Raw genomic sequence first — 109,790 nt, 5'->3', positions numbered from 1 at the left:
CCAGCAGCAAACTGAGTTTTTCCGATCTGATTATTACGGATGGTGGAAAACAAATGTCCTTCGAGGCTGACCAACTGGGTGAATATGTTTTCGATGTGGTGGTATCCGGTGAAGAAGGAGAAAAAGTAGCCTCTCAATCCTACGAGTTCCGCATTGGAGCACAGCCACCTGAAGTGGAGATTGAAACGGTGGCGGAAGCGGTACCGGATACGGTTTTGACTGAGCCAACGACTGAGGAAGAATTCATGCCGGATAAGGTGTTGACTGATCTGACTGAAGTAGTCTTTGAGGATGCGGCAAATGATTCCAAGGAGGTCACTGCAAGAGTCGAAACGACGGCAGAGATAGTGAGAGAGGAGGAACCACAGGCTCCTCCCCCACCACCTGAACCCATCAGAGGGACCAGGATACCCAAGGTCGAAGGCGAACTGACCATTCAGGTTTCATCTTGGCCCACTTTTGAACAGGCGGGGCGTCAGGCTGATGAAATGGTGAATCTGGGGTTTGATGCTTATGTTCAGGAAGCTTATTTCGAAGAAACGGACGAGTTTTGGTACCGTGTCAGGATCGGAACATTTACAAACTACGATGCCGCCCGGAATGCAGCCTCTGAAATCTCGTCGGTAATAAATATGGCAACATGGGTAGATCACGTTCGAACGGATATCCAAAAGGATTAAGGAGGGTAGTCAAATGGGTCCAATGAGTCTATACTTTGATGTTCGAGATATTCTTCGTGCTCCGCGACTGGCCTTGAGCGGTAAGAAGATATGGATAATGCTCTCGGCAAACATACCAGGATACGCCGCTTATTGGGTATTTTCCTATCTTTCTCTCCGCCTTGCCGGTATTCCATTAGGTGAGGCTTGGCATCGATACGGTCTATACCCCTGTCTTGTGGGAAACGAGGCAAACTGGATTGCCTATGCCCTGTGGATAATCGGCCTTCTGGTCTGGATTATCGCCCTGGTTCTGGGCTCGACGGCTGTGGCAAGGGTTACCTATAAACAGCTTAAAGGGGATGAATTCTACTCCTCGTCTGACGCCTGGAAATTCGTGAGGAAGCATTGGCATGCACCGGTATTCACACACGTGTCAATTGTGGTTATCGCAATATTCTTCGTTGTCATGGCCGCCCTCTTTGCCCTCATTGGAAAGATTCCTTACTTAGGTGAGTTGTTCTTCGGTATCCCATACCTCCTCTGGTTATTCGGCTCGGTATTTGTCATCTACACAGGTGTTGTGTTGACGATCTCCTTCTTTTTCACACCTGCCATTGTTGCCACTCTGGAAGAAGACACCATGGGAGCCGTTTTTCAGAATTACTCAATCACCTGGTCACAACCCTGGAGAATTGCTTTGTATCTTCCCCTGTTGGGTTGTCTGATTTACGCTGGATCGGTGGTATTCGGTCTGTTTCTAACAACGGGTTATGACCTCATCAACGCTGTATTCGGGCACAAGTGGCTTATGGGCTCCAAGTTGGCCCATATTGTTGGTTGGGCAACAGACACGGTGTTGGGGGACTCCTCCCCCGTATCATTGCTCCAGGGATTCCATCCGGGTTCACACTGGCATTTCGGTTTGCCCGACGCCGCGGCCACACTAAGCCCTCTGGAATATGTAGGAGGTTTCTTTGTCGCGGTCTCGCTGTTTCTCGTGGGTTCGACTCTCATATCGTATGCCCTCTCCATCGAGGTAGTGGGGGAAACGATCGCTCTAATCATCTTTAAGAAAAAGACAGATGAGGAAGACTTGCTCGAGAGAAAAGATGAAGAAGAACTCGAAGCCGAGGAGCAGGAACAGACAGAATGGCCTGAGGAAGACAAAGCGGAAAAAGCATCCGAGGGTGAGAACGGGGAAGAAAGTGAAGGGAAGGAAGAAGGTGAAAAGTGATTAGGATCGTCAGCGATGTTTCGAGTCAATAGGGGCCTCATGGCCCCTTTTTCTTATGATTTTCCTCCTGAAAGAGGAAAAGTGATTTCTTGACTGACAGCCCAGGAGGAAATTAACTTTCGCAGCTGAAATGAAGTTGAGAGGTACAGACATGCTGGAAGAGTCGGAGACACTCGCGTTGATGCTGGATGCCAGTGATCTTGGCCTCGACGACATGAATCTGGTTTCCGAGACGATTACCGTGGAAATGCGGGTAAATCAGACCGAATCAGATATTGTCATGAGAGCCAGGGCCACATTGGTAGCAAGAGAGACGTGTGACAGATGTCTTTCGCCCTTCGACAGTCGAATGGATGTGACATTTCAACTCATGCTTACAGAAAAGGAATTATTGCTCGAAGGGGGAAAGGATTCGGATATTTATTTTTTCCCTGCGAATGAGCAAGAACTGAATCTGGGACCTCCACTTAGAGATGCTATCCTTCTCGAGCGGTCCATGAAACAGGTCTGCAGCGAAACGTGCCGGGGCATCTGCCCCCAGTGCGGCACAAATCTTAACCAGGATACGTGTGATTGTGGAGAAAACGGGGTTGATGAAAGGTGGGCAGCTTTGAGGCAAATTAATTTATCGAGGACGGAGTAACCGTATGGCACTACCCAAGAGGAGACATTCCCGAGCCCGAGGGCGCAAGAGAAGAACACACTGGAAGGCCAAGAAACCTTCAATTACGATATGTCCTCAATGCAACCAACCCAAAATTCCTCACAGGGCCTGTCCCAACTGTGGATATTACAGGGGACGCCCCGTGATCACGCCATCCAGTAGCTAGTCCCTTTTTGCATGAAGATTGTCATCGATTCCATGGGAGGGGATCATGCCCCCCACGCCGTTATTAAGGGAACCATAGACGCCTTGAAGGAAACCAGAGGTGAACTCGACGTACTCCTGACAGGAAGCGAAGAGTTAATCAGGAAGGAATTGAGTGCTGCCGATTTCACTTCAGAACATCTGGAAATCCACCATACGACTCAACAGGTGGAGATGACCGATCCTCCTTCACAGGTTGTGAAAAAGAAACCTGACTCCTCACTGGTCACAGGCATTCGACTGGTTCGGGATGGAATAGGAGCTGCGTTTGTTAGTGCGGGCAGCACTGGCGCCGTCCTATCATCCGCCCTTTTTCTGCTGGGACGTATCGAAGGAGTCCTCAGACCTGCTCTGGGAGTATACTTTCCCGTAAGGCCCCGCGGGCTTGTACTGTGTGACATAGGTGCAAACGTGGAAGCTAAACCTCGGCATTTTCTTCAGTTCGCCATTATGGCATCTGAGTACATAAAACATATCTGGGAGGTGGAATACCCACGTATTGGTCTTCTCAACATTGGGGTGGAACCGACGAAAGGGACGGATGTTTACTTGGAAGTTCATAAATTGTTGAAGAACAATCTTCCGAACTTCCGAGGCAATATCGAAAGTCGACACTTGCTCGACGGTCTGGTGGATGTCGCGGTTTGCGACGGTTTTGTGGGGAACACTCTGGTCAAGTTTGCAGAGGGTTGGATTGGCCACGTGAGACAGGCCGTATTCCGGCAGCTGGATAAAACTGGACCGCCCGCAGCGGATAAGAAAATTCTTTCTAACCTTTTCACGCAGGTGATGCGAGAATATGAGTATGAGGAGTACGGGGGAGTTCCCCTCCTTGGCGTTAATGGGATCTGCATCGTGTGCCACGGGAGTTCTCCCCGCCGGGCCATCAAGAACGCCATACTGGCCGCAAGAAAATCGGTGGAAGAGCATCTTGTGGAGTCCATAAGGGAAGACATTTCCAGCACAGTTTCGCTTCTCAAATCATCCCGGTAGGATAGAGACCCTTTCATGAGAGCGTCCATTACTGCAACCGCAAAATATGCTCCCGATCGAATCCTGTCTAATGCCGATTTGGAGAAAATGGTGGACACCACAGACGAATGGATCATTTCCCGGACAGGAATCCGTGAACGGCGCATCGCGTCGAAAGGAGAAGTCACTTCATTTATGAGTACGGAAGTGGCGAAAATATTGCTGGAGAAGAGCGGAGTTGACCCTTCAGAAGTAGAGATAATCATAGTGGCCACAGTGACCCCCGATATGCTGTTTCCTTCCACAGCGGCACTCATTCAGGACAATATTGGGGCACGCAATGCCTGGGGATTCGATCTTTCGGCCGCCTGTTCCGGATTCATATTTGCTCTTGAGACAGGGGCAAAATTCATCGAATCGGGTCAGTACAGGAAAGTTATTGTCATTGGGGCAGATACCATGAGTTCCGTTGTAGACTATGAAGACCGGGAAACCTGTGTCCTTTTTGGCGATGGTGCGGGAGGCGTTCTGCTGGAACCTGCCGGTGAAGAAGACGGCATCCTCGACTCGCTGTTGTATCTGGATGGGAGCGGAGGTGATCTTCTCAAAATGCCCGCAGGTGGGAGTCTGCATCCCGCGTCTCGGGATACACTGGACAAACGAATGCATTTCCTGCAACAACGGGGGCGTCAGGTCTACAAATTCGCAGTCAAGGGAATGACTGAGGCTACGGAGGTTATTCTGACTCGCAACGGACTCACCGGTGAAGACATCCGGTTGTTCGTGCCTCATCAGGCAAACAAAAGGATCATTGACGCATGCTGCAGACGGCTGGGACTATCACCCGGCCAGGTGCTTGTCAACATCGACCGTTATGCAAACACAACGGCGGGAACCGTCCCCATTGCCCTTGCCGAAGCCGTTGAGACCAACCGGCTTGGTTCCGGGGAGTATGTCATCCTGGCCGCCTTTGGGGCTGGACTCACCTGGGGAAGCGTTCTTATCAGGTGGGGGGACTGCAAGTGAGCGAGACTGCTTTTCTCTTTCCCGGACAAGGATCTCAGAGGGTGGGAATGGGTCGTGATCTTTTTGACAAAACCGCCCTGGGCAGACAACTGTACAAAAAAGCGAACAAAATCATGGGTATGGATATCGCTTCCCTCTCCTTCAACGGTCCTTCTGAGGCATTAATGCGGACCGAATACACTCAACCGTCGATTTTCATTGTGAGCGTGATTCTGGCTAATCTTCTCATGGAACGGGGCGGCGTGCCACATTGCGGTGCAGGACACAGCCTGGGCGAGTACTCAGCTCTTACGGCGGCGGCCGTCTTTTCGTTTGAAGACGCTCTCAAACTGGTGAAAATCCGGGGACAAAGCATGCAGGACTCTGGTACCTCGAACCCGGGCACGATGGCTGCCATTATAGGGCTGGATGAGGAAAAAGTGTCAAGAATATGCGAGGAATCGTCCGGAGAAGGCGTCGTGGCACCTGCCAATTTCAATTCTCAGAATCAGATTGTAATTTCTGGCGACCTGAAATCGGTCCGACACGCAATCGAATTGGCCAAAGAGGCTGGAGCTGCCCGAGCGATTGAGTTGAAAGTTAGCGGCGCCTTTCATTCCCCGCTCATGTCATCAGCGAAGAAAGCGGTCAGAGAGGCCCTTGAAAACATAGAATTAAGGGAGGCAAGATTTCCAGTAGTCATGAATGTGACGGCGAGACGGACAACCGACCCAGATGAAATCAGGCGAAACTTGATAGACCAGATCGATCACCCGGTCAGGTGGCTGGAAACCATACAGGAGTTGAAAGATCTGAGGGTTACTCAATGCATTGAGGTAGGTCCCGGAAACGTCCTGAGGGGCCTGCTCAGACGAATAGACAGTTTTTTCTCTGCTTCGGGAGTGGAATCGTTGGAAACCTTGGAAAAGGTTGCCTGTGCCTGAGACTGGTGGAAGAGTGGCACTTGTGACGGGTGCTTCACGAGGTATTGGCCGGGCCATCGCCCAACTATTGGGTCGGAAGGGGATTAAAGTCATATGCGCCAGCAGGTCGATGGACGATCTTGAGGAAGTTGTGGGAACCATTGAAGAGGCCGGGGGAGAAGCCACGGCTGTTCCCCTGGACGTGACAGATTTCCGGAAATTCGAATCCTGCGTGCAGCAGGGCATTGAGAAATTCGGTACAGTCCACATTCTCGTTAATAACGCCGGAATTGTCCGAGACAAACTTATACTTCGAATGCGGGAAGAGGATTGGGATGAGGTTATTGAGGTTAATCTCAAAGGCTGTTTCCATGGGATCAGGGCCGTTGCATCCGCCATGATAAAGAACCGATACGGCCGGATCATCAATGTGACTTCACTGGTTGGCCTGACAGGAAATGCCGGGCAGTCAAATTACGCGTCATCCAAGGCGGGGATTATCGGGTTGACAAAGTCCGCTGCGAGAGAGCTCGCATCCCGCAATATCACGGTCAACGCCGTCGCCCCTGGGTATATACAGACGGAATTGACAGATCGGATTCCCGAAAACGTTAAGGAAAAACTTACAAGCCAAATACCTTTGAAGAGGATTGGACGTCCCGACGACGTGGCAGATCTCGTCCTGTTCCTGGCTTCGGACGAGGCCGGATATATCACCGGCCAGACAATCTCAGTAAACGGTGGACTTCATATGTAGAGGAGGTGGCAGATGTCCAGTTTCGAAAAAGTAAAAGAGGTGATCATGGACAAATTGGGGGCGGAGGAGAGTAAGATCACTCCCGAAGCCTCGTTTGTTGATGATCTTGGGGCGGATTCCCTCGATACCGTGGAATTGGTCATGCAGCTTGAAGAGGAATTCGGCATTGAGATTCCAGACGAAGAGGCCGAGAAGCTCACGACGGTCGAACAAGCTGTGAAGTATATCGATTCCCACGTATCAAAATAGATGAGGTGAAGCAAAGAGTGGTGGTCACCGGCATGGGAGTGGTGTCCCCTGTCGGTGTGGGAAAAGACGAGTTCTGGGACTCTTTGATCTCGGGTCGCAGTGGTATTGACCATGTGACCAAAATCGACGTGAGCGACATGTCGGTGAAAATCGGAGGAGAGGTCAAGAACCTTGATGTAGAGGCGCTCCTGTCCCGAAAAGAGATCGATCGCTTGGATGATTTTTCTATCTATGCTCTCGTAGCCGCAGACGAGACTTTGAAGGATGGTGAACTGGAAGACGGCATTGAGAACATGGATCGTTTCGGTGCAATCGTTGGGTCTGGAGTGGGGGGTCTCGAGACCATGGAAGAGCAGAGCATCCGGCTCAAGGAACGGGGACCGCGCGCCGTTTCCCCCTTCTTCATCACCAAATTCATTTCGGACATCGCGGCAGGTCAGATCTCGATGAAATGGGAACTCAAAGGCCCGAACTACGGTGTCGTTTCGGCATGCTCATCAGCCACACACGCCATCGGTAATGCCATGAGATTAATCCAGTACGGGGATGCTGACGTGGTCATCGCGGGGGGCGCCGAGGCGGCGCTCACTCGACTATCCTTCGCAGGTTTCTCCAGAATGCGGGCATTATCGGCCCGGAACGACGAACCACAAAAGGCATCTCGACCGTTCGATGCTGACAGAGACGGTTTCGTCATGAGCGAGGGAGCAGGACTCTTGATCGTGGAAGAGGCCGAGCATGCACTGAAACGGGGAGCAAGAATCTACGGTGAGTTGATAGGTTACGGGGCCACGGCGGATGCCTATCATGTCACGGCACCGGCACCGGGCGGAGAGGGGGCCATCCGGGCCATGCAACGGGCGATCTCCGACGCCGGAATTGATCTCGACCAGGTCGACTACGTCAATGCCCACGGAACGTCCACCCCTCTTAACGACAAAAATGAGACCATTGCGATTAAGGAAGTGTTTGGTGAGCACGCCGCCCGGCTCAGTGTGAGTTCGACTAAGTCCATGACCGGACATCTTCTGGGTGCCAGTGGAGGGATCGAGGCTATCGCCTCACTGCTCGCTATGAACCACGGCGTGATCCCTCCCACCATCAATTACGAAACACCAGATCCGGAATGTGATCTAAACTATACGCCTAATAGAGCCGTGAAGAAAGACATTGACTGTGTCATGTCGAATACCTTCGGATTCGGCGGTCACAACGCCGTTCTCCTCCTGAAACGGTGGAAAATGTAAGGTCGTTCCCCGGCAAGACCTTGAGACGCCTCAAGGGTCGTCTTTTTGCGCGTAAGTCGAAACTTACGCGGCTTCAGCATAAACTCGGTTACTTCTTTTCCAGCTCCGACCTTCTGGTTCAATCCATCACCCACAAATCGGTCCATTCAGATCTGAGAAAAAACTACGAACAACTGGAGTTTCTGGGAGATGCCATCATCGATTACCTTGTATCGAAAAGGCTTCTGCAGGAGTTTCCAGAGAGCAGCGAGGGTCTGTTGACAGAGAAACGTTCTGCCCTTGTGCAGAAAACATTTCTGGCGAAGATGGGGGACAAACTCGGCCTGCTACCGTCCATTTCGGCCGCGCCTTCCGTGGACCTGGATCAGGAGAAGGTCTCTCAAAATCAGCTTGCTAACGTATTCGAGGCAATTGTGGGCGCTATCTATCTTGACGGAGGGATCAAGCCCTGTGAACGCCTTGTGGAAACGTCAATTTGGAATCACCGACGGGAGGCCTGGCGCAGCATCAATCATAAAGGACTCCTCATCGAGTACTGCCAAGCCAAACAGATGGATGCCCCACGTTTCCTCGTCACGAAGACGACCGGACCGGAGCACCAGAAGGTATTTGAGGTAAGCGTGCAAGTTGGCAAGAAGAGGTTTCAGCCGGGCAATGGAAAATCAAAAAAAGCCGCTGAACAACAGGCGGCTCAAATAGCCCTCGAATCTATCGGGTTTTGGGAACCTATTCCTTCTTAGCCAGCCTGAGAATTTTATCCCTTAACTCGGCAGCGGCTTCATATTCCTCTTCTTCAATCGCCTTCTGTAACTGTTCTTCAAGGTAGTGCCTGGAATTCTCGCTACCGTGGCGCAGTTCTTCGAAACTCAAACCTGTCTCAGCCCCCTCCTCGACACCTGCCTCCCCCATGACCATCTCTGAGACGAAAATAGGGGAATCCAGGCGAAGAGCGATGGCAATGGCATCGCTTGGCCTGGTGTCAATGTCACAACGGCCGGAGTGATCTGACTCGACCCTGATCTCCGCGAAAAAGGTGCCGTCAGAAAGATGCGTGATGACTACCTGCTTTATGTTGACTTCCACTTCCTCCAGGATTGTGCTGATAAGATCGTGTGTCATGGGTCTGGGGGTTTCCACGTTTTCCAGGGCGAGAGCAATTGCCTGGGCCTCGAAGGAACCCACAATCACGGGAAGCTTCCTCCCCTGTCCCCCTATTTCCTGAAGAACGACGGCATACCCCTTGCTTGGGGGATAAAAGGAAATTTTTGTGACCTCGACTGGAATCATTGAACGTGTTTCAAAAAGACTTAAATTAATATAGGACGCCCAAGCACTGGATGCAATGTTATTTGGCGCGAAAGGCCATTTCTCAGCCCGAGAGTAAGCCTTTGAGCCGGTCGATTCTTACCACTGGCGTGGGATCGGTACGGTGCAGCATGGCCACCCAGAAACTGACCCAGTCACCCAGGTAGACAAGATAGAATAGCCTCTCCATCCGCGTCTCCCCGCGACTCTGAACACTGATCTGGGACTTCACCCCATTCCCGATGATTTCTCGAGTCAGTTCCTGTCGACGCTGAATTCGGGGATGATCACCACTGTCTGATATCCAGATGATGCACATCTTCTTGAGCAAATCAGGGTTGTTTTCAAATCCCACAATCTCGTTGTGATTCATCTCCGGTAACGAATGGTGAAATGCAACCATCTTGCCGTTTTCCTCAAGTTGCGTTCTCCATCGGAGGGCTACAATGGATGTTTCGTCCGCCACGCCGTAAATCACCGGCACACTATCGTATATCGTCCTGGCAATCGTGTACGCCAGGTTCTTTTCATGGGGCTCGCTGAATTCATTCCGCCAGAATCTCAAGTTCTCAGCTGCTGCGGATAGCGACACCTCAACGTCAGCTGAGACTAAGCCGATTCTCCTGAGGAAGTAAAGTCCCGGAATCACCAAATAACCCAGTGAGGCCCTCGGAGGAAGACCTGGCGGAATCGTAATCACAAGGTCGCTTCGACCCTTCAATCTTCTCTTCAACCTTCCCCCGGATGTAATCCCCACCAATTTAGCCTTTCGGTTCAAGGCATCGTCAAGGCAGGATAACGTCTCTTCCGTATTGCCCGAATAGCTCAGCAGAATGACAAGGTTAGTGTCATCGACCCAGGGCGGCAGACGGTAATTCCGGGTCACGGTGACGGGGATATCTGAAGCCAGTGAAATGAGAAATGCCATCATATCACCGGCGATTGCCGATCCCCCCATTCCCGCTATGGCCAGGCCCCCATCAGATTTGTAATCCTCATGAGGCTTGATCTTCCTCCCGATCTCCATTGCTTCATCCATCTGGTCGGGGAAATTGTAGATCAGGCCAAACATGTCGTCTTGATCGATGGACCGGAAGTTTTCAGCCAGCACGGCGCCTCTCACCTCTCTCTCGCCATGAGCATATTCACAAAATGATCGAGATTCTGCCTGGCCTCTACAGGGAATAGATCCAGTTTGGCCCGCGAAAGGCTGAGAATTCGCCTGATCTCATTTTTGGCCTCCCCCATCACTCCGGATTCTTCAAAGTAGACCCGCATTGCGGGGAGTGCTTCCGACTCGAGGTTTTCTCCTTTCAAGGATGTCATCAACCGATTCCAGGCGTCGGAATCTTTTTCAAGCGCCCTGCACGTGAGATAAGTTTTTTTCCCCGTGGCCACATCGCTTCCCAGGCTCTTTCCCATCGTCTCAACATCGGAATAAATCTCCAGGACATCATCTTGAATCTGAAAAGCCTGACCCAGCAGCTCTCCAAACAGGCCGATCTCCCTTTCCTTCTCCTGTGACGCTTTTCCGAGTATTGCACCCAACTGGCAACAGAGCGAGAGGAGGGTGGCTGTTTTCAGTCGTATCATGTTGAGATACTCTTTCAGTATCACGTCCTCGCGTGATTCGAAAGATTTATCGAGCGCCTGACCTTCGCACAGTTTCACCGTTGCCACGTTCAAGGCCCGGACACATGCGAGAGGATTCGACTTCACCTTGGCCAACTCTCCGTAGGCCATTGCAAAAAGTACGTCACCTGTGAGGATTGCCGTCGATTCATCCCACTTTCGGAAGACAGAAGGCAGACCGTGGCGTAAATCGTCCTGATCCATGATATCGTCATGAATCAGTGAGAAATTGTGAAGAATCTCCACTGAGAGAGCAGCGGGCAGTGCGACGTCCTCGGACACTCTAAACAATCTGGCCACAAGTAATAGAAGGGTGGGCCGTAGACGCTTCCCTTGTCCCTTGAGCACATATTGGACGGGACCGTAAAGATAGTCCGGTTCCTGGCTTCGGACGAGTGATCTCAGCTCCGTGTCAATCCGAGACCGATAGTCACGTATCGTTGATTGAAATTCAGTGGGATTCATCCGGTATGGAGATCTCCCCCATCTCCTGAATCTTTCCAAGTACCAAGGACTTGATTTCTTCCATGCGTTCTTGTGAGTTCGCCTCGAATCTGCAGACAATGACCGGCTGAGTATTTGAGGCCCGAACCAGACCCCAGCCGTCACGGAACTTGACTCGCACACCGTCAATATCGAGACAGTCATAGTTCGATTTGAAAAAGTCAGATGCTCGCTCGGCGATTCGAAACTTCTCTTCGTCGGTCGGACATTCCAACCTCATCTCAGGCGTGGAATAGTACCGGGGTAATTCACCAATCAGCTCAGAGAGCTTCTTCCCCTGGCGAGATAATGTCTGAATCAACCGGACCGAAACATATACGGCGTCGTCGTACCCGAAGTAGTCGTCCGCCATGAACAGATGACCGCTCATCTCTCCACCGAATTTACACCCCAACTCTTTCATCTTTTGCTTGATCAGGGAATGTCCGGTCTTCCATATGACCGGTTTTCCTTTATGCCGGAGGATTTCCTCTTCGAGAGCTTGTGAGCACTTAACGTCAAAAAGAATCTCATCGCCCGGTTCGACAATTTCGGGAAGAAAAAGACACATGATTTTGTCCGCCCACACTATGTTTCCGTTCTCGTCCACCACCCCAATTCGATCCGCGTCCCCATCATAAGCCACGCCAACGTCAAAACTCCCCTCACTCATCAAATCAGTAAGATCACTCAGATTTTCCGGAATCGTGGGATCCGGGTGATGATTGGGAAAAGATCCGTCTGCATCGCAGTACAATTCCTCCAGAGCGATACCCAGTTCCCGGAAAAGCCTGGGTGCCACGAGACACGCAGCAGCATTGCCGCAATCCATTGCCACCTTCAACTTTCGCTCCAGGTTGATCTTATCCAGAATCATTTCCATATAATCCTCAAGGATGGGATAGCTTATTTCCGTTCCGGTTCCCGACTCGAAATCGTGGCTTTCGACGAGCTGGCGTAATTCCTGAATCTGTGCGCCGTAGACGGCCCCCTTGCCAAAAGACATTTTGAAGCCGTTCATTTCCGGAGGATTGTGACTGCCCGTGATCTGCACAGCCCCGGCGACATTGAGTTTCCACATGCTGTAGTAATTCACGGGTGTCGGAACCGTACCGATATCAAGGACGTCGGTCGAAGTATCGAGAACGCCCTCCTTGAACATCTCTTTTAGCCCCGGAGTGGACAGACGAACGTCACCGCTGAGACTGATTTCCCTGCCTCCGCGTCTTCTGACAAAGGTCCCGAAAGCTCGACCCAGATCTCTGACGAGTTCGTCCGGGAAATCTTCAGCGACCCTTCCCCGGATGTCGTACTCTCGAAAAACGTAAGGATTAACGGACATGAATTCCTCTCACAAGGTAAGCTTGCCCAGAACAACTTCCCGGCCCGCACCCGTTACGGAGGGAATGTTTCCGGGAATTTCCTTGAAATAGGCCGCTCCCAGGATTGCCATCCCCAGTGCTTCCTTCACATCGGGATCCACACCGAAGGCCTGAGACGAGATTACGTTCAGGGTGGGAAGTTCCTGCGACAGCATCTTCATGACGGCGGAGTGATGAACGCCGCCGCCGCTTACAATCAGTGTCCTGGCTCCACTCAGGTCGACAAATCTCTGGCAATTTACAGCCACCGATCGAGCCGTAAAAAGAGATAATGTGGCCAGCAGATGTTCGAGCCTCCACTCCCTCATGTTCTTGATCCGCCCGTGCAACCACTCGGAGCCAAAATAATCCCGGCCGGTGGATTTCGGGGGAATCCGGTTAACAAACTGATCTTCCATCCACCTCTTCAGCGACTCCTCGTCGGGGATCCCCTTTGAGGCCAGCTTCCCGTCATCATCGGCCCGCTTTCCAGAAAGCTCGTAGATCGCCTCATCAAGTAGAGCCATTCCGGGACCCGTGTCAAACCCCCCTACCAACTCGCCAGCTATCCTTGGCGGAACTACACTGAGGTTGGCAATACCGCCAAGATTCAGACAGACCACCCTCTCGTGATCTTTCTGAAAGATCCACTTATCGATAATGGGAATGAGAGGGGCTCCGGTTCCGCCCACCGAAATATCCCGAGCTCTGAAGTCCGAGACAACAGGGATTCCGAGTTGCTCAGCAAGGAATGAGGGTTCACCCACCTGAAGCGTGGCTTCACCGCTAATGTGATAAACCGTCTGCCCATGCATACCAACCGCGTCTATTTCACCCAGGGAAGAGTCACGGAGAAACAGAACGGTCTTTTCTTCATAGAATCGGCCGAGATCATAATGAGTCCTACACACCTGTTCCGCGGATCCCGTTAATGACTGACGGATGGCTTTTCTCAATGAACCAGGGAAGGGAAACGATCCGGCGGCCTTTATGACGAACTCGGCAGAATCTCCCTGGAAACCAACATCGGCCACGCAAATATCCAGTCCGTCCATGGAGGTACCGGACATGAGACCCGCCATCCTGAGAGGTCGTTTCTTGTTCAGCTTCTGAACCGTCTCGATTTTCACAGGCACTCTTCCGCCGACACTTCCTAGGAATCGGATCCCGCTGACTCCGACTCGAGGAATGGCCTGAGAAAGCCCTCGCTTTCTTCCAGAAGTTCAGTTGCCCTCTCGTAGCCGCACTGTCGCACGTGCATTACAATTGCTGTCTTGACTTCCCTGTTTGCATTTTCAAGGACTGTTTTTGACCTCTCGTAGGAAAGTGATGTAAGTTGTGAGATGATGCGGGTGCCGCGATCCACGAGCTTTTCATTCACCGCGGTCAAATCCACCATCAGATTACCGTACACTTTTCCCAATCTGACCATCGTGGCCGTAGAAATCATATTGAGCACCAGCTTTGTCGCCGTGGCCGATTTCATGCGAGTGGAACCCGTAATCACCTCCTGTCCCACATCGATGGGAATCAGCACATCCACCTTCACGGGGAGAAGAGGTGAAGGATTGCATATGATGAAGGCCGTCCTGCACCCGGTGGATGCCCCGTATTCCAGTGCTCTCAAAACGTACGGTGTAGTGCTGCTGCTCGCGATGCCTATGAGGACATCTCCCGAGTTGAGCCCCGATCGTTCAAGATCCCGAACGGCCTCCCGAGGCTTATCTTCAGCTCCTTCTACGGACCTCCTCAACGCCTCGTCCCCTCCCGCAATCACCCCCTGGAACATGTCCCGAGGGGCGGAGAATGTGGGGGGACATTCAGCTGCATCGAGCACACCCAGTCGTCCGCTCGTACCGGCTCCGATATAGAAGATATGTCTCCCTTCCTTTATGGCTTCCACTGCAAAACTGACCACCTTTTCAATGTCTGGCACTACTTTCTCCACCGCGAAAGCAACGGCTTTGTCCTCTTCATTGATAATCTTCAGAATCTCGAGGATGCTCTTTGCATCGATGTCCATGGAGCGAACATTCTGTTGCTCAGTGGAAAGAGTCTCCCTCTTGAGGCGATTTTTCATTCTTCCTTGCGAAAGGCCAACAGGACCTGCTCGAAGTTAAGAAGACGACGGGAAGGATGAGAAGCAGATTCAGGACGGGGCAATCGTAGCCCCACCCGGGGAGTTTTCATTTACTCAAAATGATTCTCTTGCATAGATTTGTCCAGACATCCAACTTCCAGCCGGTGTAAGCCGTGACAGAAACGTTCCTCGCTCTTGCAGGACTTGTCCTTTCGGCATTTTTCTCCGGGAGTGAAATTGCCTTCGTTCGGGCAAATCCTCTTCAGATGAAGGTGTGGGAGAAGCAAGGGTGGAGGACGGCTCCAAGAACGTTCAAATACTTGCAAGAACCTGAGAGGTTTCTTACAACTGTCCTTGTTGGAACGAACTTCGCGAACGTTCTCACGTCGTCCTATGCCACAATCTCGCTTCTACATTTTGGCATCCCCCGGTCATGGGCCGTCTTCATAATCGCCTTCATCATCCTCGTTTTTGGTGAAATCATCCCCAAGATGGTTTTCGGAGAACAGGCCAACAAACTTGCCGTAAGGATAACGCCTCTGCTCCATCTCACGGAATTCTTTCTGTCACCTCTCGTAAGGCTAGTGAAGAGCTACTCGCGTTTGCTGAGTCCTACCGGAAGTGACCCTGCCGTGAGCCTTTTCAACCGGGAAGACTTGAAGATCCTTTTCACGGAGTTAGGGACGCGAGAGGAATATGAAGAGGGGGAGAAAGAAGTCATATCAAGGATCTTTGAATTCGGGTTGCGGCCCGTTCAGTTAGCGATGACAGCTCGACCGGATGTGGTTGCCATCACCACAGATTACTCCGTTGATGGAGCCATTCAGGCGATGTCCGATACAGGTCTCTCAAAACTTCCTGTGTACGAGCGGGACTTGGACCATATCGTGGGAATCGTCTTCCTGCACGATCTTTTCGCCCGCCCGGAGTCACTGGCCTCAATTCTCAAAACACCCGTGTATATTTCCGAATCGATGCCGGCCAACGGAGCCCTGCAAGAGCTCAAACGGCAGAAGTCAAGTATCGCCATCGTAGTGGAATTGGGTGGAAGGACTGCAGGACTGGTGACAGTCGAGGATCTGGTGGAAGAACTGTTTGGGGAATTTGAGGACGTCTTCGATGCAGAGGGACGGAAAATTACGCGGGTGCCCGATGGAAGCCTGATTGTAGACAGCCTGGTTGAAGTGGACGAACTGAGAAGAAGATTCGGATTCGGGATCCCACTGGGGGATTACGAAACGGTGGGAGGATTCATTCTATCGAGAATGGGGCGAATTCCCCGGACTGGAGAAATGCTGGACTTCGATACATTCCGGATCAAGATTCTGTCGTCCAGCCCCAGTCGCTTGAAGCGATTGCATCTCATCAAAAGGGCTTAATCCTCCGCCTCTTGACGTTTCCCCAGAAGCCAGACAGCCCCCACGACGGCTCCGACTCCCGTCACTGCCATGACAATCCAGGGCACACCCAGTCCCACCAACAGATAACCAGCGAGGACACTGATAACTGCTGTCGTGATGGCGTACGGGAGTTGCGTCTTCACGTGATCGATATGATCAGACCCGGAGGCCGTGGAAGAGAGAATAGTGGTATCGGATATGGGGGAACAGTGATCTCCGAATACGGCGCCGGACAGGACTGAGGCAAATGTTGCAAGAAACAAGGGCTGTCCAATGATCATATTGGGATCGCCCCCCACCATTCTGAGCTGCATGGGAACGATAATCGGAACGAGAATGGACATGGTACCCCAGGAAGTCCCCGTGGAAAAGCTGATGAGGGCTGCTGTGATGAATGTCACGGCGGGAAGAAGAAATGGAGAAAGAAATGTCCCGGTCATATTCACAATGTAATCGGCAGTATGAACATCACCACAAATCTTTCCCAGACTCCATGCGAGAACCAGAACGATGCAGGCAAGAACCATGGAACGGACTCCAGTGAGCCACGATTCAATCGATTCTCTCAGTGACAGCACTCCCCTTGCGACTGACACAACGATGGCAGTGAATCCTGCGGTGAATGACCCCCACATAAGGCTGGCATACGAATTCGAGGCACCAATAATGTTTCTCAGATTCAGTTCATCCTCGGGTGCCAGACCTCTTTTCCCCGTGATGTACAACCCGAGCAAAGTTACCGCAATGACGGTAGCGATGGGAATCATGGCATCGGACCAATGGCTCTCTTTCACCTTGAGATCTTCACTGTCGAACAGCTCCGTGTTGGCCAGCGGTCTGGCATCATCTGCCAGCACTTTCCCCTCAACCCGGGCCCGTCGCTCGGCTTGGAACATTTGACCGTAGTCCCTGCGGGACCAGAGTAGAAGAAACATGAATATCAAAGTCAGAATACAGTAGAATGAATAGGGTATGGATTGAAGAAAAGTGATATAGGGACTCCCCGTAATTCCAAATTCGCGATAAGGCTCCTCCAGAAGGGACATCTGGAATACGGACCAGGTGCTTATCAGGGCCAGACTGGCAACTGGCGCAGCTGTGGAATCCACCAGATATGCCAATTTCTCACGCGATACCTTCAGTCTATCCGTAAAAGGTCGCATCATGTTTCCCACCAACAGGGTGTTTGCATAGTCGTCGAAAAAGATGAGTATCCCCATCAACATGGTGGCTATCTGGCTGCTTCGGGCGGTACGGGCGTACTGGGATGCCTTTTGCACGATTCCCTTCATTCCTCCGTTGGCCCCTATGACGCCAATAATACCGCCGAAACCGAGACTGAAAAGGATGATCGCGGAGTGACTCATATCGGCAAGTGATTCCACCAGGTACGTGTCCAGAGCAGTGGCCAGTCCCTGAAAGGGACGATAGCCTGCCAGGATGGTCGCACCAATCCAGACACCGCTGAAGAGAGATAGGATCACCTCTCGAGTGATGAGAGCCATGGTGATGGCAATCAGCGGCGGAAGAAGAGAGGTAATGCTGGGACCTGGCTCGGAAAGCTGAACTCTTCCAGGTATCAGGACTTCCCACCCAACGAGAAGGAAAAGAAGTGTGAAGAGAAAAACTGCTTTGTTTCGCCTGCTCATCAGAAGCGACAAACTAGGGGAAACATGCCACCGAGAAAAGCAATTTTTGGCTGCATAATTCGAGAGTCCCGGTGTAATTTGACAAAGATATGAAGAATATCGACCTGTACATCATTCGCCAGTTTTCCTGGATTTTGATCATGTCGCTCATCACATTTCTCGTACTCTTTGTTATTATGGACCTCGTTGAGAATCTGGACAGGTTCATCGATGCAGATGCTCCGGTGAGAGTTATTGGAATGTATTATCTCTATTCCTGTCCGTGGTTCGTAAAGATTGGCCTTCCCATGGCCGTGTTGATCTCCACTGTCTCTGCAACGGGACTTCTCGCCAGGCGAAACGAGTTAACGGCCATGAAAGCCTCCGGTATCTCCCTGTATCGAATCGCGACGCCACTCATTGCAAGCGCGATCATCATCAGCATTGCCTCATTTTTTTTCGATGATCAGGTAGTGGCCAAAGGAAACAAAAAACGTCATCTTATTGAACAGGAACATGTCATACGCTCCTCCAAGAAACCTTACCGCGCGCGCAAACGGAATATCTTCCTCCAGAAATCGGAAAGTTTCCACATTGCCATCGACCGGTACGAGGCAAAACAGAACAAAGCAACAGGGGTCGCCTTGCAGTTTCTTCAGGACGGCCAACTCGTGAAGAGGATCGATGCCAACTGGATGGCGTGGGACGAGGAAAAAAAGGCCTGGACAGCTCACACGTTCGCGGTGAGAGAGTTCCACCCGGACGGTTTTGAGTCCAAGGTTCACTTCTCCCGGGGGGATACATTGCTGTCGGTAAACTTCGGGCCTATGGATATCTCTCGTGAGGCCATTTCACCGGAAGAAAAGAACTACAGCCAACTCAAAATATTTATTGAGGAACTGGCTGATAGCGGAATCGACACCACGCGCTGGGAGGTGAATCTCCAGGCAAAAATCTCCTTCGCTTTCACCAACCTTATCGTGGTCCTCTTTTCATTTCCCCTCGTGGCAACACGGAGGAAAAGCGGTCTTGCGTTCGGAGCAGGGATGAGTCTTTTTGTCATATTGGGCTACACTGCTTTCATACGATTTGGACAGACACTCGGCTACAAAGGAATTCTGGAACCGGTCTTAGCGGCGTGGCTTGGAAATCTGGTTTTCTCCTTCGGAGGGATACTCCTGCTTCTATCAGCCAGAAAATAATTCAGAATCGGGTGCTTTTCGCATTATTCCTTTCGGCTTCTAAAGCTTGTCAGGGATAATCCCATGGAGAGCGTGATCCCTTTCATACTGTGAATCCAGATACCGTTGCGGAATGCCAGAGCAAAATCGAAAATGAGAGGCCCTTTGTGTAGCCCAAATCCGAATCCGAGTTCTTTCAAGTATTTCCCCCCCCAACTGTAACCCAGCCGCAGTGGAAAACTCCGAAACCGTGTGAATTGCACTCCGAAGGACCATTTCCACCGTCTCTGGACGTAGAGCCGATCCTGAAAACCAGCCACAAGATCAGAAACCACGAGCAGGTCCGGGTCAACCTGTCTTGAAACGCCCAGCCTGAAAAAAGCGGGATACCGGACAGTGAACGGTCTTGGCTTGCCTCCTGCAATCGTATCCCTTACCACGCTCTTGCTCGAGACAAATATCGAATCCATATCCAGCTCTGTCATGTTTATGGCGTTGAGGCTGTCGATCGTGAATTCATAAATCATGGCGGACCTTTCAGGTACCTCCTCGCCGCCCCAGGTGACAAGTCCGGTTGAGTCATTCACCCCCAGCATATCTTTGATAAAGGACCCTCGATTCCAGTGGATGGTCCCCAGGGCATTGATCAGAGAACATCCCGCCTTCCACCCGTTATACTCACCCGTTGAAAACCCAATGTCGAGTCCAAATCCGCTGCCCCCGATACCCTGGCGAATAAAATAGCGCCCACCACCGTAGAACGCCGTCGTGTCAGTAACGAGATTAGAGTAGCTGGAATCAGGATCAATTCCGAGGTAGAATCCCCCAAGAAGATATTTTAGCGTTACACCCCAGGAGAATTTCTCGTATGGCACAGCAAACGAGAAGCCAAATTCCATCAGGCCAATGGACTCAAATTTTAGCGCCATGTCAAAAGGCTTGTCAACCTCGTTTCCTTCGAGGATCAAGTGAAAAAGGTCCTCGGGAAAGGCCATGTCTCCCACAACTATCAGGTCACTCGTGAAGGCCATGTTTCCCGATGAGTAGTTCAACGCGGGCAACGCCAGATGGGTGTCGACTGTGAACCTCAGCCCGTCTCTCACCTGATTGAAGATCTCCAGCTTCTTCTCCTGTCGGTTTCGTTCAAGATTCGCGCCGCTCAACCCCGTCCAGTTCTCCAGTGAAAAGAAACTGTTTACTATTCCAATATTCAATGTGCCCATTTGCCACATGAAAGGTTTATCGTGCTGGTAAGCAAGATTCGCGGGATTGACGCCCACCGCATAGACGCCGTCGGCGATCGTCGTGTAAGCACCCCCGAGTGCGACCATCCTCGGATCGCGCTTGGCCTGTCCCACAAGAGAGACAGACGCTGCAATCAGCAGTATGGATACCAGAAAGTCCGGTCTACGTTTCTTCATCGGCCCTTTTTTCTCAGCCTGGATTCTCGCAATTTGGAGTTCACATTCGCCCTTCCATCGCCGGCGATGATTCTTCCCAAACCTGAAGTCACGTCAAAAAACCAACCACTCTTGTCACATATGGATCCATCTTCATTGCAGATTCTCAGCCACAGGCTGTCAGCAGTAGTAGCGGGAGTCCACAGTGTAGAATCTACATTGGCGAGAGGCCCCTGAATTGTCCCCCAATCACCTTCATCATCAATATCAGGACTGCCCGTTGTAGAAAGAAAGACTTCCACGAGATCGTTCCTGATTTCATTACCCAGAGACCTCCATCGGATCGATACCTCCTCTCCAATAGAGAAGGTCTCACCCCCGTTCGGATAGATGATGACAATCTCGTCCTCAGGCTCCCCCAAAAGTCCGGTACTTTTTATAAGAAATGTCATAAATGAGAACACCTCCAGGGTATCTCTCATTGAGAAAAAGACTGTCTTCTCTGAGCCATAGAATTGGCTTCGCGTATTGATATAGTGATCCCCTAGATCTGTGAGAAGAGCAATCGTGTTTGTATCTATTTCAGTCACAACGGTGGTGTCCCCTGGGACTTTCGTCATGCCAGGTGCTCCTCCCGAGTCTGACTCGGCGTAGAACTCCTTTGGAAGAGGCAGCGGCACTTTGAGGAGAGTATCCACATACGAATAGATGGTGTCGACGGCCCCTTCAACTCCTCTGACCAAATACCCCACCCCTTCGACGCAGTCCGATGAATCCGCCAGAACGGAAAAGATGTACATGTCCGGGTTGGTGGGCGTTAAGGAATCGCAGGAGGTCAGGATATAAAGCGAGTCTGTGGGGAGCCACCCCAGACTGTCTCTGACGGACGCCAACGTTTCACTCTTTCTGTCCAGTGGAAACAGATTGCGATCAGAGAACAGCATGGCCAGTTCTCCCTCAGCGGGCATACTGTTAACAATCCGCGTCGTTATCCCTGCACCCTTAACAGAGTTCCTGAGCTGGTTTCGTGTTTCATTGGGCATTTCGTCCATTTGCGTTGATGTGGCGGGAAGGAAGGTCATGGTATCCAGACCCACGATAAAAGGAGCGATGAGTTCATATTCTCCCCAGATGGCCTTGTCAGTTTCGATATCACCCCTACCGTTAATTCCGGCCGCGGCATCCACATTGATTTCAGAAGGACCGATATTCAGCAAGTCGACAATAGAGCCCCCCTCCCCTTTAGAGATTGTGTACGTGGAATCCGGAACAAGATTGCCTGCACTGCTGTAAATTTTAACTTCCGTTCCTAACCTACCTAGCTTCAGCACTGTCCTGGCTGTGTCCCCTTGTCCTCCCGCACCGGTGTCGGGAATCGCCAGCGCAGCAGAATCCAATTCCACGCGGACAGAATCTCCGGTCTCGGATACACCGATGATATCAAGATTCAAAACAATAGGCAGTCGAATCTCATTGTACATCGTGAACTTCAAAATCAGCTCCTCGAATCTCATCCCCGTGAATCCCTGAGGGACATTTCCTATCTCTTGGGTTTGCGTTGGGAACGGGCACTCCAGATCGAGTTCCAGGCGCTCGAAGTAGAGGGGGGCGACATCGACTCCCATGGATAGTGTCCAGTCGGGCTCTGTTCCATCCAGGAAGATCTCCACCGTGTCTGGCACGCTGTTTGCCGTCACCTTCACAGATATTTCTTCCACCACTTGATTCGGGTCAATGGGATTCGCAAAGGACCACCCGTCCAGATCTTGACTATCCTCCAGGGGACGATCCCCACTACTTAGAGTGTCCCCAAAGCTCAATGTATCGCTTTCGGGAGAGACGAAGTTGGCGAAATCAATTCCGAAATCGATGTCGAAAGGAAACGAACTGAGAACATTTGAAATGCCGATTTGATTGATCCCTGATGGTGTCCCTGTGTCGAAGTCACCGCCATAAATACCGTTCACCGCGCAATCTTCCGCGCCCACGGATGCATCCTGGAACGAGATAGGGTCGAGATCAGGGACAAGAGATTGCTCCGACACTTCGAGGATAGCCTTCTCCAGATCGGTGATTTTCATGCTGAACTGCATCAGGATTTCCGGCTCAGAGTTTGCGTCTATTGTTACGGTGTCCGTAGCCCTTCCCATATTGAAGCCAAATCGAATTTCAAGCGCTTCCGTAAGAGTGTCTCCCACAAGATCCGTGGTACTATCAAATGGAGAGCCCGTTCCAAGATCAATGGTGTCGTGTCTGGCCAGGTACTTCTCATTGCTCAGCAGATCGGCCCACGTGCTATCCATGTCCAAGGGAAGGTCCACATTTTCAATGCTGGACTCGAAAAAGTTGTCCTCTTCTTCGCCTCCGATGACGATGCCCTGAGCTTGAACAAAAGGGATGCTTGCGAAAAGCTGGCCAAAATCGAGAACCGTAAGAGAGGTATCGAAGCGACCAAAGGCGGCCTCGATCTCGCTCGCCACATCATTCCAGTCTGAGGCTACTATTTTCTGAACTTCGGAGGAAGGAAATATGACAGGGACCGCAGGGTCGGCGGCAACATTTTGAATTGCCCTGGCTACCATAATTGCTCCCACGGGAACAGCCGGAAACGAAAAAGGCAAACTCAGGCTGTCAAAATAGTCCGATACCACCGGCGGAGTAATCGTGGTTACACCGCCCCTGCTCACACTCAAAGGTATCTGAAGGTAGTCTCCATTCACTGAGTCGGCAGGCAATTCCCCTTCAAATTGAAGAAAGATGGTGTCACCGCCGGCGTGGATGGTGGAGTCGTTAACAATATTCCCCAGTGGGTATTTCTCGTGCAGAAGAGGGATCGTGAGATTCATGTTCCAGATGGGTACCTCGAAATCGGACGGACTTTGAAAATCGCAACTCGTGTTGAGCCAGATAGAAATGATAGCGAAGATACAGGGAATTCGCTTAAGCATAGGTTAAAGTAAGGGAGAAACTATGTTCCCACTTCCCAGGAAGCCAGGTAGTCCTTCTGTTCCTCAGAAAGTGAGTCAATATTGATGCCCATGGCCTTAAGCTTGAGTGATGCCACGAGCTCGTCGATCTCTCGGGGCACTTTGTGGACGGCAACGGGAAGTTCATTCTTGACGGCGTACTCCGCCATGAGAGCCTGAAGAGAAAAGCTCATATCCATGACAGAAGCAGGGTGACCCTCGGCAGCCACGAGATTGATGAGTCTCCCCTCGCAGAGCAGGTAAATGCGACGGTTGTCTGCCATAACGTATTCATCAACGAAGTCTCTCACGTTCCGGTTTACTTCTGTCGCAAGCATATCCAGGGCTTCTACATCGATTTCCACGTTAAAATGGCCAGAGTTTGCCACGATTGCTCCATCTTTCATTTGTTCAAAATGGCTCAGATTCAGAACTGTGGTGTCACCTGTCACGGTACAAAATATGTCACCCAAAGGGGCGGCCTGACTCATAGGCATCACTTGAAATCCATCCAGAGATGCTTCCAGAGCCCTAAGGGGATCAACTTCTGTGACGACGACGTGGGCTCCCATGCCCCTGGCTCGGCTTGCAAGTCCGCGACCGCACATCCCGTATCCTGCCACGACGAAAACTTTGCCCGCCAGAAGGATACCCGTGGCACGAATAATCCCATCGAGCGTCGACTGGCCCGTCCCATAGCGATTATCGAACAGATGCTTAGTATCGGCGTCATTCACGGCCACAATGGGGATCTTTAGAGCACCCGATTTCTCCATGGCTCTCAGTCGTATGACACCGGTAGTTGTCTCTTCCATGCTGCAACTGACTTTAGACGTATTTTGTGGATATTTTGAATGGAGCGTACTCACAAGATCGGCTCCGTCGTCAAGAGTAATCAGCGGTTCGTTATCAAGAGCTGCTCGAATATGATCGTAGTACGTCTCCGTATCTTCGCCATTGACGGCATAGACTCGAATATCGAAGTCCTTGACCAGAGATGCTGCGACGTCATCCTGGGTGGAAAGTGGATTACTTGCGCAAAGAACCACCTCGGCCCCGCCGGCTTTTAGAGCCCTCATGAGATTTGCCGTTTCCGCCGTCACATGCAGGCAAGCGGACAGACGAACGTCCTTCAGAGGCACTTCTTCGGACAGCCGGTCATGTATGGAAACCAGTACAGGCATATTCCTTTCAGCCCACAGGATCCGTCGTTTCCCCCTCTCGGCCAGTTCCAAGTCTTGAACGTCGTGGTCTACCATAGTCATTACTTCCCTTTCGAGTACCGCTTGAGTTCCTCAACCTTGTCCAGTTTTTCCCAGGTGAAACCTTCCTCTTCCCTTCCGAAATGACCGTAGGCCGCCGTTTTCCGGTAAATGGGCCTTTTGAGATCCAGATACTCGATGATCTCCTTCGGGGTTGCCGGGAAATGTTCCTTGGTGATCTCTACCAGCTTCCTATCGGGTATCTTCCCGGTCCCGAAGCTATCCACAAATAGACCGACAGGTTTGGCTTCGCCGATGGAATAGGCAAACTGGATTTCACACCGGTCCGCAAGACCCGAAGCAACAATGTTTTTCGCAATGTATCTTGCCATGTATGAGGCCGAACGGTCGACTTTGCTCGGGTCCTTTCCGGAAAAACAGCCCCCTCCGTGGCGACCCATTCCGCCGTACGTGTCGACAATAATTTTCCGGCCCGTGAGCCCCGTGTCGGCTTCCGGTCCCCCCTTCTCAAAAATGCCTGTGGAATTGATGAAATACTCGGTCCGGTCATGCGCCCAACTCCCGCAGACAGGCAGGATTACTTTCTGCTCTATTTCGGAATGGATCTCCTCGACGGGAATAGCAGGGTCGTGCTGAACGGCGATGACAACCTTCTCGACGCTCACAGGTTTTGAATCTTCATACAGGACCGACACCTGAGTTTTTCCGTCGGGTCGGACCCATGGCAGAATGCCCTCCTTACGAACCTGTGCCAACCGCCTCGCCAGCGCGTGGGCCAGATGTATGGGAAGGGGCATTAGGACGTCCGTTTCGCTGCAAGCGTAGCCGAACATCAATCCTTGATCACCGGCCCCCTGCTCATGACCCTCGCTCTCATCTACACCTGCGGCAATGTTGCCACTCTGCTCATGCACGGATATAAGAACAGAGCAATCCTGATAATCGAGACCGAATTCAGGATCCGTATACCCAATATCCCTCAGGGTAGATCGAACCACGTTGGGAATATCCGAATAGCAGCTCGTGGTGATTTCCCCTGCCACGAGGACCAAACCGGTAGTGGTCAACACCTCGCAAGCTACCCTCGCTTCCGGATCCTGCCGGATGATGTCATCGAGAATGGAATCTGAAATCTGATCACAGATTTTATCCGGATGACCTTCCGTCACGGATTCGGATGTAAAAATTCTCCGCCTCACCTCTTCTCCTCCACTCCAGGAATAACGATCACTAAAAGTTAAGTTAGCTCACTTGTCTCAGGAAATACAACAGAATATTCCCGTCAGGGCAATCGGTGGCCGTTTCCCACGATTGCGTGAGATACTGTGGCATCCCTGATCTCCGAATCCCATAGCACGATGGTATCGTCCAACCTGGAATTGACGACCTGGCAGTCGTCCATAATGGTTACGAAGGGACCAACGGTGCTACTTTCAATATGGCAACCGGAACCGATGCTTACGGGCTCAATAATGGTTGACCCCTCGATGGATAATCCGGATGAGGTGAGAAGAGCCTTGTTGGATGAAAGAAATGTCTCCGGTATACCACAATCATACCAGTTCGGCAGGAAATCAACCGTGACAACTTCTTTCGAGTCAATCAATTCCTGGAAAGCGTCAGCCAACTGTATCTCCCCCTTTGTCGTAATATTATGATCAATCAGATACGTCAACGCCTCCCAGAGTGGCCGCTGGTTCGAAAGGTAGTAAAGACCGATTACCGCCAGATTGGATGGGGGATTTTCAGGTTTTTCCCAGACCCGCATAACCCGGCCACCTTCGACGGAAACGATGCCAAACCGTTCTGGATCGGGCACTCTGTCCACGGCAATTCTGTGGTGATCGGTAGTGCAAAAGCTGGAGAAATCGTGATGATAGATTACGTCACCCAGTTGGATCAGCACAGGATCGTCACGGTTCTCAAGACCCTGGTAGACCGCGTGTCCAAGTCCCAGGGGCTCTTCCTGTCGAACGAAGCGGAAGGAAGCATCATACTTTCTTGTGTACTCCCTTATCTGGTCCTCCAGATAGCCCGTCACGAGAATGATCTCGTCGAATCCTTGTTCAATCAAGGGAGGAAGAATATGGTCAATGACAGGTTTGCCCGCCACCGGCAGGAGACATTTCTGCCTTGATTGGGTAAAGGGAAGAAGTCGCGTGCCCCGTCCAGCGACGGGGATGATAACTTTCACCGCCTACTTCGAATTTCTCATGGGTTTCAAAATGAGAGGTTGTCCGGGACTCGGGACAGATTCAGGTGCAGGCTATTTATGTGCGTACCGAGTGCTCTTGAATTTCAGCGCGCGGGCTATCGACTTGTCCACTGCACCGTCTATCGATTTGAACAGATCGTCGCTTGTTTCGCTCACAAAGAGTTTTTTCCCCGACACGGCAAGGGTGATGTCCGTGGTGTACCCGTTGCTCTCATGGGTAAGAATTACATGACAGCTAATAGGTTTCGGAAAATATTTATGGATCTTGTTCACTTTCTTCAGAGCATACTCACGAACGTTTTCCGCTGGATTGAAGTGGCGCACGGTAATCTCTATGATCATAGACTCACCTTTCTGGTATCTCTTCCCGTGATATCGACTTCCAAGACTGATGCAGTCAAAAGAATTCGCGATGCAACCGACCAGATCATGATGGAGATCTCCCGCCAGACTCAGATTTGAGGACCAGCGGCCTCCAACGACGGTTCCTCGTCTCCATAAAGGGTGAAGTTGTTTTTGAACTTGTCAGCCAGCTTTCGGGCCGTCCTGTCATAGGAATCTACATCAGGCCAGGTGCTCCGGGGCATGAGAACGGTGCCGTCCACTCCACCAATCGCCGTGGGAACATCGAGACCAAAGACCGGCTCCTTGACAAACTCTGCCTCTTCAATTTCTCCCGTCAATATGGCTGTAACCATGCGCCTTGTCGCCCCTATGGGCATTCGACTGGCACCTGATACCGCCGATCCCCCGCTCCAGCCCGTGTTGACCAGGTACACTTTGGTCCCATGCTTCTTTATTTTTCTCCTGAACAGTTCGGCATAGACCGTGGGGTGAAGAGTTAAGAACGGTCCTCCAAAACAGGGAGAGAAAGTCGCCTGGGGTTCCGTTATTCCCCTTTCTGTACCGGCTACCTTGGCCGTATACCCGCTGATGAAATGATACATAGCCTGTTCAGGTGTCAACCGTGCCACTGGCGGGAGTATGCCATAGGCATCGCACGAAAGGAAGAGAATTCTTTTCGGATGGTCCGCTCTGCTCGGTTTGCCCTTGGAATAGAGGGAAGCCTCTATGTGATTGAGGGGATAGCAGATGCGTGTATTCTCCGTCTTGCTGGCGTTAGAGAAATCGATCTGTCTTGTCTTCTTATCATAAACCAGGTTCTCCAGAAGGGCCCCGTGACTGATGGCATTCCAAATTCCCGGTTCAGCCTCCTTGCTGAGATTGATCGCCTTGGCATAGCACCCTCCTTCAAGATTGAATACCCCCGAGTCCGACCAACCGTGTTCATCGTCACCGACAAGCAGACGGTCCTGATCGGTGGAAAGGGTTGTTTTTCCAGTGCCAGACAGACCGAAAAACAGGGCGGACTCGTCACCGTTCAGATCCACGTTGGCGGCGCAATGCATAGTGAGTATCCCTTTCAGCGGCAAATAGTAATTCATTATTGAAAAGATCCCCTTTTTCATTTCTCCGCCGTACTCGGAACCGCCAATAATTCCTATACTCCGCTTCAGATCAAATATGATAAAAGTTTCCGAATGCAATCCATGTTTCCTCCATTCTTCATCGATAATCGGTGAAGCATTGATTATCGTAAACTCGGGTGCAAATTCCCCAAGTTCCTCCCGGGTTGGTCTGATGAACATGTTGTTAACGAAGATCGCCTGCCAGGCCTTCTTGGCGATAAATCTGACAGGAAGCGAGGTTTCCGGTTCCGCACCACTCAACCCATCAAATACGAAAGCACCCAGACCGTCCTCGTTCCTGTTGTAATAATCGATGATTTTGCCATACAGAAGATCAAACACCTTCTGGGAAACCGGTTGATTGACTGAGCCCCACCAGATATTGGGAGAGGTCGTCGGTTCATCTACAAGGAACCTGTCTTTTGGGGAGCGACCCGTGTACTTTCCCGTATCCACCATCAAAGCACCCTGCATTCCCAGTTCGCCCTCCCCCCGCTTCAGGGCCGTTTCAATCAGTACCTCCGGAATCACGTTCCGGCTTAAATTCTTTTGTCCCGACAGCCCGAGATATGTGAGATCCATCCTTTTTCCTCGGCTAGGCGTGCGGATGTGCCTGATCAAATACCTTTTTCATTTGCTCTACCTGAAGATGGGTATAGCCCTGGGTAGTAGAAAGGCTGGCATGACCCAGGAGTTCCTTCACCGCTCGTATATCCATGCCCGCATCGAGCAGGTGTGTGGCAAATGTATGCCTCAGTCGATGGGGACTGAAACCCGTTGATCCCGACAGCTTCCTGAAGTATCTCCTCAACCTGTCGTCAATGGTCCTGGCTGAAATTCTCTTGCCGCTGCTGGAGATGAAAAGAGGATCCCCTGGACTCGCCCCATGGGATGTCACTTTTCCTTTCCTACCTGTGTCCGATCTTCCCGACTTGGCGAGGTAAGCCAGAACCGCCTTTTTGGCGGTGTCCCCGAACGGAATAATCCTCTCCCTGCCACCTTTCCCCGTAACCTTCACCAGGTTTCCAGACATGTCCATGTCATCCATGGAGAGGGTAACGAGCTCGTTCAGACGCATCCCCGTGCTGTAGAAGATTTCAAGAATGGCCTTGTCCCTCTCTGCCTCCCACGATTTTCGATTTTTCAGAGGACGATCGATGGGCATTTTGAGCAATTCTTCTACCACCTTTCTTTCCAAATAATCTGGCAGTTTCTTCGACGTCCTGGGGATTCTGAGGGATGAAATGGGGTTGACAGGGATGATTTCAGCCCTGAGGAGATACTTGAAAAAGGATTTCAACGTAGCGACTTTTCGCGCGATTGACCGTGAGTCGTACCCCTTCTTAATGGTCTTTCCATCCCTGGAGTGCTTCTCGTACCCTTTTTTGATCAACTCCTCGCTCAAGAATTTCGTAACCACGTTTCGGTCAACCCTTGAAAAATCCGGAACTTCAAGAAATTCCACGAACCGGTGCAGGTCGTTGCCATAAGCCTTGACAGTATGGGGTGAGTAATGCCTCTCCTTTTCGAGATAATCCAGGAATTGTCTAACGATTTCCCATTTTTCTTCATCCATGCCGTCGTTCCAATGTGTCAATCACTGTTTGAAAATCGGCGGGGACGGGGGCTTCGAAGGTCATTCCTTTGCGGGATTTCGGATGAACCACTGTTATGCTCAGGGCGTGCAGAGCTTGCCTCTGGATCGAAGAATAGAGGGAAATAAGGAAATCCCTTTGATGGGGGGAATATCCCTTCAGCCGGGATTTCCCACCACCATAGATCTCATCGGCGAAAACGGGATGGCCAACATGCGCCATGTGAACTCGCAGCTGATGAGTACGACCTGTTACGGGCATCAGTCCAACGAGGGTAAGAGTGTCAAACTCCCTTTCCACCCAGTATCGGGTGACGGCCCGTCTCCCATATTCCACCACCGCGAACTTTTTCCGGTCCCGGGGATGACGGGTTATGGGACCTTCCACAACACCTTCGTTTCTGTCAAACTTTCCCCACACCACTCCCCAATAGGTTTTCTCAACCGAGTGCGAACTGAATTGCTTCGCTACGTGCATATGCGACTGATCTGTTTTTGCTACCACAAGGACTCCCGATGTATCCTTATCCAGGCGATGTACGATTCCGGGACGCCTGTCACCATGAACGGAAGATAGTCTGGTAAAATGATAAACCAGGGCATTTACCAGAGTGCCTTGAATGTTCCCCGCCCCCGGGTGAACGACAAGACCGGCCGGCTTATTGATAACGATAAGTTCATCGTCCTCATGAATAATATCCAGGGGAATATTCTCACCTTCAACGGCTAACGGAGGCTCCACGGGCAATTCAATCCGGATCGACTCTCCACCCTTCAGCATATAACTCGGCTTTTCTCGTTTCCCGTCGACGGAAACATTATCGGATTCGATGCATTCTCTGGCTTTCGACCGTGAAAGCACCTCAATTTCATCGGCAAGATATTTGTCCAGGCGGACCTTGGAGAGATGGGCTGTCAGGTCAAGAATCGGCATTTAACGCGGCAGTACCTTTCTGGGGACCCGTGGCGCCAGAAAGGGATCGAAAAAGGAAAATAAACATGCCAACAGTCACCGCTGAATCGGCTACGTTGAATACGGGCCAGTGGTAGCCTCCGATTCCGAAATCAAAGAAATCAACGACCTTGCCGAAAAGCAATCTGTCAGCAAGGTTTCCTACCGCACCACCCAAAATGAGTGCAAGGGACAGTTTCAGGGCAAAGCCCTTCTCACGCAATTTCCACAAGTACCAGATAACCAGGACGGTCGCCATGAGGGCCGCCACCGTGAAAACTACGGGACCACCCTGAAAGTTTATGCCAAATGCTGCTCCTGAGTTTTCTACGTAGGTGAGGTGGAAAAAGTTGCCCAGAACAGGAATCGATTCGTGGACGGACATGCGTGATCGGACAAGATGTTTTGCCAGTTGATCAATGCTGACTACGAAGGCAGAATAGACGAGAGGCCTGAACAACTTAGCGATTCTGATGATTCTTACAGTTTACGCAATGTTGGGTATGCGGAACTTCCTCCAATCGTTCTTCCATAATCGGGTTGCCACACTCGACGCAGAAGCCGTATGTCCCCTGTCTGATTCGTTCCAGCGCATTATCGAGGTGGCGAATAAAGTTGTTCTCACGCGTGTACCATAGAAATGATTTTTCCCTCTCCTGGGAATCCGTGCCAACATCGGCCATGTGGTAAGCGTAGGTGGAGTCACTGGCTGTCTTGTCCAGGTTTCCCGTATCGTCAAGGGAGCTCTTTCGAATATATCCCATCTCTGCAAGAGCCTTTTCTTGTTTCTCTAGGATTATTGTCTTGAAATGATTGAGTTTCGCTTTGGTAAGTTTTTTCTTAGCCATGTCTGCCTTTCGTGGGTCTAGTTGTTGGGGATTCTCTCAATACCGATAGCCATCTTCTCACCGCCCACCATAATCTCCTTGGTGTACTCACCGGATACATTTCCTACCCGGAGCTCCGCTGCAAGCACTTCATCGCGGAAATAGTCCTCGAATGCCTCTAAGGCCGATTTCGATTCTTCCGTTAGCTCACAGGTCACGGCGATTCGATCTTCCACCTCGAAATTGGCCTCTTTTCGCATGTTCTGCACCTGCCTGATCATATCTCTTACGAGACCTTCTTGAATCAGGTGGGGGGTCAGTTCGGTGGTAACCGCCACGGTCATCGATGATTCGCTGACCGCCGATTTCCCATCATGGGGCGTCGTTTCCACGACAATTTCGTCTTTCGAAAACCGATAGCTTTTTCCGTTGTTCGATAGTGTAAAACCGTCATGTTTCTCAAGTTCTTCCTGAATCTCCTCGTACGACAAGTCCTCCAACATTTCCCGCACCTGATTCAGATCGCTTCCAAGCCTCTTGCCAAGAACAGCAAGGTTTGGCTTGATGCTGAACCGGATCAGCTCGTGTACCGATTCCACCTGTTCCACTTCCTTCACGTTGAGTTCCTCCAGAATCTGATCCTTGTTCCGGTGGATGGCCTCGGCAATGTTCTTGTCATCGGTCGCATACTGGAGTTTTGCCAGGGGTTGCCTGACCTTCAAGTTTGCCTTATTGCGTGCATACCGGCCAAGCTCAACGATCTTTACCACGGTATCAATCTCACGGATAATGTCATCATCGATGAGAGATTCTTCCACAGGGGGGAAATCGCATAGATGAACACTTTTCGGTGCCGATGTTTCAAGATTCCGGATGAGATTCTGATAGATTTTTTCGGTAACAAAGGGGAGAACCGGGGCCAGAATCATAATGAGTCTCTTCACAACGTCATAGAGCGTAAAATAGGCTGCATTTTTGTCACTGTCATTCTCACTTTTCCAGAAACGACGCCGGTTTCGTCTCACATACCAGTTCGACAGATCGTTCAGAAACCTGTCTACTTGTTTCATGAATCGGTCAACGCGAAATGATTTATAGGAATTGTCAGCTACCTGGATCAGTCTGTTCATGCGCGCAGTAATCCACCGATCAAGCTCTGTAAACTGATCCACATCAGGCTCATTGGGATCGAATCGGTCCAGACGGGCGTACGTGACGAAGAAGGAATAGACATTCCACAGCGTAATGAGCCGTTTTCTGATTTCCTTTGCCGATCCGTATCCAAAACGCAGATTCTGTTCCGGATTCTGCTCCGCAAACATCCATCTCATCACGTCCACTCCCATCTGCTCCGCCGCGTCGTCGAACCAGATGGCATTCCCCGAACTTTTGTGCATATCGCGACCGTGTTCATCCTTGACAAGAGCGTGGCCAAGAACCGTCTTGAAAGGAGGCTTCTGCTCCAGAGCGGCACTCATGGCGAGGAGTGAATAAAACCAGTTCCGAAACTGCCCCGCGAGATTTTCGGTAATGAAATCTGCAGGGAACCACTCCTTCCAATAGTCCCGATCGGTGACATAGTGAAGAGTCGAGTAGGGGACAATACCTGCGTCCAGCCACGGGTTCCCTACATCGGGAATGCGCGAAACGGTTGCTCCGCAATCTTCGCACCGGATCTTCACAGCATCGACCCACGGCCGGTGAGGAGAATGGCCCTCAAATTCGTCCCATCCTTCAACGGCTCGTTCTTGAAGCTCTTCCTTACTACCGATGACAATCAGATGACCGCACTCCTCACATTCGTAAATGGGAAGTGATAGACCCCAATATCTCTTCTTGGAAATCATCCAGTCGTCCATGTTCCTCAACCAGTCCAGCTCACTGGCAAGACCCCACTCCGGAATCCATCGAATCTCCTTCGCTACTGCCATTATGTCATGCCGGAATTCATCCATGGAAATGAACCATTCATCCACAAGTCGGAATACAAGATCTGTCTTGTGGCGCCAGCAGATGGGATACCGGTGGGTATAATACTCCTGCCTGTAGAGCTGATCACCCTTCTCCAATGCTTCAACAATCTCTTTTCCCACATCTCTCACGCTTTTGCCCGAAAGCCAGCCAAAACCATCGATAAAATCTCCAAATTGATCAAGGGGAGCTACAACAGGCAACCCGGATTCCTGAGCAATCAGCAAATCTTCATGACCGCATCCGGGGGCTACGTGGACAATTCCCGTCCCTTCGTCGGCGTTCACTTCATCCCACGACAGAACGGAATGTTGAACACCCTCAAGTGCCTGGAAATCATCGAACGGGCCCAGATAAACTGTTCCCAGAAGGTCCACTCCCTTCATCCTGTCCACAACACGATATTTCCCCTTACTTTCCAGAACGTGGATTCGACTTTCAGAGAGGTAAAGGATTTCATCCCCCTGCTCCACCTTTACGTAAGTCATTTCCGGATGCACGGCGGCAGCAACATTGGACGAAAGCGTCCAGGGAGTCGTCGTCCAGATCAATAATGATTCATTTTTGGCATCCTTCAGAGGGAAACGAACATAAAGAGAGAGATGTCTTCTCTCCGCATACCCTTCCGTGGCGATCTCGTGTTCACTCAACGCAGCACCGCAATCGATACACCAGGGCAACACATCGTTCCCCTTGTAAATCCAGCCCTTCTTATGGCATTGCTTGAGAAAACTCCAGATCGTGTAATTATTCTCATCGGACATCGTGTAGTATGAGTTCTCCCAGTCCATCCAGTATCCAAGTCGTATCGATTGATCTGTCTGAATCTTCGAGAATCGGTCCACTCGGTCTTTGCAGGCGTTCACGAAGTTCTCAATGCCAAATTCCTCAATGTCTGTCTTGGACTTGAACCCAAGCTCCTTTTCCACCTCAACCTCAACCCACAGACCCTGGCAGTCAAATCCGTTCTGATACCTCTGATCATAGCCCTTCATTGCATGAAAGCGCTGAAAAATGTCCTTGTACGTCCTCCCCCACGCATGGTGAACTCCCATGGGATTGTTAGCCGTGATGGGGCCATCAATGAAAGACCATTTTCGATTTCCCTGGTTGGCCGTCATTCGCGCCCGAAAAATCTTCTCGCTTCTCCAGAAATCGAGCATCTCGTGCTCAACTCTGATAAAGTCTACGCGGGGCTGGACTTTCTCAAGCATGGCTCAGAATCTGGAGAACAACCGGAGCAAAAACGTGAGAACTACGCTCACAAGTATAGATGAGCCAATGGGAAGGTACAAAGAAAAGTTGTCCCTCTGAATCTGGATGTCACCCGGCAGATGTCCCAGCTTCCCAAAAAAGGGAACCTGCGAGCCAGAAGTCGTGACTATCCACAAGATAAAAAAAACAGCGCTCAGGATGAAAAACAGCTTGCCTGTCATGAAAACTCTCTTTGCTTTTTAGCCAGAAATTTTACCTCTCGTCCGTCTGAAAGTCAATCCATTTCGCCCCAATGTAACTGGCAGCTCAATCAGATTCATATGGATACCTCCGAAATTGGCTGCTGCCCAGTGAAAAGAGGCCTGCATATTCGGTTGTTGGGATGTCACAAATTGCTTAATGTTAAAGGGGGTTTTCTCGGAAACAAGGACATTCTGATGAAAAGAAACATCCTCAAGCCCTCTCGAACATCAAATCCAGACGAAAACCATACGTCATTCAGGGGGAAGGATGAGAATTGAACGGAAGTTGAAAATGGGAATGGTGGGCGGTGGCCCCGGAGCATTCATAGGAGACGTCCACCGAAAAGCAGCACTCATGAATGGCAAGATAGATTTGGTAGCCGGGGCGTTTAGCAGAGACCCTGAAAAGTCAAAACCGATGGCCCGGGAGCTTTTTCTCGAGGGCGGTCGAGCCTACGGGAACTACATTGAGATGATTGAGAAGGAAAGCAGGCTGCCCGAAGGAATCCGGATAGATTTCGTCTCGATCGTGACTCCCAATAATCTTCATTTTCCTGTCGCTCGCGACTTTCTGAAAAAGGGCTTTCATGTGGTGTGTGACAAACCCATGACGGTGAGTGTACAAGAGGCAAAAGAGCTGAGAGGAATTGTGGAGGAATCCCTGAGACTGTTTGCCGTGACACACAACTATACCGGCTATCCCATGGTGAAGCTGGCAAGGGATCTGATTCGTAGAAGAGAAATAGGCAAGATTCGGAAAGCAGTGGTGACGTACCCTCAGGGATGGCTTTCCACTCCGCTGGAACAGACAGGGAATAAGCAGGCCGCCTGGAGAACGGATCCGGAGCAGAGCGGGCCGTCGGGATGCATGGGTGACATCGGTACTCACGCCGGAAATCTGACAGAATACGTTACTGGACTCAAGATTACCCACGTCTGTGCAGATCTCACCACTTTCGTGGAAGACCGCAGATTGGATGATGATGGGAACTGTCTTCTGAGATTCGACAGTGGAGCAAAGGGCGTCTTGCACACAAGCCAGATTTCCGTGGGAGAAGAGAACGATCTGGCCATTCGGGTGTATGGCGAAAAGAAGAGTGTGGAGTGGCACCAGGAACATCCCGATCACCTTAAGGTCAAGGAGCTCGACGGACCCGCACAAACTTGGTCCCGCGGGAACGAATATGTCCACCGGATCAGTCCAGGAGCGGCTCGAGCCACACGCCTTCCATCCGGTCACCCTGAAGGTTACATCGAGGCATTCGCCAATATATACCGCAACTTCGCCGAAACGCTCCTGGCACAGCTTGAAGGAGTGGAACCTGACGAACTTGCCCTTGATTTCCCGTCCGTTGAGGATGGTGTCAGGAGCATCCAATTCATTGAGGCCGTTCTCGCCAGCTCGAAAAGTGAGAAAAAATGGACCGCAGTGGAAAAGTGAAAAGAGGCGGCGAAAGGCTTCACCTTTTGAGCGGAGATTTCAGTCAACCAAACGGTGAACGAAAGGGGAACGACAAATGACTAGACCCATAACCCTTTTCACGGGGCAGTTTGCAGATGTACCGCTGAAGGAGTTAGCGAAAAAGGCGGCAGATTGGGGATATGATGGTCTGGAACTGGCATGCTGGGGAGACCATCTGGAAGTGGAAAAGGCAGCAGCGGATGTGGATTACTGCAAAAGGCAACTCGAAATACTGAGGGAAAACAATCTGAAGCTTTATGCCATCAGTAACCATCTTGCGGGACAGTTGGTCTGTGACCCGAACAACGACGGTCGGTCCGACGCCCTCGCGCCGAAGGCGTATGCAGGAGATCCTGAGAAAAAGCGGCAGTGGGCCGTTGAAACAATGAAGAAGACAGCCAAGGCTGCCCAAAACCTCGGAATCGGGACGGTCAACGGTTTCACCGGATCTTCCATCTGGCATCTGATCTACTCTTTTCCCCCTCTGGAGGAGAACACGATTGGGGAGGGATTTTCATTTTTCGCGAAGATGTGGAATCCTATACTCGATGTATTTGAGGAATGTGGTGTGCGGTTCGCCCTGGAAGTTCACCCAACTGAGATCGCCTTTGACATAATTACGGCACGTAGAGCCCTGGAGTCCCTGGAGAACCGCAAATCCTTTGGATTCAACTTCGATCCGAGTCACTTCCACTGGCAAATGATCGACCCTCTCTTCTTTCTCTCGGAATTTCCCGATAGGATTTATCATGTTCATCTGAAGGACGCGGAACTGCAACTGAACGGCAGAACGAGTATTCTCGGATCGCACCTGAATTTCGGTGATCCCAATAGGGGCTGGGATTTTCGCTCCCTGGGTCGCGGCAGCATCAATTTCGAAGAAATTATACGTAGACTCAACAGCCTGGGATATTCAGGACCGCTCTCCGTGGAATGGGAAGACAGCGGGATGGACCGTGAGCACGGGGCCAGAGAGGCGTGTGAATTTGCCAGAGAAATCGACTTCACTCCCTCTGCGGTTGCATTTGACGCATCTTTTGAGCGATCGTGAGGTCCGGATTCAGATGGGATGCCGTACCCACTCTCGAAGTGCGGACCGTGCCCTCCGGACTGTGGTGGCGAACAATGTGTTATTTGCGAAATTCTCAGACCGTCCCCGAAGCAAACCAAAGTAAGGAGGTATGATCAACCATGAGAATGAGAAGCCACCGCTCCATGATTGCCCTTGCCGCCACCTTTACGCTACTAACCCCCTCGCACGAGGCAAGAGACCCGTGGGATCAGGAATCACTCCGACGTGTGGCGGCTGAAGATCCGGTTGCGGTGATGGGCGATTATGAGGGCTACTCTTCGATGAATGACGGCACAGAAGCACCACTGGCCGCCCAGGTTGTCGCTATGGGTAACGGAGAGTACAGAGCCAGGGTGTCTCGAGTGTTCGGGGAGTGGGAAGAGCTGGGTGCCATACTCGATGGTGAGGAGAAAGACGATGCGGTGGTATTTGGAGGAATCATCGAGCAGGGGGAGTACACCGGACTCGAATTGACGGGCAGCATTCGGCAAGAACAATTCAGTGGTTCTCTCAAGTCCGGGAGCGGCGAAGCGGGCGTATTTCAGATGGAAAAAGTCAAACGTCTCTCCGCCACCCTGGGGGCAAAAACATCGGAAGAAGCCATCACATTATTTGACGGCACCGATTTCCTGGAATGGGAGCAACTTCCATCCTCACGAGGTCTCCTCAACCGCATCCTGAACAATCTCAGAAAAAAACGGGTTCAGTGGAGGCTTGTTGATGGTGCGATGGAAGTCAAACCAGGCTCGGGCTCAATCGTTACCAGGAGGAAATTCACTGATTTCCGGCTCCACGTCGAATTCCGGACTCCCTTTATGCCCGAAGCCCGGGGACAGGACCGGGGGAACAGCGGCGTCTATCTCCAGGGACGGTACGAGATTCAGGTTTTGGACAGTTACGGCCTTGAAGGGCGGGACAATGAATGCGGGGGAATTTACAAGGTGGCGAATCCCCGTATCAATATGTGTGCCCCTCCACTTCAATGGCAAACCTACGATATCTCTTTCCGCTCTCCACGCTTTGACTCCAACAAAAAGAAAATCAGGAGCGCCACCGTGACGGTCCTCCACAACGGAGTGGAAATACACAAAGATGTGGAAGTAGACTTTCCGACGGGTGGAGAAGTGGACAGTGACATTTCCCAGGCGGGAGGAATTTTCTTCCAGGATCACGGAAACCGGGTGCGGTACCGCAATGTCTGGCTGGAAGAGATCGGCGAGTGATCATCTGTCATCAAAGGAATGGGTAGAATTGCAGTTCTTTGTTAGATTTCAGACGTCATGAAAAAAGATTCCAAAACTGAGAAGAACAGAGACAGAGGGGGGGGGATAGTTCGGAAAGATGGTCGGCGGCTCATGTCACGGCGGGATTTCCTGACGGGGACGGCGGCTGCTGCTGCGTTCATGATCGTCCCCCGGTCTGTGCTGGGCGGGAGCGGTTCCACACCACCCAGCGACAGGCTCAATATCGCCGCCATCGGTTTCGGGGGGATGGGAAGAAACAACATAGCCTCCCTGACCAGTGAGAACATCGTGGCTCTCTGCGATGTGGATGACGGCTACGCTGCTGAAGTATTCGAGACATATCCCGATGCCGAAAGGTACCGGGATTTTCGAAGATTACTGGAAAATGAGAAAGGGGTTGATGCGGTCGTCATTGCGACGCCCGATCATACCCATGCTGTGATTGCCATGATGGCGATTCAGTTGGGCAAGCATGTCTTTTGCCAGAAGCCATTGACCCACACAGTATATGAAGCTCGAAAGCTTGCCGAGGCTGCCCATGAAGCCGGGATTGCCAGTCAGATGGGCAACCAGGGGCATGCCGGGGAGGGCAACCGTCTCATCTGTGAATGGATCTGGGACGGTGCAATAGGCCCGGTGCGTGAAGTCCATACATGGACGAACCGACCCATTTGGCCTCAGGGGATTCCGAGGCCCAAGGAATCTCCTCCCACTCCCGCCACCATCGACTGGGATCTGTGGCTCGGTCCTGCCCCATTCCGACCATATCACCCCGCCTACGCACCATTCAAGTGGCGGGGATGGGGAGATTTCGGCACGGGGGCACTGGGTGATATGGGATGTCATATTATTGACTCGCCTTTCTGGGCTCTCAAACTGAGCCATCCCACTGGTGTCGAAGCGAGTTCAACGCCACTCAATGAGGAGACATATCCTCACGCCGCCGTCGTTCGATACAGCTTTCCAGCCCGTGACGAAAAGCCCCCCGTTAAGCTGACCTGGTATTCCGGCGGTCTGTTGCCACCACGACCTGAAGAACTTGAAGAAGGCAGACGGATGGGCGACTCCGGTGGTGGGGTAATTTTCGTGGGAGATAGAGGGAAACTCATGTGCGGAACGTACGGGTTGAATCCACGTCTTATCCCGGAAACAAAAATGCAGGAGTACACACTGCCACCAAAAACCATTCCCCGGGTTCAGGGGATTCACGAGGAATGGATTGAGGCATGCAAGGGAGGAAAAGAGGCGAGTTCGAATTTCTCCATTTCAGGACCATTAACCGAAATGGTATTGCTCGGGAATATTGCGATCAAAACGGGGCAGAAACTGCAGTGGGATGGTGAGAAAATGGAAATCATGAACGTACCTGACGCTAACGAACTCGTACACCGGGAATACCGCGACGGGTGGACATTATAGTCTGTGGCGTCCCCGCGTAACCACTCAATCGTCATAGGTTAGGTTTGAAGTCAAAGCTCTGCAGTCACCGGGTGATACATCCGGCATCTTTCAGTGCGAACAGTGGTCAACCCGCAGCGGATCAAGAAAACAGGAGGTGATATGGCCGGAGTGAACGAGAAAAAACGTGACAAAGAAAAACAGGTGGACCGGCGAAGTTTTCTACGAATGACAACGGCAGCAGGGGCAGGGCTGGTGTTGGCACCAAAAAGTATTGCCCGTGTTCGCATGGGAAATTCTAACGATTTGAATATTGCCTTGCTTGGAGTTGGAGCACAAGGCCAGATTCTTCTAAACGCGTGCCTGAAGACGTCGGGAATACGTTTCAAGGCTGTGTGCGATATCTGGGAAGCATACAATCTCAAAAGGGCTTCCGGCCTGCTGAGAAAATACGGTCATAACGTGGGCGAATATGTCGACTACAGAGAAATGCTGGACAAGGAAAACGATCTTGATGCAGTCATTATTGCCACGCCCGATTTCTGGCATGCTGACCAAACGGTTCATTGTTTGAGAGCCGGTCTTCATGTGTATTGCGAAAAGGAAATGTCCAAAACGGTTGACGGTGCACGGAGAATGGTTCAGACTGCACGACAGACGGGGAGGCATCTCCAGATTGGACATCAACGTCGAAGCAACCCGAGATACCTTCACTGTTATCATAAGCTCATAAAGGAAGCCAGAATCCTGGGCAAGATCACTACCATCAGTGGGCAATGGAATCGCTCCGCCCAACCGGACCTTGGCTGGCCCAAGAAAGCGGCCATCGACCAGGCAACTCTGGAAAGGTATGGCTACGAGTCCATGCATGAATTCCGAAACTGGCGTTGGTACCGTCACCTGGGAGGTGGGCCCGTGGTCGATTTGGGCTCGCACCAGATTGACATTTTCAACTGGTTCCTGGAAACGCCCCCAAGATCTGTTCTTGCCAGTGGCGGCAACTATTACTATGACACGAAAACGCATCAGTGGGATGACACCGTTATGGTTATCTATGAGTATGAACCTAATCAGGGAGCTGTGAAGGCCTTCTATCAAACCATAAACTCCAATAGCAGTGAAGGATATTATGAGCATTTCATGGGAGACCAGGGTACCCTGCTCATATCAGAGGCTGCAGGAAGAGAAGGGATTTACCGTGAGCCATCTTCACCTGACTGGACAAAATGGATTGAGAGGGGCTATCTGAAGGCACCAGTCGAGGAGAAAGAAACGGTACAAACGGGCGCCATCATAGACGTGAGAGAGACCATGGCTCCTCCTGAACACAAACTGGCAGTTGACTTCAATGAACCCTATCACAAACCCCACCTGGAGAATTTCTTCGATGCCATTCGGGGGAGGGCGAACCTCAATTGTCCCGAAGATGTGGGTTACGAGACGGCTGTCACAGTATTGAAAATCCACGAAGCTCTGGACGCTGGAATGAAAGTTGAATTCAATCCTGACGATTTCAAGATTTGATCTCCATCGGCTAACAGATGGGTTTTCATGCGGAAATAAGAAAGACGTTTTTCCACAAGCGCGGTTTCTCCTATCCCTCGGTCGCGGCTTTCATAATCTTCTCTCTTCAACTCCGGGCACAGGAAGAATTGATTGGCGATGTGAGTGACGGTAGTCGCTCCATTCCGGTTCACCTCATCCACCTGTATGATGAAAATGGCTCCGTAGTTCTACCTGATGACGAGCCACTAATGCCGTTTTCCACCCGTGAGACCTGCGGGGCTGACTGTCATGACTATGACAAAATAAGCTCGGGATGGCATTTCAATGCATCAGATCCCGACGTGGCTCCGGGTCGCCCGGGAGAACCCTGGATTTTTGTGGACCAGAAGACAGCCACGCAGATTCCTGTCTCCTACAGGCCCTGGCCCGGCACTTTCAGACCGCAAGAGATCGGCCTCGTGCCGTGGCTTTATCTGAAACGGTTCGGCCGCCATTTACCGGGAGGAACTGTGGGCGAGGAGGAGGCAGTTCAGTCACCTGAGTTCTTTTTCCGCTGGACAGTCTCGGGTCGCCTTGAGATCAATTGTCTAAGTTGTCATGATGCTGAACCGTCACACGATCAGTCGGATTATGCATCTCAAATAGCCCGGGAGAATTTTCGCTGGGCCGCCGCCGCCTCGAGTGGTTTCGCCTGGGTGGAAGGTTCAGCCAGGAATATGCCCGACACCTGGGATCCGTTTCTGGGGGGACTCTTGGATCGGCCAGGTTTGGTGCCTCCATCCATTGAATATGACAGAAGTCGTTTCAATCCCAAAGGGAAAGTTTTCTTCAACATCGTGCGCAAGGCCCCGGCCGAGCGATGTTACTTCTGCCATTCCAATAAACCACTCGGCGAAATAGGTTCCGAAAGTCCCGAGAAGTGGCATCTGGATGAAGATGTGCACCTATCGCTCGGTATGACCTGCGTCGATTGCCACCGGAATGGACTCGATCATAAGATGGTGCGCGGGAACGAAGGAGAACTCTCATCCGAGAATAACCCCTTCGCAGCAACCTTGTCGTGTGAGGGATGCCACCTTCCGGATCAGTTATCCACGGTACCCATCTCTGGAAGAATGGGATCGCCCCAGCCGGAACATCCCGGTATTCCTTCGATTCATTTTGAAAAGCTCACCTGTACCGCCTGTCATTCCGGACCCTGGCCTGAACTGAAGATTCAAGGGGTGAAAACCTCCAGACTCCATGCCCTCGGTGTCCAGGGAGTTAACAAAGCTGACAGGGTGTTGCCACATGTTGTGTATCCCGTTTTTGTCCGACAAGAAAATGGGAGAATCGCTCCGCATAAGCTATTCTGGCCTTCCTACTGGGCTATTCTGGACGGAGATTCCGTGGTCCCCATAATCCCCGACGTCGTCTGGTCTGTCGCAGGACAGCTTATCTCCGGCGATCAGCCCATCAGTGCGGAAGCACTCCCTGTTCTATCCCAAGAGCAGATGGCCACAGTTCTGTCGGAACTTGAATCTCACGCCAAGGTCCCAGGCGTTCCCGTCTATGTCACCGGGGGTAAGATCCACCGCCTGGCAGGCTCCCGTGGGCTTATTTCAGAGGATCATCGCTCTGCCCGGCCCTATTCCTGGGCCTATGCTCATGATGTTGGACCCGCCGTTCAATCACTGGGCGTTCGAGGTTGCGAAGATTGCCACGCCACCGACGCTCCCTTCTTCTTTGGCAAGGTGGACATTCAAACTCCGGTTGAAACAGAGGCCGGACAGATCGTACTCATGCACGAAATGCAGGGCCTCGAAGAGACGCAGCGCCTGCAGGTAAGAAGGTTCTTCAAGTGGGCCATCGTCGTCATGGTGGGATTCCTGGGACTTCATATCCTCGGAGATTTGATTCAAAGCACCATTCGCAGAAACAGGAGATGAACCGAAGAATATCTGAAAAGAGGACGGCGAGGACATATGAGATCATCGAGGGATAAGAAAACTACGGAAACCGAATCCTTTCAACGATTCAGTCTTCACTTTCGTATCCAACATATCGTTTTGTTCCTGAGCGTTATCGCTCTGATCCTCACGGGGATACCCTTGTGGTTTTCCCTTGGTACGCCTGGAGATATTCGCTGGAGCCAGGATACAATTCGAGCGCTCGGAGGAATTACCATATATCGACAAATTCACTTGATTGCAGCCATCGCTTTGATAATGGTCTCATTGTGGCATCTCACGTACCTCATTTTTGTGAGGGAAGGACGCCGTGAATTCGCCGAACTGCTACCCAGGTGGAAGGATTTCACAGACTTAGGTCAGAATTCGTTGTACTTTCTGGGCCTCCGTAAGGTGAAGCCTCGATTTGACCGTTACACCTACTATGAAAAGTTTGACTACTGGGCAGTTTACTGGGGATGTGTGATCATGATCGGCACGGGCACTGTTCTTTGGTTCCCGGAGATCACCGAGAGATATCTGCCCTGGTTAACCTACACTTTGGCGGTTGAGATTCATGCGGATGAAGCTGTCCTTGCAGCAGTGGCCCTATTCGTCTGGCACTTCTACAACGTCCATTTCAAGCCTTCACGATTCCCCGGCTCCCTCTCGTGGTGGCACGGGAGGACCACAGGGGAAGAGATGATGAACGATCATCCAATGGAATATGAAAAACTTGCAAAGAAATCGAAATCAAAGAACGAGCCACATTGAGAACTGATTCTCCAACTATCCGTTTGCAGAGATGCCGCAACCTCTTAACTTATTTGAAGGTTGGCACTCTCTTTTCAAGTCCAAACTTTCAGGGATGATATCCTGGATCAATTCTTCCACTAGCCGAACGGTGATACCATGATTAACTCAACCTCCAACCCCGCGGTCGCCAGTCGCTTCACCGCAGAGAGGTGGCTTTTCTGGACGTGCTTTATCGCACTTGTGGCCACATCATTTGGGTTTATTATTAGAGCAAACGTTATTGGTGCCTGGGGCGCAGAGTTCAATCTGAGCGAAACTCAGAAAGGAGAGCTCCTTGGCGTGGGATTGTGGCCTTTTGCTTTAAGCATTATCCTGTTCAGCCTTGTGATTGACAAGATTGGCTACGGGAGGGCTCTGGTTTTTGCGTGGGTATGTCATGTGGCTTCGGCGGTCATTACGATTCTCGCGAATGGCTACTGGATGCTTTACCTGGGCACATTCATCCTGGCGCTGGGAAATGGCACTGTGGAGGCGGTGATCAATCCCGTTGTTGCCACTGTTTACTCAAAAGAAAAAACGAAGTGGCTGAACATTCTTCATGCCGGCTGGCCCGGCGGAATGGTTTTGGGTGGACTTCTCATACTGATCTTGATGCCGGGACTCGGCTGGAAATGGAAAGTAGGACTTGTCTTAATTCCGGCGCTGATGTATGGACTGATGATGATCCGTGCAGAGTTTCCTGTCCATGAACGAGTAAAGGCGGGTATACCCTACAAGGCCATGCTCCAGGAGGCAGGTGTCGTCGGAGCCGCTATCGTCGTGGTTATCATGGTTGCTGAAATCGGCCGGATATTTCAATGGTCCTTGGCGGCAAAGAGCATTGTGTCGCTCGTGCTGATTATTGCCTATGGCTCCTACACGCGAAACGTGGGGCGGTCAATATTCATTTTCCTCCTTCTCATCATGATTCCCCTGGCCACAACTGAACTGGGCACTGACAGTTGGATAACGGAATTGGTCACCCCCGTTGTAAAAGATATTGGAATCCAACCGGGGTGGGTCCTGGTCTATACCGCATTTCTCATGATGGGACTGAGATTCCTTGCCGGACCGATCGTTCACAGGCTGAAGCCCCTTGGCTTGTTGGCGGTGAGCAGTACGATTGCCACCCTGGGACTCATTTTCCTTTCGAAGGCTGCGGGAATTCTCATATTTCTGGCTGCCACGGTTTATGGTCTGGGAAAAGCGTTTTTCTGGCCAACCATGCTGGGTGTCGCCTCTGAGAGATTTCCCAGAGGGGGTGCTCTTACTATCAATGCGATAGGTGGAGTAGGGATGCTCAGCGTCGGGGTCATCGGGGCAGCATTCCTGGGAAATATTCAGGACAAAGCCATCGAAACGGAACTTGAAAAAGAGAATCCCGCCCTCCATTCACAGGTTGTGGGAGAGGAGAAACTGAGCGTGTTCGGGACCTACCAACCCATTGACCAGGAAAAGGTTGAGGGGCTACGCAACGGGGAAAGGGAAGTGATCCAAAGAATCAGTGACGGAGCGAAGAAGAATGCCCTGGCAAAAGTCGCCTTTTTCCCCGCCGCAATGCTCGTCTGTTACCTGATCCTTATCTTCTACTTCAGAGCGAAGGGGGGGTACAAAGCCGTGGAGCTAACTCCAGAAAAGGGAGAATCTCCGGATATTCGGAATGTCTAGATGAGGAGAAGAACAACATGATGGAGAGAGGCATCCGCGTCAATATGAGCGCACTATCCCTGGTCTCATTGGCCTTGATTGTACCCTGTCCGAATAAAGATGAAGCCTATTCCGCAAGTCAAACACCTTCCGATACAACGGGTCAACAAATGGCGCCCCTGGATATTGAGCTGCCCAAACCCATGTTCATCGGTACCCCTCAGGATATGCGGGTTCCCAAACTTGAGAAGCCGCTGGGAAAACCCCGTCCGCCATTTTATGCTCCATCAGGGACAAGAAATGTCGCTCTCGGCAGACCGGTGGACAGCAGCGATAGAGAACCTATCATCGGAGAGCTTGAACTGTGCACTGACGGGGATAAGAAAGGTACCGAAGGAAGTTATGTGGAACTCGGTCCTTTCCTGCAACACATCACCATAGATCTCGGAGCTCCCCATGACATCTACGCAGTACTTTTGTGGCATTTCCACAAGAATCCCCGCGTCTATTTTGATGTTGTGATTCAGGTCGCTGACGACCCCGAGTTTGACACAAATGTGAAGACCCTGTTTAACAACGATCATGACAACTCATCGGGTCTGGGAACAGGCCAGGACCTCCATTATGTGGAGACTGCCGAAGGAAAATTGATCGACGCGAAAGGCGTGAAAGCTCAATATGTACGCCTCTACAGCAACGGTAACACGGGCAACGACCTGAATCACTATGTCGAAGTGGAAATCTACGGTAAACCCGTGGGCAAGATGTGAAATGGCAGAGAACACCGGTTATCTTCATTCTCCTTTCTTCCTTGGTTGCACTGTCGCTTCGTCTCCCCAAGCTGGAAGATCGACCCATGCACGGAGACGAAGCGATTCACGCGGTGAAACTGGGGCGCCTTCTCGAAGACGGCTACTACCGGTATAATCCCCAGGAATTCCACGGACCAACGCTCAACTACGTTACCCTTATCCCCGCCCGTCTATCTGGCGTCCGAGAATTAAAGGACCTCAATGAGACGGTTCTCCGAATAGTACCTGTTTTCTTTGGAGTGCTTCTTGCCGTTTTGCCCTTCCTGTTGATCGATGGCTTAAGCCTCCGCGCAGTCATTATCTCTTCCTTTATTGCCGCCATTTCTCCTGCCATGGTTTTCTTCAGTCGCTACTATATCCAGGAAACTTTATTTGTCTTCTTCACATTCGGCACAGTCATATCTGCGTTCCGGTATACCAAGAACAGGACATCGATCTGGGCCGTTCTCACCGGTCTTTTTTTCGGACTGACACACGCAACCAAGGAGACAAGTCTGGTCGTCTTTTCCTCGATGGTTCTGGCTTTCATCTTGACAGTATCACGTAAAAGGACGGAACGGGGGGGAGCGATATCATTTGGAAACATGGAAAAGGTGAACCTTCGCCATGGAGCAATCGCGATTCTGGTGGGAGCACTCGTCTCCGGGTTATTCCATTCATCATTTCTTTCCAATCCCGAGGGATTCGTGGACGCTTTTCGATCATACGGCGCCTACCTCAGCCGGGGAACTCAGAGCGATTGGCATATTCATTCATGGTATTACTACCTGAAGATTCTCCTTTACTCACGCTTTGGCTCGGGCCCGGTGTGGAGCGAGGGACTCATCATCATTCTGGCCCTCTGTGGAATCGTTGCGTTGATGACCAAATCAGGAATCGCTGGGGTGAGTGCGCCTTTTGGCCGCTACATCGCCTACTTTACACTGATCATGACTGCTATATTCTCAGCAATTCCGTACAAGACGCCCTGGAATTTGCTGACATTTCATTACGGGATGATCCTCTTGGCCGGGCTGGGAGCGACGGTAATTATCAGGTCGCAGAAGAGTTATCATATGCGAATCGTGGTAGCAGTTTTGCTGACAGCCGGCGCCATCCAACTTGTGAGGCAGACATACCTTGCGAACTTTCGGTATTCTTCAGATCCCGTAAACCCGTATGTGTACGCTCACCCACGAAACGATGTCATAGCCGTTGCCCGTCGAGTGGAAGCAGTCTCCCGCGCCCATCCCTCTGGGGAGGATCTGCCCATTCAGGTCATCTGGCCTGGGGACGACTACTGGCCTCTTCCATGGTACTTGCGGTCTTTCTCCAATGTGGGCTGGTGGAATACGGTTGATGAAAGCGCGCCAAACGCTCCTCTCATAATCGCCTCTCCCGAGGTCGAGACAGATCTCGTCAGCAAACTCTACGGATCGGCCGGTCCAGGAGAGGTACACCTGTATGTACCCCTTTTCGACTCCTACATCGAGCTCCGTCCCGGCGTTGAACTGCGCGGCTACATCCGGAACGATTTGCTGGAGCGGTTGGAGAGACAATGAACCGATCGTTCAAGCCCGTGATTTCCGGCATGGGAGACCTTGATTACACTACCGGAATACACCGCAGTGCCCGCAAGCTTATGGGATCCATGTTTGAGATATACGTCCTTCATGAAGATATCCAGTATGCCGAGCAGGCGGCCTGGCAAGCGTTCGAGGAAATCCAACAGCTGGAACAGGAGATCAGTCGTTTCATTGAAAACAGCGATATCTCACGCCTCAACAACCTCTCACCGGGTCGCTCAATCCGGATCGGTCCCGATACATTCGAATGCCTGAAAATGTGCTCGACTCTGTACGAGGAAACGGGTGGTGCATTCGATATTACGGCTGGTTCCCAGTCCCCTCCCCCCGCGGGCTTTTGCCTTGAACTAAACGAAAGAGACCACTCGGTACGAGTTCTGTCGCCACAGGTGAGTATAGATCTCGGAGGCTTTGGAAAAGGATATGCGGTCGATCGAATGGCTGACATTTTGCGCGACTGGGATATGGAACGAGCCCTTATTCATGCAGGATTCAGTTCCGTTCTCGCACTAGGTGCACCACCGGGAAGATCCGGATGGCCCATTACGACGAGTCATCCTGATAACCGGGAGGAAGTGCTTGCGCAATTGGAGCTCAAGGATCGAGCCATTAGCGGTTCTGGTTTGGAAAAGGGACAGCATATCATTGACTCCCAGAGGGCAAGACCGGCTCAGGGTCGAACCGCAGCATGGGCTTCTGCCAGTATTGCCGCTACCAGCGACGCACTCTCCACCGCCTTCATGGTGATGTCACTGGAAGATGTCAAGGATTTCTGTGTTCGACACGAGGACGTCTTCTCTATGATCGTTCTCGAAGACAATCCGGATACTGTTGAAGAGAGAGTGCTCCGGTTCGGTTCCTGGAGCGATCATTCCATCTCGCAATAGAATAGCTGTTCGTTTTGAAGACACTACTTCTGTCCCCGTAGCACCTTCCTGATTCTCACGAGTTCCAGCCAGCCTTGTGGGAGATTCTTCCACAGTCTTAATCGGCTATCCCTGTCTGCCATCCATTCAACCGGGAACTCCTTGATGCGAAAGCCTCGCCTCATGGCTCGTATGATAATCTCCACTTCAAACATGAAACCGTTTGAAATGCACGTCCCAAAAAGATCCCGGGCCACATTTCCCGTGTAGATCTTGAAACCACACTGGGTATCCGTCAGTTCGCCGGGGATTCTCATCCAGCTAATCATGAACCACCGGAAAATCCTGGACAGAATTCGCCGATGCCACGAATGGGGTCGCAGAATCTTGCTTTCGTTGAGCCTCCTGGAGCCATGAGCCAGATCGCATCGTCCTTCTTTCAGCATGACCATTCCGGGCAGAATATTCTCGAAGGGTACGCAGCCCCCGCTATCGGTATACATAATGTAGTCACCCTGTCCATTGATAACCCCGTTGCGCAAGGTGAATCCCTTTCCACGATGGGCATAACGAATAATTTTGACGGGTATGTCAGAAGGAGGGAGCAGTGTGTTGACCAGATCGGGGGTTCCGTCCGAACTTCCGTCATCCACAACGATGACCTCCCCGGAGAAATCGTGGGCCTTCAGGAAAGCAACGGCCGCTTCTACGTCTTTTCCTATTTTTTCACGTTCGTTGAAAACGGGAATAATGATGGACAGGTCCACATTATGACTCGGGGTCTTGCTTGTCCTCAAGAAAATTCATCAGAGAGAGCCTCCCTCGCCCGTAAAGGAAGCCCCAGAAATTCAGAGCGATTCATGGGAGACCAATTCGCTGAACATGAGTGGTTTGCATCGTTACGAACCGGTCAGAATCAGGTCTTGAACCGGCCACTGCCAAATTAGCGTAAGGCACTCTAAACTCCCAGACGTATTTCTAAATCCGGCCATGAACCACCTCTTCTTTCGGGGAATAGCAAAAGAGCTCCAAGGAGCTCTATGAGATTGAACCCGGGGACTAGAAACTGCGACTATTGATTCTCAACAGGTATGAACATCGACCCTCTGCCAGGTCTGTAGACGAGGAAAAGAATTGTAGATCCTTTTTTCTGCTGTTTTACGGCTTTCTGGAATTCTCGCCTGGAAGAAATGTCCTTTCCCCCGATGCGGGTAATCAGGTCACCGGTTTGTATTCCCGCCCGGGCGGCGGCGCTGTTTGGGCTGACTTCAGCCACAACTACACCGGACTTATCTTCATCGAGGTTCAATCTTCTCGCGTACGTGGGGGTAATGTCCTCCACCCTGACACCCAGCTCCGGTGACATTCTCTCGCTGGAAGCGAGAACCTTCTCTTCCGAAGGGAATTCATCGAGACGCACGCGCAACGTCTTTGGTTTACCGCTACGAATCAACTCCAGTGCAACCCGCGTCCCCGGACGAGTTGTAGACACCAGGTTCTTCAGATGAGCCACATCCCTCACCTTTGCACCGTTGAATTCAACAATCACATCTTCCACTTCGATCCCCGCATCTTCAGCAGGACTATCATCTTGAACTCTCAGAACAACAACGCCCTCACGGTCAGAGAGTCCCAGCGCTTTCGCAATACCGTCATTTACGTCCTGAATGTAGACGCCCAGCCAGGCCCTGATGACGCGTCCTTCAGTAATCAGATCCGTCATGATGGTTTTCGCCAGATTGATGGGGATGGCGAAGCCAATTCCCACGTTCCCGCGGGAAAAGCCTCCGGTTGCGATGGCAGTATTGATCGCCACCAGTTCCCCCTCCAGATTTACGAGAGCACCACCACTGTTGCCAGGATTGATGGCTGCATCAGTTTGAATGAAGTCCTGGTAATTAACGCCCCCCAGAACTTGACTTCGGCCCTTGGCGCTCACTATCCCCGCGGTAACGGTGTGACTTAAATTCTGCGAGAAAGGGCTGCCGATGGCAAGAACCCATTCTCCCACACCCAATCGGTCGGAATCTCCCATTCTTGCCGCTGTCAAATCGTCCGCGTCGATGCGAAGAACCGCAACTTCACTTTGTGAATCCCTGCCCACAATTTCGGCGGAAAACTCCCTCTCGTCCATGAGAAGTACAGTAATCTCATCAGCATTTTCAACCACATGGTTGTTTGTGAGAACGTATCCGTTCTCAGCATCCACGATGACACCAGAACCCAGAACGGTGCTTCTCATATCTCCGTCCGGGTTGTCGTAATAGAAGCGGAAGAAATCTTCACCGAAAAAATCTTCGAATTGGTGACGGAACCTCCGTCCTTCCCTCTTGACAATCTTGGCACTCGTGATGGTAACCACCGCCGGGCCCACTTCTTTTACCACTTGAGAGAACATCTGGCTGAACTCCTTTTGTGACGGTAGCTGTGCCCAAAGCGATACGGAAAAGAGTGTTGTGAAAGCAACTGTTAGCTGTTTTTTCATATCTTCTCCTTCAAATCCACATGTTCAATGTAAAACCTAAACGAAAGTTTCAGGGAAAATTTAGGTGGTGCGTCTTATGCCGGGGCGCCGGCGGCAAGGCCTGCGGGAAAGTCGTTGTGCAGGTTGAATGGCATGACCCCGTTGGAGCAATCACGTGGAAATCATCATGGGAGACCAGCATCAAACCCGAACACCCACCGGGAGAAGTCGATCTTTCTGATCCCTTCCGGCGCGTCGGCCTCCGTGTTTAGCCAGAACGGGAAATCTATCCGGAACTTCAAATCGGCTCCAATAACTCGTTTTCTCAATGTGAACCCGAATCCCGAGTCTGTGAGCAGCTGGCCATCAAGATTATCCACCTCACTCCAGAGCCAACCCCCGTCGAAAAACAGACGGGCAGATGAATTCAGAACCGGAATTGGAAGAGAACGGGAGAGCTCAGCCGTCGCCGCTACCAGATTCTCTGCACCTTCGAATCCGTGCTCATAATACCCCCGGAGATTTGCGTCTCCGTAAAGGTGAAAATGATTTCTCAGAAAATCGTTCTCACCAAGTTCGATGTTGTACATGGAGGAGGAATGACGAAGATACGGTTTCGAGAAATAGTCACCGGAACCGGCCCCATGGACGGTGAACTTTTCCTGGACCGGCAGCCCCCCACTGTTCGCGAGGCTGTAGCCGGCGATGAACCTGCCCGCAAAACTGAATCCTGACGCTCGGCCACGCAGTTCAAGATCGGATACAAGGCGGGCAAAGGTCCAATCTCCCAAACCCCCCGGAGCGGAGAAAACTCCAAGATTGAGAATCCCACCAAATTGTCCCAGATCCGCCCGAGCGGCGTACTTTCCATAGAAAACCGTGACGGTTCCAGATTCGTACAGATCAGTGTAGTCAGTACCATCCGCATCTGTTACGTAGAGACCGAAGTGAGCGGTATGGTGCGGTGGATAACCGTAATATCTGTTCCATCTGTAATCCAAATCCAGACCGGCACCCCTGACGCCCTCCAAACTGTATCCACTGGCAGAAAACGTGAGTGAAGGCAGGAAAAAGCTTAACGATTTCGAATAATGAGCCTTACCGTGAACCCGTTTGGACTTCACCCCGGCTGTGAGGGACATTTCCAACCGAGTCCAATGACCGTAAGTCCTCAGTAGGGATAGTCCCGGCTTGAGGCCATCATTCTTGTGGTACCATAGGAGAGGATTCCACTTTAACGCATAACCATCCCTTGGCGAAAAGGCCATCCCGGGCCAGTTGAAGACGACTCTATAAGGGGGAAGACCCGAAGAATTGTTCAAAAGGTTCATGTCGAGCGTTTCATTATCAGGATCGAGGACAATTCTTTCAGGTCTTGAGGGGACCGCAAACGTGACCTCATCCTTCCAGCGCCAGAGATAGTCCGTCCAACGGGTTCGGAACGTATCGCCGTTCGCGAGAGCGACATCAATTTCCAGAGGGTAAAACATATTGGCCCGATTGACAATGGTAGCAGTCACCTCATAGCTTCCATCTTCCAGGCGCTTCTTCTTCCAGCCTTTGAGAGCGTAGTCGCATTGGAATGTGCTGTGAAGCCAGGAGTCAAAAAACCAGTCGAGATCCTGTCCGCTCACCTCTTCCATAGTATCGCGAAATCTTTTTTCGTTGGGATGCTTAAGCTTCCATCGCGCATAGTAGGTTTTCATTGCTTCGTCGAATACTTCTTCCCCCAGAGCGGACCGAAGGGATTGGAGCATCAGGGACGGTTTGGTGTAGGCATTCTGGCGGTAGACGTTGTATCCTGGAGAATGGTAAGACTTGGTCGCTATAGGTCTATCATGTCCACTCGTCATGAAACGGATTACGCTCCACTGCGACCTTTCAGAAATCGAGTTGAAACTCCAGAACCGCTTCTGAAAATCGTTGTATCGACTCGAACTTTCCAGATCAAGACCATACGGCGGATATCGATCTTCCAGATACCATCGAGTTTGAAACGTAGTGAATCCTTCGTCCAGCCACGGCTCATCTACCTCATTATTCCCGAGAATCCCGTAAAACCAGATATGACCTATCTCGTGAACAATCAATCCTTCTGATTCGGTTCCATTCATGACCAGCATGGGATATTCCATTCCACCGCCGCGCATGGCGTGTGTCACGGTCACCTGGGGATATGGATAGGGACCAAACCTCGTACTCAGCCATTCCAGAGCCCTTTCGGACCGTTCCCGAACCACTCGGGTCCATTTTTCTCCTACCGATGCATTGTAAAGAACATGAACGTCGATACCGTTCCATTCACCAGGCTCGTAGACAAACGTGGGAGATGCAATCCAGGCGAAGTCGTGAATGTCCTCTCCGTGAAACGTGACAATTCGCCGTGCCGCCGAATCCCTCTCTACTGTGTCCCGGGACGCGAGCCACTCCGAAAACTCCATCGCCGTGTCCACACTCACTGACGTCCAGCCGGGGTCTCCCTGTACCACTACTCCCGTAGCTCCCACAATGTATTTTTCAGGAATACCAATCGTAACATCATAATCTCCGAACTCGCCGTAGAATTCCCCTATGGCATGAAATGGAACGTTGTGCCAACCCTTGTCATCGTATACCACCATCTTCGGGTACCATTGAGCCATGTCGTACTGCTCCCCGGAGTATCCCATTCGCCCCGCCCGTTCACGTATTTTGTGTTCCCAGGACAACGTGACCACCAAAGTATCGCCAGGCGCCGCAGGTTGAGGTAACGTGGCAGAGAGGATACTATCATCAATCTTGAAATCAGACGAAAGGAGACCGTTCTCCCCGGCTATTTCGAAATCAAGGACCTCTATGTAGCTTGGATTATCTTGCGATATACCGCCCGCAAACCGTACCCTTTGGAATTCACGATATTTGACAGAGCCTTCCTGAAAAGCGTTGGGATACAGGTGCAAGTAAATACTGTCAAGCGTATCGGGAGAGTTATTTGCGTAAGTAATGGTGGATTCACCTTTCAGAAGATGTTGATCTGGATCGAGGTGAACCTCCATGTCGTAATGGACCCACTGTTGCCAGTAGTCCGTTAGACCTGACTTACTGCCCGGCAGCCAGATGAGGCAGCAAAGGACGAAAATAGAAACTGAGATTCTCTTATTGAGCTGAACGATTTGTGCTGTACTCCAGACCTTTAGACTAGATCAGTAACTCAATATCCCGCTCGAACATGAACAACGGCCGATATCCCACATAGAGGCGTTGTATGAGGAGGTCGCGGTCCAGGACAAATGAAGTTGGGATACCTGTAATGCCACCGTAATCGCTTATTACTTTTGCGCTTGCGTAAAGGACGGGGTAGTTGACTCCAAATCTCTCGACAAAGCGAGGAACCACTTCGGAACCATCCTCATCTACAGAAATGCCCAGGATGACGATGTCATCTTCATATTTCGTTTGGAGATCTATGAACCCTGGTATCTCCTCACGGCACGGGGCACACCAGGTGGCCCAAAAGTTCAATATGACCACCTTGCCTTTGAAGTCAGACAATGACACGGAATCCCCCTCCAGGTCGGTCAGAGTGAAATCCGGTGCCTTTGTCCCCGCGACATCCGCGCTTCCAGGGAGATTCATTGTCGCCCCGGAGGCATCCAGTTCTCCGGACCATTCCTTCTCCGTCGCGATAATCCCGGCGACAAGGAGAATAGTGAGTGCGGATGCCAGAAGTAAGAGCTTTCTGGTGTTAAGCATTTTTCACTTCCTCATGGAAATACCCCGGTCCGAAGTATATGATGCCAGACCTCATTCTGAAAAGGTTGCGAGCTGGCCCTTGCGGATTCCTTTCCTGAGGAAATTGGTAAATTTGTCAACATTCCTCGTGAGGCCGGGCAAAGTATCAATGATCAGGTCCTCTGGAGACATGAGCGCGTAAAATGGCAACGCGATAGTGCCAAACCGCTCCTGCTCAAAGCGAAGGTTCTCTTCATGTTCCGGCTTGGGTCCATCGGTATAGAGTTTCACAAGAATCAACTGCTCGAAAAGACTCTTTATCTCGGGCCGGGTGAACACATTGGATTCCATCCATCGGCAATTGGTGCACGTATATCCGGTAAAGTCGACAAAAATCGACCGGTTTTCAGTTCTTGCCAGAGAGAGAGCTTCTGCGTAATTCGTGAGCCATCTCTCTTCTTCTCCCACCGCTGCTGCAGAAAACATCGATATGGATGCGGGATTGCCGTAATCTCTCGGCGGCAGGAAAGCATCCAGTTCACCAAGAGGAAATCCAAAAAGTCCCCGGAACAGGTACAAAGATATTGTCAGAAAGAATGTTGCGAAGACGACTCTGAGAGCTCCAATCGATTGGGTTGCTGTCTCATGGGGGAATCGGAATCTACCCAATAGATAGTAGGTCATAACAAGGGCAATCGCAAGCCAGATCGAGATAAACACCGGGCGGGTGACAATCTCCCATTGATGGACAAGATCGACATTGCTCACGAATTTCAAAGCGGCGGCGAGTTCCAGGAAGCCCATGGTGATCTTGACCGAGTTCATCCAGTTTCCGCTCTTGGGCATGGACTTGAGCCAGGAAGGAAACAGAGCCAGAAGGAAGAACGGAGCGGCGAATACGGAAGCGAAACTTGTCACTCCGAGCAGTGACCAGAAGATATCACCGTGGAGCGCCGCCACCATAACCGTTCCCACGAATGGTACTGTGCAGGTAAACGTTGTTAAAGAAAACGTGAATGCCATCAGTACAATGCCTATCACACCACCCGTTGCAGACGATTTACGGTTGATGGCATTTATCCAGCTGGAAGGGAGACGAATCTCCAGCAACCCGAACAGGCTGAATGCGAACAGAATGAAAATGAGAGCAATCGCACTATTGACTACCGGACTGGCAGCCAGCCGGTTAATTCCGCCAGCCCCGAAAAGAAAGGTGAGTACGAAACCGATGAGAGTAAAGGTGAGAATTATGCCGATGCCATAGAGTCCCGCTTCACCTACTGCCCGCTTTCTGGTGACCTCCCGCTTCGTGAAATAAGAGACCGTGATGGGAATCATCGGGAAAACACACGGAGTCAGAAGTGCCAGAAAGCCCATGGAGACAGCCAGCAATAAGTACGACCCACCTCCCTGTCGAATCGCCGCCCGTACGTCGGTATTGCTGCCACTCCCAGTTGTTGGGAAGGCGGTGATCGATGTCTCCTCGATTCGGGCCTCCCCCGGTTCCACCGTAAAACTCAGCATGAATGATACTGTGCGGGGGGGGTAACAGATCGTTGGATCACATGCCTGATAGAGAAGTTTTGCCTCAAGAGAGTAACTGCCTGGATCCAATGAGGAGAGAATCCTGACGGGAGTCTCAAAAGTCACCGTGCCCTCATGGTGGTGCGTCTCCGTCTGAAACCCTTCATCGAATTTGGTGACCGGTTCAGGTTCCATCGTGGGACCGACCAGATCGATGACTCCTTCCCCTTCCACGGTTATTCTCGAGGGGATAGGGCCTTCGGAAAATCGATTGACCGAATAGATATGCCACCCGGGCTCCATCTGGGCCGCGACGAAAACCATCAGTACCTCTCCCGCCCGCAACGTAGAAGGGTCCAACCGGGCAGTAACGTTGACTGGTGAGTCAACCTGAGCGAAGAGGATCGAGCCGAGAAGCAAGCCGAATGCCAGATGGTGGTACTTATTTAGTCCTTCCCGTCTCATGCGCTGTTTCTGAACCTTTTCATGAGCTTGAAAGTCCAACGATTTCTCAGGTTGATCTGTTCCCGAAGAGAAGGGAGGGCGGACACTGCAGCTCTGCGTCCGCTTTCCAGCAGCTCTTCCGTACGCTGGAATTCGGACCAATGCGCGCCCGCCACTTCCGGTTCAATGACGAAGTTAGCCCTTCTGGCGAGTTCATCAGCGAGCTTGACGCCCGTAACCAGCTTTGTCCGGGTCATAAGTTCAATCAAATTGAAATCCCCCAGGCTATCGACTTCCCGCAATGCAATATCGACGGCAATTGTAAAATCGACAGCCCATTTTGGCAAGTGATTTATGGGAATGGGCGCGGCAACGCCTCCGTCCACAAGAATCTGTCCATCCTTCTGGGAAGGAGAGATGAAACCTGGAATGGAGGAACTGTGAACCACAGCGTCAATGAGATCACCCGATGAAATAGCGAGTTCGGAGCCCGCATTCAAATCGGTGACAACAACGGAGAGGGGAATCTTCAAATCCGAAAAATCTTTCACGGGGAGAAGGAACTCAATACTCTTCTCCAGCTTCGCTCTTTCAATAATTCCTTTTCGATTCAGGGCTAACGTAATCACCAGTCTGTCTTTGACAAAACGACTGACCTGTTCAAGAAATGAATCACCCCGGTTAGACCCGTTTTTTAAGTGATGCAAACCCAAGTCCCTAAAACAGGCGCTGTTCAGATACTCACGATATCGGTTCTCCACCCAAACGGGATCGAGGGTCGCGGCATACATGGCTCCGATCACCGCTCCAGCTGAACTTCCGGCTACGGCGTCAATGGAAATGCCGTGATCATGGAAAACCTGAAGGACCCCAATATGTGCTGCTCCCCTGGCCCCTCCGCCGGCCAGCGCCAGTCCGATTCTCAGCCGCCGACTCATGAATTTCCTTGAATCTCGATCCTAAGTTCCCGATCAGTACTGAGACGAATTGTCACAGGCACGGGTACCAATGGATTGTCCTTGTCGCGTCCTTGATAATTGGGATCGAGTTTTCCGGGTGTGTCCACGTTCACAATTCTGTCAATAAAGTCCATTCCCTCAACAATCTGGCCGAAGACGGTGTATCTACCGTCCAGGCGAAAAACGGGTTCCACACAGATGAAGAACTGACTTCCCGCACTGTTGGGATTATCGGACCTGGCCATGGATAGGGCACCACGCACGTGTCGCCTTTTGCTAAACTCAGCAGGGAGCTGCCAGGTATTTGGATCCTCCTCATCGCCTATCCCATAGTATTTCCCCGCATGGCCCCCCTGACCATCATTCGCTCGATCCTCATCTCTGGTGTTGGGATCACCTCCTTGAATCACAAATCCCGGTATGACCCTGTGAAATGTGGTTCCGTCGAAGTATCCTTGGGACACAAGTATTTTGAAACTCTCAACATGTTTTGGTGCCACGTCGTCATAGAATCGTACCACTGTTTTCCCGAAATCTGTGTTAATGACGGCCAATTCCGTGGGCTTCTCACCGCAAGCCACCCAGAGCCAGAATAGCGACCAGGGAAGCATCGAGAATCTCACGATTCTTCTTCCTTTCCCGTTCGGCCTCTCGATTCAATGGGAATACCACTTTTGCAGAGCGGGCAATCACGGGACTCCCAGGATACTGAAGGATATCTTAAGAGGGGCTTTGTAAGATGTCCGAAATCGACCCCTTTTTCTGTCCTGTCCACCAGACACGCAATCCCTACCAGCCTGGCCCTGTGTCCCTCTACAACCTGGATCAACTCTTCCACGGAGCCACCGGTGGTCACAATATCCTCGACGATAAGGACCCTTTCATTCTGGTGCAGAACGAAGCCGCGCCTCAGGTCCAGTCTTCCATCCACCCTCTCCGCGAAGATTCCCCGTTTCTTAAGTACCCGTGCCGTGGCGTAACTCAACAGAACTCCACCAACTGCGGCTCCGAGAACAACGTCTGTTTCTTCCTCTCCAAACGCCTCAGCCATGAGCCGACCCACATCATCCAGGATCTCTGGATTTTCCAGCAGGCGGAATTTTTCCAGATAGACACCGCTGTGTCGACCGGAGGTGAGAAGAAAGTGACCTTCCGTAATGGCGCCGGTCGACTTCATCACCTCAAGAATACTCTTCATTTCAAGACCCGCTGGGGGAGTTTCCATGCTCGAGAGAGGCATTGATCCGGTGGCTGTATTCCTTTGCTGCTTTGCGGATCGCCTCCTCACTTTGGTCCCCCGCATACAGAATGCTCCTGGAAACACTGATAAGTGCAACGCCGCCTCTATTCCCAATCCGGACGCTTGCTTCCAGATTTCCACCCTGGGCGCCGACGCCCGGGATAAGAAAGGGCATATTCCCTGCTCGTTCCCGCACATATCCAAGTTCTGCTTCCCTGGTTGCTCCAACCACAAGACCACAGTTGTTGTTTACATTCAATTCTCTTGTCAGCGATACAACTCTCCCGTACAACCTCGCGTTCCCCACCTTCTGATATTGTAGATCTGATGCGCTGTCATTGGATGTCAAGCAGAGGACAAATGCTCCCTTTTCCGATCTTTCAAGAAATGGAATAATGGCATCACGACCCATGTATGGATTCACCGTTGCGGCATCAAATCCAAACTTATCGAATATGGCGGAGGCGTAATGTTCCGCCGAATTGGAAATGTCGCCCCACTTTCCATCCCCTATGGTGAGCCTCCGACCATCGATCTGACTCAGAATGTCCTCCAACCATCGAAATCCCGCACTTCCATGGCGCTCAAAAAAGGCGAAATTGAGTTTGAATGCTGCCGCAAACTTGAGAGTGGCGTCGATGACCATCCGTCCGAAATCCCTCAGATTCTCAAATGACGTCGATCCGCCTGAACTGACTCTGTTTGCGTCCAGGTCCAGCCCCACACACAACCGGGAATCCACCGCGCGAACTTGATGATCGAGGATATCTGAGAAGGATTGCACGTCCATGAAAGTTACATGGGACCCCCAGGAGAAACACTCGAAACTTTGGTCAATATGAATCCATCCATCATGCGACGAGAAACCAGGTTTTCCGACGAGCGATAGTGATTTCTCACTGTGTTGACTGGTGAAGTTCTGTGTACCATTGTGTGTTGTTTTTGGTCACGTTTTGCTCACGTTACCATAATCGGGAATCCCATTTACAAACTGTGTATCCAGACTTAACGGAGGAAAATGACATTGCAGAATTGACTGGGACATTCAAGATCGTGTGAAGGCCATTTCGGAGAGAGAAGAGACTCTGACAATTACACCATAGCCTTGCACGTCAGGTCAAGTTCGAATTATCGGGAGTATTCGTATCCCACCCTGCGATGAAGATCAGCAATCAACTTATGCCCTTGTTCATTGAAATGAAGGCCATCGGACTGCATATACTGGGGTGGCGTCTCCTGATCGCCGTTCGGTCCATTAAGCACCTCATATGTATTGACAACGTGGACCTGATACTTGCGGGCAGCTTGAATAATGTATTCGCGCCATACCTCATAGGCATCCCGTTTCAATACATCCAAAGTGCCGTACTCTTTCCATCTCGCCACGAAAAGAGACGGAATTCCAACATCAGCTATCAGGATTAACGTTTCATCTGGGCTTGCAAGAGACACAATCTCTGACAAGAGCTTATCGAAACCCTCCCGCATAGGATTTGTCACTTCACCAAGACAGTCCACATCTACTTCATCGGCACGCTCGTAGCAGGGACCACCTCTCCCGATACCGATATTGGGGATCAAGTCATGCCATCCCAGCCAGATGGTAATGACCTCTGCATTTCGTAGATCCTCGCGCAATTCCTCACCACTACGGACCGCCTCAACGTGGTCTGCAACGGTCTGGGTCATATTCGTGGCCCAGTTCTTGACTACTACATCGACCCCAAGATCCTCCTCAATGTATGCTGAATAGACTTGGACATATGAGAGGTCTGCGCTAACACCAGATCCTGTTGGGGTGGAATCACCCAATGCAACGAGATCCCAAGTTGTGTCTCCCCGTTCAGCAATCAAAGTAGAAGCTTGCTTCAGAGCCGTCGTTTCATCTCCTCCAGAAGAAACCAGGGAACAGCCTGAAATCATAGCTCCCACATCGAGAATAGCGATTAGAAGTATGTACAATTCAATATCTGCGAGAATGCTCCGCATGATCAGCCCCCTTTCAGATCGAGATTGGCGAAATACAACCACCCTTAGTTAGCTGGGATGCCGAATAACTACTGATTGTACCTCAATTGTAACATATAAATACCGAGACACCGAGATTCATTGGCTTCTTGTATTGCAGGGACTATACGACGTGCAATTTTGCCTAGCAGTGTGAGAATCAGAAAAAATCCCCTTCAAACCGAAGAGGATTCTGATAGTCTGTTTTCTCATTTCCTCCGCTGGCATTACCCAGTTCAGGTTCTAAGAGTCTAATCTCAGCCATCCCACCCTCGGCGGAATAACACCCCTTTTGATTGACACTACCATTCTGATATCATATTATCAATCGGAAACTTTCCGTTATTCTTGGCGGAGATTTCTTGAAATGTCAAGATAGAAACTTCATCTCCTGAAGGTCGCAGGAACCTGGCCAGAACCTGCCGATCTCAATATGTCACTTGTTTGGATGGTGCCTGGTTTTCTGCCAATAATCCTTTGCGAGGTTGCTCTCAGATTCTGGTTGCTGCTGCGATGAACAGAATTATGAATCGTTAATAGAAATGCGCAAGAACCTCTCTCCCACCGAGTTACAACTTCATCATTTCCATAATTACTGACTTTGGTGGCATTTCTTTGACCTATTTAATATTCAACAATGTAAAAAATCGGGTGGGGTTTAAGTAAATTAACACCTTTTAACTCCAGAAGATTTATTAGAAATGCAAAGCTGACTATATCACCCTTTAATTTTCTAACCAATTCCCCAACAGCTTTCGCTGTGCCACCGGTTGCAAGTAAGTCATCAACTATCAATACTCTGTTTCCCTTTTTTACAGCATCTGTATGCATCTCAATTGTGTCAGTTCCATACTCAAGATCATATTCTACTGATATTTTGTTACCAGGTAGCTTACCGGGTTTTCTTGCTATAGCTAGAGCACACCCAAGTTTCAGAGCCAATGGAGAAGCAAAAATGAAGCCTCTGCTTTCAATACCTACAATAACATCGATTTCCTTGTCCTTAAACTCGTCGCAAAAAATGTCAATGGATTCCGTGAATGCATCATTATCCAATAAAAGAGTTGTGATGTCCCTGAATTGTATCCCGGTTTTGGGAAAATCTGGAATCGTTCTTATCTTATTCCTTAATTTTCTATTATTCACTGGCACTCCTATGAAACGATTGGCACTTGCATTCTCCTGTTGATAAAGATGGAATTGTATTCATAACTAGTTTCTTAACATTTTCAGCATTTTCTGCCATAACTGCAAATATCATCTCCATCGATACTTCTTCTTCGCTTTCATGCCAACAGTCATAATCAGTACTCATTGCAATACTTTGGTAGCACATACCAAGCTCACGGGCTAAGACCACTTCAGGAACCGTCGACATATTAATTACATCGCAACCCCATGACCTGAACAGCATACTTTCCGCTTTAGTGCTAAATCTGGGACCTTCAATTGTGACTATGGTTCCTCCCAGATGATATTTCAATTCTAATTTTTGTGCTTGATTTTGTAAAACTGCACGTGTCTTTTCACAGAAAGGTGATCCCATAGGTACATGTTGAACATTTGATTCATCATAAAACGTACTTTCACGTTTTGTGGTGCGATCAAAGAATTGATCAGGAAGAACAAAGTCCCCTCGTTTGATATCTTCTCTCAATGAGCCACAGGCAGTCGTGGCTAAGACATGAGTACATCCCTGATCTTTTAGAGACCAAAGATTCCCACGGTAGTTCACATTAGATGGAGTAATTGTATGGCCCTTTCCATGTCTGGAGATTATTACTACCGGAATATCTGAGATTCTACCGAGAATAAGTTCAGAACTTGGCTCTCCATATGGGGTAGATACTTTAGCAGATGAATAATTATCAATGAATGCTGGGTCCTCAAGTCCAGAACCTCCAATGATACCTACTTTGATTTTATCTCTCATTTTTTTGTTCCTGCAACGATCTAATGTAAGGATATCCAGCAATTCCTTTTTCTGTTATTATCCCTTTGATTGATTCAGCAGGAGTCACATCAGAGGGAGGTGTTGCCACATCGATATCCTCAATCGTAAACTGAATTCCCTTAATCCTTGTCACCTCCTCCGGAGAGCGTTCTTCCACTGGAATTTCAAGACCACTTTTGATATCGTAATCAACTGGGGAGGAAATGTTTATATCCCCATCACTATCAGCAAAAAAAGAACTTGAGGACTTTCTCCATTGTTGTCTTTATGTTAATAACCAATGCACAGATTATGAATTGCGATTCAAGTTGATAATTGGATCAAACAATACTTACCAAGGTTGTTGAAAATCAAGCAAGAGTCAAGAAAACGAAAGTCCCCTTCAAACCGAAGAGGATTCTGATAGTCTGTTTTCTCATTTCCTACGCTGGCATTACCCAGGTCAGGTTTTGACGACCACCCTCGGTGGAATAACACCCCTTTTAATCGATACTACGATTCTGATATCATATTATCAATAGGAAGCTTTCCGTTATTTCTGGCGCAAATCTCTTGAAATATCATTATGGCAACTGTATCTCCTGAGGGTAATAGTATCGACAAGGCGGCCCCAAGATAGGCCGAGAAAGCGTTCTAAAGCACTTCTAAGCGAGGAAAGCTAATTATTCGATAAAAGTATCAAAGAAATGGAACAAAAGCGCACAAAGAGCGTATAATAGTCCTCATTGATGTTCTTAATTCTGTACCGTATATTAGGGCCGTAATAATGGTGTCATAAACCAAGGCCAAAGGGAGGAAAAATGTTACAAAAAAGGATTAGCATTGAAGAGACACAAGATGAGTTCTTAAATCGGTGCGGTGAATTTGGGTTTAAGGACAGAAGTTCCCTCGTGCGTGCCGCAATTGACCAGCTCAAAAAGAGGTTTGAAACTCAGAGGTTGGTAGAGTCAGCCATTCTGTATTCGGAACTGTATGAGGAAGACTCTGAAATTAAGAAACTGACAGAAGCCGCAGTAGACGGATGGCCGAGTGAGTGACCTCACACGGGGCATGATTATCGACGTTGACTTGGATCCAACCGAAGGGTCTGAGACAGGGAAAAGTCGCCCCTGTATAATAGTGACAAATAACGTCTACAACGCAAAAGTTCCTGTTATCCAAGTTGTTCCAATCACATCTTGGAGCAAGAAGAAAGGTCGAATCAAAACCAATGTGGAAATTCGCCGATCCTCCCAAAATGGGCTCGACAAGAAATCAGTTGCGGATTGTTTGCAAACCCGTCCGATCGACCACAAGAAGCGCGGGGCAGAGATTAGGGGCGAGTTAGAATCTGAGTTATTGGAAGAAATTGATAGCTCTTTACGGATCGTCTTCGACTTAAGCTAGGCCTTTCCAAATAACCTACGACTCTTCCCACGCAAGGCAAATCCTCTAATCTCCATAACCTTCGCGTCACAACGGCTTCCATAGGTGCTGTACAACTTGGCATCTTGTGAAACTGCAAAACTTCATGACGGAACAAAGTAGATTAGAAGAGGATTGGTACGTAGTGCCTGCCTACCTAACTCAGCTCTAAATACTTTTTCATATTCGGCTTCCTCTCAATTCAAGAATCCTGTGGCATTACTAGAGTCAGCTGTTGATGGAAAACCCCACACCCGCGTCCGGTTTTTCGCCCGAGCAAAAGTCGATCACAAAGCATATGTTGATTTCATTGAATGGCCGATCCCATCCCACCGGGGCGGGACAGGATCATCCGTTCTTCGTTGGCAGGATGGTCACGTTATGGTCACAGAGCTTCGTAAGCTGTTGATTTTACTAGCTGGTTTTCAGGAGAAACAATTGAAACAACTGAAGCGGACCCCTTCGTAAAACAGCAATGACAGATAAAATTGATTGCCTAATTTTCATTCCCGCATTATTCTAACGGAGTGCCGATGGAGAAGAAAACAAATGGATCAAGGCAGTTAACGCTGGACATTGCCGAATCGACAAGGTCACGGGTCATTGCCTCCTCACCGTTTGGCTTTCAAGTTGAATTGATTGAGAGGGTTGGCGAAGAAGATGTGCCCCAACTTATTCTCATTTCGGAACACCTGGTTGAAGAGTTCATTGATTCTGCCAGACTGACCAAGGCAAGTATCCGCAAGTACTTCAACTATCCCGACACCCTACCCTTTGTGGCAAGGTACCGGGACGAAATCATCGGCTATATCATAGGCGTCCCCCTGGAATACTTCTCAAACGACCCATCCTTCCAGTGCGATTCCAACATGGGTAAGAAGAACACACTGTACACGTATGCTTTCACCGTAATGAAAGAATATAAGGGGAATGGCTATGCCAAAACGCTGAAACGCGTTTACCTGAGTTGGGCGAAAAAGAAGAATTTCGAGTACGTTTCGGGCCACGTTCGGGAAGGGATTTCCCAGAGGTTTACTGGAGATGTGCAGGTGCTCCAAAGATTCGAGAATTGGCATGGCACGAGAAAGATTTTCGAGTACTATCGCCGGGTTCTCAATCCCCCCTCGCAAGCTCCAACTTGGCCCAGGAACCCACCGGTTGTTTCCAAGGTTTAGCTCTTCAGATGCCATCGCCTATTCATAGGAGATCAGCCCCTTTTTCACCATAATCTCCGCGCTTAGAATCACCCCGCCGGCTGCTCCTCGAATGGTATTGTGCGATAGGGCCGTAAACTTATGATCCAAAATGGGACACGGGCGAAGTCTTCCGACACTGACGGCCATTCCCCTCTCGGTATTCCTGTGAAGTTTTGGCTGGGGAAAATGATCCTCTTCAAAATAATGAATGGGTCGTTTGGGTGCCAGAGGTAAGCAAAACGAATTGCGAGAAGGCCTTGACCGAGGAAGTGTACAAATTGGTTAATCGAGGTGTGCCCTTTCAGAGAAGCATACAGAGAAGTGGCCGAGAAATGCTAAGGTTGTCACACAGAAATCCGCGAACAGCATGGACAAAAGAATAGCTCAGCTTCGAAAACAGATTGACGAGATCGATGAGGAGATGATCCGATTGTTGGCTGAGCGAATAGGCTTGGTGGAGCAGTTGGGCCAATTGAAGAAAGAACTCAATTTATCGGCGGGAGACCCAGAGCGGGAAAAGGAAATCATTGATCGTCTCGAAAAACAAGCTGCGGGAATCCTATCGAGAGATCAAATTGCCCGAATCTTCAGGTCCATTTTCCACGCCACAAGAAAGATCCAAGAGTGATGGTGCAAGAAAATGAAGAGGCATTCAAGGGACAGTTCGAGAGAAATCAACAAAAAGATCTTGCAACGGGACTTGAAGTAGAATATATTTTCAAACAATGAATCAGACAGTTCAGCAGTTTAGTTATTACTATTGGTGGTTCTCCTCAGGAGGGTTGGAGCGGCCCGTGTAGGGAAATAGCAGACGAATGGACCGTTTTCGACCCCGCAGCAAACGCGGGGTTTTTTGTATCCCTGCGGAGCGGTAAGGAGAGAATGACAAGATTGGAATTTGACGAATTCAGAGAATTAGCGAGGAAGCACAAGACCATCCCAGTCTATGAAAAAGTGCTTGCTGATCTTCTGACACCCATATCAGCTCATATGCGTCTCGCACGACACTCTGACTACGCCTTTCTCCTAGAGTCCGTTGAGAAAGGCACCCGGTACTCCCGCTATTCTTTCATAGGTCTCCAGCCAAAGAAAATCATCACACACATCAACGGTTTAACTACCATCAAGGAAAATGGAGACACCGTTACGTCCAACACGTCATTTCTCGAAACCATGCGAGAGATCCTCGCCGGCTACGATGCCCCCAAATTGTCAGGAATCCCAACTTTTTCAGGGGGTTTAGTGGGCTACCTGGGCTATGAAACCGTAACGTGGACCGAGGACATTCCCACCTATCCTATGGATGATCTCGGCATTCCGGATGCTGTGTTCATGTTATTTGAAGACCTGTTGGCATTTGATCATTTGAAGAATGAAGCCATCGTGGTCAGCAACGTGACTGTGGATTCTCAAACCGACTTGAAGCTTGCGTACGAACGTGCCAGGAAACGCATCGATATGATCGGTGGAAATCTACACACGGACATAGATTATCAAACTCCAGAGAGAATTGAAAGAAGCGAGCTTCATTCCAACATGAGCGAAGCGGAATTCGAATCCGCTGTTTTGAAGGCCAAAGAGTACATCAAAGCCGGGGACATATTTCAGATTGTTCTTAGCCAGAGGTTCCATCGACATACGCCAGTGGAACCGATCACAGTCTATCGAGCCCTGAGAACCATCAATCCTTCACCCTACATGTTCCATCTCAAAATGAATGATTTTGAGATTATCGGTGCTTCTCCCGAGCTCCTGGTGAAGGTGGAAGACGGCGAAGTGGAAATCCGCCCCATTGCCGGGACACGCCCCAGAGGAAAGAATCGGCAACAGGATGAAAAACTTGCGAGGGAACTTCTTTCCGATGAGAAGGAACGGGCCGAACACCTGATGCTATTGGATCTTGGACGCAACGATGTAGGGCGGGTGGCCAAGGCTGGCTCAGTTCAGGTGAAAGAAAACGCGGTGGTTGAGAAGTACTCCCACGTCATGCATCTTGTATCTGACGTCATAGGAAGACTCGACGGCAACAAGGATGTGTTCGACGCCCTCCTGGGGGGATTCCCTGCCGGCACGACCACAGGGGCTCCCAAAATCCGGGCCATGGAGCTGATTCATGAGCTGGAGCCGATACGACGGGGCATCTATTCCGGAGCTGTCGGTTACATTGACTTCATAGGCGACATGAACACTTGCATCGCCATCCGGACACTTGTCGTGAAAGAAGGAACGGTTTATTTCCAGTCGGGAGCCGGGATCGTCTACGATTCAGATCCTACCCGTGAATACCATGAAACAGTTCACAAAGGTGAGGCGATTATGAGAGCCATCGATCTGGCTGAAAATGGCCTCGTTAGGTGACCAGACAATGATACTCATGTTGGACAATTACGATTCTTTCACCTACAACCTGGTTCAATATGCACAGGCATTCACATCTGAATTGGAAGTCTATCGCAATGATGAGTTGACCCTGAAAAACATCGAAGAAATGGAGCCGGAAAAAATCGTTATCTCGCCAGGACCGGGGAGACCTGAGAATGCCGGAATCTCTGTGGACCTTGTGAGAGAATTTGGCCACAAAATCCCAATCCTCGGGGTATGTCTTGGCCATCAAGCCGTTGCGGCTGCTTTCAATGGTCGAATCATTCCAGCACCTCAGATTGTACATGGAAAGACGGCCCTCATCACGCACAACGATTCAGTGATTTTCCACAATATCCCAGAATCCTTCGAGGCGACACGCTACCACTCCCTTGTGGTGGAAAGAGAGACACTCCCTGCCAGTCTAAGGGTGACAGCGGAAACGAATGATAGATTGATCATGGCTCTGGAGCACAACGAATACCCGGTTTACGGGGTGCAGTTCCATCCGGAGTCTATTGCTACAGAAGATGGAATGAAGATGATTGAGAACTTTCTTACCCGTTCGCCAACGGATAGAGGAGGACAGCAATCATGAAAGCGGTGTTGGAGCATCTAATTGCGGGGAACAACCTGACCCAGGAGGAATCGAGACAGACCATGGTGAGAATCATGTCGGGTGAGTTTGATGATGCCCAGATTGCGGGATTTCTCATTGCCCTCCGGTACAAAGGAGAGACAGCCGCCGAAATTGCGGGGTTTGCCCTGGCAATGCGCGAAAAAATGACCCCCGTTCCCATTCGCTCCGATGGCATTGACCTGTGCGGGACAGGAGGAGATGGCAAAGAGACGTTCAATATTTCTACAGCAGCCACATTTGTGGCGGCAGGAGCTGATGTGAAAGTGGCCAAACACGGAAACCGCTCCATGACCTCTAAATCGGGTTCTGCTGATGTCATATCCGCCCTGGGTGTTGACATAGCCATGCCACCGGAAAAAATGGCCGAATGTGTCGATAAGATTGGAGTAGGATTCCTTTTCGCCCCGTCCCTCCACCCCGCCATGAAATACGCCATGGGGGCCCGGAAATCTTTGGGCGTGCGAACCGTATTCAATATTCTGGGTCCCTTGTGCAATCCGGCGGGGGTCAGACGGCAGCTAATAGGAATTTTTGACGGAGCCCTCACGGAAACAATCGCTCAGGTCCTCAAGATTCTGGGCGCCGAAGAAGCCTTTGTCGTTCACGGTGACGACGGCATGGACGAAATGACCACAACATCCACCACCAGAATCAGCCACTTAACCACCGATGGTAAGGTGAAAACAGTGACACTATCCCCAACTGATTACGGCATCGAAATCGCCCGTCCGGAAATGCTTGAAGGCGGCGTGCCTGAGCACAATGCCGCTATCATCAAGAATGTCCTCGTGGGCAAGAAAGGTCCCCATCGGGATATCGTCGTGTTGAATGCCGCGGCGGCCATTCGAGTGAGTGGAAAAGTCGATTCCATAGACGAAGGCATCAGGATGGCGGAAGAATCCATTGACTCCGGTGCCGCTCTTCGTGTACTCGAAAGGCTAGCGAAGGCGTGATGTCTATTCTCAAAGAGATCATCCTCCATAAGAAGAAAGAATTGTCCGAAGCCAAACGTCTAGTTCCATTAAGTCAACTTCGGAATAAATCACGGCCATTTCCGATTCTGGACTTCCAACGTTCCCTTGCTCAACCGGGAATACAAATCATTGCCGAAATCAAACGAAAGTCTCCATCCGGCGGGAATATTAAGCCAGATGTTGACCCCGCAACGATTGCCAGGGAGTACAGCCAGAATGGAGCCGCGGCCATTTCTGTTCTGACGGATGAAGATTACTTTGGGGGGAATTTGGAACACCTCCGAAAGATAAAGCGTGCCGTCAATATTCCCGTTCTCAGGAAAGAGTTTATTCTCTCGGAGTATCAAGTCTGGGAATCATACCAGGCAGGCGCCGATGCCATCATTCTCATAGCTGATATACTCCAGCCTGAAGTGCTGGAAAACCTATATCAGACAGCAACCGATCTGAAATTGGCCGTTCTCATGGAACTCTACTCCACAGAAAAGCTGGGAGTTGTCAAGAAACTTGATCCCCGGATTGTAGGTGTGAACGCCCGAGACCTGAAGACCATGAAGACGGACCTGAAACACTGTGCACAGGTATTTCCCCTTTTACCACCCGGCGCTCTAAAAGTGGCAGAGAGCGGAATTCATACTTCCGAAGATTTACGGTTCATCAAGGAATCAGGTTACGATGCCGCCCTCATCGGCACACCGCTGATGAAATCACCATCCCCGGGCTCAGCGCTAAGACACCTCTTACAAGGAGCGGCGGCGTGATACCTGTAAAGATTTGCGGCATCACAACTGTCAATGATGCGCTCCTTGCAGCCAGGCTGGGTGCCTCTGCCATCGGGCTCATCTTCTATGAGAAAAGTCCCAGGTATGTGAGCCTTAAAACTTCAAAGGAAATTTCCAAAAGACTGCCAGACAGTACCCGAAAGGTCGGAGTGTTCGTTAACTCTGATCTGGAAACGATTCATCAAACCGCAGACGCCGCGGGCCTGGACTTTGTACAGCTGCATGGCGACGAATCGCCTGAACTCTGCGGGCTCATCAAACTGCCGGTAGTAAGGGTATTGAGGGTCGGCAATTCGATTCCCCATGAAGACTACGAAAACTATCCAGTGCACGCTTTCCTTCTGGATACCCATAAGCGCGGGATGTTTGGAGGGACGGGAGATCCGTTTGACTGGAGAATAGTCACCCGGATGGAGACCAAGACCCCCATCATACTTTCCGGCGGATTGAATGCCAACAACCTTCTCGAGGGAATCGCCACAGCTCGGCCAGATGCCATTGACATTAACAGTGGTGTGGAACGAAGTCCGGGAATCAAAGATGAATCCAAATTACGAACGATGTTCAGAGTTTTGGAGCGAACAGGAGATTACTCAGATACTTTCAATACATAATTACCATGAAACCCAATCAAACCACATACGGTCTTCCTGATGAACAAGGACATTTTGAAGAGTTTGGTGGGAGGTATGTACCGGAGACACTCATACCTGCCATTAATGAGCTGGAAGAGGTCTATGCAACCGCAAAGAACGACAGGAAGTTTCAAGCCGAAATTGAACATCTTCTCCGAGAATACTCAGGCCGGCCGACCCCCCTTTATCACGCTGAGAGAATCTCGGAAGAATTGGGATTTGATGTTTTCCTGAAGCGGGAAGATCTAAACCATACCGGGGCTCACAAGATCAATAACACGGTTGGTCAAATCCTACTGGCCGAGCGGATGGACAAACGCCGGATAATCGCAGAGACGGGAGCAGGTCAACACGGCGTAGCCACAGCCACGGTGGCGGCACAATTTGGATTGGAGTGTGTGGTCTATATGGGTGAAGAAGATATGCGCCGGCAGGAACTCAACGTCTTCCGAATGGAGCTTCTGGGAGCTGAAATCCGGCCCGTCTCTGCAGGGAGCAAAACACTGAAAGATGCAATAAACGAAGCCATCCGAGACTGGGTCACGAACGTGGAGACGACCTACTATCTCATTGGTTCCACGGTGGGCCCTCACCCGTATCCCATGATTGTAAGGGATTTCCAATCCATTATTGGCAGAGAGACCAGGGCGCAGTTCGTTGAGATCGGAAGGAAGGAGAGTCTTCCCGATACTCTTGTTGCCTGCATAGGAGGTGGAAGCAATGCCATAGGATTGTTTTATCCTTTTCTTAAGGACAAGGTCCGAATGGTGGGCGTGGAAGCAGCCGGGCTCGGATTGGACTCGACCCATCATGCCGCTACCCTGACCAAAGGGACCTTTGGCGTTCTTCATGGGTCAGCCAGTTTTGTGCTTCAGTCTGATAACGGTCAGATCACTCTCCCCCATTCCATCTCAGCGGGCCTCGATTATCCCGGTGTCGGTCCCGAACACAGCTACCTGAAAAAGACGGGCCGAGTTGAATATCTCTCTGCCACAGATGAGGAAGCCGTGTCAGCCTTTACGTGGCTTTCGGAAAAGGAAGGCATCCTCCCCGCCCTGGAAGCTGCCCACGCCCTCAGTTTTCTGCGCGATGCAGAAAACGGAATCAAGCCAGAAGAAAATGTTATCGTATGCCTGTCAGGCCGGGGAGATAAAGATGTTCAGACAGTTGCAGAATACCTGGGGAGAAGGCTGTGAACAGAATCGTGGAACTGTTCAAAAGGCCTGGGGAAAAACTGATACCCTATTTCACTGCGGGGTTTCCCGCTCTGGAGACCACAACGGAACTGGTACTTGCAGCGGAACGAGCAGGGGCGGACATGATTGAACTGGGGATTCCCTTCTCTGATCCGATTGCAGATGGGCCTGTTATTCAAGCATCCAGTGAGGTTGCGTTGCAGAATCACGTAACCGTCACTTGGATTCTCGAACAGGTCGAGACACTACGGCGTACATCTGAGATTCCTCTCGCCATCATGGGATACATTAATCCCATTTTGAATTACGGGCCACAAGCCTTCGTCTCAGACTGTAAACAAGTGGGAGTGGATGGACTCATCGTTCCCGACCTTCCTCCCGAAGAGGCAACGGACTTTGTCTCCCTCTGCAAGTCGAACACCATCTCGCCCATATTGCTGATTGCCCCAAACACACCCAATGACCGAATCCTCAACATTTCTGAAATTGCGGGAGATCTGGTCTACTGCGTCTCTATTCTGGGCATAACAGGCGGAAAAATGGGTAGAAAAGAAGCATTGAAATCTTACCTACTTCGAGTAAGGGAGAACAGCGTCAGTCCCTTTGTCACCGGGTTTGGCATCAAGACTCGGAGGGACGTCATAACCGTTAACCAACTTTCAGATGGTGCCGTGGTGGGAACTGCTCTTATCCGCAGAATCGAAGAATCCGATGATCCCTTGACAACGGTTTTCAATTATGTACAAGAACTGAAGGGCGTAGCATGACGACCATTGGAATTCAAGGTGGAAAAGGTAGTTTTTGCGACGGAGCTGCAACCATTTTTGCCAACAACCACGGTATTGAGGACGTGAGGATGAAGTACCTTGTTTCATCAGAAGCCGTGCTGGGTGCCGTGGAAAATGAGAATGTAGATTTCGGAATCTTCGCCATGGAAAATGCCCAGGGCGGAGTTGTCATAGAAAGTGTGGAGGCATTGGCCCACCATCGATGCGAGATAGTTGAGATGTTTTACATTCCTATCAGCCAAAATCTTCTGGGCAAGAGGGGTGTATTCATCGGTGACATTACAGAGATTCACTCTCATCAACAGGCTCTGCTCCAGTGCAGAGATTATGTTGCGGAGCATTTCTGGACACGTCCTCTCATTGAAGAAGACGATACTGCTGAAGCAGCAAGACGGTTAAAGGAAGGAAAACTCCCTGAGACGGCGGCCGTTGTCGCTCCCAAAGCATGCGCAGACCTTTACGGTTTGGTCCTTCTTCAGGAGAATATTCATGACCTGAAGAATAATCTAACCCTCTTTGTCGGAGTTAAGAATTTCAAGCAAGACCAAAATGACTAGTATAGGTATTATCGGGTTTGGAAGGTTTGGAGGAGTTCTGGGAAAGATCCTATCAGACGACTTCAAGGTAAAGGCTTATGATGAGAAAGTCCAAGACGAGCAATTCGGTGTTGAAATCACAGGCATCGACACAGTATTGAAGGAGAAATCCATTTTTGTCGCTGTCCCCATCCGGGCGTTTAAAGAGGTAATCCTGGACATCTCACCCAGGTTGTCAGGAAGGACAACCATCCTGGATGTTTGTTCGGTGAAGGTGTATCCCGCAACCGTGATGAAAGAGGCACTTCCGGATCATATCGGGATTATTACCACGCATCCTCTTTTCGGGCCCGATTCCATTACCAGGCCCAAAGGATTGACCATGATGATGCATCCAACAAGGGACAACTATGACATGTTTCCTTTCTGGAAAGAATACTTTGAATCCAAGGCTATCAAGGTCGTAGAGATGACCCCTGAGGAGCACGATCGGTTGGCAGCCAGAACGCAAGGGGTTACGCACTTTGTCGGCCGTGTCCTGAAGGAAGCCGGTGTGGAACCGACCGAAATCGATACGCTGGGCTTCAGAGACCTTCTGCATGTCATCGATCAGACCTGCCACGACAGCTGGGAACTGTTCACAGACCTTCAGAACTTCAATCCATACACCCTACCGATCATCGAGACGCTGGAATCAGCCATTGAGACCATTCGGGGTAAGATCATAAGGAGAGATTAGTATGCTTGTTGTTATGAACGTAACCGCCACCAAGGAACAAATTGAACGAGTCAAGGAACGGATCAAAGAACTGGGATATAGTCCCCACGAGATCCCTGGACGGACCCGGCTGGCCATCGGAGTTACGGGCAACAAGAATACCGAAGACCGAATATATCTCGAAGGATTGCCGGGTGTTTTGCAGGTTATCCCTGTCACCAAGCCTTACAAGCTTGCCAGTCGTGACATGCACCCGGAGAATTCCGTCATTGACGTCTGCGGGGTGAAGTTCGGAGATGGCAACGTGGTCATGATAGCAGGACCGTGCGCCGTAGAGAGCCGCGATCAAACGCTGCGCATCGCTCACCACGTGGCGAAACAGGGAGCCCAGATGCTCCGTGGTGGGGCTTACAAGCCCAGGACCTCCCCTTATTCCTTTCAGGGGCTCGGTGAGCCTGGTCTGGAAATCCTTGCGGAAGCACGAGATCAAACAGGTTTACCGATTGTTACGGAAGTCGTTGATCCGGGGACAGCAACCTTGGTGGACCAGTATGCTGACATGCTTCAAATCGGTGCCCGGAATATGCAGAATTTCACCCTTCTGAAGGACGTGGGAAAGGTGGGAAAACCTGTCCTCATGAAACGAGGAATGAGTGCCACACTTGACGAGACCTTGATGTCTGCAGAATACCTAATGTCCAGCGGCACACCCCACGTTGCGATTTGTGAACGGGGGGTTCGAACGTTTGCCAGCCACGCCCGGAATACACTTGACATCAGCATCATACCGGCCTTGAAGGAGGTGAGCCACCTCCCCATCATTGTGGATCCGAGTCATTCCAGCGGTCATCGATATAGTGTGATCCCTCATGCCCTTTCTGGAATCGGAGCCGGCGCCGACGGTCTCATCGTGGACGTGCACGACCGCCCGGAAGAAGCCCTCTGCGACGGTCCTCAAGCTTTGCCGCCCGAACAGTTTTCTGAACTCATGGGATTAGCAAAAGGTGTCTGTAAGGCGCTGGGAAAGAAGATTGGTAAAGAGCATGAAGAAAAAGTCCCAACCTATGAAGATATCGGGTGAATTAACATTTCCGGGAGACAAATCCATTTCCCACCGGGCCTTGATACTTGGCACCCTCACAAATGGGGAGAGCACCATCGACAACTGTTCCAACGCAATCGATGTGGAATCCACCCGCCTGTGTTTGCAGGAGTGCGGCGTTCCATCCGAAAGGGTTTTGAGCCGCATCACCATACTGGGGGGCGGACTCAAGCGGCCAGATCATCCCCTGAATTGCGGCAATTCCGGAACCACAGCCAGACTGTTGACGGGCCTTTTGGTGGGACAGGGGGTTGCCGCTACCCTGGTGGGAGATGAGTCGCTCAGCCGCCGGCCCATGGGCAGAATAATCCGCCCCTTGCAAATGATGGGGGCGACGGTTGAAGGCCGAAACGGTCATCTCCCACTGCGACTAAAAGGAAAGACACCTTCAATGGGAATAAAATATCGCCCTCCCGTTGCCAGTGCCCAGGTAAAATCTTGCGTTCTCCTGGCAGGATTGGGCGTGCCCGGATCGACCACCGTGATCGAAAGAACAAAAACCCGGGATCATACAGAAATCATGTTGAAAATTCTCGGCGCGGATATCACCACAACAGATAATCACGTCACCGTTTTCCTCCTTCAGCGTCCCTTTAAACCCTTTCACATAAACGTCCCTGGGGATCCCTCCACAGCAGCATTTCTCGCTTCGGCGGCTGCGGTGATTCCCCACTCTGAGCTAATCTTGAGAAGCGTCTTACTAAACCCTACCCGGACGGGATTCTACGATGCCCTGAAAGAAATGGGAGCGGGAATACAATTACTGAACAAGCGCGACGAATACGGAGAAACCATAGGAGACCTCAAGATCACCCATAAGCCCCTGAAAGGGATTTCCCTTGGGGGGACAGAAATCCCTCGAATGATAGATGAACTCCCGATTCTCGGTGTCTTGGCAACCCAGGCCGAAGGAACCACCGTGATTCGTGACGCCATAGAATTGAGGGTGAAAGAAACCGATCGCATCAAGGCCATCTGCACCAATCTACGAAGAATGGGAGCGCATGTGAGTGAACGTGAGGATGGATTTGTCATCCGTGGCCCGACACCCCTTCGGGGCGCCTCTATATCGACGTTCGACGATCACCGGGTAGCCATGGCCTTTACCATTGCAGGACTCATAGCCCAAGAACCGGTGAAAATGGACAATCCGGAAATCATGAGCGTATCATGCCCGGACTTTAGTGACCTGTTAAGGAAAGTCATTTCATAGAGACCCAAGAAAACCAACTGCCATGAGGAACTTCGCCGTCGTGGGAAACCCCCTGGCTCATAGCTTGAGTCCCTCCATGCACAACTGGGTATTCCATGCATTGGGACTGGACGCCCAATACACGAAACTCGAGATCACGGAAAGGGCGGTCCCAGAAATTATGGTAAGTCTGAGGGATGGGAACCTGGACGGCGTCAACATCACCATTCCCTTCAAGGAAACAGTCATTCCCCACCTCGATAAGCTGAGCCGGGAGTCTCAACTCATCGGAGCCGTGAATTGTGTGGCGAGAGAAAACGGCAGGCTCACGGGTTATGATACAGACTGGTTGGGATTCTCAAGATCACTTAAGGAGAACGGGATTGATGCCGAAAGCAACTCCTTTGTTCTGCTAGGGGCAGGAGGTGTAGCACGAGCGGTGCTATTCTCCCTCGTCTCCGGCAGAGCAAAGGCGATCCGGGTGGGGAACCGGCATCCCGAGAAAGCTGTTGAACTCGTATCCCTCTTTTCGAAATCTTATTCAAAGACCCACATCGAGGCCTTAGATCCTGAACAGATGGAACCTTGCCTGAAAGAGAATGTGGTCATCATCAATTGCACACCGGTGGGAATGAGCCCCCATACCGATGATTGTCCCCTACCTCCAAATCTCATCCATCCGGGTCACACCCTGGTGGACGTCATCTATACGCCCTTATCGACAAAGTTCTTGAAAACGGGAACGATGGTAGGGGCGAAAACAGTTGACGGACTCGACATGTTCATTCACCAGGGTCTGGCTTCCCTGGATCTTTGGTTTCTCGCCCGCATATCTCAGCGAGTGGATGTAACCATGCTCAAGCAGTTTCTTGAGGATCAGATATGATGCAAAAAATTCACTTCTTAACAGCGGGGGAGTCCCACGGAAAAGGGTTATTGGGTATCATAGAAGGAATCCCCGCCGGGTTGGAAATCAGTGAAGACTACATTGCCTATCAATTGGCCCGGAGGCAGAGGGGCTCTGGCAGAGGAAAACGAATGAAAATTGAAAAGGATCGGGCGGAGATATATTGTGGGGTTCGTCACGGCAAGACCCTGGGATCTCCCATCGGTCTAATCCTGCCCAACAAGGATTGGGCAAACTGGAAACGGAAAATGTCCCCTGAACCTGTTGAACGGGAGATTGTCAGAGTGACCCTCCCCAGACCGGGTCATGCCGATCTCGCAGGGCTTCACAAGTTCGATTTCGACGATATCCGCGACGTGCTGGAACGGGCCTCTGCCAGAGAAACGGCCATGCGAGTTGCTCTGGCGTCCACATGCAGGAAACTCCTAAAAGAGGTGGGAATCGAAATCGGCAGTCGCGTAACTCGGATCCATGCAACCGGCAGTCGCGTAACTCGGATCCATGCAACCAAAGACACATCTCCCATCCCAGAGGGTATTTCACCGGAAGCGTTGAGTGAATTGGCCGACGGATCCCCGGTACGGTGTTTGGACAAGAAAGCCGAGGAAGGCATGATTTCAGCAATCGACCATGCCAGGAGAAATGGAGACTCAGTGGGAGGAACCTTCGAAATCATCGCCACGGGACTTCCTTATGGCCTCGGGAGTCATTCACAGTGGGACAAGAAGATCCACGCCCGTATTGCTGAAGCGATTATGTCCGTTAACGCATTCAAAGGGGTCGAAATCGGGTTGGGGTTTGCCCAAGCTGGCCGGTTCGGGAGTGAAGTCCATGACGAGATCACCCATGATGGTACTCGGTTTCAGCGAACATCGAACAATGCCGGCGGAATCGAGGGAGGTATGACCAATGCTCAACCCATCGTGATCAGGGCGGTCATGAAGCCCATCCCAACCCTGATGAAGCCGCTGCGATCCGTCGACATTCAAACCAAAGAGCCCAAGCTCGCCTACAAAGAGCGGACAGACGTCTGTGCAGTTCCCGCCGCCTCCGTAGTGGCCGAAAGTATGCTCTGCTTTGTCCTGGCTGACGCCCTGTTGGAAAAATTTGGGGGCGATTCGCTGGAACAACTTCGAGGACACATGCAAGTGAGCGCGAGGTATTGAGACAGGTGGCAGTCCCGAAGGATCCCCGAAAAGATCGGGACCGCCGCCTCTGGCGGGACAAGCAGTCGGGATCTCCGACCCGAAAATGTCCAGGATTTCCAGCCTCCCCTCTGGTTTGGCCAGCCTGCCCCACGTTGCAGGTGGCTGGCAGGCGCTACGCTTCGATTGGCAGTGGCAGGAAGAAATGACCTCAAGCAAGAAAAACATCTTTCTCGTAGGGATGATGGGGAGTGGCAAGACTTCCATCGGACGAGCTCTGGCTGAGCGACTAAGCATGACCTTTATCGATACCGATATCATCATAAGGGAACGAACCCAGAAGTCCATCACCAAAATCTTCCGCGAATGGGGTGAGGAGCGATTCCGGGAACTGGAAAGGTCCCTTCTTGAAGAAAAGGCCAGAGAGAACAATCAGGTCTTTTCCACAGGTGGAGGAATCGTCCTTGACAAGAATAGCCGAAGAATTTTGAGGGACCGGGGAATCACAGTATTATTGGAGGCCTCCCCCCGTGCCCTTGCGCTGCGAATAGGAAATCCAACCTCTCGTCCTCTCTTGAAACAGGCAAAAGATGCCAAGAATCATCTCGCTCAGATTTGGAAGGAGCGCGAGGAAGCGTATCGTTCCGTGGCAAGCCTCACTGTGAGTACCGATGAAATGACGCATGATGGCGCCGTGGAGCTGATTATCCGGCACATAAGGAAGAGCCGTGAAAATCATTGAAGTCAGCTTGAAGGATAGATCATATCCCATCTGGGTCAAGCCTGGCCTTCTGGATCAGATTCCTCAGCTTCTGGCCTCATACCGGAAACGCAGGTGGGTGGTCATCACACAACGCTCCGTGAAGGACATGTGTGACGGCACCTTAATAAAAACACTGGCTTCGGCCGGAGTTCGCGCTTCAACCATAGTAATTCCCGAAGGTGAAAATGCAAAATCTCTTTCTCAGGTGGAGTCTATGTATCAGCAACTGACAGAGCTGGACTGTGATCGATCCACCCTGCTGGTTGCGTTCGGAGGAGGCGTGGTTGGAGACATCACCGGTTTTTTGGCGGCCACCTATCTTAGAGGCGTCGATTATGTTCAGGTTCCCACCACCCTTTTGGCCATGATAGACTCGGCCATCGGGGGAAAAACGGGGGTAAACCTTCCCCAGGGAAAGAATCTGGTGGGGGCCTTCTATCAGCCGGAGGGCGTTGTCATAGATCCCAACCTGGTGGAATCACTTCCTCACCGGGAAATGGTCTCAGCCATGGCAGAGATGCTAAAATACGGTGCCATCCGAGACAGGAACTTCTTTGATCGCGTAAGTGAGAACCTCGATTCGATTGTCTTGAGGGAGGACGATACCATGCTTACGGAGGCCATCGCCCGTTGCTGTGAAATCAAGGCAGAGGTGGTTTCACGAGATGAGCAGGAAAAAGACCTTCGGCGCATTCTCAACTTCGGACATACGATTGGACATGCTCTGGAAACAACCATGGGATTTGGCGTTTTGAAGCACGGTGAGGCTGTTGCCTACGGTATGATCCTCGCCGGGAGTATCTCCCGGGATCTGGGACACTTGAGTGATGAAGATTTCTACCATCTGGAATCTGCCGTTCGCAAACTCCCCTTGCCGGAACTGGGGGAAATAGATTCATCATCCTTGTTGGAGACCGTCAAACGTGACAAGAAGGCAAAGGGGGGTAAACTTCATTTCGTTTTGTTGCAAGGCCTGGGTCATGCCATCATTTCCGATCAGGTGGTCGATCGTCATATAATTCGAGCGTTAGCATCATTATGAATATCCTTGTCATTAATGGCCCCAACTTGAATCTTCTTGGCACCCGGCAGCCGGAAATCTACGGAACTGAGACGCTGGAAGAACTGATGGCTTGGCTAAGTGAGGGCCCGGCCGCTCCGGGCAACAATTTCAGATTCTTTCAATCCAACCATGAGGGAGATATCATAGATACCATTCACCGGGAGCGGACCTGGGCTGATGGGATCCTCATTAACCCAGGTGCCTTCGCACACTATTCTTATGCCATTCGGGATGCCATTTCCGCTGTGGGTACTCCGGCTGTAGAAGTTCACCTTACCGACATCCACCAGCGGGAAGAATTCCGGAAAAGATCGGTGATCGTGTCGGTCTGCATCGGACAGGTTTCGGGATTGGGTAAAAAGAGCTATCTGGAAGGTCTGAAGAATCTCCTGAATTACATCTCCGACTAACCCGCGAGACTTACCGACTCGGCCTGACAAAGGTTACGATTCCTCATCGTTATTTCGCAAACCGCTCATATTTCTCAGGCGTCGGCTTCGTTGCCAGGCTCACCACAACAAGCAGAACCACCGATACAATAATAGCGGGGATCACCGCATCTACGACAGTGCCTTGAGGAAACCCCAGGGCCTTTGGCACTGTTATCGAAAGTCCGTAATTCTTCCAGACAACAGTCATAACAGTGCCGGACACAATAGAGCTCAAGGCCCCAGGTGTCGAGACTCGTTTCCAGAAAAATGCTGCGAGAAGAGCCGGCGTAATGCCCGCTCCATAGATAGTATAGGCATACAGTGCCACCGCGAGAAATCTCTCATCTAATGTGGAAAGGTAGTAAGCCAAGACTCCAAGAACGATAACCACCACCCGTGACAAAAGAACGATTTCGCGATCCGAAGCATCTGGTTTGATGAACCGCATGTAGATATCGTTTACTACGCTGGTGGAAGGGACAAGGAGGTAAGAGTCAGCGGTAGAAACCACGATGGCCACGATAGTTGCAAGCATAATAGCCCCGAAGAAGACGGGCAAATCAAAAAAGGCGGCATTTAATATCACATGTCCAGGGTTTTTCAGATGTGGATGAAGACCTGTGGCAAAAAAGGCATTCAAGATAATGACTGTTTCCACCACAGCGACTCCAAGAACCAGCCAAATGACCGCCCGGCGGGCGGTTCCTTCATCTCGAGCTGAAAAGAATCGTTGATACATATTGGCATCCCCGAGCACAAGAAGAAATGCCGGTAGTAGTAGACCGATGATTTCGATTCCCGATAGCCGTCCGAAAAACTGGAAATGGTCTGCTGGAACAAGTTCTCTCATGCCAGAAAAACCGTGGGTCTTGATCATCAAGACGGGAAGACAAATGATGAGACCTAAGGTCATCAACACACCGTTGACAACATCGGTATAAACCACAGAACTCATCCCTGCTAATGCGGTATAGGCAATGACGAAAATAGCGGCTATGATCACAGCCACTTGAGGGTCAAGTGCCGGATAAATAAGGTGTAGTACTGCCCCTCCGGCACGAAATTGATACGAAACGATGGTGATATACGCAGTGACAACGGTGATGGTGCCAAACACCCTCGCATATTTGTTATATCTGGCCTCCAAGATGTCTGGAACCGTAAATCCTTCAAAGCGACGGGCCCTTCCAGCTACGGCCGACAGAACAGCAATCCCACCGACTCCTGCCAAGGGAAGAATGAGAGCCGCCACTCCCACTTCATAGGTCTTCTCTGCATTTCCGAAAATACTACCTGTCCCAATCCACGTGGCCAGCAATGTTCCCAGCAATACGAAAGATGGGACGTTCCGACCTGCCACCATAAAGTCGGCCTTCGTCTTAACCTTTCGGCTCCGCCAAGCCCCCACCACAATGAGAGCCAGAAGATAGAGAATGATTGTCCAGAAATACATGATCTTCAATTCATCATAATTGCATGTCCCGGTATTGCCCGATAGACATATGGACAAAGCTAACTTGACAGGTGAGAATGAAACCGACGAAGATCATTTTTCTAGCAAATTGGACGGAAGTTACCTTCGTGAGACAGCAATTTCAACAGGTTCCCCTTGCACACCAGACGCCCGGCCAGTTAACTTGGCCTGAACTTATGATCAGGAACTTATTCTTTCGAGGAGTGATCATTTCTGTGACGGGGATAATGAGCTGTCACTCATCCCTAGAGGGCAAGAAGATGAACCGACTGGCAGAAGAGAAAAGCCCCTATCTCCTACAACACGCAGATAATCCCGTGGACTGGTATCCTTGGGGAGAGGAGGCATTTGAGGCAGCCGAGAGAGAAGACAAACCAATTTTTCTCTCAATAGGCTATTCGACCTGCCACTGGTGCCACGTAATGGAGCACGAATCGTTCCAGGACTCCGCCACGGCTGCTCTTATGAACGAATACTTTATCAGCATTAAGGTCGACCGAGAAGAACGTCCTGACATTGACAATATCTATATGACCGTATGTCAAACCATGACGGGCCGGGGAGGCTGGCCGCTGACCATTCTCATGACACCTGACAAGAAACCGTTTTTTGCCGGGACTTATTTCCCCCGTGAAACCCGTTTCAATCAGATGGGCATGAAGGAGCTTATCCCGAAAATAGGAGATATCTGGAGGAACGACAGAGGGAGATTAGCTGACAGGGCCGAATCGTTTGTGGATGAATTGAAACGTCGCATCTCGCCTGTCGGGACCGACCTTCTCGATGAAGAAATTCTTAATGAGGCTTTCACTCGATTTTCCCAACGGTTTGATGAGGACCGTGGAGGTTTCCAGGGCAGAACTAAATTCCCAACCGCCCATAATCTGTCCTTTCTCCTCCGCTACTGGAAGAGAACGGGAGATTCAAGGGCTCTCCACATGGTGGAGAAAACGTTGAAGGAAATGCGATGGGGTGGTATCTACGATCACGTGGGATTCGGTTTCCATCGATATGCGACGGATCCCGAGTGGCTTGTTCCCCATTTCGAAAAAATGCTCTACGATCAGGCAATGAACGCCATCGCTTATCTGGAAGCTTATCAGGCCACGGGAAAGGAAGCATATGCTAACACAGCCCGGGAAACCTTTGCGTATGTCCTGCGAGACATGACTTCACCCGAGGGCGGATTCTACTCGGCAGAGGATGCAGACAGTGAGGGAGAAGAAGGAAAATTCTATCTCTGGACACTGGATGAAATTGAAAGCATACTTGGCCACCGTGAAAGCTCCATGATTGCGGAAATATATAATATCTCCGAAAATGGCAACTTCCGGGAGGAAGCGAGCGGCCAGAAGCGAGGGAAGAACATAGTGCATCTTCAGGGGTCCACGGCTGACCTGGCGGCCGAATACGGGCTGAGTGAATCGGAACTTCGGAACCGTCTTAATGCGGCCCGCGAAAACCTGTTCCAGGCGCGAGAGAAAAGAGTGCACCCTTTTAAAGATGACAAGATTCTCACGGATTGGAACGGACTGATGATTGCTGCACTGGCCAAAGGGGGACGAATTCTTGGAAACGACGAATATGCCCATGCGGCCAGGTCGGCAGCAGATTTCATTCTTGACGTTCTCAAAACCTCAGAGGGATACCTTCTGAAAAGATATCGGGATGGCGTAGCCTCCCTCCCCGCCCATCTGGAAGACTACGCATTCATGGTCTGGGGACTGTTGGAACTGTACGAGACAACGTTCGAAGTCTCCTATCTTCAACAGGCTGTGGAACTGACAGACACGATGATCGCTCTCTTCTGGGACGAGGAAGAGGGTGGTTTCTTCTTTACGTCGAGAAACGGGGAAGAGCTTATCGTGAGAACCAAGGAGGTATTCGATGGTGCGATTCCTTCGGGAAATTCAGTAGCTGCCCTTGACCTCCTCCGCATCGGAAGGATCACGGGGAGATCCGACCTGGAAGAGAAGGCGGCTGCAATCGGAAAGGTATTCTCTTCTCAGGTCAAGAGGTATCCTCCTGGACACTCGCAGCTTCTTCTGTCGGTTGATTTTGGACTGGGACCTTCATATGAGATCGTTATTGTGGGTGACCTGGACGGAGACGACACCGCAAGAATGCTCCAGGTGGTACGGGCGCAATTCTTGCCGAACAAAGTCGTTCTGCTTAAATCGAGCAATGGATCAGGAACTCAGCTGGCGAAACTGGCTCCTTTTACGGAAACCCAGGTTGCCGTCAACGGGAATGCAACGGCGTACGTCTGCCAGAATTACACCTGCGATTCTCCAACTACGGATCCAGACGAAATGCTCAACGCGCTAAGATGAACGACCCCCTGCCCCTTCCATCGGTTCTTTCTCTTTCATAAGTCGACAATTTCATCTAATATTGAAGTAAGGCTAATTGAAAACTTCCCTCGGTCGGTGTCGGCGGTTTTGGAACCTTCAATAAGAATAAATGGGAACTGAACTCCGGGTAAGGAAAACAGGCCTTCCCCGTCCCAAGTGGTCGGGGTAAAGGAAGTTTGATCTATCCGGGAGGTGCCCACCGTGAAAAAAGCGCGTTCCTAAAACGCCCCCGTCCGGGGGGTTTTCAATACTGGCTATTCGGCATTCAGAGACCCATCCCTTGAGATCGCCTGTACGCGCTTGAGACTGGCCTCATCACCGCGTATGGTAAGATGTACCCCATCCTCTTCATAGCGGGTTTCCAGAACATCCACATTCTGAAATACGGAAGAAATCTCCTTTCCAAGCTTGTGGTCAAAGACAACGGTGGTGGTCCTATATGACCTTTCCATAGTGTTCTGAATTCTGATCAAGAGAGCGTCCAGTCGCAGGTGATTCAGGGCTGAAATGAAGACCGCATCGGGAAATCGAGACTTCAAAGCCCGAAGAATTTGAGAGTCCTCGATGAGATCGATCTTATTCATGACCAAAAGGGAATTCTTCTTGTGTGCTTCTATGGAGATCAGAACTGAGCGAACCGTCTGGAGATGCTCATCCAGTTGCCGATTTGACACGTCCAGCACTATGAGGAGTAGATCAGCTTCCAGAACTTCCTTGAGCGTGCTTCGAAAGGATGCGACAAGCGCGTGTGGGAGCTTCCGGATGAATCCCACAGAATCGCTCATTAGGATCTTGTGACTGGAATTGAGCACAAGTGATCGCACTGTGGTATCGAGAGTGGCGAATAACTGGTCCTCAACGGTAACCTTTGAGCCTGTGATCGCATTCATGAGAGTCGATTTGCCCGAATTCGTGTATCCCACAAGCGCTACCCGGTATATTCCTCTGCGCCGCTTGGATTGAGTCTCCCGCTCACGGTCAATTCTGGCCAATTCGCCGTGAAGTTTTGCGATTCTGTTACGGACCATGCGGCGATCCACTTCAATCTGAGTTTCACCCGCCCCGGCCCGGGTGCCGATACCACCCATCTGCCTCTCAAGGTGAGTCCATAACCTCGTGAGGCGTGGCAACAGGTATTGCAGTCGCGCAAGCTCAACCTGTGTCTTCGCCTCGCGGGTCCTGGCATGTTTTGTAAAAATGTCAAGGATGAGACCTGTGCGGTCAATGACTTTGACACTGGGGGTCAATCTCAAGAAATTCCGTACTTGTGACGGGGAGAGTTCGTCGTCAAAACAGACAATATCCACATCAAGCTCCGTGGCTTGATGGGAAATCTGTTCGGCCTTCCCTTTTCCCACGAAGTACCTGGAATTGATCCTGTCACGCTTCTGCACGATTCTGCCAACAACTTCAGCACCGGCTGTGACTGCCAGAAGTTCCAGCTCGTCCAGATGTTCTTTCATTATTTCTTTCGACATGCCAGGGTGGATGACACCCACAAGAACAGCCCTTTCCCTCTCCTGCGAACTCCCCACCGCTACGATCGGCTCCTTTCCCCCTTTACTCTTCCCACCCAGGTCTCCGCGGAAAGCACCGCCAGAGCGGCAACCAGGAACAGCCGCCAGAGTTCGGTTCCCCACCTAGCCGCGATTACGGCGGCCGGAGCGTTCTCATCCGATCTCACGAGCCTGGTCCTGTCCGAGGGGAAAAAACTCAACAATTCTTCTTCGGTGAGTCGTTTGGCTGGATTCTCAGCCGGAGACACATTTGCGACAAAGGATGAAACCTCCTCACCGTTTGAAAGAAGTCGATACAGGCCGGCCTCATCCACTTCATCCACCGTAACAAGCTCGCCCACGTAATCCGGCACGAGTTTCGTCCTTCTGCCCGTGGGACCTACAATCTCAAGCTGACCCGAGATGAACTGGCGCTGGAGGGGAATGTTAACCGTTTCCCCCACTTCTACAGACCTTCCCTCTGATTCACTTGCAGCGAGATAGACCAGAATTCGATGCAAGAGCGGAACGAAGAAACCCCGAAGAGGAAGATCCGTCCATTCTGGGTTCGGCAGTGCGGCAAATGCCAGCACTTTCGAGTAGGGTGTCCTTATCTCCATAAGCAACGGCTCATTGTTGGAGATGCTCATAATCACCTTGCCCTCACCTCCGTCCGCAATTTTCACATGCTTGAAGATCCGGGGCATCTCCCTGCTCAAGTTTATGGCCTGAAAATTGCGGAAGAGTGGATGTTTTGCGTCATATTTCGTTACTTCATGGAAAGAGCCCTCGGCCAGAACGGTCATTCCTCGCGAGTTGGGAAGAGAGAGACCCTCCACAACAGTCCCGTCAAAAGAGTTGGAGTATCTCTCCCCGAGAAACGCCATGATACTCCCTCCTTGTTTCGCAAATGCAGCGATCTCTTTGGCAATGGCAGGACTGAAATCCGCGGGATCGATGAGTATGAGAACGTCGGTTTTTTCCAGGGACACGGTACCGACCTCGTACGGATCCTGCTCCTCAAACTCGACGAAAAGAGAATCTTGGCTAATGGACGTCAGAGCAACTCGGAGGAGGGTAAGATGTTCTTGAGAAGGACCTAAAACCTTGCATCGAATTCTTGGAGGAATGGAGAATTGAAAAAATCTCCGGTTGTCAAGTTCGAATCCGTCCTCCGGAATCTCTACCACTCCACGGATCGATCCTGTACGGTTGGGGAACGCCTGGAAAACAAAATCTTTGGACTCCGAAGCGGGTAAGTCCGAGACCACCTGTCCAACACGATTTCCATCGAAATAGAGCTGGATCGGGACATTTTTCCGGAGCGCTCGGGCATGGTTTCCAATAGTGGCCTCCACAGAGACGAGTTGACCGAGAAGACGGAGCTGAGACTGCACATCTGCTGACAGGACGCTCAGGTTGCCCTCTATTTCCGGTTGAGGAAAAAGATAGAATCTCTGTGCAGATGATACCTCATAGTTCGTCGGAGATTCGGGTTCCCAGTGGCCGGGTGCGGTGGCTGGAAAGTCGCTGAGAATGAAGAATTCCTCATTCGCGATGGCACCCGTGCCTCTGGTCTCAATCATCGACTGGTTCAAAAGCTCCTCAACGGCCTGCCACAGATGGTCTCTCCCTGAAGTTTCATGAATCTCCGACAGAATATCCCTGATCTGCTCCACCGACTGGAATTCTCCTGAAAACCGTCTCTTGAAGGGTGTTGTTTGGTAGATGTCGGCCGACAGTTTTCCCTCGACCCTCTGCAAAGTTTTCAGGACGATCGATTTTGACCTTTTCAACAAACTTACACCTTCATATATGGCACCCATGGAACCGGAATTGTCCAGGAGGAAGCCCATCCTGGTGGACCTGTCTCCCACAGCCCAGGAGGGAAAATATCCCGTTTTCACCGGCCGGGAAAATACGAGTACCAGGAGAACTACGGCCAGAGTTCGAAGAAGTACAAGGAGCCACTGGCGCAATTTCAACTTCTTAATGGTATCGTGTTCAAGAGCTTTGATGAAGCGCACTGTACTGAAATTGACCGTCTGCGTACGCCGGGTGCTCACCAGATGTATGATGATAGGAGCCGATGCTGCGAGAAGACCCCAGAGAACCGATGGCGCAAGGAAACTCACGTGATCAGGCTCACCAAAGCTATGGTGAGTCCTGCTGAGAGCGGAATCATCACGTTGTCGTCGACGGGAGAGGGTACCAGTTCAACCACCGAAGCCACTAAGGCCGCCAGAATGGCAGGAAACTTCGGAATTCCAGGAACAATCACTGCCAGCAGAATGGCAATGGCCAGGAAGGTTGCGGTCCCTTCCACAGTTTTTTCTACGAGAGGCGTTCTCCCCCATCTCTTTCCCACCAGAGCGGCGGTGGAATCCGCGAGAGCCAGAAGCAATAGGGCAAACACCGCCGGATGCTTCTCAAAAATGAGTACTGTCAGGAACGAGCCCGTCAACGTGTATGTCGCCCCGGTAAACGAGTGGCTTTCATCCTCCCTCACCATCCTGCCGAAAATCAACCTGTACAGACGGGAAAAGAATTCGAATCTCATTCTCAGCACCTCACCCACCACTATGGTTCCCGTGAGAATTCCAAGCACCCAAAGCATTACATCCCGGTCGAGGAAAAACAGATAACTCAGCGGAAAAAGAGCAAAAGCGATATGCACTATCTTTCGGTAGACTTCGTTACGATAATCCATTGACGTGACCGGACCCTAGTTTTCCTCTGCACACTTCATGGGACTAGATTATTAACGACGCTTCGGTGCACCGGGTTCATCGTCCATCACTTTCTGTCAGGGGCGGTAAGCCGCTTGTATACGTCCTCCAAGTCGATGACGCTCACGATGAGGTCGATAGAGACCGGGTGATCAAGAATATGCCCTTCTTCCATGGATTGATCGAGAACAGTGTAGGGAACCAAATCCTCGTTTTGCCGATAGGTGACACGACCCACCTCGAGGTTCGCTTCGCGAAGCAGCTCCTCGGCCTTGGTGAGGCTCAAGCCAAAAAGCTGTGGTACCTGATAAAAATTGGGCGGTTTTCCCTGACTGACAATGAGCGTAAGTCCACTTTCCCGTCTCAAGTGATCCCCTGGTCTTGGGTACTGCCATTTAACAACACCCGTGGGTACTTCTATGTCAAATTCGGTGATGAGCGAATCGATGAGAAGACCACTTTCTTCGATTTCGAGCCGTGCACTTCGTAACGATTTTCCTACGACATCCGGTACCGGGACCATCTTTTCCTTCTCCGCGACCGTCAGACGAATCCTCCTTCCCGGTTTGACCTTCCGCATCGCCTTGGGATATTGATCGATGACCGTCCCCGGAGCATATTTATTTGTGAATTTCGTATCCCCCTTCAATGCTATAAATCCTTCCAGTTCGAGTCGCTCCCTTGCATCCGGATAAGGCAATCCCCTCACGTCGGGTAGGTACCGGTCATTACGATGGGAGACATAGGCCGGCATGATGATCTTGTCCAGCATCAGGATGAGAACAGCTGATAATCCCACAAAGGCAACCAAGTATCGGAAAAATGTTTTCATCCGGACCTTTCCAGAATCACGGCAAATACACCATCCAACCCATGATCCGGAGGATAGGTATGAAGAGCGCCTCGCTCATCAACATATCTGTCCGGAACAACGCCATCGGCTCTCAGGACGTCAAACCCTTCACTTTGTGCAAGGAAAAGATCTGCAACCTCCCAATTTTCTTCCTCTTCCAGAGAGCATGTGGCATAGACGATTAAACCACCGGGCTTGACAAAGTCCGACATGTGAGAGAGCATCCGGAGTTGAAGGGATTGCATCTCTTGAATATGACTTTTCCTACGACGCCACCGAAGATCGGCTCTCTTGGCCATGACACCTGTGCCTGAGCAGGGAACATCCAGGAGAACCCTGTCGCCAGCAGGGAACTTGTCCAGAACGGCATCTCCTTGAGAAATTTGAATTGAATCCAGTGCCAACCTTTGAATATTGTCGACCAGGAGACTCAGCCTCGCTTCATCTACATCGTATGCGCAGATCTCCCCTTTGTTTCCCAATCGCTCTGCCAGGTAAGTGCTTTTCCCCCCGGGCGCCGCACAGACGTCGAGGATCCTGGACTTTTCGTCAGCATCGAGCAACAGGACTACCAGTCCTCCTGACATATCCTGAACCGAAAAATAGCCCGACTCAAATTCCTGTGTGTGTCCCAAACGGGCCAACTTGTCCACATCGTAGAATTCGCCAAGCGACTCTTTTCTCGTCCAGCGGACATTTTGTCGATTCAGAAAACGCTCGAAATCCTTCTGGCCAACTTTGAGACAGTTTCGCCGAACGGAAAAAGAAGGAGGACGATTATTCCAGGTACAGAGTTCGCGCGTCTTCTCAAATCCGAAACTCTGAAGCCATCGCTCAATCATCCATTCAGGATGTGAAGTAATCCTTGATATTTTTTCCGGAGAATCATCAGCTCTTAGTTCCTCTGGCCTCGGATAATCGGTGGACTGGATGGTGCGAAGTAGAGCGTTCGCCACACCTGAAGCTTTCTCATTGACAGCCCTTCTCGCCAGAGTCACAGATTCGTTCACTACGGCATATCTGGGGACACGACTCCTGAAAAGGATCTCGTAGGCACCCAGCCGCAAAATGTTCCTCAATCTGTACTCCATCTTCTGGAACCTGCCGCGGTAACGCTCTGAAAGCAGGGAGTCCAGATAACCTCTCCAACGGGTGGTTTCTTGAACAAGATGGGTGATGGTAGGATAATCTTCCCGGGCGAGTTTGATTGAGCGGAAATAATCATTAATTGTGCCTGAGAGGCGCCGGTTCTGGCGGTCAAATTCGGAGAGGATCATAACGGCGTGCCACCGTGAATCCGGGCTATACGCCAAGTCGTTCACCCTCAGACAGGAAGGATCCGAGAAGAAAGTCTCGAGCCGGCATGCGTCTTTTCCCCTCCAGCTGAACTTCCTGAATTTCGAGACTGTCTTTCGAGCACGAGACGACGAATCGATCCTGCTTCACCAGAACAATTTCACCGCAACTTGAGGTCGTCATTCCTGAGATGATGGATCGGAACAGCTTCAGTCTTCTGCCTCTGAGTACCGTGTAAGCCCCCGGGACAGGCGATAGGGCCCTTATCTGGTTCCTGACTTCTCGAGCGGGTCGGTCCCAATTTATCCTACACATATCCGGCCTTATTTTCGGGGCCTTTGTGGCAAGTGAAGAATCCTGGGGAAAAGGCCCATGATCCTGAGCGTCAATTCTCCTGATGGTTTCCACGAGGAGGGACGCTCCCAGCTGAGACATTCTCTGCGACAGAGATCCAAAATCGTCATCCGGAAAAATGACGACCTCCTTCTTCAGGAGAATGTCCCCCGTGTCAACGCTTGGAGACAGAATAAACGTTGTCAATCCCGTCATTGAATCACCGTTCATTAAGGCCCACTGAATAGGCGCAGCTCCCCGGTATTTGGGTAAAAGTGACCCGTGAAGATTTACGCAACCGTACTCTGGAATGATGAGAAGTTCGGGGGGGAGAATCTTGAAGGCCACAACCACGAACAAGTGGGGACGGACCTCCATGAGTTCAGAAACAAGTGAGTTATTCTTGAGAGAATCCGGCTGAATCGTGGAAATATTATGTTTCCTGGCAAACAGGGCAACGGGAGTCGGACTGGGATTTCTGCCCCGACCCTGTTGTTTGTCAGGATTTGTCACCGCGGCGACAACCTCGTGCGTCAGAGAATGGAGACGTGCGATGCTTGGAATCGCGAAATCGGCGTTCCCCATGAATACAATTCGCACGGGATTTTGTGAACTCTTGGAAACTAAACCGTCTTCCGCTCGGCGGATTCGTCCCGGTTGGCAGTCGCAATCTCTCTGAGCTGATTCTTAAGTTGCTTCCGGATGACCGGACTGACGCGATCTAGAATGAGCCTGCCATTGAGGTGGTCCATCTCGTGCTGGATCACTCGTGCCAACAAACCCTCAAGTTTCTCTTCATGATCGGCGCCTGAAAGATCTTCATAGCGAAAACGTATTCCTTCTGAACGGGAGACATCCACTCGAATTCCCGGAACACTGAGACACCCTTCCTCCATGACCGATTCCCCCCACTTTTCCAGAATCTTCCCATTTATGAAGACGAACGGGGAATCAGATTCCTCCGTGTGGCTAATGTCAATGACACAGAGGTTGAGATTGACGTTAACCTGATTGGCCGCGAGACCGATGCCATCTTCTTCATACATGGTGTCAAACATATCGTCCACAAGGATTGACAGTTGGGAAATATCCTCGACAGATCTCATTTTCTTCCTTAGGATCGTTTCTCCGTATTTCACAACGGGAAGAACGGTCATCACTTTTGTCCTGGCGGCACTTCTTTCTGGGCAAAACCCGAAATGGATGATTTGGTGACATGGAGTGTGACGTTCTTAGCCACGTTCAGAACAATAACAGAGTCCTTGTCCTTAAATCCAGCGATCGTTCCGAGAATTCCACCCGCCGTGACGACCCGGTCTCCCTTCTTCAGATTCTGAAGCATCTCCTTTTTCTTGCGTTGCTGTTTCATCTGGGGCCGTATCATAAGGAAGTAAATGATAAACATGATCAGGATAAAAGGAAGGAAACCAAATACACCTCCACCGGGAGTCTGATTCGTCTGGCTGAATAAAAAATCCACTTTTGTGTTCCTCCTTTTTCGGCCGCGAAGTTACACCTGGCCCCGTCGAAAATCAAGCCATTAGCCCGTGATCTTCTTTCTAAAAAAATCCCAATTCTGTTTCAACCCCGTTTGATGGGACTGAAACAGAATTGGGATTGAAAGGTTACCCCAATTGCCGGTAGCCGGCCTGGACCTTGAACTACCGCTTATAAATCCAAAGGAAGAAAAGTAGAGCGATTAGCCCGACAACCCCCTCCGACGCAAAACTACCCACAATTTCACCAAGGTTATTTATCACATTTGTCGTATCAGGAAACAGAATGTCGATTACCACAAAGAGCAAGATGAAAGCAACGGCCAAGTCAAAGATATCCCTCAACCATCCTGTGGTGTTTTTCATGGTCTCCCTTATTGATGCCATATGTGAATCCCCCTCATTGTTAACGACAATACTCTCGGACGCCTCACCATACCATACAAATGGCAGGTTTGGATCCTGTTGTCTATCCAGAAATAAAGGTCCATCCCCTCAAACGAGGGGACAAACGGACTATGCAACCAACTTTACGACCTGTATATCGCCAGAAAAACAATAAAGGAAATCAGTCCCACGACGCCCCAGTCGATGAAGCTGGAAATCAGATCGGCAACATTGTCGATAATCCCCGTGGTCTCGCCGAAAAGAAGATCCACGGCGAGAAAGATTAGCGCCAATGCCAATAGAAGGTTAACAATCTCCTTCGCCCAACCGGTGATCGTGGAGAACGTCGCCTGGATGCTAGCCATAGTAATTCCTCCTACTTAATTGGACAGCGGTGACCACCCCCCCGTCTGGGCAACAAGACTTAACACAACCAAGACTCCTTGGTGTTCAAAGAATTCTGCCCTGCGGAAGATTGATCAGTGTATTTCGAAACTCTAGCGTTGGTATGAACTTGAGCTCTTAATCGCTCCGAGATCAATAACCCCAACTCGAGAGTAATGGTAGCCAGATTTCGAGTAAATGTCAAGGAAAAAATGTTGTTTCTGGATGAGTTGGAGCACCCGGATGGAATGGAAAATCCAGACTAATGCATGGACAGTTGAAACCGTTTGATCACCAAACCAGTTGGTGTGTCCTGGAATGTCCACGCCACGTAAACCCAGTCCCCGAGGCGAACCATCCTGGGAATTCCGCTTCCTCGCTCGGGGTCGATGGTCCCCACAATCCTTTCTGAAGACAACCTTCCATCTGTTGAAACAGTTCTGACCATGACCCTTCCCGTGTCACCAGACAGTTCAACCCAACTTACAAGAGCACTGTCCTGAATCCATTCAAGGTCTACCCGCCCCAAAGGATATCCACCATCGACCCTAACAGGCTCTCCGAATGTTGCACCATGGTCAAAGGAAAATGCCACGTTCACCTGTGCATCACCACCCGGAGCGGTAAACCAAGCGACAGACAGAACATCATCTTCCCCTGCAAGTGCGGGACCGTTTACGGGACAGCCCGGGATCTTCCACCCGTCATCGTGAACGGTGACCGGATTTCCCCAAAAACCGTCAGCATGGCTCACAATTTGAATATTGCGAACTTCCTCTGCGCTACGATCCCGGTACGCAACAAGTGTTGTCTTTCCAAGGGTTAATGCTGAAGTGGGACAGCATTCGCACACTCTCCCGTCCAGCAATACTTCCGGACCCAGTTCCCTGCCGCCGGAAAGAGTTGTGGCAAAAAGAGCCATGTCACCTGAGTCGCTGCCCCTGGCCTCTGGAGCAAACTTCGTGTTCCTCCCGTCAAGCCACACCATGCCCAGGGAGCCGGACGGGAATACAAAAAACGACAGGAATCCATGCTCCGCAATGACATTGTCCCTGTGTGGCGAAATAGGTTGAGACCAACTGAATCCCCGGTCCAGGGAGTGGGAGATCTGGATATCATACTCATAGGACGCCTCGCCTTTCATGTGGAGCCAATGGGCAACGTACGTGTCACCGCTAACCTGATAGACTGATGGAAAATCCGCCCAGTTGACAAAGAGACGGTCACCTTCGAATATATCTCGAACAGGTCCCCAGGACTCACCCAGCCGTTCCGTCATTTTCACCGCATATGTGTCTCCCCCCTCCGGCTCCAGCCAGCTCAAGAGGAGGGATTCCTCCTCAGTGCCACTCGGCATGGGGTAGCGGCTCCCTGGATCACCCGGAGACGGTATTTCAAAAACTTCAAAAGAAGGCCCACCACAAGAGACAAGAACGATGACAAGGACCGCAGCGAGTGGTAATCCTCTAGAACGACTTCTCATCAAATTGACAGGAGAGATGCGCTCTATGTAGAACCTACGTCCGATCTGACAGGTGGAATTAGGTTTTTCCCAACTTCACGGGAAGCAGTTTCATCCCACATTCATCACACTCCCCAGGTTCACTGTGACGTACGTGGCTGTGCTCGGGCATGGGACAGGTGTAGAACTCGAAGTCTGTCCCGTCAGTTTGAACCACTGACACCAAGTCCATTCCACAGTCCGGACAATTCCCGGCCTCTTGAGAGTGAACATGCTTATGGGCTTCCATGGGGCAAGTGTAATACATGATCTTTTCTCCTTGGGCTACTTCGGCTGCGGGCTCTTCAGCGACCGCTGGAGGCCCTTCGGTTTCCTCTCCCTTCTTCTCTTGGGCGCAAGCGAAAAATCCCACCCACAAAAGTGAAACAAAAAGTATGTGAACTCGTTTCATTTTCTTCTCCCCTCTCTTTCGTTATACAATCATTAGTCTGACATCATTCAAGAGAGGAACTTCGGAAGAATATTAACAATGGTGCCGTATCAACATCCAGACAAATTCTTCCGTTCCTACCCTGCAAGTTACTGATGCCACTGCGCAATTTCTGTTGTACCTCACCGGCAATCGGACCCAACTCCTCGTTTTCCACTGCCTTCATCGACGCTATGGGATCAACGGCCGCTACCTCCACTCGTCCCCCGGAAATCTCCTGCACAGAGCCTTGTGGGCGAAGGGAGGGACGTCCTGTCCAGAGTCTCAACGAAGGGAAGGTTCAGGATTTTACTGAAATAGTAGCTCATGGTGCGGTTCTCCTTCCCTTTTCAATACGACATTACTCCGTTGTGAAATGAGAGACGATTCATCATTCGCCACTCCTTTCTTATCCTCTATAATGGCCGTACACATTCTTAACCATTTCCACCACTTCTGCCGGTGTATGTCCCTCCTTAAGGTTGGCCTCAATAAACCGTTTGGCTTCCAGAGCCGTGGGGCATACACAGACGGTCAAACTTTCGTCCCCGCATGAACCGCAGGGACAGACAAATCCGCGAGCAACCTCTATAGTGGTAGCTCCAAATACCTCTGCCGTCGACTGCGCGGATTTCTCCGATTCGTTCCGGTTCTCGAGGAAGACCCCGATCCAAATTCCGAGGATAAGGATGGCCACACCGAAAACGGGCAGGATCCGCCCGAGAATGGTGGCTGTCTCACGCCTTGTCCCGAATTTATATCGGTTCATAATCTCAATCTCCTCAGCCTCAAGGCGTTGCCAATTACGGATACCGAGCTGAAACTCATGGCAGCTGCGGCAATAATGGGACTCATCAAAATCCCAAAGAATGGATAAAGAACACCCGCGGCAACAGGGACACCCAAGGAATTGTAGACAAACGCCCAGAAGAGATTCTGACGAATATTTCGCATGGTTCCCCGGCTGAGACGTCTGGCCCTTACAATCCCTTGCAGGTCCCCCCTTACTAGAGTCACACCGGCACTCTCCATAGCCACATCGGTTCCGGTACCCATGGCTATTCCAACATGTGCCTGGGCGAGAGCAGGAGCGTCATTGATGCCATCGCCGGCCATAGCAACCATCCGACCTTCTTTTTTCAGATCTCTAACCGCGTCGTTTTTTCTGTCGGGTAGCACCTCCGCCTCGACTTCATCAATCCCCAAGCTCTCTGCTACCGCCTCGGCGGTGGTCCTGTTATCCCCGGTGAGCATCACAACATGGATCCCATCTTTCCGCAGTGCTTCGATTGCTTCCGGAGTTGTCTCCTTTACGGGATCCGCGACACCCAACAATCCAGCTGCTTTACCATCGATTGCCATAAACATGACGGTCTCTCCGTTCTTCCTCAGCGCCTCTGCCTTTTCAGAATAGTCACCTGGTTCAATGTTCAATTCCTCGAGTAATTTCCGATTTCCAACAGCTACAGCTTGACCATTGACCGTCCCTCTCACTCCTTTTCCCGTGATCGAGTCAAAATCTTTAACCTGAGCCAGTTCCAAGCCCTTATCTCTGGCCTCATCTACGATGGCGGCTGCCAGAGGATGTTCACTGGCTTGTTCAAGGCTCGCCACCAACTGCAGAAGTTCAGTTTGCGAGTATGCATCTCCGGCTTCAAGTGTCACCAGTCTCGGTTTTCCTTCTGTTAGAGTACCTGTCTTATCCACCACCAACGTGTCCACTTTTTCCATGGTCTCCAGGGCTTCCGCATTCTTGATAAGGACACCTACCGTGGCTCCACGACCGGTGCCCACCATAATCGACATAGGTGTTGCCAGACCGAGGGCGCAGGGGCAGGCAATAATCAATACGGCTACCGCATTAACTAACGCGTAAGCCATTCGAGGCTCGGGTCCAAACAAACTCCAGACAATGAATGTTAGGGCACTGCTAACCACCACCGCTGGCACAAAATAGGAGGCTACTTTATCCGCCAAGCCCTGAATGGGGGCGCGGCTCCGCTGAGCTTCGCTCACCATCTTTACAATCTGAGCCAGAAGGGTGTCGCTTCCCACACGTTCAGCCCTCATTACGAATGAACCCGTCTGATTCACGGTGGCCCCCGTGACTCTGTCTCCTCCTCTCTTCTTGACAGGCACCGGCTCACCCGTTACCATAGACTCGTCAATGTTACTCGTTCCTTCCAGAACGACACCGTCCACTGGCACTTTTTCTCCAGGCCGCACCCTCAGATTGTCTCCCGGTTTAACCTCCTCAAGCGGGAGGTCCTCTTCTACCCCGGTCTCGCGCACAATTCTTGCCGTCTTGGGGGCCAAGCCCAGAAGATTTTTGATGGCACTGCTTGTCCTGCTCCTGGCCTTGAGCTCCAGCACTTGACCCAACAGCACAAGGGTAGTAATGACCGCTGCCGCCTCGAAGTATATGGCCACCTCCCCCTCCGAACCTCGAAACGCGTCTGGAAATATCCGTGGAAACAGTGTCGCGATGAGACTGTAGACGTACGCAACACCGGTCCCGGTCGCAACCAGCGTAAACATATTGAGACTTCGATGGACGACGGATTTCCAACCGCGCTCAAAGAACGGTTTACCGCCCCACAGGACAACAGGTGTTGCCAGAACCAGTTGAACCCACTTCCCCACCGAAACGGGAACCAAACGAGCGGCAGTGAACATCTCCCACATTACCAAGATTAAAAGCGGCAAGGTCAGTACCACACTCACCCAAAACCGGCGAGACATGTCCACCAGCTCCGGATTCTTTTCCTCCTCAAGCGTAACTGTCTTCACCTCCAGCGCCATACCACAGATGGGACAGTCACCCGGCCCCACTTGGACTATCTCAGGATGCATGGGGCAGGTGTATTCAACATCTGTTGATTCGGCAGATTCCCCTTCTTCGTTGTCGTCCAGGAACGACTCTGGACTTTCCTTGAACTTTTCCAGACAGTGGGCGGAACAGAAATGGTAGGTCTTGTCCTCATGGACAAATGAGCCCGCGGCACCATCTTCAGACACTGTCATTCCGCAAACCGGGTCTATCATATCCTTCGCCTCCTCGTTGAATCGACATTCAACCTGACAGGTAAACCGCTAGGTAGCCTGTTAGGCTGAGTCAAGAAGGAGCACCGGATGTACGCTTTGACCTCCTTCATCTGGCTTCCCTTTTGTTTTCTCTTCTCATTCCTGCTGACCTCCACAAATAGTAAATGGTTGGGATGACCAGAAGAGTCAGGATCGTGGAAGTCACCATGCCTCCCACCATGGGAGTGGCAATTCGTTTCATCACCTGGGATCCTGTCCCGTGTCCCCACATGATCGGAAGGAGGGCCGCCATGATGACAATCACAGTCATCATCTTAGGACGGACGCGGTCAACTGCCCCTTCCATGACAGCATCGTAAAGATCCTTCATTGTCTTCATCTGTCCCCGGTCTCTTCTTCTCATATACGCATGGTCGAGATAGATAAGCATGACAACTCCTGTCTCAGCCGCCACACCGGCCAGCGCGATGAAACCCACGCCCACGGCAACACTCATGTTGTAATGGAGGATGTACATGAACCATAATCCGCCGACAAGCGAGAAAGGCAAAGAGAGCATGACTATCATGCTCTCACTCACGTTCTTGAAATTGAAGAAAAGCAGCAGGAAGATGATCAGTAGAGTAACCGGGACTACTATCCTCAGTCGCTTAGCTGCCCTTTCCATATACTCATACTGTCCGCTCCAGACAAGGGAATATCCTTCCGGCATGGTCAGTTCTTCCGCCACGGCTACCTTCGCCCGCTTGACATACGTTCCCACGTCAATCCCGGCAAGATCCACGTATAGCCACCCCGTGTTTCTGGCATTCTCGCTTTTAATGACTGGCGCTCCCTTACGGATTCTGATGTGAGCAACCTGACTGATGGGTATCTGAGCTCCAGTTGGTGTCGGGACGATGACCCGCTTCAACTTGGTAATACTGTCCCGCAGTTCCCTGCTATAGCGAACGTTGATAGGATAACGCTCCAATCCCTCAACCGTATAACTGACATTGATTCCCCCAACGGCAGATTGAATAATGTCCTGAACATCACCAACGGTGAGCCCGTATCGCGCGGCCTCACTCCTGCTTATTTCAAAATCCAGGAAATTCCCTCCCGTCACTTTGTCGGCAAAAACACTCAAGGTTCCCGGCAATTTCTGCACGATCGCCTGCACTCGGGCACCCAGAGCGTCCAGCGTATCCAGATTGGCACCCATGAGCTTGATCCCAACGGGCGTCTTAATGCCCGTACTCAGCATATCGATTCTGGTCTTTATGGGCATGGTCCAGGCATTGGTCAATCCGGGAAATTGTATCGATGCGTTCAGTTCCTCAACCAGCTCTTCATGGGTCACGGCACGACGTTCCGGCCAGACCCAATTCAGAGCTGAATGTAACCATTCCGGTACATTCAATGATGAATACCACCGGGTTAACAGTTTCCTTTCAGGCCACTCCTTTTCATGTTTGAGCGTGATGGTGGTTTCAATCATACTTAGAGGGGCAGGGTCCGTCGCCGTCTCAGCCCGGCCAATCTTGCCAAATACACGCTCAACCTCCGGAAAGGTCTTTATGATTTTGTCCGTTTGTTGCAGGAGTTCCCTGGATTTGGTGATCGAAATCCCTGGATCCGTCGTGGGCATATACAGCAAGTCTCCCTCGTTCAAGGGTGGCATAAACTCGGAGCCGATATTCTTGAGCGGGATAACCGAAAGTCCCAGAACGGCGGCTGCTACTACCAGTGTGGTTTTCCTGAACCGGAGTACGAACCGGACAAGAGGCCGGTACACACGTATGAGAAAACGGTTGATGGGGTTTTTTCTCTCGGGAATGATCTTGCCTTTGATAAGGTAGCCCATGAGTACCGGGACAATGGTGATGGCCAACAGAGCAGAGGCCGCCATGGCATACGTTTTCGTATATGCCAGGGGTTTGAAAAGGCGCCCTTCCTGGGCTTGAAGCGTGAACACGGGCATGAATGAAAAGGCGATGATAAGAAGAGAATAAAAGAGAGCTGGACCTACCTCCTTGGATGCGTCCAGGATCAACTGCCAGTGATCCACTTCTCCAGAACGCCTTTCGATGTGCTTGTGAACGTTTTCGATCATGACGATGGCCGCATCCACCATGGCTCCGATAGCGATGGCAATCCCTCCAAGAGACATGATATTGGCATTGATACCCTGGTACCTCATGACCAGAAAGGAAATCAGGATTCCCACAGGTAGGGTGAAAATGACAACGAAGGAACTCCGGAAGTGGAGCAGGAATATGATGCTCACCAGGGCGACTACGATGCTTTCTTCCAGGAGCTTCTCCTTCAGATTGTCGATGGACCGTTCGATCAGCAATGAGCGATCGTAGGCCGGTAAGATTCTGACTCCCTCGGGCAAGCCAGTTTTCAGAGCCTCAATTTTTTCCCGGACACTCCTGATCACTTCAAGGGCATTTTCACCGTAGCGCATCACAATTATGCCGCCAACAACTTCACCGACTCCATCCCGCTCCGCCAGGCCTCGCCTAAGCTCCGGCCCCAGATGAATATTGGAGACGTTTCGTAATAGAATGGGGGTTCCACTCTCATCCACTCCCAGGGGGATTCCTTTCAAATCGTCGATAGACTGAATGTACCCCAGGCCCCTGACCATAAATTCGGTCTCTGACATTTCAATCAACTTGCCACCGACATCGTTATTGCTTCTTCTGATGGCCATCATGACCTTGTTCAGGGGCATGTTGTATGCCAGCAACTTGTTGGGATCCACTTCCACCTGATACTGCTTGACATAGCCTCCGATACTTGCCACCTCAGACACACCGGGAACGCTCATCAACTGATATCTTAGATACCAATCCTGAATGGAACGGAGTTGCTGAAGATCGTGTCGGTCGCTTTCCACAGTATACTCATACACCCACCCTACCCCTGTGGCATCTGGACCCAGTTGGGGAGTTACTCCTTGAGGCAATCTTCCGGATACGAAATTCAGATACTCGAGAACCCGGCTTCGCGCCCAGTACATGTCTGTTCCGTCCTCAAAAATGATGTAGACGAAAGATAGTCCAAAAAACGAGTAGCCCCGGACAACCTTGGCATAGGGGACAGCCAACATGGCGGTAGTAAGGGGATAGGTCACCTGATCTTCCACAACCTGAGGGGCCTGACCAGAATACTCCGTGAAAATGATCACCTGCACATCACTCAAATCCGGAATGGCGTCAAGAGGAGTTGTGGACATGGCCACAAATCCACCAATGATCACAAACACGACAGCCAGAATGACGATAAGCCGGTTGTTGACTGACCACTCGATAATTCGTTCAATCATTGAGACTCGTTCTCCTCGTCCTCAAGCATTTGGTGATCATGGGCCTCTTCCAGTCCAGTCCGGATCTCAAGCAGCTTAGCAATGCTTTCCTGCAGCTTGCTCTCGGAGTCGAGCAAGAACTGTCCCGACGTCACCACAACCTCACCTTCTGACAGTCCCTTCTTCACTTCGTAGTAACCATCCCCGCTTTCAATTCCAGTCGTGACATCCCGTGGTGCAAATCGCCCCTCACCCAATGACACAAATACCAGATTCCTCTCACCAGAAAACAAGACGGCCTCCACAGGCACAGCAACTACACTCTCCACCGGAGAAGACTCGATTTCCACATTGGCGTACATACCAGGTTTCAGGTCGAGGCTGGGGTTGGGAAAAACGAGTCGGACCTTAATCGTCCGTGTCTTCTCCTCAAGGTACGGATAGATGTATTGTACCTTCCCTCTATACTTTTTGCCAGGATCGTAGGACAAAGTCATGGTGGCAACTTGACCTTCCTTCACCCAAGGCACCTCATACTCGTAAATGTCGGCGAAGACCCAGATTTCCGACAGATCTGCTATGAGGTACAGCATCATTCCAGTCTCGACCTCCATTCCATCGAGGGCGTGTTTCTCCACGACAATGCCTCTGAACGGCGACAGGATACCCATCGTTTTTGTCACCGTCCCCGTATTGGCGATTTGCTCTATCTGGTCTTCCGAAACATCGAAGTATTCCATTCTTCTCCGGGAAGAGGCCAAGATACTTCGCAAATTGCCACCGGCACCTTCCGACACTTTGCCACCCAGAGCCCGGAGGTTTTGAAGGGCATCCAGGTACTCCTCCTGAGCCGAGACCAGCTGGGGACTGTAGATATCCAGCAGCAGCTCTCCCCGGGAAACTTTCTGGCCCGTAACATTGACATGGGTCTTCTCGATCCAACCGGAAAATTTCGTGTGAACATGGGCCACTTTGGATTCGTCATAATCGATCCGCCCGATAGTTCGAATTTTCCGGTATAAATCTCTTTTCTCCGCTGTGGCCACTCTGATCCCCATGTTTTGCTCAACCACGGGATTAATCTTCACGGTGGAGCCAAATGCTTCTTCCCCCTCATAAACGGGAACCAAATCCATCCCCATGGGGGATTTCCCGGGTTTGGGGGAGATGTATGTCGGGTCCATGGGTGCCCGCCAGTAAAGTATCTTTTTCTCTCCCCTTTCTTCAGAGGAAGTGGAAGATACACTGGCAGAGGCGGTGGAGACCCCTCCTATCGGGGTTAACTTCATACCACAGATGGGACAGTTCCCAGGTCCTTCTTGGATCACATTGGGGTGCATGCCACAGCTATAGAGTTGCTGCTCCTCAGTTAAAGCTTGAGCTTCTTCCGGTCTCTTCTCCTCCTGACCACACCCAACGACCAGAATCGCCAGACTGAAAAAGAATGCAAATAGCAGCCTCGCTTTCCTTTTGTTTGGTTTCATTTCTCTACTCCTACTTCAGGTGAATCAGTCCAATGGATTTCAACATGTGCGCACTGGCGATTCGCCGCTGTGCTTCAATTCTTTCAAAATCAAGACGGACTTCTATTGCCATTCGTTCACTGTCCAGAACGTCGAGGAAACTGATCTTTCCTGTTTCATAAGCAGAGAAGGCGGACGAAAGCATCTGATCAGATTCCTGGAGGAGTCTCTCGTCGTAGAGCATATAGGTCTCCTCAATTTCATCCATGTCCCTTTTCGTGGATCGGCTATCATCTTCAATCTGGTTCCAGACCTCCTCAACCATCTCTCCTTTTGATGCGATACTCAGCTCCGTTGATTCGATCCGGGCCCGGTTCCTTCCGAACCAGATGGGAAGGTTTAGACCCACCCGAAACCCGAAGGCGTCAGAGCCCGACATTTCCCTTTCGCCCTCACCTATGAGTGTGTAAGTCAGACCGCCACTCAGATCAGGGAAGTTCTGCCTCACAGCGAGCTCATTCTGTAGCACGGCAATCTGAAATTCTTGTTGAATCTTCAAGTATAAGGGGTGGGTTTCCTTCGCGATTTCGAGCCAGGATTCGGCGGAGTTCTCGGGGAGCACATTCGTTCGCTCATCGCCGAACAGATCTGGTGAGAACACTCCATCGAAAAGAGATTGAAGATCATTCGCGACAGATTCAAAGTCACTTTGCAGCGTATTAATCTGGCTCTCAATCAATGAGATTTCGATCTGCAGTTTCAATATTGGGTGCTGTGTCAATCCCGCACCTGTTTCATATTGCGTCAGGGCGATAGAGCGAAAGGTCACCAGCTCTTCTCTGTAGCCGTTAAGAATGTCCAGAGAATTCTTGAGTTTCAAGTAATTTTCCCAACTCTTTCTCATCCGGAATACCACCCTGATCTTGGTTTGCTCAAGATCCAACGACCCTATCTCAGCCCTCAGCTTTGCCACGGCTCTTTCCCGCTTGAGCTTGCCCCAAAGGGGAAATCTCTGCCCCAACATGAACTGTCCCTGCATGGGTCCATTGCCTGTCTCTATCGGTTCGAGATAGAGCGATGATTCCGCCATGGGATCGGGCAGAACTCCAAAGATTTTCACCCTTTCCACAGCAGCCTCGTAAGCTTTCTGCGCGCCAAGAACTTCCCTGTTTTTCTGGAGCAGAAAGTCTACGGGATCAACTTTGTTCTCAGCAGACGTTGAGCCCGTTAAGAGCAACGTAATCAGAAGTATCTTGGTATTGTGTCTCATAGCCTTTCCTTTTATTACCGCCTTTTTGTCCAGGCAGATGTTGCCCGGCGTTGACGTCAGCAGAACCCTTGTTTCGTCCCGAAATTTTTCGGGACCCAGGGCAGGAAAGGCTAAATCAGGAGGGAGTGAGTCAGGAAGTAATAGGGTACCTTATGGTAGGATACCTGACCATCAAAGGGGAGGCAAGTACCCTTATTAGAATCGAAATCGGAATCAGGAACTTCACTGAGATAAAAAACAGAACAAAACTCAGATTTCACCGGCCGAGGTAGCATTGGCAGCAGGATGGAAGCTCTGTCCTGCCCTTGTGCCAGAGCGGGACATTCCAAGGTCACGTCTTCCGTTTCGCAACAGGGCACATTTATCCGGCAACAGGGCATATCACAATTATCAGCGGCCGCAAAGAGAGGTAGAGCAAGGACCGACACGAAAAATGTGATCAAGGTCAGACTGATTGTTCTTTTCATTGATCTGCTGTCGAATTTATCCGTTTTTACCCACTAGTTCAACAATTGTTCCCGGTACAAGACGTTCCTTGTCTGTGCCAGGGTGTCCGAAGAAAATCCGTCGTGACAACAGTAGCTGGTACAAAACCCAGAGGGAGACCCATTGCCCAAATTGAGCTCAAGAATCTCGATTTTTCCCAGAACTTGAAAAGGAAGATAACGCAGTTCCAGGTTTAATTTTGCCTTACTGACTTCCCACGGTGAAAGTGACAGCGGAGAGATCATCCACGGCGACTATTTCACCACTGCCAGCAGAGAAATGTGAGCTCATCCTCTTCTTCCGGAGTAAACGTCACTGCTTCCCATTTTCCCCCATCGATATCGATGGGGCGACGCCACTCACGGATTCCGGTGCAAACCAGCCGTTCCGAATGAGTCCCGTCCCCATCCTGGTGGATCTGAGACTACTGACAGGATGTACGACCCGTCGACGAGAAGTAGGGGCACACTGAAGACAATCCATGCCAGTAAACCCTGAGGAACGAGCATATAAGAGTATCTCGGGAAAATCTCTTTCGGCGATACTTCCCTCGCCCGGGAAATCCATTTCGACAGCAATGCGAAGAGATCATATATTGCCGGAAACAAAACGGGTGCGCAGTGCCATGACGGATGGAATCAGGAACATGGCCCAGGCGCCATGCTGCCTCGGAGTGGGGAAAGAACCCGACCGGGTTCGAGGTATCATGGGTGAGTGGTGACTGGTGACTGGTGACTGGTGAGTGGTGAGTGGTGAGTGGTGGGTGGTTAGTTGCCGAAGGTCAGACGGTAGGTGTTCGATTTTCTGAGTTTCGCATCACTTCTCACACATCACGGATTGCGTGCTTTACGCTCCCACTGACTTTCCTTTCCCCCGTCCTTCAAATTCTGGTACCGGGCCGCGACAAAGAGGAAATCGGAAAGGCGGTTAAGATAGGTTAGAGATGCCGGCTTGACGGTTTCTTTTTGACTAAGAGATACGAAATCCCTTTCAGCTCGTCGACAGACCGAACGGGCCAGGTGAAGATGGGCCGAGGCTCGCGACCCCCCGGGAAGGACGAATTCCTCCAAGGGAGATAGGGACGAATTGAGATCGCGGATCCTTCCCTCCAGAAATTCAACATCTTGCCCGGTCACTAGATCCAATTCATGGTCCACTACCGCCAATTCCCCCCCGATGTTGAACAGGGCGTTCTGAATTTCTGTCAAGACTTCTGCAATGTCCGGAACCGGATCGAAAGAGAGAACCACCCCGATGGCCGAGTTTATTTCATCGAGGGATCCGAGGGCGGCAATGCGAGGATCATCTTTCGTCACGCGTTCTCCTCTGGAGAGGGACGTGGTACCGTCATCGCCCGTCCCGGTGGTAACCTTGGTAATCCTCATGATACCAAATGTAGCAAAAATCCTCTATTCCGTCTTCATGAAAAAACAGTCGCAGCCTGCCTCGCGTTCTCAAGAAGCCATTGCGGCATGAGGCCAAAGAGAATGACAACGGCGGCAAGAAACGCCAGCAGCAACATGGTATTCGGTGAAACGAACGTGGCGAGTTCCGTTTTTTCCTTCTGCATATACATATTGACAATAAGTCGAACGTAGTAGATTACAGAAACCAGGGTGTTCAGGACTGCGATGACCACAAGCCAGATATGTCCCTTTGATATTGCAGCCGAGAAAACGGCATACTTCGCAGTGAATCCGGCCGTTGGCGGAAAGCCAGCCAGCGAAATCATAAAAAGGCTCAGAACGGCTGAAAGCCAGGGGTGCCTTGCTGCAAGCCCTCGGTAGTCCTCCAGTGCAAGTCCCATCTCTCCCTTTTCCACAATGGAGACGATGGCGAAGGCGCCAAGATTCATGGCGGCGTAGACAATCAGATAGAAGAGAACACTCGCAATACCGCGGGTGTCAAAAACGAGCACCCCGATGAGCAGATAGCCCGCATGGGCCACACTCGAGAAGGCCAGCATACGCTTCACGTCTGACTGAACCAGGGCAGAAAGATTTCCCACTGTCATGGTAAGAACCGCGAGTATCCACAGCAATCCGACCCAGGCGTCACTTTCCGGAGAGAATCCGACAATAAACACCTTGAGAAGAGCACCAAATCCAGCAGCCTTTGGCGCTGTGCAGAGAAACGCGGTGATGGTTGTGGGGGCTCCCTGATACACGTCTGGCGACCACATATGAAATGGCACAATGGCTACTTTGAAGGCAAACCCAACAATAAGCAGTCCAATACCCAGGGAAAGGATCGGCTGAGATAGCACGCCACCTGAACCGATGGTGACGGCCATTTGTTCAAGATTGGTCGTTCCGGTCGTTCCGTAGATCAAAGCCGCACCGAAAAGGAAAAAACCGGTGGCAAAGGCACCCAGAAGGAGATACTTCAATCCCCCTTCATTGCTGTAGATGTCGTGACGAAGAAAACCCACCAGGACGTAGAGGGAAAGTGAGAGAAGCTCCAGGCCCAGGAAAACGATGACCAGATCGTTGGCCCGGGTCATGAGCATCATGCCGATGACGGCAAAGAGTATCAGTGCGTAGTATTCCCCTCTCAGACTTCCTCCTCTTCTTTCCAGATAATTCTGAGCTATCACCAGTGAGGCTATTCCCACTGCCATGTACAAGAGATCCAGGAACATTGTGTACGCACTGAGGGACAACATGCCGGAGAATACCGACCGTTCTCCTCCGTGTTGGAGGACAGCAATGGATCCTGACATGAGGCCGAGAAGACTCACGGCGAGCATGAGCGACGGGCGACGTTTCGGAAGCATCTCCAAAGAAAGGATCACCAGCGCCGCTACCAGAAGAATGATCTCAGGGAGAATTCCCTGTATATCTTCACGACTGACATAATAGGTCACATCCATATCAAGCCTTCGCCTTTACACGAAGAAGAACCATGTCACCAGGAGAAAGATGGGAAAAAGAATGGGCAGCGAGTATTTGAACATGTATCCGAAAAAACTGGGCATGGAGACATCCATTTCCTGTGCGATGGATCTTACCATGAAATTCGGGGCATTCCCGATGTAGGTATTGGCTCCCATGAATACTGCGCCCGCGGAAATAGCCAGAAGTGTGTTGGAGATGTCATACATCAGAACAGTGGCGTCCCCTCCTGCAGTGTTGAAGAAAACGAGGTAAGTGGGAGCATTATCGAGAAAGCTTGAGAGAATACCAGTCGCCCAGAAATAGGTGGCGTTCACGGGATCGCCTTCTGGCGTGGATACGACTCCAACGATACTCCGGAGCACCCCCTCCTCTCCAGCCTTCAATATGGCTATAGCCGGGATGATTGTCACGAAGATACCCGCAAACAGTTTTCCCACTTCAACCATTGGGAACCAGCTGAATTCGTTCTTCGTTCGTATTTCCCCGGGCGTCAGTTTCCAGCTGAGAACGACGAGGGCCAACAACAAGAGATCCCGGACTGCATTCTGAAGGAAGACTTCCACGTGGTAAATGATAAAGGAGATGTGGGGATTCCACAACCCGCTCAGCAATACCGACCCGACAACTCCTGCGAGAAGCACAAAGTTCACGGAACCCTCAATTCCCAGCCTTCGTGTTTCCGCGCCTTCCTCGGCGGGAGGATGGCGAACCTCCTGTCCGAAATAGTACGAATCGATAAGGTAGAACAGCACCCAGAGGATAAACACAACCAGAAGCATCGGTTTTATCATGTGGACAGTGGTCCAGAAAAAATCGACTCCCAGGAGAAATCCCAGGAACAGCGGCGGGTCGCCCAGGGGTGTTAATGAACCACCGATATTGGCAACAAGGAAAATGAAGAAGACCACGATATGAACCTTTTTCTCGCGCCACCTATTGGCTCGAATGAGAGGACGTATCAGAAGCATGGCCGCCCCTGTGGTTCCCATCCAGCTGGCCAGGAATGTTCCCAGGATGAGGAATCCGAGATTTACTTGAGGGGAGCCACGGAGGGAGCCCGTGAGACGGATTCCGCCGGCAATGGTAAATAACGCGAAAAGCAGAATGAT

General features: G+C 50.9%; 102 protein-coding genes and 1 riboswitch. Of the genes, 48 read left to right on the top strand and 54 right to left on the bottom strand.

Translation table 11 applies throughout. The features are described 5' to 3' along the window. The 11 genes from V3U24_00990 to rnc all read left to right on the top strand — a co-directional run. Positions 1–680, top strand: a 680-nt coding sequence (locus V3U24_00990; GenBank protein ID MEE9166030.1) for an SPOR domain-containing protein, incomplete at its 5' end; no start/stop codon positions are given. A 13-nt stretch (positions 681–693) separates the two neighbouring features. Continuing rightward, positions 694–1,896 (top strand): hypothetical protein, encoded by a 1,203-nt coding sequence (locus tag V3U24_00985; GenBank protein MEE9166029.1) that lies wholly within the window; start codon positions 694–696, stop codon positions 1,894–1,896. 130 nt (positions 1,897–2,026) lie between these two features. Then, positions 2,027–2,539 (top strand): DUF177 domain-containing protein, encoded by a 513-nt coding sequence (locus V3U24_00980; GenBank protein MEE9166028.1) that lies wholly within the window; start codon positions 2,027–2,029, stop codon positions 2,537–2,539. Positions 2,540–2,543: 4 nt separating this feature from the next. After that, on the top strand, positions 2,544–2,726 hold the full coding sequence (gene rpmF, locus V3U24_00975) for a 50S ribosomal protein L32 (protein MEE9166027.1): 183 nt from the start codon (positions 2,544–2,546) through the stop codon (positions 2,724–2,726). 11 nt (positions 2,727–2,737) lie between these two features. Continuing rightward, positions 2,738–3,757: a phosphate acyltransferase PlsX gene (plsX, locus tag V3U24_00970; protein ID MEE9166026.1), complete on the top strand. Its 1,020-nt coding sequence runs from the start codon at positions 2,738–2,740 to the stop codon at positions 3,755–3,757. Between the two features lie 15 nt (positions 3,758–3,772). After that, on the top strand, positions 3,773–4,762 hold the full coding sequence (locus tag V3U24_00965) for a beta-ketoacyl-ACP synthase III (protein ID MEE9166025.1): 990 nt from the start codon (positions 3,773–3,775) through the stop codon (positions 4,760–4,762). Further along, positions 4,759–5,685 (top strand): ACP S-malonyltransferase, encoded by a 927-nt coding sequence (gene fabD / locus V3U24_00960; protein ID MEE9166024.1) that lies wholly within the window; start codon positions 4,759–4,761, stop codon positions 5,683–5,685. The genes V3U24_00965 and fabD overlap by 4 nt, the downstream gene beginning before the upstream one ends. Next, on the top strand, positions 5,678–6,421 hold the full coding sequence (gene fabG / locus V3U24_00955) for a 3-oxoacyl-[acyl-carrier-protein] reductase (GenBank protein MEE9166023.1): 744 nt from the start codon (positions 5,678–5,680) through the stop codon (positions 6,419–6,421). The genes fabD and fabG overlap by 8 nt, the downstream gene beginning before the upstream one ends. Positions 6,422–6,433: 12 nt before the next feature. Further along, positions 6,434–6,670 carry an acyl carrier protein gene (gene acpP, locus V3U24_00950; GenBank protein MEE9166022.1) on the top strand — a complete coding sequence of 79 codons (237 nt, stop codon included), beginning with the start codon at positions 6,434–6,436 and terminating at the stop codon, positions 6,668–6,670. Positions 6,671–6,675: 5 nt separating this feature from the next. Beyond that, positions 6,676–7,917, top strand: coding sequence for a beta-ketoacyl-ACP synthase II (gene fabF, locus V3U24_00945; protein ID MEE9166021.1), 1,242 nt, complete (start codon positions 6,676–6,678; stop codon positions 7,915–7,917). Between the two features lie 20 nt (positions 7,918–7,937). Continuing rightward, positions 7,938–8,657, top strand: coding sequence for a ribonuclease III (rnc, locus tag V3U24_00940; GenBank protein MEE9166020.1), 720 nt, complete (start codon positions 7,938–7,940; stop codon positions 8,655–8,657). Here the strand turns inward: rnc and V3U24_00935 are convergent. The 6 genes from V3U24_00935 to murQ form a co-directional block, all read right to left on the bottom strand. Beyond that, the gene (locus tag V3U24_00935) at positions 8,644–9,204 is read right to left on the bottom strand and encodes a bifunctional nuclease family protein (GenBank protein MEE9166019.1); all 561 of its coding nucleotides are present in this window, start codon (positions 9,202–9,204) and stop codon (positions 8,644–8,646) included. The two genes, rnc and V3U24_00935, sit on opposite strands and share 14 nt — an antisense overlap. Positions 9,205–9,286: 82 nt before the next feature. Beyond that, positions 9,287–10,345, bottom strand: a complete 1,059-nt coding sequence (locus V3U24_00930; protein MEE9166018.1) for a bifunctional phosphoglucose/phosphomannose isomerase — start codon at positions 10,343–10,345, stop codon at positions 9,287–9,289. Continuing rightward, positions 10,342–11,319, bottom strand: a complete 978-nt coding sequence (locus V3U24_00925; GenBank protein MEE9166017.1) for a polyprenyl synthetase family protein — start codon at positions 11,317–11,319, stop codon at positions 10,342–10,344. Before V3U24_00925 ends, V3U24_00930 begins: the two co-directional genes overlap by 4 nt. Further along, positions 11,306–12,679, bottom strand: coding sequence for a phosphomannomutase/phosphoglucomutase (locus tag V3U24_00920; GenBank protein MEE9166016.1), 1,374 nt, complete (start codon positions 12,677–12,679; stop codon positions 11,306–11,308). The genes V3U24_00925 and V3U24_00920 overlap by 14 nt, the downstream gene beginning before the upstream one ends. Before the next feature lie 9 nt (positions 12,680–12,688). Then, positions 12,689–13,834 carry an anhydro-N-acetylmuramic acid kinase gene (locus V3U24_00915; GenBank protein ID MEE9166015.1) on the bottom strand — a complete coding sequence of 382 codons (1,146 nt, stop codon included), beginning with the start codon at positions 13,832–13,834 and terminating at the stop codon, positions 12,689–12,691. 17 nt (positions 13,835–13,851) lie between these two features. Beyond that, the gene (gene murQ / locus V3U24_00910; protein MEE9166014.1) at positions 13,852–14,778 is read right to left on the bottom strand and encodes an N-acetylmuramic acid 6-phosphate etherase; all 927 of its coding nucleotides are present in this window, start codon (positions 14,776–14,778) and stop codon (positions 13,852–13,854) included. Between the two features lie 173 nt (positions 14,779–14,951). Between murQ and V3U24_00905 the strand changes: the two genes are divergently transcribed. Further along, entirely contained in the window at positions 14,952–16,157 is a 1,206-nt protein-coding gene (locus tag V3U24_00905; GenBank protein MEE9166013.1) for a hemolysin family protein, read from the top strand. Here the strand turns inward: V3U24_00905 and V3U24_00900 are convergent. After that, a complete protein-coding gene (locus tag V3U24_00900) occupies positions 16,154–17,827 on the bottom strand; it encodes a Na+/H+ antiporter NhaC family protein (protein MEE9166012.1) in 1,674 nt (557 codons plus the stop codon). The two genes, V3U24_00905 and V3U24_00900, sit on opposite strands and share 4 nt — an antisense overlap. Positions 17,828–17,916: 89 nt before the next feature. On the opposite strand from V3U24_00900, the gene V3U24_00895 reads away from it, so the two are divergent. Then, on the top strand, positions 17,917–19,008 hold the full coding sequence (locus V3U24_00895; protein MEE9166011.1) for an LptF/LptG family permease: 1,092 nt from the start codon (positions 17,917–17,919) through the stop codon (positions 19,006–19,008). Between the two features lie 23 nt (positions 19,009–19,031). On the opposite strand, the gene V3U24_00890 is transcribed toward V3U24_00895, so the two are convergent. From V3U24_00890 to ileS, 12 genes are all read right to left on the bottom strand, one after another. Then, positions 19,032–20,408 (bottom strand): DUF5723 family protein, encoded by a 1,377-nt coding sequence (locus V3U24_00890; GenBank protein MEE9166010.1) that lies wholly within the window; start codon positions 20,406–20,408, stop codon positions 19,032–19,034. Further along, positions 20,405–23,335, bottom strand: a complete 2,931-nt coding sequence (locus V3U24_00885; GenBank protein MEE9166009.1) for a hypothetical protein — start codon at positions 23,333–23,335, stop codon at positions 20,405–20,407. Before V3U24_00885 ends, V3U24_00890 begins: the two co-directional genes overlap by 4 nt. A 20-nt stretch (positions 23,336–23,355) precedes the next feature. Continuing rightward, positions 23,356–24,612 (bottom strand): adenosylhomocysteinase, encoded by a 1,257-nt coding sequence (ahcY, locus tag V3U24_00880; protein MEE9166008.1) that lies wholly within the window; start codon positions 24,610–24,612, stop codon positions 23,356–23,358. Positions 24,613–24,617: 5 nt separating this feature from the next. Further along, positions 24,618–25,775 carry a methionine adenosyltransferase gene (gene metK, locus V3U24_00875; GenBank protein ID MEE9166007.1) on the bottom strand — a complete coding sequence of 386 codons (1,158 nt, stop codon included), beginning with the start codon at positions 25,773–25,775 and terminating at the stop codon, positions 24,618–24,620. 83 nt (positions 25,776–25,858) lie between these two features. After that, a complete protein-coding gene (locus V3U24_00870; protein ID MEE9166006.1) occupies positions 25,859–26,770 on the bottom strand; it encodes a sugar phosphate nucleotidyltransferase in 912 nt (303 codons plus the stop codon). Positions 26,771–26,842: 72 nt separating this feature from the next. Then, positions 26,843–27,133 (bottom strand): ribosome-associated translation inhibitor RaiA, encoded by a 291-nt coding sequence (gene raiA / locus V3U24_00865; GenBank protein ID MEE9166005.1) that lies wholly within the window; start codon positions 27,131–27,133, stop codon positions 26,843–26,845. Between the two features lie 110 nt (positions 27,134–27,243). Next, entirely contained in the window at positions 27,244–28,842 is a 1,599-nt protein-coding gene (pckA, locus tag V3U24_00860; protein ID MEE9166004.1) for a phosphoenolpyruvate carboxykinase (ATP), read from the bottom strand. Between the two features lie 13 nt (positions 28,843–28,855). Next, entirely contained in the window at positions 28,856–29,836 is a 981-nt protein-coding gene (locus V3U24_00855) for a tyrosine-type recombinase/integrase (protein MEE9166003.1), read from the bottom strand. Further along, positions 29,829–30,788: an RluA family pseudouridine synthase gene (locus V3U24_00850; protein ID MEE9166002.1), complete on the bottom strand. Its 960-nt coding sequence runs from the start codon at positions 30,786–30,788 to the stop codon at positions 29,829–29,831. The genes V3U24_00855 and V3U24_00850 overlap by 8 nt, the downstream gene beginning before the upstream one ends. Beyond that, on the bottom strand, positions 30,775–31,266 hold the full coding sequence (gene lspA / locus V3U24_00845) for a signal peptidase II (GenBank protein ID MEE9166001.1): 492 nt from the start codon (positions 31,264–31,266) through the stop codon (positions 30,775–30,777). The genes V3U24_00850 and lspA overlap by 14 nt, the downstream gene beginning before the upstream one ends. 1 nt (position 31,267) lies before the next feature. Then, entirely contained in the window at positions 31,268–31,654 is a 387-nt protein-coding gene (locus tag V3U24_00840; protein ID MEE9166000.1) for a TraR/DksA C4-type zinc finger protein, read from the bottom strand. A gap of 17 nt (positions 31,655–31,671) precedes the next feature. Continuing rightward, a complete protein-coding gene (ileS, locus tag V3U24_00835) occupies positions 31,672–34,818 on the bottom strand; it encodes an isoleucine--tRNA ligase (GenBank protein MEE9165999.1) in 3,147 nt (1,048 codons plus the stop codon). Between the two features lie 120 nt (positions 34,819–34,938). Between ileS and V3U24_00830 the strand changes: the two genes are divergently transcribed. From V3U24_00830 to V3U24_00775, 12 genes are all read left to right on the top strand, one after another. Beyond that, positions 34,939–35,340 (top strand): hypothetical protein, encoded by a 402-nt coding sequence (locus V3U24_00830; protein ID MEE9165998.1) that lies wholly within the window; start codon positions 34,939–34,941, stop codon positions 35,338–35,340. Then, on the top strand, positions 35,330–36,502 hold the full coding sequence (locus V3U24_00825) for a Gfo/Idh/MocA family oxidoreductase (GenBank protein ID MEE9165997.1): 1,173 nt from the start codon (positions 35,330–35,332) through the stop codon (positions 36,500–36,502). The genes V3U24_00830 and V3U24_00825 overlap by 11 nt, the downstream gene beginning before the upstream one ends. A gap of 76 nt (positions 36,503–36,578) precedes the next feature. Then, positions 36,579–37,574, top strand: a complete 996-nt coding sequence (locus tag V3U24_00820) for a sugar phosphate isomerase/epimerase (GenBank protein ID MEE9165996.1) — start codon at positions 36,579–36,581, stop codon at positions 37,572–37,574. Between the two features lie 140 nt (positions 37,575–37,714). Beyond that, positions 37,715–38,818 carry a DUF1080 domain-containing protein gene (locus V3U24_00815; GenBank protein ID MEE9165995.1) on the top strand — a complete coding sequence of 368 codons (1,104 nt, stop codon included), beginning with the start codon at positions 37,715–37,717 and terminating at the stop codon, positions 38,816–38,818. A 132-nt stretch (positions 38,819–38,950) separates the two neighbouring features. Next, positions 38,951–40,258, top strand: coding sequence for a Gfo/Idh/MocA family oxidoreductase (locus tag V3U24_00810; protein MEE9165994.1), 1,308 nt, complete (start codon positions 38,951–38,953; stop codon positions 40,256–40,258). A 141-nt stretch (positions 40,259–40,399) separates the two neighbouring features. Further along, positions 40,400–41,761, top strand: a complete 1,362-nt coding sequence (locus tag V3U24_00805) for a Gfo/Idh/MocA family oxidoreductase (protein MEE9165993.1) — start codon at positions 40,400–40,402, stop codon at positions 41,759–41,761. A gap of 17 nt (positions 41,762–41,778) precedes the next feature. Further along, positions 41,779–43,671 carry a hypothetical protein gene (locus V3U24_00800; protein MEE9165992.1) on the top strand — a complete coding sequence of 631 codons (1,893 nt, stop codon included), beginning with the start codon at positions 41,779–41,781 and terminating at the stop codon, positions 43,669–43,671. Between the two features lie 36 nt (positions 43,672–43,707). Further along, the gene (locus V3U24_00795) at positions 43,708–44,445 is read left to right on the top strand and encodes a cytochrome b/b6 domain-containing protein (GenBank protein MEE9165991.1); all 738 of its coding nucleotides are present in this window, start codon (positions 43,708–43,710) and stop codon (positions 44,443–44,445) included. A gap of 138 nt (positions 44,446–44,583) precedes the next feature. Next, positions 44,584–46,134, top strand: coding sequence for an MFS transporter (locus V3U24_00790; protein ID MEE9165990.1), 1,551 nt, complete (start codon positions 44,584–44,586; stop codon positions 46,132–46,134). 17 nt (positions 46,135–46,151) lie between these two features. After that, positions 46,152–46,883: a hypothetical protein gene (locus V3U24_00785; GenBank protein MEE9165989.1), complete on the top strand. Its 732-nt coding sequence runs from the start codon at positions 46,152–46,154 to the stop codon at positions 46,881–46,883. Beyond that, positions 46,880–48,466 (top strand): flippase activity-associated protein Agl23, encoded by a 1,587-nt coding sequence (locus V3U24_00780; GenBank protein MEE9165988.1) that lies wholly within the window; start codon positions 46,880–46,882, stop codon positions 48,464–48,466. The genes V3U24_00785 and V3U24_00780 overlap by 4 nt, the downstream gene beginning before the upstream one ends. Next, positions 48,463–49,377, top strand: coding sequence for an FAD:protein FMN transferase (locus tag V3U24_00775; GenBank protein MEE9165987.1), 915 nt, complete (start codon positions 48,463–48,465; stop codon positions 49,375–49,377). Before V3U24_00780 ends, V3U24_00775 begins: the two co-directional genes overlap by 4 nt. Before the next feature lie 23 nt (positions 49,378–49,400). Here the strand turns inward: V3U24_00775 and V3U24_00770 are convergent, their stop codons facing one another. From V3U24_00770 to V3U24_00710, 13 genes are all read right to left on the bottom strand, one after another. Further along, on the bottom strand, positions 49,401–50,153 hold the full coding sequence (locus V3U24_00770) for a glycosyltransferase (GenBank protein ID MEE9165986.1): 753 nt from the start codon (positions 50,151–50,153) through the stop codon (positions 49,401–49,403). Positions 50,154–50,428: 275 nt separating this feature from the next. After that, entirely contained in the window at positions 50,429–51,841 is a 1,413-nt protein-coding gene (locus V3U24_00765; GenBank protein ID MEE9165985.1) for a DegQ family serine endoprotease, read from the bottom strand. Between the two features lie 164 nt (positions 51,842–52,005). Beyond that, on the bottom strand, positions 52,006–54,855 hold the full coding sequence (locus V3U24_00760; GenBank protein MEE9165984.1) for a M1 family metallopeptidase: 2,850 nt from the start codon (positions 54,853–54,855) through the stop codon (positions 52,006–52,008). A 142-nt stretch (positions 54,856–54,997) separates the two neighbouring features. After that, the gene (locus V3U24_00755; GenBank protein ID MEE9165983.1) at positions 54,998–55,552 is read right to left on the bottom strand and encodes a TlpA disulfide reductase family protein; all 555 of its coding nucleotides are present in this window, start codon (positions 55,550–55,552) and stop codon (positions 54,998–55,000) included. Positions 55,553–55,603: 51 nt separating this feature from the next. Continuing rightward, positions 55,604–57,559: a cytochrome c biogenesis protein CcdA gene (locus tag V3U24_00750; GenBank protein ID MEE9165982.1), complete on the bottom strand. Its 1,956-nt coding sequence runs from the start codon at positions 57,557–57,559 to the stop codon at positions 55,604–55,606. Then, a complete protein-coding gene (locus V3U24_00745) occupies positions 57,517–58,437 on the bottom strand; it encodes a patatin-like phospholipase family protein (protein MEE9165981.1) in 921 nt (306 codons plus the stop codon). Before V3U24_00745 ends, V3U24_00750 begins: the two co-directional genes overlap by 43 nt. Next, positions 58,434–59,081 carry a peptidylprolyl isomerase gene (locus V3U24_00740; protein ID MEE9165980.1) on the bottom strand — a complete coding sequence of 216 codons (648 nt, stop codon included), beginning with the start codon at positions 59,079–59,081 and terminating at the stop codon, positions 58,434–58,436. Before V3U24_00740 ends, V3U24_00745 begins: the two co-directional genes overlap by 4 nt. Further along, positions 59,078–59,656, bottom strand: a complete 579-nt coding sequence (gene pyrE / locus V3U24_00735; GenBank protein ID MEE9165979.1) for an orotate phosphoribosyltransferase — start codon at positions 59,654–59,656, stop codon at positions 59,078–59,080. Before pyrE ends, V3U24_00740 begins: the two co-directional genes overlap by 4 nt. 1 nt (position 59,657) lies before the next feature. Beyond that, complete coding sequence (gene pyrF / locus V3U24_00730) at positions 59,658–60,488, bottom strand: orotidine-5'-phosphate decarboxylase (protein MEE9165978.1); 831 nt, start codon at positions 60,486–60,488, stop codon at positions 59,658–59,660. A 338-nt stretch (positions 60,489–60,826) separates the two neighbouring features. Beyond that, positions 60,827–61,687 (bottom strand): SGNH/GDSL hydrolase family protein, encoded by an 861-nt coding sequence (locus V3U24_00725; protein MEE9165977.1) that lies wholly within the window; start codon positions 61,685–61,687, stop codon positions 60,827–60,829. A gap of 213 nt (positions 61,688–61,900) precedes the next feature. Then, a riboswitch (TPP riboswitch) is annotated at positions 61,901–62,006 on the bottom strand. A gap of 323 nt (positions 62,007–62,329) precedes the next feature. Then, entirely contained in the window at positions 62,330–62,851 is a 522-nt protein-coding gene (locus tag V3U24_00720) for an adenine phosphoribosyltransferase (protein ID MEE9165976.1), read from the bottom strand. Continuing rightward, positions 62,844–63,638 (bottom strand): S-methyl-5'-thioadenosine phosphorylase, encoded by a 795-nt coding sequence (gene mtnP / locus V3U24_00715; protein ID MEE9165975.1) that lies wholly within the window; start codon positions 63,636–63,638, stop codon positions 62,844–62,846. The genes V3U24_00720 and mtnP overlap by 8 nt, the downstream gene beginning before the upstream one ends. Next, positions 63,628–63,840, bottom strand: a complete 213-nt coding sequence (locus V3U24_00710) for a hypothetical protein (GenBank protein MEE9165974.1) — start codon at positions 63,838–63,840, stop codon at positions 63,628–63,630. Before V3U24_00710 ends, mtnP begins: the two co-directional genes overlap by 11 nt. Before the next feature lie 619 nt (positions 63,841–64,459). Here V3U24_00710 and V3U24_00705 point away from each other — a divergent pair. The 3 genes from V3U24_00705 (at position 64,460) to V3U24_00695 (ending at position 66,238) form a co-directional block, all read left to right on the top strand. Beyond that, positions 64,460–64,696, top strand: a complete 237-nt coding sequence (locus V3U24_00705) for a hypothetical protein (GenBank protein ID MEE9165973.1) — start codon at positions 64,460–64,462, stop codon at positions 64,694–64,696. A 13-nt stretch (positions 64,697–64,709) separates the two neighbouring features. Continuing rightward, the gene (locus tag V3U24_00700) at positions 64,710–65,045 is read left to right on the top strand and encodes a type II toxin-antitoxin system PemK/MazF family toxin (GenBank protein ID MEE9165972.1); all 336 of its coding nucleotides are present in this window, start codon (positions 64,710–64,712) and stop codon (positions 65,043–65,045) included. Positions 65,046–65,596: 551 nt separating this feature from the next. After that, complete coding sequence (locus tag V3U24_00695; GenBank protein ID MEE9165971.1) at positions 65,597–66,238, top strand: GNAT family N-acetyltransferase; 642 nt, start codon at positions 65,597–65,599, stop codon at positions 66,236–66,238. 18 nt (positions 66,239–66,256) lie between these two features. Here V3U24_00695 and V3U24_00690 read toward each other — a convergent pair whose 3' ends face one another. Further along, positions 66,257–66,406 carry a hypothetical protein gene (locus V3U24_00690; protein ID MEE9165970.1) on the bottom strand — a complete coding sequence of 50 codons (150 nt, stop codon included), beginning with the start codon at positions 66,404–66,406 and terminating at the stop codon, positions 66,257–66,259. 220 nt (positions 66,407–66,626) lie between these two features. Here V3U24_00690 and V3U24_00685 point away from each other — a divergent pair, with 220 nt between their 5' ends. From V3U24_00685 to aroQ, 17 genes are all read left to right on the top strand, one after another. Beyond that, on the top strand, positions 66,627–66,887 hold the full coding sequence (locus V3U24_00685) for a chorismate mutase (protein ID MEE9165969.1): 261 nt from the start codon (positions 66,627–66,629) through the stop codon (positions 66,885–66,887). Between the two features lie 254 nt (positions 66,888–67,141). After that, positions 67,142–68,617, top strand: a complete 1,476-nt coding sequence (trpE, locus tag V3U24_00680; GenBank protein ID MEE9165968.1) for an anthranilate synthase component I — start codon at positions 67,142–67,144, stop codon at positions 68,615–68,617. 7 nt (positions 68,618–68,624) lie between these two features. Next, entirely contained in the window at positions 68,625–69,218 is a 594-nt protein-coding gene (locus V3U24_00675) for an aminodeoxychorismate/anthranilate synthase component II (GenBank protein MEE9165967.1), read from the top strand. Then, complete coding sequence (trpD, locus tag V3U24_00670) at positions 69,212–70,213, top strand: anthranilate phosphoribosyltransferase (GenBank protein MEE9165966.1); 1,002 nt, start codon at positions 69,212–69,214, stop codon at positions 70,211–70,213. The genes V3U24_00675 and trpD overlap by 7 nt, the downstream gene beginning before the upstream one ends. After that, the gene (gene trpC, locus V3U24_00665) at positions 70,213–70,995 is read left to right on the top strand and encodes an indole-3-glycerol phosphate synthase TrpC (protein ID MEE9165965.1); all 783 of its coding nucleotides are present in this window, start codon (positions 70,213–70,215) and stop codon (positions 70,993–70,995) included. Before trpD ends, trpC begins: the two co-directional genes overlap by 1 nt. After that, positions 70,992–71,630 carry a phosphoribosylanthranilate isomerase gene (locus V3U24_00660; protein MEE9165964.1) on the top strand — a complete coding sequence of 213 codons (639 nt, stop codon included), beginning with the start codon at positions 70,992–70,994 and terminating at the stop codon, positions 71,628–71,630. The genes trpC and V3U24_00660 overlap by 4 nt, the downstream gene beginning before the upstream one ends. A 5-nt stretch (positions 71,631–71,635) precedes the next feature. Further along, positions 71,636–72,847, top strand: coding sequence for a tryptophan synthase subunit beta (gene trpB, locus V3U24_00655; GenBank protein ID MEE9165963.1), 1,212 nt, complete (start codon positions 71,636–71,638; stop codon positions 72,845–72,847). Then, positions 72,844–73,614 (top strand): tryptophan synthase subunit alpha, encoded by a 771-nt coding sequence (gene trpA / locus V3U24_00650; GenBank protein MEE9165962.1) that lies wholly within the window; start codon positions 72,844–72,846, stop codon positions 73,612–73,614. Before trpB ends, trpA begins: the two co-directional genes overlap by 4 nt. Beyond that, the gene (locus tag V3U24_00645; GenBank protein MEE9165961.1) at positions 73,611–74,192 is read left to right on the top strand and encodes a prephenate dehydratase domain-containing protein; all 582 of its coding nucleotides are present in this window, start codon (positions 73,611–73,613) and stop codon (positions 74,190–74,192) included. Before trpA ends, V3U24_00645 begins: the two co-directional genes overlap by 4 nt. Then, on the top strand, positions 74,185–74,910 hold the full coding sequence (locus V3U24_00640) for a prephenate dehydrogenase/arogenate dehydrogenase family protein (protein MEE9165960.1): 726 nt from the start codon (positions 74,185–74,187) through the stop codon (positions 74,908–74,910). Before V3U24_00645 ends, V3U24_00640 begins: the two co-directional genes overlap by 8 nt. A 1-nt stretch (position 74,911) precedes the next feature. Then, entirely contained in the window at positions 74,912–75,970 is a 1,059-nt protein-coding gene (aroF, locus tag V3U24_00635) for a 3-deoxy-7-phosphoheptulonate synthase (protein MEE9165959.1), read from the top strand. Continuing rightward, positions 75,933–77,204, top strand: coding sequence for a 3-phosphoshikimate 1-carboxyvinyltransferase (gene aroA, locus V3U24_00630; protein ID MEE9165958.1), 1,272 nt, complete (start codon positions 75,933–75,935; stop codon positions 77,202–77,204). Before aroF ends, aroA begins: the two co-directional genes overlap by 38 nt. Before the next feature lie 22 nt (positions 77,205–77,226). Next, positions 77,227–78,069, top strand: coding sequence for a shikimate dehydrogenase (aroE, locus tag V3U24_00625; protein MEE9165957.1), 843 nt, complete (start codon positions 77,227–77,229; stop codon positions 78,067–78,069). 8 nt (positions 78,070–78,077) lie between these two features. Then, complete coding sequence (gene aroC, locus V3U24_00620) at positions 78,078–79,256, top strand: chorismate synthase (protein ID MEE9165956.1); 1,179 nt, start codon at positions 78,078–78,080, stop codon at positions 79,254–79,256. An 85-nt stretch (positions 79,257–79,341) separates the two neighbouring features. Beyond that, positions 79,342–79,977, top strand: coding sequence for a shikimate kinase (locus V3U24_00615; protein MEE9165955.1), 636 nt, complete (start codon positions 79,342–79,344; stop codon positions 79,975–79,977). Next, a complete protein-coding gene (gene aroB, locus V3U24_00610; GenBank protein MEE9165954.1) occupies positions 79,964–81,040 on the top strand; it encodes a 3-dehydroquinate synthase in 1,077 nt (358 codons plus the stop codon). The genes V3U24_00615 and aroB overlap by 14 nt, the downstream gene beginning before the upstream one ends. Beyond that, positions 81,037–81,471 (top strand): type II 3-dehydroquinate dehydratase, encoded by a 435-nt coding sequence (aroQ, locus tag V3U24_00605; GenBank protein MEE9165953.1) that lies wholly within the window; start codon positions 81,037–81,039, stop codon positions 81,469–81,471. The genes aroB and aroQ overlap by 4 nt, the downstream gene beginning before the upstream one ends. A gap of 49 nt (positions 81,472–81,520) precedes the next feature. On the opposite strand, the gene V3U24_00600 is transcribed toward aroQ, so the two are convergent. Then, positions 81,521–82,945, bottom strand: a complete 1,425-nt coding sequence (locus V3U24_00600) for a sodium:solute symporter family protein (protein MEE9165952.1) — start codon at positions 82,943–82,945, stop codon at positions 81,521–81,523. Positions 82,946–83,226: 281 nt separating this feature from the next. Here V3U24_00600 and V3U24_00595 point away from each other — a divergent pair, with 281 nt between their 5' ends. After that, positions 83,227–85,299 (top strand): thioredoxin domain-containing protein, encoded by a 2,073-nt coding sequence (locus V3U24_00595; GenBank protein ID MEE9165951.1) that lies wholly within the window; start codon positions 83,227–83,229, stop codon positions 85,297–85,299. A gap of 275 nt (positions 85,300–85,574) precedes the next feature. Here V3U24_00595 and hflX read toward each other — a convergent pair whose 3' ends face one another. The 17 genes from hflX to V3U24_00510 form a co-directional block, all read right to left on the bottom strand. Further along, positions 85,575–86,855, bottom strand: a complete 1,281-nt coding sequence (gene hflX, locus V3U24_00590; GenBank protein ID MEE9165950.1) for a GTPase HflX — start codon at positions 86,853–86,855, stop codon at positions 85,575–85,577. 2 nt (positions 86,856–86,857) lie between these two features. Beyond that, complete coding sequence (locus tag V3U24_00585; protein ID MEE9165949.1) at positions 86,858–88,951, bottom strand: BatA domain-containing protein; 2,094 nt, start codon at positions 88,949–88,951, stop codon at positions 86,858–86,860. Then, positions 88,948–89,526, bottom strand: a complete 579-nt coding sequence (locus V3U24_00580; protein ID MEE9165948.1) for a hypothetical protein — start codon at positions 89,524–89,526, stop codon at positions 88,948–88,950. Before V3U24_00580 ends, V3U24_00585 begins: the two co-directional genes overlap by 4 nt. A gap of 86 nt (positions 89,527–89,612) precedes the next feature. Beyond that, positions 89,613–90,377, bottom strand: coding sequence for a PASTA domain-containing protein (locus tag V3U24_00575; GenBank protein MEE9165947.1), 765 nt, complete (start codon positions 90,375–90,377; stop codon positions 89,613–89,615). Beyond that, positions 90,374–91,711, bottom strand: coding sequence for a 16S rRNA (cytosine(967)-C(5))-methyltransferase RsmB (gene rsmB / locus V3U24_00570; protein MEE9165946.1), 1,338 nt, complete (start codon positions 91,709–91,711; stop codon positions 90,374–90,376). Before rsmB ends, V3U24_00575 begins: the two co-directional genes overlap by 4 nt. Beyond that, complete coding sequence (fmt, locus tag V3U24_00565) at positions 91,701–92,612, bottom strand: methionyl-tRNA formyltransferase (protein MEE9165945.1); 912 nt, start codon at positions 92,610–92,612, stop codon at positions 91,701–91,703. The genes rsmB and fmt overlap by 11 nt, the downstream gene beginning before the upstream one ends. A gap of 38 nt (positions 92,613–92,650) precedes the next feature. Beyond that, positions 92,651–93,184, bottom strand: a complete 534-nt coding sequence (def, locus tag V3U24_00560) for a peptide deformylase (GenBank protein MEE9165944.1) — start codon at positions 93,182–93,184, stop codon at positions 92,651–92,653. Beyond that, positions 93,184–93,507, bottom strand: a complete 324-nt coding sequence (gene yajC / locus V3U24_00555) for a preprotein translocase subunit YajC (GenBank protein ID MEE9165943.1) — start codon at positions 93,505–93,507, stop codon at positions 93,184–93,186. The genes def and yajC overlap by 1 nt, the downstream gene beginning before the upstream one ends. A 181-nt stretch (positions 93,508–93,688) precedes the next feature. Next, on the bottom strand, positions 93,689–93,889 hold the full coding sequence (locus V3U24_00550; protein ID MEE9165942.1) for a hypothetical protein: 201 nt from the start codon (positions 93,887–93,889) through the stop codon (positions 93,689–93,691). 164 nt (positions 93,890–94,053) lie between these two features. Further along, entirely contained in the window at positions 94,054–94,275 is a 222-nt protein-coding gene (locus V3U24_00545; GenBank protein MEE9165941.1) for a hypothetical protein, read from the bottom strand. Positions 94,276–94,556: 281 nt separating this feature from the next. Then, positions 94,557–95,651 carry an exo-alpha-sialidase gene (locus V3U24_00540; GenBank protein MEE9165940.1) on the bottom strand — a complete coding sequence of 365 codons (1,095 nt, stop codon included), beginning with the start codon at positions 95,649–95,651 and terminating at the stop codon, positions 94,557–94,559. A 184-nt stretch (positions 95,652–95,835) separates the two neighbouring features. Further along, positions 95,836–96,207, bottom strand: a complete 372-nt coding sequence (locus V3U24_00535; protein ID MEE9165939.1) for a heavy metal-binding domain-containing protein — start codon at positions 96,205–96,207, stop codon at positions 95,836–95,838. A 427-nt stretch (positions 96,208–96,634) separates the two neighbouring features. Then, on the bottom strand, positions 96,635–96,994 hold the full coding sequence (locus tag V3U24_00530; protein MEE9165938.1) for a hypothetical protein: 360 nt from the start codon (positions 96,992–96,994) through the stop codon (positions 96,635–96,637). Then, the gene (locus V3U24_00525; protein ID MEE9165937.1) at positions 96,991–99,270 is read right to left on the bottom strand and encodes a heavy metal translocating P-type ATPase; all 2,280 of its coding nucleotides are present in this window, start codon (positions 99,268–99,270) and stop codon (positions 96,991–96,993) included. Before V3U24_00525 ends, V3U24_00530 begins: the two co-directional genes overlap by 4 nt. Positions 99,271–99,376: 106 nt before the next feature. Continuing rightward, on the bottom strand, positions 99,377–102,586 hold the full coding sequence (locus tag V3U24_00520) for an efflux RND transporter permease subunit (protein ID MEE9165936.1): 3,210 nt from the start codon (positions 102,584–102,586) through the stop codon (positions 99,377–99,379). Continuing rightward, a complete protein-coding gene (locus V3U24_00515; protein MEE9165935.1) occupies positions 102,583–104,049 on the bottom strand; it encodes an efflux RND transporter periplasmic adaptor subunit in 1,467 nt (488 codons plus the stop codon). The genes V3U24_00520 and V3U24_00515 overlap by 4 nt, the downstream gene beginning before the upstream one ends. Before the next feature lie 10 nt (positions 104,050–104,059). Then, on the bottom strand, positions 104,060–105,298 hold the full coding sequence (locus tag V3U24_00510) for a TolC family protein (GenBank protein MEE9165934.1): 1,239 nt from the start codon (positions 105,296–105,298) through the stop codon (positions 104,060–104,062). Between the two features lie 712 nt (positions 105,299–106,010). Between V3U24_00510 and V3U24_00505 the strand changes: the two genes are divergently transcribed. After that, positions 106,011–106,256: a hypothetical protein gene (locus V3U24_00505; protein ID MEE9165933.1), complete on the top strand. Its 246-nt coding sequence runs from the start codon at positions 106,011–106,013 to the stop codon at positions 106,254–106,256. A 9-nt stretch (positions 106,257–106,265) separates the two neighbouring features. After that, positions 106,266–106,505 carry a hypothetical protein gene (locus V3U24_00500; GenBank protein MEE9165932.1) on the top strand — a complete coding sequence of 80 codons (240 nt, stop codon included), beginning with the start codon at positions 106,266–106,268 and terminating at the stop codon, positions 106,503–106,505. Between the two features lie 109 nt (positions 106,506–106,614). On the opposite strand, the gene V3U24_00495 is transcribed toward V3U24_00500, so the two are convergent. The 3 genes from V3U24_00495 to V3U24_00485 form a co-directional block, all read right to left on the bottom strand. Further along, positions 106,615–107,169, bottom strand: coding sequence for a cob(I)yrinic acid a,c-diamide adenosyltransferase (locus V3U24_00495; GenBank protein ID MEE9165931.1), 555 nt, complete (start codon positions 107,167–107,169; stop codon positions 106,615–106,617). 35 nt (positions 107,170–107,204) lie between these two features. After that, positions 107,205–108,656 (bottom strand): NADH-quinone oxidoreductase subunit N, encoded by a 1,452-nt coding sequence (locus V3U24_00490; GenBank protein MEE9165930.1) that lies wholly within the window; start codon positions 108,654–108,656, stop codon positions 107,205–107,207. Between the two features lie 15 nt (positions 108,657–108,671). Next, positions 108,672–109,790 (bottom strand): sodium:proton antiporter (locus V3U24_00485; GenBank protein ID MEE9165929.1); only part of this gene is annotated, 1,119 nt, incomplete at its 5' end.

The organism is Candidatus Neomarinimicrobiota bacterium (assembly GCA_036476315.1).
Classification (GTDB): domain Bacteria; phylum Fidelibacterota; class Marinisomatia; order Marinisomatales; family S15-B10; genus JAZGBI01.
The sequence above is the reverse complement of the archived record's forward strand: the minus strand, read 5'-3'. Positions and strand labels throughout refer to the sequence as shown.

Bases quoted from the DNA above. Each gene is read 5' to 3' on its own strand.
- V3U24_00530 (MEE9165938.1), bottom strand. From the start codon at position 96,994: ATGAACCGATATAAATTCGGGACAAGGCGTGAGACAGCCACCATTCTC.
- trpE (MEE9165968.1), top strand. From the start codon at position 67,142: ATGACAAGATTGGAATTTGACGAATTCAGAGAATTAGCGAGGAAGCAC.
- V3U24_00830 (MEE9165998.1), top strand. From the start codon at position 34,939: ATGTCCCAGCTTCCCAAAAAAGGGAACCTGCGAGCCAGAAGTCGTGAC.
- V3U24_00815 (MEE9165995.1), top strand. From the start codon at position 37,715: ATGAGAATGAGAAGCCACCGCTCCATGATTGCCCTTGCCGCCACCTTT.
- V3U24_00535 (MEE9165939.1), bottom strand. From the start codon at position 96,207: ATGAAACGAGTTCACATACTTTTTGTTTCACTTTTGTGGGTGGGATTT.
- V3U24_00980 (MEE9166028.1), top strand. From the start codon at position 2,027: ATGAAGTTGAGAGGTACAGACATGCTGGAAGAGTCGGAGACACTCGCG.
- V3U24_00775 (MEE9165987.1), top strand. From the start codon at position 48,463: ATGAACCGATCGTTCAAGCCCGTGATTTCCGGCATGGGAGACCTTGAT.
- V3U24_00895 (MEE9166011.1), top strand. From the start codon at position 17,917: ATGAAGAATATCGACCTGTACATCATTCGCCAGTTTTCCTGGATTTTG.
- V3U24_00840 (MEE9166000.1), bottom strand. From the start codon at position 31,654: ATGGCTAAGAAAAAACTTACCAAAGCGAAACTCAATCATTTCAAGACA.
- V3U24_00725 (MEE9165977.1), bottom strand. From the start codon at position 61,687: ATGCGGAGCATTCTCGCAGATATTGAATTGTACATACTTCTAATCGCT.
- trpB (MEE9165963.1), top strand. From the start codon at position 71,636: ATGAAACCCAATCAAACCACATACGGTCTTCCTGATGAACAAGGACAT.
- V3U24_00520 (MEE9165936.1), bottom strand. From the start codon at position 102,586: ATGATTGAACGAATTATCGAGTGGTCAGTCAACAACCGGCTTATCGTC.
- V3U24_00645 (MEE9165961.1), top strand. From the start codon at position 73,611: ATGACGACCATTGGAATTCAAGGTGGAAAAGGTAGTTTTTGCGACGGA.
- V3U24_00525 (MEE9165937.1), bottom strand. From the start codon at position 99,270: ATGATAGACCCGGTTTGCGGAATGACAGTGTCTGAAGATGGTGCCGCG.
- V3U24_00515 (MEE9165935.1), bottom strand. From the start codon at position 104,049: ATGAAACCAAACAAAAGGAAAGCGAGGCTGCTATTTGCATTCTTTTTC.
- V3U24_00760 (MEE9165984.1), bottom strand. From the start codon at position 54,855: ATGGAGGTTCACCTCGATCCAGATCAACATCTTCTGAAAGGTGAATCC.
- V3U24_00800 (MEE9165992.1), top strand. From the start codon at position 41,779: ATGGGTTTTCATGCGGAAATAAGAAAGACGTTTTTCCACAAGCGCGGT.
- V3U24_00700 (MEE9165972.1), top strand. From the start codon at position 64,710: ATGATTATCGACGTTGACTTGGATCCAACCGAAGGGTCTGAGACAGGG.
- ahcY (MEE9166008.1), bottom strand. From the start codon at position 24,612: ATGGTAGACCACGACGTTCAAGACTTGGAACTGGCCGAGAGGGGGAAA.
- V3U24_00810 (MEE9165994.1), top strand. From the start codon at position 38,951: ATGTCACGGCGGGATTTCCTGACGGGGACGGCGGCTGCTGCTGCGTTC.
- V3U24_00580 (MEE9165948.1), bottom strand. From the start codon at position 89,526: ATGGATTATCGTAACGAAGTCTACCGAAAGATAGTGCATATCGCTTTT.
- V3U24_00545 (MEE9165941.1), bottom strand. From the start codon at position 94,275: ATGGCTAGCATCCAGGCGACGTTCTCCACGATCACCGGTTGGGCGAAG.
- murQ (MEE9166014.1), bottom strand. From the start codon at position 14,778: ATGAAAAATCGCCTCAAGAGGGAGACTCTTTCCACTGAGCAACAGAAT.
- V3U24_00805 (MEE9165993.1), top strand. From the start codon at position 40,400: ATGGCCGGAGTGAACGAGAAAAAACGTGACAAAGAAAAACAGGTGGAC.
- V3U24_00900 (MEE9166012.1), bottom strand. From the start codon at position 17,827: ATGAGCAGGCGAAACAAAGCAGTTTTTCTCTTCACACTTCTTTTCCTT.
- V3U24_00615 (MEE9165955.1), top strand. From the start codon at position 79,342: ATGTCCAGGATTTCCAGCCTCCCCTCTGGTTTGGCCAGCCTGCCCCAC.
- V3U24_00925 (MEE9166017.1), bottom strand. From the start codon at position 11,319: ATGAATCCCACTGAATTTCAATCAACGATACGTGACTATCGGTCTCGG.
- pyrE (MEE9165979.1), bottom strand. From the start codon at position 59,656: ATGAAGAGTATTCTTGAGGTGATGAAGTCGACCGGCGCCATTACGGAA.
- V3U24_00675 (MEE9165967.1), top strand. From the start codon at position 68,625: ATGATACTCATGTTGGACAATTACGATTCTTTCACCTACAACCTGGTT.
- V3U24_00855 (MEE9166003.1), bottom strand. From the start codon at position 29,836: ATGGATGAAGAAAAATGGGAAATCGTTAGACAATTCCTGGATTATCTC.
- raiA (MEE9166005.1), bottom strand. From the start codon at position 27,133: ATGATCATAGAGATTACCGTGCGCCACTTCAATCCAGCGGAAAACGTT.
- V3U24_00890 (MEE9166010.1), bottom strand. From the start codon at position 20,408: ATGAAGAAACGTAGACCGGACTTTCTGGTATCCATACTGCTGATTGCA.
- V3U24_00705 (MEE9165973.1), top strand. From the start codon at position 64,460: ATGTTACAAAAAAGGATTAGCATTGAAGAGACACAAGATGAGTTCTTA.
- V3U24_00920 (MEE9166016.1), bottom strand. From the start codon at position 12,679: ATGTCCGTTAATCCTTACGTTTTTCGAGAGTACGACATCCGGGGAAGG.
- V3U24_00575 (MEE9165947.1), bottom strand. From the start codon at position 90,377: ATGAAAACATTTTTCCGATACTTGGTTGCCTTTGTGGGATTATCAGCT.
- V3U24_00965 (MEE9166025.1), top strand. From the start codon at position 3,773: ATGAGAGCGTCCATTACTGCAACCGCAAAATATGCTCCCGATCGAATC.
- plsX (MEE9166026.1), top strand. From the start codon at position 2,738: ATGAAGATTGTCATCGATTCCATGGGAGGGGATCATGCCCCCCACGCC.
- V3U24_00785 (MEE9165989.1), top strand. From the start codon at position 46,152: ATGATGGAGAGAGGCATCCGCGTCAATATGAGCGCACTATCCCTGGTC.
- ileS (MEE9165999.1), bottom strand. From the start codon at position 34,818: ATGCTTGAGAAAGTCCAGCCCCGCGTAGACTTTATCAGAGTTGAGCAC.
- V3U24_00820 (MEE9165996.1), top strand. From the start codon at position 36,579: ATGACTAGACCCATAACCCTTTTCACGGGGCAGTTTGCAGATGTACCG.
- V3U24_00985 (MEE9166029.1), top strand. From the start codon at position 694: ATGGGTCCAATGAGTCTATACTTTGATGTTCGAGATATTCTTCGTGCT.
- V3U24_00600 (MEE9165952.1), bottom strand. From the start codon at position 82,945: ATGTATTTCTGGACAATCATTCTCTATCTTCTGGCTCTCATTGTGGTG.
- V3U24_00490 (MEE9165930.1), bottom strand. From the start codon at position 108,656: ATGGATGTGACCTATTATGTCAGTCGTGAAGATATACAGGGAATTCTC.
- V3U24_00755 (MEE9165983.1), bottom strand. From the start codon at position 55,552: ATGCTTAACACCAGAAAGCTCTTACTTCTGGCATCCGCACTCACTATT.
- V3U24_00935 (MEE9166019.1), bottom strand. From the start codon at position 9,204: ATGATTCCAGTCGAGGTCACAAAAATTTCCTTTTATCCCCCAAGCAAG.
- V3U24_00790 (MEE9165990.1), top strand. From the start codon at position 44,584: ATGATTAACTCAACCTCCAACCCCGCGGTCGCCAGTCGCTTCACCGCA.
- rpmF (MEE9166027.1), top strand. From the start codon at position 2,544: ATGGCACTACCCAAGAGGAGACATTCCCGAGCCCGAGGGCGCAAGAGA.
- fmt (MEE9165945.1), bottom strand. From the start codon at position 92,612: ATGGGGAACGCCGATTTCGCGATTCCAAGCATCGCACGTCTCCATTCT.
- aroF (MEE9165959.1), top strand. From the start codon at position 74,912: ATGCTTGTTGTTATGAACGTAACCGCCACCAAGGAACAAATTGAACGA.
- pckA (MEE9166004.1), bottom strand. From the start codon at position 28,842: ATGGATCTCACATATCTCGGGCTGTCGGGACAAAAGAATTTAAGCCGG.
- V3U24_00765 (MEE9165985.1), bottom strand. From the start codon at position 51,841: ATGAAAAAACAGCTAACAGTTGCTTTCACAACACTCTTTTCCGTATCG.
- V3U24_00500 (MEE9165932.1), top strand. From the start codon at position 106,266: ATGCCAGTAAACCCTGAGGAACGAGCATATAAGAGTATCTCGGGAAAA.
- V3U24_00695 (MEE9165971.1), top strand. From the start codon at position 65,597: ATGGAGAAGAAAACAAATGGATCAAGGCAGTTAACGCTGGACATTGCC.
- V3U24_00640 (MEE9165960.1), top strand. From the start codon at position 74,185: ATGACTAGTATAGGTATTATCGGGTTTGGAAGGTTTGGAGGAGTTCTG.
- aroA (MEE9165958.1), top strand. From the start codon at position 75,933: ATGAAGAAAAAGTCCCAACCTATGAAGATATCGGGTGAATTAACATTT.
- V3U24_00745 (MEE9165981.1), bottom strand. From the start codon at position 58,437: ATGAGTCGGCGGCTGAGAATCGGACTGGCGCTGGCCGGCGGAGGGGCC.
- mtnP (MEE9165975.1), bottom strand. From the start codon at position 63,638: ATGAGAGATAAAATCAAAGTAGGTATCATTGGAGGTTCTGGACTTGAG.
- V3U24_00540 (MEE9165940.1), bottom strand. From the start codon at position 95,651: ATGCCGAGTGGCACTGAGGAGGAATCCCTCCTCTTGAGCTGGCTGGAG.
- aroQ (MEE9165953.1), top strand. From the start codon at position 81,037: ATGAATATCCTTGTCATTAATGGCCCCAACTTGAATCTTCTTGGCACC.
- V3U24_00795 (MEE9165991.1), top strand. From the start codon at position 43,708: ATGAGATCATCGAGGGATAAGAAAACTACGGAAACCGAATCCTTTCAA.
- V3U24_00550 (MEE9165942.1), bottom strand. From the start codon at position 93,889: ATGAAAAACACCACAGGATGGTTGAGGGATATCTTTGACTTGGCCGTT.
- V3U24_00825 (MEE9165997.1), top strand. From the start codon at position 35,330: ATGAGAATTGAACGGAAGTTGAAAATGGGAATGGTGGGCGGTGGCCCC.
- V3U24_00510 (MEE9165934.1), bottom strand. From the start codon at position 105,298: ATGAGACACAATACCAAGATACTTCTGATTACGTTGCTCTTAACGGGC.
- V3U24_00850 (MEE9166002.1), bottom strand. From the start codon at position 30,788: ATGCCGATTCTTGACCTGACAGCCCATCTCTCCAAGGTCCGCCTGGAC.
- V3U24_00685 (MEE9165969.1), top strand. From the start codon at position 66,627: ATGGACAAAAGAATAGCTCAGCTTCGAAAACAGATTGACGAGATCGAT.
- acpP (MEE9166022.1), top strand. From the start codon at position 6,434: ATGTCCAGTTTCGAAAAAGTAAAAGAGGTGATCATGGACAAATTGGGG.
- pyrF (MEE9165978.1), bottom strand. From the start codon at position 60,488: ATGGACGTGCAATCCTTCTCAGATATCCTCGATCATCAAGTTCGCGCG.
- V3U24_00495 (MEE9165931.1), bottom strand. From the start codon at position 107,169: ATGAGGATTACCAAGGTTACCACCGGGACGGGCGATGACGGTACCACG.
- V3U24_00595 (MEE9165951.1), top strand. From the start codon at position 83,227: ATGAACCGACTGGCAGAAGAGAAAAGCCCCTATCTCCTACAACACGCA.
- V3U24_00690 (MEE9165970.1), bottom strand. From the start codon at position 66,406: ATGGCCGTCAGTGTCGGAAGACTTCGCCCGTGTCCCATTTTGGATCAT.
- def (MEE9165944.1), bottom strand. From the start codon at position 93,184: ATGACCGTTCTTCCCGTTGTGAAATACGGAGAAACGATCCTAAGGAAG.
- aroE (MEE9165957.1), top strand. From the start codon at position 77,227: ATGAGGAACTTCGCCGTCGTGGGAAACCCCCTGGCTCATAGCTTGAGT.
- trpC (MEE9165965.1), top strand. From the start codon at position 70,213: ATGTCTATTCTCAAAGAGATCATCCTCCATAAGAAGAAAGAATTGTCC.
- V3U24_00885 (MEE9166009.1), bottom strand. From the start codon at position 23,335: ATGCTTAAGCGAATTCCCTGTATCTTCGCTATCATTTCTATCTGGCTC.